This window comes from Hydrogenophaga sp. NH-16, assembly GCF_004006415.1.
GTDB classification, from domain to species: Bacteria; Pseudomonadota; Gammaproteobacteria; order Burkholderiales; family Burkholderiaceae_C; genus Hydrogenophaga; species Hydrogenophaga pseudoflava.
In genome coordinates this window covers 2,741,824-2,855,690 of the sequence record NZ_CP029344.1, presented here as the reverse complement: position 1 = coordinate 2,855,690, position 113,867 = coordinate 2,741,824, and the positions used below count along the sequence as shown (strand labels likewise).

106 protein-coding genes and 2 pseudogenes (1 of these 108 running past the window's edge) are annotated in these 113,867 nt (G+C 65.4%); 41 read left to right on the top strand and 67 right to left on the bottom strand.

Annotated elements, in window-relative coordinates; all coding sequences use genetic code 11:
- Positions 1–27: 27 nt before the first annotated feature.
- Entirely contained in the window at positions 28–1,128 is a 1,101-nt protein-coding gene (locus tag DD542_RS13775; RefSeq protein ID WP_008905435.1) for a CaiB/BaiF CoA-transferase family protein, read from the top strand.
- 164 nt (positions 1,129–1,292) lie between these two features.
- Here DD542_RS13775 and DD542_RS13770 read toward each other — a convergent pair whose 3' ends face one another.
- From DD542_RS13770 to DD542_RS13715, 12 genes are all read right to left on the bottom strand, one after another.
- Complete coding sequence (locus tag DD542_RS13770) at positions 1,293–1,736, bottom strand: PaaI family thioesterase (RefSeq protein WP_127806058.1); 444 nt, start codon at positions 1,734–1,736, stop codon at positions 1,293–1,295.
- Positions 1,733–2,611, bottom strand: coding sequence for an SDR family oxidoreductase (locus DD542_RS13765; protein ID WP_056278294.1), 879 nt, complete (start codon positions 2,609–2,611; stop codon positions 1,733–1,735). Before DD542_RS13765 ends, DD542_RS13770 begins: the two co-directional genes overlap by 4 nt.
- Positions 2,608–3,471, bottom strand: coding sequence for an SDR family oxidoreductase (locus DD542_RS13760; protein WP_127806057.1), 864 nt, complete (start codon positions 3,469–3,471; stop codon positions 2,608–2,610). The genes DD542_RS13765 and DD542_RS13760 overlap by 4 nt, the downstream gene beginning before the upstream one ends.
- 9 nt (positions 3,472–3,480) lie before the next feature.
- The gene (locus tag DD542_RS13755; RefSeq protein ID WP_127806056.1) at positions 3,481–5,079 is read right to left on the bottom strand and encodes a carboxyl transferase domain-containing protein; all 1,599 of its coding nucleotides are present in this window, start codon (positions 5,077–5,079) and stop codon (positions 3,481–3,483) included.
- Positions 5,080–5,089: 10 nt separating this feature from the next.
- Positions 5,090–5,590: a biotin/lipoyl-containing protein gene (locus DD542_RS13750; protein WP_206610672.1), complete on the bottom strand. Its 501-nt coding sequence runs from the start codon at positions 5,588–5,590 to the stop codon at positions 5,090–5,092.
- A gap of 2 nt (positions 5,591–5,592) precedes the next feature.
- Positions 5,593–7,122 carry a biotin carboxylase N-terminal domain-containing protein gene (locus tag DD542_RS13745; RefSeq protein ID WP_241559555.1) on the bottom strand — a complete coding sequence of 510 codons (1,530 nt, stop codon included), beginning with the start codon at positions 7,120–7,122 and terminating at the stop codon, positions 5,593–5,595.
- Complete coding sequence (locus DD542_RS13740; RefSeq protein ID WP_127806054.1) at positions 7,119–8,327, bottom strand: ABC transporter substrate-binding protein; 1,209 nt, start codon at positions 8,325–8,327, stop codon at positions 7,119–7,121. Before DD542_RS13740 ends, DD542_RS13745 begins: the two co-directional genes overlap by 4 nt.
- 224 nt (positions 8,328–8,551) lie before the next feature.
- Positions 8,552–9,595: a branched-chain amino acid ABC transporter permease gene (locus DD542_RS13735; RefSeq protein WP_127806053.1), complete on the bottom strand. Its 1,044-nt coding sequence runs from the start codon at positions 9,593–9,595 to the stop codon at positions 8,552–8,554.
- Positions 9,595–10,467: a branched-chain amino acid ABC transporter permease gene (locus DD542_RS13730; protein ID WP_127806052.1), complete on the bottom strand. Its 873-nt coding sequence runs from the start codon at positions 10,465–10,467 to the stop codon at positions 9,595–9,597. The genes DD542_RS13735 and DD542_RS13730 overlap by 1 nt, the downstream gene beginning before the upstream one ends.
- Positions 10,467–12,335, bottom strand: a complete 1,869-nt coding sequence (locus DD542_RS13725) for an AMP-binding protein (RefSeq protein WP_127806051.1) — start codon at positions 12,333–12,335, stop codon at positions 10,467–10,469. Before DD542_RS13725 ends, DD542_RS13730 begins: the two co-directional genes overlap by 1 nt.
- Positions 12,332–13,114 carry an ABC transporter ATP-binding protein gene (locus tag DD542_RS13720; protein ID WP_127806050.1) on the bottom strand — a complete coding sequence of 261 codons (783 nt, stop codon included), beginning with the start codon at positions 13,112–13,114 and terminating at the stop codon, positions 12,332–12,334. Before DD542_RS13720 ends, DD542_RS13725 begins: the two co-directional genes overlap by 4 nt.
- A gap of 7 nt (positions 13,115–13,121) precedes the next feature.
- Positions 13,122–13,913, bottom strand: a complete 792-nt coding sequence (locus tag DD542_RS13715; RefSeq protein WP_127806049.1) for an ABC transporter ATP-binding protein — start codon at positions 13,911–13,913, stop codon at positions 13,122–13,124.
- Positions 13,914–14,540: 627 nt separating this feature from the next.
- Here DD542_RS13715 and DD542_RS13710 point away from each other — a divergent pair.
- Positions 14,541–14,991, top strand: a pseudogene (locus DD542_RS13710) (IS30 family transposase); the annotation flags it as partial.
- Positions 14,992–15,126: 135 nt separating this feature from the next.
- Here DD542_RS13710 and DD542_RS13705 read toward each other — a convergent pair.
- The 23 genes from DD542_RS13705 to DD542_RS13595 form a co-directional block, all read right to left on the bottom strand.
- Positions 15,127–16,833 (bottom strand): electron transfer flavoprotein-ubiquinone oxidoreductase, encoded by a 1,707-nt coding sequence (locus DD542_RS13705; RefSeq protein WP_127806048.1) that lies wholly within the window; start codon positions 16,831–16,833, stop codon positions 15,127–15,129.
- Between the two features lie 60 nt (positions 16,834–16,893).
- The gene (locus DD542_RS13700) at positions 16,894–17,403 is read right to left on the bottom strand and encodes a MaoC family dehydratase (RefSeq protein ID WP_127806047.1); all 510 of its coding nucleotides are present in this window, start codon (positions 17,401–17,403) and stop codon (positions 16,894–16,896) included.
- A gap of 144 nt (positions 17,404–17,547) precedes the next feature.
- Complete coding sequence (locus tag DD542_RS13695) at positions 17,548–18,180, bottom strand: TetR/AcrR family transcriptional regulator (RefSeq protein ID WP_127806046.1); 633 nt, start codon at positions 18,178–18,180, stop codon at positions 17,548–17,550.
- Between the two features lie 97 nt (positions 18,181–18,277).
- Positions 18,278–19,069, bottom strand: a complete 792-nt coding sequence (gene badI, locus DD542_RS13690; RefSeq protein WP_127806045.1) for a 2-ketocyclohexanecarboxyl-CoA hydrolase — start codon at positions 19,067–19,069, stop codon at positions 18,278–18,280.
- A gap of 59 nt (positions 19,070–19,128) precedes the next feature.
- Entirely contained in the window at positions 19,129–19,926 is a 798-nt protein-coding gene (locus DD542_RS13685) for an SDR family oxidoreductase (protein ID WP_127806044.1), read from the bottom strand.
- Between the two features lie 250 nt (positions 19,927–20,176).
- A complete protein-coding gene (locus tag DD542_RS13680) occupies positions 20,177–21,427 on the bottom strand; it encodes an ABC transporter substrate-binding protein (protein WP_127806043.1) in 1,251 nt (416 codons plus the stop codon).
- Positions 21,428–21,544: 117 nt separating this feature from the next.
- On the bottom strand, positions 21,545–22,360 hold the full coding sequence (locus DD542_RS13675) for an ABC transporter ATP-binding protein (protein ID WP_206610826.1): 816 nt from the start codon (positions 22,358–22,360) through the stop codon (positions 21,545–21,547).
- 46 nt (positions 22,361–22,406) lie between these two features.
- Positions 22,407–23,480 (bottom strand): branched-chain amino acid ABC transporter permease, encoded by a 1,074-nt coding sequence (locus DD542_RS13670; RefSeq protein ID WP_034694558.1) that lies wholly within the window; start codon positions 23,478–23,480, stop codon positions 22,407–22,409.
- Between the two features lie 5 nt (positions 23,481–23,485).
- Positions 23,486–24,373 carry a branched-chain amino acid ABC transporter permease gene (locus tag DD542_RS13665; protein ID WP_056278238.1) on the bottom strand — a complete coding sequence of 296 codons (888 nt, stop codon included), beginning with the start codon at positions 24,371–24,373 and terminating at the stop codon, positions 23,486–23,488.
- 3 nt (positions 24,374–24,376) lie between these two features.
- Positions 24,377–26,320, bottom strand: coding sequence for an AMP-binding protein (locus tag DD542_RS13660; RefSeq protein ID WP_127806041.1), 1,944 nt, complete (start codon positions 26,318–26,320; stop codon positions 24,377–24,379).
- Positions 26,307–27,104 (bottom strand): ABC transporter ATP-binding protein, encoded by a 798-nt coding sequence (locus DD542_RS13655; RefSeq protein WP_127806040.1) that lies wholly within the window; start codon positions 27,102–27,104, stop codon positions 26,307–26,309. The genes DD542_RS13660 and DD542_RS13655 overlap by 14 nt, the downstream gene beginning before the upstream one ends.
- Positions 27,105–27,292: 188 nt before the next feature.
- On the bottom strand, positions 27,293–28,510 hold the full coding sequence (locus DD542_RS13650) for a CaiB/BaiF CoA-transferase family protein (RefSeq protein WP_056278232.1): 1,218 nt from the start codon (positions 28,508–28,510) through the stop codon (positions 27,293–27,295).
- Positions 28,511–28,519: 9 nt separating this feature from the next.
- On the bottom strand, positions 28,520–29,686 hold the full coding sequence (locus DD542_RS13645) for an acyl-CoA dehydrogenase family protein (protein WP_008905464.1): 1,167 nt from the start codon (positions 29,684–29,686) through the stop codon (positions 28,520–28,522).
- 67 nt (positions 29,687–29,753) lie between these two features.
- The gene (locus DD542_RS13640; protein ID WP_008905465.1) at positions 29,754–30,557 is read right to left on the bottom strand and encodes an enoyl-CoA hydratase/isomerase family protein; all 804 of its coding nucleotides are present in this window, start codon (positions 30,555–30,557) and stop codon (positions 29,754–29,756) included.
- 74 nt (positions 30,558–30,631) lie between these two features.
- Complete coding sequence (locus tag DD542_RS13635; RefSeq protein ID WP_127806039.1) at positions 30,632–31,489, bottom strand: MaoC/PaaZ C-terminal domain-containing protein; 858 nt, start codon at positions 31,487–31,489, stop codon at positions 30,632–30,634.
- Positions 31,490–31,500: 11 nt separating this feature from the next.
- Complete coding sequence (locus DD542_RS13630; RefSeq protein ID WP_069047287.1) at positions 31,501–32,421, bottom strand: SDR family oxidoreductase; 921 nt, start codon at positions 32,419–32,421, stop codon at positions 31,501–31,503.
- A 31-nt stretch (positions 32,422–32,452) separates the two neighbouring features.
- A complete protein-coding gene (locus DD542_RS13625) occupies positions 32,453–33,610 on the bottom strand; it encodes a thiolase (RefSeq protein ID WP_127806038.1) in 1,158 nt (385 codons plus the stop codon).
- Complete coding sequence (locus DD542_RS13620) at positions 33,607–34,014, bottom strand: Zn-ribbon domain-containing OB-fold protein (protein ID WP_127806037.1); 408 nt, start codon at positions 34,012–34,014, stop codon at positions 33,607–33,609. Before DD542_RS13620 ends, DD542_RS13625 begins: the two co-directional genes overlap by 4 nt.
- Positions 34,011–35,180 carry an acyl-CoA dehydrogenase family protein gene (locus tag DD542_RS13615; protein WP_127806036.1) on the bottom strand — a complete coding sequence of 390 codons (1,170 nt, stop codon included), beginning with the start codon at positions 35,178–35,180 and terminating at the stop codon, positions 34,011–34,013. The genes DD542_RS13620 and DD542_RS13615 overlap by 4 nt, the downstream gene beginning before the upstream one ends.
- Positions 35,177–36,343, bottom strand: coding sequence for an acyl-CoA dehydrogenase family protein (locus DD542_RS13610; protein ID WP_127806035.1), 1,167 nt, complete (start codon positions 36,341–36,343; stop codon positions 35,177–35,179). The genes DD542_RS13615 and DD542_RS13610 overlap by 4 nt, the downstream gene beginning before the upstream one ends.
- A 26-nt stretch (positions 36,344–36,369) precedes the next feature.
- Positions 36,370–37,536, bottom strand: a complete 1,167-nt coding sequence (locus tag DD542_RS13605) for an acyl-CoA dehydrogenase family protein (RefSeq protein WP_127806034.1) — start codon at positions 37,534–37,536, stop codon at positions 36,370–36,372.
- Positions 37,537–37,551: 15 nt separating this feature from the next.
- Positions 37,552–38,346, bottom strand: coding sequence for an enoyl-CoA hydratase-related protein (locus DD542_RS13600; RefSeq protein ID WP_127806033.1), 795 nt, complete (start codon positions 38,344–38,346; stop codon positions 37,552–37,554).
- Positions 38,347–38,410: 64 nt separating this feature from the next.
- The gene (locus tag DD542_RS13595; RefSeq protein ID WP_127806032.1) at positions 38,411–40,468 is read right to left on the bottom strand and encodes an NADPH-dependent 2,4-dienoyl-CoA reductase; all 2,058 of its coding nucleotides are present in this window, start codon (positions 40,466–40,468) and stop codon (positions 38,411–38,413) included.
- A gap of 164 nt (positions 40,469–40,632) precedes the next feature.
- Between DD542_RS13595 and DD542_RS13590 the strand changes: the two genes are divergently transcribed.
- From DD542_RS13590 to DD542_RS13515, 16 genes are all read left to right on the top strand, one after another.
- Positions 40,633–41,799, top strand: a complete 1,167-nt coding sequence (locus tag DD542_RS13590; protein WP_008905474.1) for an acyl-CoA dehydrogenase family protein — start codon at positions 40,633–40,635, stop codon at positions 41,797–41,799.
- On the top strand, positions 41,796–42,584 hold the full coding sequence (locus tag DD542_RS13585; protein WP_127806031.1) for an enoyl-CoA hydratase/isomerase family protein: 789 nt from the start codon (positions 41,796–41,798) through the stop codon (positions 42,582–42,584). Before DD542_RS13590 ends, DD542_RS13585 begins: the two co-directional genes overlap by 4 nt.
- Positions 42,585–42,624: 40 nt before the next feature.
- Positions 42,625–44,232, top strand: a complete 1,608-nt coding sequence (locus DD542_RS13580) for a carboxyl transferase domain-containing protein (protein ID WP_127806030.1) — start codon at positions 42,625–42,627, stop codon at positions 44,230–44,232.
- Positions 44,233–44,298: 66 nt separating this feature from the next.
- Complete coding sequence (locus DD542_RS13575) at positions 44,299–46,296, top strand: biotin carboxylase N-terminal domain-containing protein (RefSeq protein WP_127806029.1); 1,998 nt, start codon at positions 44,299–44,301, stop codon at positions 46,294–46,296.
- Between the two features lie 18 nt (positions 46,297–46,314).
- The gene (locus tag DD542_RS13570) at positions 46,315–47,268 is read left to right on the top strand and encodes a hydroxymethylglutaryl-CoA lyase (protein ID WP_127806028.1); all 954 of its coding nucleotides are present in this window, start codon (positions 46,315–46,317) and stop codon (positions 47,266–47,268) included.
- Between the two features lie 5 nt (positions 47,269–47,273).
- On the top strand, positions 47,274–48,869 hold the full coding sequence (locus DD542_RS13565) for a carboxyl transferase domain-containing protein (RefSeq protein WP_127806027.1): 1,596 nt from the start codon (positions 47,274–47,276) through the stop codon (positions 48,867–48,869).
- 10 nt (positions 48,870–48,879) lie between these two features.
- Positions 48,880–49,677 carry a crotonase/enoyl-CoA hydratase family protein gene (locus tag DD542_RS13560; RefSeq protein WP_127806026.1) on the top strand — a complete coding sequence of 266 codons (798 nt, stop codon included), beginning with the start codon at positions 48,880–48,882 and terminating at the stop codon, positions 49,675–49,677.
- 37 nt (positions 49,678–49,714) lie between these two features.
- On the top strand, positions 49,715–51,742 hold the full coding sequence (locus DD542_RS13555; protein ID WP_127806025.1) for a biotin carboxylase N-terminal domain-containing protein: 2,028 nt from the start codon (positions 49,715–49,717) through the stop codon (positions 51,740–51,742).
- Positions 51,739–52,884: an acyl-CoA dehydrogenase family protein gene (locus DD542_RS13550; RefSeq protein WP_127806024.1), complete on the top strand. Its 1,146-nt coding sequence runs from the start codon at positions 51,739–51,741 to the stop codon at positions 52,882–52,884. The genes DD542_RS13555 and DD542_RS13550 overlap by 4 nt, the downstream gene beginning before the upstream one ends.
- Positions 52,885–52,886: 2 nt before the next feature.
- Entirely contained in the window at positions 52,887–53,948 is a 1,062-nt protein-coding gene (locus DD542_RS13545; protein WP_241559554.1) for an MBL fold metallo-hydrolase, read from the top strand.
- Positions 53,945–54,421 (top strand): PaaI family thioesterase, encoded by a 477-nt coding sequence (locus tag DD542_RS13540; protein ID WP_127806023.1) that lies wholly within the window; start codon positions 53,945–53,947, stop codon positions 54,419–54,421. The genes DD542_RS13545 and DD542_RS13540 overlap by 4 nt, the downstream gene beginning before the upstream one ends.
- Positions 54,418–54,852 (top strand): PaaI family thioesterase, encoded by a 435-nt coding sequence (locus tag DD542_RS13535; protein ID WP_008905485.1) that lies wholly within the window; start codon positions 54,418–54,420, stop codon positions 54,850–54,852. Before DD542_RS13540 ends, DD542_RS13535 begins: the two co-directional genes overlap by 4 nt.
- A 24-nt stretch (positions 54,853–54,876) precedes the next feature.
- Positions 54,877–55,758: an SDR family oxidoreductase gene (locus DD542_RS13530; protein WP_127806022.1), complete on the top strand. Its 882-nt coding sequence runs from the start codon at positions 54,877–54,879 to the stop codon at positions 55,756–55,758.
- 1 nt (position 55,759) lies between these two features.
- On the top strand, positions 55,760–56,461 hold the full coding sequence (locus tag DD542_RS13525; protein ID WP_127806021.1) for a transglutaminase family protein: 702 nt from the start codon (positions 55,760–55,762) through the stop codon (positions 56,459–56,461).
- Entirely contained in the window at positions 56,458–57,324 is an 867-nt protein-coding gene (locus DD542_RS13520; RefSeq protein WP_127806020.1) for an alpha/beta hydrolase, read from the top strand. Before DD542_RS13525 ends, DD542_RS13520 begins: the two co-directional genes overlap by 4 nt.
- A gap of 20 nt (positions 57,325–57,344) precedes the next feature.
- Entirely contained in the window at positions 57,345–58,850 is a 1,506-nt protein-coding gene (locus tag DD542_RS13515; RefSeq protein ID WP_127806019.1) for an AMP-binding protein, read from the top strand.
- A gap of 8 nt (positions 58,851–58,858) precedes the next feature.
- Here the strand turns inward: DD542_RS13515 and DD542_RS13510 are convergent, their stop codons facing one another.
- Entirely contained in the window at positions 58,859–59,668 is an 810-nt protein-coding gene (locus DD542_RS13510) for an SDR family NAD(P)-dependent oxidoreductase (RefSeq protein ID WP_164868397.1), read from the bottom strand.
- Positions 59,669–59,796: 128 nt separating this feature from the next.
- Between DD542_RS13510 and DD542_RS13505 the strand changes: the two genes are divergently transcribed.
- The 7 genes from DD542_RS13505 to DD542_RS13475 all read left to right on the top strand — a co-directional run bounded on the left by DD542_RS13505 (position 59,797) and on the right by DD542_RS13475 (position 65,334).
- On the top strand, positions 59,797–60,279 hold the full coding sequence (locus DD542_RS13505) for a MaoC family dehydratase (protein ID WP_127806017.1): 483 nt from the start codon (positions 59,797–59,799) through the stop codon (positions 60,277–60,279).
- 122 nt (positions 60,280–60,401) lie between these two features.
- Positions 60,402–61,571 carry an acetyl-CoA acetyltransferase gene (locus tag DD542_RS13500; RefSeq protein ID WP_127806016.1) on the top strand — a complete coding sequence of 390 codons (1,170 nt, stop codon included), beginning with the start codon at positions 60,402–60,404 and terminating at the stop codon, positions 61,569–61,571.
- A gap of 5 nt (positions 61,572–61,576) precedes the next feature.
- Entirely contained in the window at positions 61,577–61,978 is a 402-nt protein-coding gene (locus DD542_RS13495; protein WP_127806015.1) for a Zn-ribbon domain-containing OB-fold protein, read from the top strand.
- Positions 61,979–61,994: 16 nt separating this feature from the next.
- The gene (locus tag DD542_RS13490) at positions 61,995–63,227 is read left to right on the top strand and encodes an acyl-CoA dehydrogenase family protein (RefSeq protein WP_127806014.1); all 1,233 of its coding nucleotides are present in this window, start codon (positions 61,995–61,997) and stop codon (positions 63,225–63,227) included.
- Positions 63,228–63,271: 44 nt separating this feature from the next.
- A complete protein-coding gene (locus DD542_RS13485) occupies positions 63,272–64,063 on the top strand; it encodes an alpha/beta hydrolase (RefSeq protein ID WP_127806013.1) in 792 nt (263 codons plus the stop codon).
- 31 nt (positions 64,064–64,094) lie between these two features.
- Complete coding sequence (locus tag DD542_RS13480) at positions 64,095–64,493, top strand: DUF1330 domain-containing protein (RefSeq protein WP_127806012.1); 399 nt, start codon at positions 64,095–64,097, stop codon at positions 64,491–64,493.
- Positions 64,494–64,524: 31 nt separating this feature from the next.
- Complete coding sequence (locus tag DD542_RS13475; RefSeq protein WP_127806011.1) at positions 64,525–65,334, top strand: enoyl-CoA hydratase-related protein; 810 nt, start codon at positions 64,525–64,527, stop codon at positions 65,332–65,334.
- A gap of 24 nt (positions 65,335–65,358) precedes the next feature.
- On the opposite strand, the gene DD542_RS13470 is transcribed toward DD542_RS13475, so the two are convergent.
- The 3 genes from DD542_RS13470 to DD542_RS13460 are packed head-to-tail and all read right to left on the bottom strand — an operon-like array spanning position 65,359 to position 68,359.
- Positions 65,359–66,771 carry an MmgE/PrpD family protein gene (locus tag DD542_RS13470; protein WP_164868396.1) on the bottom strand — a complete coding sequence of 471 codons (1,413 nt, stop codon included), beginning with the start codon at positions 66,769–66,771 and terminating at the stop codon, positions 65,359–65,361.
- A 1-nt stretch (position 66,772) separates the two neighbouring features.
- Complete coding sequence (locus DD542_RS13465) at positions 66,773–67,534, bottom strand: enoyl-CoA hydratase-related protein (RefSeq protein ID WP_056272141.1); 762 nt, start codon at positions 67,532–67,534, stop codon at positions 66,773–66,775.
- A gap of 30 nt (positions 67,535–67,564) precedes the next feature.
- Positions 67,565–68,359 carry an IclR family transcriptional regulator gene (locus DD542_RS13460; protein ID WP_241559553.1) on the bottom strand — a complete coding sequence of 265 codons (795 nt, stop codon included), beginning with the start codon at positions 68,357–68,359 and terminating at the stop codon, positions 67,565–67,567.
- Between the two features lie 218 nt (positions 68,360–68,577).
- Between DD542_RS13460 and DD542_RS13455 the strand changes: the two genes are divergently transcribed.
- The 3 genes from DD542_RS13455 to DD542_RS13450 are packed head-to-tail and all read left to right on the top strand — an operon-like array spanning position 68,578 to position 70,666.
- Positions 68,578–69,825, top strand: coding sequence for a CoA transferase (locus DD542_RS13455; protein ID WP_127806008.1), 1,248 nt, complete (start codon positions 68,578–68,580; stop codon positions 69,823–69,825).
- Positions 69,822–70,082 (top strand): TauD/TfdA family dioxygenase, encoded by a 261-nt coding sequence (locus tag DD542_RS24000; protein ID WP_241559552.1) that lies wholly within the window; start codon positions 69,822–69,824, stop codon positions 70,080–70,082. The genes DD542_RS13455 and DD542_RS24000 overlap by 4 nt, the downstream gene beginning before the upstream one ends.
- Positions 70,028–70,666: a TauD/TfdA family dioxygenase gene (locus DD542_RS13450; protein WP_241559551.1), complete on the top strand. Its 639-nt coding sequence runs from the start codon at positions 70,028–70,030 to the stop codon at positions 70,664–70,666. Before DD542_RS24000 ends, DD542_RS13450 begins: the two co-directional genes overlap by 55 nt.
- Before the next feature lie 263 nt (positions 70,667–70,929).
- Here DD542_RS13450 and DD542_RS13445 read toward each other — a convergent pair.
- Both DD542_RS13445 and DD542_RS13440 read right to left on the bottom strand, forming a co-directional pair.
- Positions 70,930–71,703, bottom strand: a pseudogene (locus DD542_RS13445) (IS5 family transposase); the annotation flags it as partial.
- A complete protein-coding gene (locus tag DD542_RS13440; protein WP_127806007.1) occupies positions 71,657–72,313 on the bottom strand; it encodes a ParA family protein in 657 nt (218 codons plus the stop codon). The gene DD542_RS13440 and the pseudogene DD542_RS13445, both read right to left, overlap by 47 nt.
- Positions 72,314–72,633: 320 nt before the next feature.
- Here DD542_RS13440 and DD542_RS24215 point away from each other — a divergent pair, with 320 nt between their 5' ends.
- Entirely contained in the window at positions 72,634–72,762 is a 129-nt protein-coding gene (locus tag DD542_RS24215; protein WP_277750655.1) for a hypothetical protein, read from the top strand.
- Between the two features lie 69 nt (positions 72,763–72,831).
- On the opposite strand, the gene DD542_RS13435 is transcribed toward DD542_RS24215, so the two are convergent.
- From DD542_RS13435 to mltG, 8 genes are all read right to left on the bottom strand, one after another.
- Positions 72,832–74,343, bottom strand: a complete 1,512-nt coding sequence (locus tag DD542_RS13435) for a tripartite tricarboxylate transporter permease (RefSeq protein ID WP_066160238.1) — start codon at positions 74,341–74,343, stop codon at positions 72,832–72,834.
- A 19-nt stretch (positions 74,344–74,362) separates the two neighbouring features.
- Positions 74,363–74,851, bottom strand: coding sequence for a tripartite tricarboxylate transporter TctB family protein (locus DD542_RS13430; RefSeq protein ID WP_066160241.1), 489 nt, complete (start codon positions 74,849–74,851; stop codon positions 74,363–74,365).
- Positions 74,852–74,962: 111 nt separating this feature from the next.
- Complete coding sequence (locus DD542_RS13425; protein ID WP_306292794.1) at positions 74,963–75,643, bottom strand: ankyrin repeat domain-containing protein; 681 nt, start codon at positions 75,641–75,643, stop codon at positions 74,963–74,965.
- Complete coding sequence (locus tag DD542_RS13420) at positions 75,644–76,444, bottom strand: TatD family hydrolase (protein WP_127806006.1); 801 nt, start codon at positions 76,442–76,444, stop codon at positions 75,644–75,646. It lies immediately after the preceding gene.
- Between the two features lie 67 nt (positions 76,445–76,511).
- Complete coding sequence (locus DD542_RS13415; RefSeq protein ID WP_066160247.1) at positions 76,512–76,880, bottom strand: PilZ domain-containing protein; 369 nt, start codon at positions 76,878–76,880, stop codon at positions 76,512–76,514.
- 43 nt (positions 76,881–76,923) lie between these two features.
- On the bottom strand, positions 76,924–77,955 hold the full coding sequence (locus DD542_RS13410; RefSeq protein WP_127806005.1) for a DNA polymerase III subunit delta': 1,032 nt from the start codon (positions 77,953–77,955) through the stop codon (positions 76,924–76,926).
- Positions 77,952–78,641 (bottom strand): dTMP kinase, encoded by a 690-nt coding sequence (gene tmk, locus DD542_RS13405; protein WP_079365848.1) that lies wholly within the window; start codon positions 78,639–78,641, stop codon positions 77,952–77,954. Before tmk ends, DD542_RS13410 begins: the two co-directional genes overlap by 4 nt.
- Before the next feature lie 6 nt (positions 78,642–78,647).
- Complete coding sequence (gene mltG, locus DD542_RS13400) at positions 78,648–79,655, bottom strand: endolytic transglycosylase MltG (protein WP_347232077.1); 1,008 nt, start codon at positions 79,653–79,655, stop codon at positions 78,648–78,650.
- Between the two features lie 70 nt (positions 79,656–79,725).
- Here mltG and DD542_RS13395 point away from each other — a divergent pair, with 70 nt between their 5' ends.
- Together DD542_RS13395 and DD542_RS13390 are read left to right on the top strand one after the other, a co-directional pair.
- On the top strand, positions 79,726–80,661 hold the full coding sequence (locus DD542_RS13395; protein ID WP_127806003.1) for a folate-binding protein YgfZ: 936 nt from the start codon (positions 79,726–79,728) through the stop codon (positions 80,659–80,661).
- A 128-nt stretch (positions 80,662–80,789) separates the two neighbouring features.
- Complete coding sequence (locus tag DD542_RS13390) at positions 80,790–81,617, top strand: NRDE family protein (protein ID WP_127806002.1); 828 nt, start codon at positions 80,790–80,792, stop codon at positions 81,615–81,617.
- Positions 81,618–81,630: 13 nt separating this feature from the next.
- On the opposite strand, the gene DD542_RS13385 is transcribed toward DD542_RS13390, so the two are convergent.
- Together DD542_RS13385 and DD542_RS13380 are read right to left on the bottom strand one after the other, a co-directional pair.
- Positions 81,631–82,500, bottom strand: coding sequence for a YbgC/FadM family acyl-CoA thioesterase (locus tag DD542_RS13385; protein ID WP_127806001.1), 870 nt, complete (start codon positions 82,498–82,500; stop codon positions 81,631–81,633).
- Between the two features lies 1 nt (position 82,501).
- Positions 82,502–83,488 (bottom strand): alpha/beta hydrolase, encoded by a 987-nt coding sequence (locus tag DD542_RS13380; RefSeq protein ID WP_127806000.1) that lies wholly within the window; start codon positions 83,486–83,488, stop codon positions 82,502–82,504.
- A gap of 113 nt (positions 83,489–83,601) precedes the next feature.
- Between DD542_RS13380 and DD542_RS13375 the strand changes: the two genes are divergently transcribed.
- Positions 83,602–84,759, top strand: coding sequence for an iron-containing alcohol dehydrogenase (locus DD542_RS13375; RefSeq protein ID WP_127805999.1), 1,158 nt, complete (start codon positions 83,602–83,604; stop codon positions 84,757–84,759).
- A gap of 15 nt (positions 84,760–84,774) precedes the next feature.
- Here the strand turns inward: DD542_RS13375 and DD542_RS13370 are convergent, their stop codons facing one another.
- From DD542_RS13370 to DD542_RS13355, 4 genes are all read right to left on the bottom strand, one after another.
- Complete coding sequence (locus DD542_RS13370; protein ID WP_127805998.1) at positions 84,775–85,284, bottom strand: hypothetical protein; 510 nt, start codon at positions 85,282–85,284, stop codon at positions 84,775–84,777.
- Positions 85,285–85,367: 83 nt separating this feature from the next.
- On the bottom strand, positions 85,368–85,946 hold the full coding sequence (locus tag DD542_RS13365; RefSeq protein ID WP_127805997.1) for a VTT domain-containing protein: 579 nt from the start codon (positions 85,944–85,946) through the stop codon (positions 85,368–85,370).
- The gene (locus DD542_RS13360; protein WP_127805996.1) at positions 85,943–86,323 is read right to left on the bottom strand and encodes a hypothetical protein; all 381 of its coding nucleotides are present in this window, start codon (positions 86,321–86,323) and stop codon (positions 85,943–85,945) included. Before DD542_RS13360 ends, DD542_RS13365 begins: the two co-directional genes overlap by 4 nt.
- Entirely contained in the window at positions 86,310–87,287 is a 978-nt protein-coding gene (locus DD542_RS13355; RefSeq protein ID WP_127805995.1) for a DUF533 domain-containing protein, read from the bottom strand. The genes DD542_RS13360 and DD542_RS13355 overlap by 14 nt, the downstream gene beginning before the upstream one ends.
- A gap of 87 nt (positions 87,288–87,374) precedes the next feature.
- Between DD542_RS13355 and DD542_RS13350 the strand changes: the two genes are divergently transcribed.
- From DD542_RS13350 to DD542_RS13325, 6 genes are all read left to right on the top strand, one after another.
- A complete protein-coding gene (locus DD542_RS13350; RefSeq protein ID WP_127805994.1) occupies positions 87,375–87,923 on the top strand; it encodes a septation protein A in 549 nt (182 codons plus the stop codon).
- Positions 87,920–88,201 carry a BolA family protein gene (locus DD542_RS13345; protein WP_066160293.1) on the top strand — a complete coding sequence of 94 codons (282 nt, stop codon included), beginning with the start codon at positions 87,920–87,922 and terminating at the stop codon, positions 88,199–88,201. The genes DD542_RS13350 and DD542_RS13345 overlap by 4 nt, the downstream gene beginning before the upstream one ends.
- 8 nt (positions 88,202–88,209) lie before the next feature.
- Positions 88,210–88,989: a peptidylprolyl isomerase gene (locus tag DD542_RS13340; RefSeq protein ID WP_127805993.1), complete on the top strand. Its 780-nt coding sequence runs from the start codon at positions 88,210–88,212 to the stop codon at positions 88,987–88,989.
- A 160-nt stretch (positions 88,990–89,149) separates the two neighbouring features.
- Entirely contained in the window at positions 89,150–90,496 is a 1,347-nt protein-coding gene (locus tag DD542_RS13335; protein WP_127805992.1) for a glutamine synthetase family protein, read from the top strand.
- Between the two features lie 13 nt (positions 90,497–90,509).
- Positions 90,510–91,892, top strand: a complete 1,383-nt coding sequence (locus DD542_RS13330) for an aspartate aminotransferase family protein (RefSeq protein WP_127805991.1) — start codon at positions 90,510–90,512, stop codon at positions 91,890–91,892.
- On the top strand, positions 91,889–92,533 hold the full coding sequence (locus DD542_RS13325) for a GntR family transcriptional regulator (protein ID WP_066160304.1): 645 nt from the start codon (positions 91,889–91,891) through the stop codon (positions 92,531–92,533). The genes DD542_RS13330 and DD542_RS13325 overlap by 4 nt, the downstream gene beginning before the upstream one ends.
- Positions 92,534–92,539: 6 nt before the next feature.
- Here DD542_RS13325 and DD542_RS13320 read toward each other — a convergent pair whose 3' ends face one another.
- Positions 92,540–93,289: a heparan-alpha-glucosaminide N-acetyltransferase gene (locus DD542_RS13320; RefSeq protein WP_277750654.1), complete on the bottom strand. Its 750-nt coding sequence runs from the start codon at positions 93,287–93,289 to the stop codon at positions 92,540–92,542.
- On the bottom strand, positions 93,286–94,041 hold the full coding sequence (locus tag DD542_RS13315) for an alpha/beta hydrolase (protein WP_127805990.1): 756 nt from the start codon (positions 94,039–94,041) through the stop codon (positions 93,286–93,288). Before DD542_RS13315 ends, DD542_RS13320 begins: the two co-directional genes overlap by 4 nt.
- Positions 94,042–94,129: 88 nt before the next feature.
- On the opposite strand from DD542_RS13315, the gene DD542_RS13310 reads away from it, so the two are divergent.
- Positions 94,130–96,121, top strand: coding sequence for a U32 family peptidase (locus DD542_RS13310; protein WP_127805989.1), 1,992 nt, complete (start codon positions 94,130–94,132; stop codon positions 96,119–96,121).
- Between the two features lie 4 nt (positions 96,122–96,125).
- Here the strand turns inward: DD542_RS13310 and DD542_RS13305 are convergent, their stop codons facing one another.
- From DD542_RS13305 to DD542_RS13280, 6 genes are all read right to left on the bottom strand, one after another.
- Positions 96,126–96,518: a hypothetical protein gene (locus DD542_RS13305; RefSeq protein ID WP_127805988.1), complete on the bottom strand. Its 393-nt coding sequence runs from the start codon at positions 96,516–96,518 to the stop codon at positions 96,126–96,128.
- Positions 96,519–96,556: 38 nt separating this feature from the next.
- Complete coding sequence (locus tag DD542_RS13300) at positions 96,557–97,090, bottom strand: hemerythrin domain-containing protein (protein WP_127805987.1); 534 nt, start codon at positions 97,088–97,090, stop codon at positions 96,557–96,559.
- Between the two features lie 123 nt (positions 97,091–97,213).
- Entirely contained in the window at positions 97,214–98,179 is a 966-nt protein-coding gene (locus DD542_RS13295) for a DUF808 domain-containing protein (protein WP_127805986.1), read from the bottom strand.
- A 16-nt stretch (positions 98,180–98,195) separates the two neighbouring features.
- Entirely contained in the window at positions 98,196–99,008 is an 813-nt protein-coding gene (locus tag DD542_RS13290; RefSeq protein WP_127805985.1) for a phytanoyl-CoA dioxygenase family protein, read from the bottom strand.
- Between the two features lie 7 nt (positions 99,009–99,015).
- On the bottom strand, positions 99,016–103,023 hold the full coding sequence (gene purL / locus DD542_RS13285; protein ID WP_127805984.1) for a phosphoribosylformylglycinamidine synthase: 4,008 nt from the start codon (positions 103,021–103,023) through the stop codon (positions 99,016–99,018).
- A 169-nt stretch (positions 103,024–103,192) separates the two neighbouring features.
- Positions 103,193–103,843, bottom strand: coding sequence for a hypothetical protein (locus DD542_RS13280; RefSeq protein ID WP_127805983.1), 651 nt, complete (start codon positions 103,841–103,843; stop codon positions 103,193–103,195).
- A 119-nt stretch (positions 103,844–103,962) separates the two neighbouring features.
- On the opposite strand from DD542_RS13280, the gene map reads away from it, so the two are divergent.
- Entirely contained in the window at positions 103,963–104,784 is an 822-nt protein-coding gene (gene map / locus DD542_RS13275) for a type I methionyl aminopeptidase (RefSeq protein ID WP_066160326.1), read from the top strand.
- Between the two features lie 15 nt (positions 104,785–104,799).
- Complete coding sequence (locus DD542_RS13270; protein WP_127805982.1) at positions 104,800–107,475, top strand: [protein-PII] uridylyltransferase; 2,676 nt, start codon at positions 104,800–104,802, stop codon at positions 107,473–107,475.
- Positions 107,476–107,494: 19 nt separating this feature from the next.
- Here the strand turns inward: DD542_RS13270 and DD542_RS13265 are convergent, their stop codons facing one another.
- The 4 genes from DD542_RS13265 to def all read right to left on the bottom strand — a co-directional run.
- A complete protein-coding gene (locus DD542_RS13265) occupies positions 107,495–110,668 on the bottom strand; it encodes an efflux RND transporter permease subunit (RefSeq protein WP_127805981.1) in 3,174 nt (1,057 codons plus the stop codon).
- A gap of 10 nt (positions 110,669–110,678) precedes the next feature.
- On the bottom strand, positions 110,679–111,818 hold the full coding sequence (locus tag DD542_RS13260) for an efflux RND transporter periplasmic adaptor subunit (protein ID WP_127805980.1): 1,140 nt from the start codon (positions 111,816–111,818) through the stop codon (positions 110,679–110,681).
- A gap of 8 nt (positions 111,819–111,826) precedes the next feature.
- Positions 111,827–113,257 carry an efflux transporter outer membrane subunit gene (locus DD542_RS13255; RefSeq protein ID WP_164868395.1) on the bottom strand — a complete coding sequence of 477 codons (1,431 nt, stop codon included), beginning with the start codon at positions 113,255–113,257 and terminating at the stop codon, positions 111,827–111,829.
- Positions 113,258–113,343: 86 nt separating this feature from the next.
- Positions 113,344–113,867 carry the 3' portion of a peptide deformylase gene (gene def / locus DD542_RS13250; RefSeq protein ID WP_127805978.1) on the bottom strand. 16 nt of this gene lie beyond the right edge of the window, so the window shows 524 of its 540 coding nt (coding positions 17–540); its start codon lies beyond the right edge, outside the window — the gene reads right to left on this strand; its stop codon occupies positions 113,344–113,346.

The window sequence follows — 113,867 nt, the reverse complement described above, 5'->3', positions numbered from 1 at the left end:
CTAATTCAGTTTCAGGAGTAACGACAAATGAGTGGTCCCTTGCAGGGGTTGAAAGTGATCGAGTTCGGCGGCATCGGCCCCGGACCGTTCTGCGCGATGATGCTGTCCGACATGGGTGCGGACGTGATCCGCCTGGACCGCAAGGCCGACAAGGGCAAAGACCGCGGGGAAGGCGCCTTCCTGGCCAGTGGTCGGCGCAGCGTGCTGCACCGCGGCCGGCGTTCGGTGGCGGTCGATCTGAAGTCGCCCGCAGACGTACAGCGGGTGCTGGAGCTGGTCGACGGGGCCGACGCGATCATCGAGGGTTTTCGCCCGGGCGTGATGGAGCGGCTGGGATTGGGCCCGGACGTGCTGCTGGCACGCCACCCGCGACTCGTCTACGGACGCATGACCGGCTGGGGTCAGGACGGCCCGCTCGCGCAGGCCGCCGGGCATGACATCAACTACATTGCGCTGTCGGGCGCGCTCAGCATGATTGGCCGCTCGGACGGCGGGCCAGTAGCGCCGCCGGCGATGGTTGGCGACCTGGGCGGCGGCGGCATGATTCTAGCCTTTGGCATCGTTTGCGCTTTGCTTGAAGCGCGCTCCTCTGGCCATGGTCAGGTGGTCGATGCTGCGATCACCGACGGCGCTGCGCTGCTGACCTCCATCGTCTGCGACCTCAAGGCGCTGGGAATGTGGAAGAATGAGCGGCAGGCCAACCTGTTGGATGGCGGATCGCATTTCTACGACACCTATGAGTGCGCTGACGGGAAATGGATCTCGATCGCATCACTGGAACCCCAATTCTATGTGCTGCTGCTGGAGAAGCTGGGCATCAGCGATCCCGAGTTTCAACGGCAACGCGATCCGGCCGTCTGGCCGACACTCAAACGCCAGGTCACCGACATCTTCCGCACCCAGCCGAGCACGCACTGGTGTGCGTTGCTGGAAGGGACCGACGTGTGCTTTGCGCCGGTGCTGACTCTGGAAGAGGCTGCACATCATCCACACAACAGCGCGCGCGGCACTTTCTTTGAGCGAGACGGCGTGCTCCAACCTTCGCCGGCACCAAGGTTCAGCCGGACGGTGACTGATCGCCCAGGCCCCGCACCGTTCATTGGCGAACACGACGACGAACTCTTGTAGTCGAAGAATGGTGGGGGCTGGGGAAAATGGACCACAGGCATTCGACGCAGTTTCAGCCCGACCAAATCGAACGCATCAACCGCGAGCTGAAAATCCTTCCGCCGCCCGATGATCATTTGCATTGAGCGGCAGTGCTTTGCCGGGCGGTCTCCGCCGAGCACCGATCAGACCGCTTTGACCAGTGACTTGGTGTAGATGCGGTAGGTGCCGATGCCGCGCGACACGATGTCTCCGTCGAGTGCGTCGAGCGTGACCTTCACCGACACATAGGCCAGCGTCTTGCCGATGTGGTCAGGCGTTGCCGATGCAAACAGGATTCCTGTGCCGACCGCACGGATGAAATCCACGGTGAGCGTGACCGTTACCGACGACTGGATGAGCTGGCCGCTGCCTGGGATCGGCCGGTCGATCAGGGTTCTGCCCCCGACCGCATCGAGCAAGGTCAGGGGCACGCCGCCGTGGAGCACGCCGTGGGGGTTGAGGTGGTCGCGCCGGATCGGCAGCCGGAAATACAGGCCGCGCTCGTTGGGCAGGATGTCGTACCCGACGAGCTGCTGAAAAGGCCCGTGGGAGTACGTTGCCGACGGAAGAGGGGGCTGTGAGGTCACTCTTGATCGACCTTGAAGTAGTCGGGTTTTCCGGCTGGCCAGAACTCGCCCCACAGCAGCATCCCGCCTTCGACGTTGAGCACCTCGCCGGTGATGAACTTGCCCGAGGGTGCGGCGAGGTAGACCACCGCCTCCGCGATGTCCTGCACGTCGCCGGCCCGTTTCATCGGATTGCACGAGTAGAAAGTGGAAACGTTTTCTTCGCGGTAGTTGTTGAAACCGTTGCTCTCGATGGCGCCGGCGCCAATGCAGTTCAGGCGGATGCCGTGCTCTGCCCACTCGATGGCCAGCGTGCGCGACAGCGCAATGACGCCCGCGCGCGAGGCGGTGGTGTGCGCCATGCCCGTGAGGCCGCGGTCGATGGCGGCGGTGATGTTGACGATGTTGCCGGGCCGGCCTTGCTCCACCCAGCGCCTGGCCGCGCCCTGCATCATGTACCAGCTGCCATTGAGGTTGGTGTCGATCACCGCGTTCCAGCCCTTGACGTTGAAGTCCATCGCATGGGCGGCAAACTGGCCGCCAGCGTTGTTGACCAGCACGTCGACGCCGCCCAAACGTTCCCACACGGCACTGAGCATGGCGTCCACCTGCTCGGGGTCGCGGATGGTCATCGGGTAGGTGATTACCTCACGGCCCGACAGCGCGCGCAGTTTTTCGGCGCAGTCCTCGAGTTTGTCGGCCTTGCGCCCGCAGATGGCGAGCGTGGCACCCAGCCGCGCGAACAGGAAGGCAATCGCCTTGCCGATGCCACTGCCGGCGCCCGACACCAGCACCACTTTGCCGGCGAAAAGGTCGTCGCGATAGACCGTCGGGAGTGCGGCCAGGGCCTCGTCGCCCGGGCCGAACTTGGGGTGTTGCGAGTCAGCCGAATTCATGTGTTCACCTTGAAGTAATCGGGTTTGGCGATGGTCCAGACTTCGCCCCAGAGCACGCCGCCGCCATCCACCGTGAGCAGTTCGCCGGTGACGAACTTGCCGCTGGGCGCGCTGAGGTAGACCGCGGCCTCGGCCACGTCCTGCACGTCACCGACATGTTTCATCGGGTTGGCTCCGGCGAAGGCCTTCACCGCCTCGGGGGAGTACTGACGGAAGCCGGTGCTGGCGATCGCTCCAGGCGCGATGCAATTGACGCGGATGCCGTATTGTGCCCATTCCACCGCGACCGTTTTGGACAGATAAGTCACCGCGGCGCGCGCAGCGCAGGTGTGCGCCACGCCCGGCATGCCCCGCTGGAAGGTGGCGACGATGTTGACGATGTTGCCCCGCGTGCCGGTGCCCTGCCAGCGGCGCGCCATCGCATGCATCATGTACCAGGTTCCGTTCAGGTTGGTGTCGATCACCGCCTTCCAGCCCTTGACGCTGTAGTCCAGCGCCCGCTGCGGGAATTGCCCGCCGGCGTTGTTGACGAGCACGTCGATGCGTCCGAAGTGCAGCCAGGCCACGTCGATCAACTGTTCCACCTGCTCGGGATCACGGATCGTCATGGGGTGCACCAGCACATCAGGGCTGCCGAGCCGGCGCAGCCATTCGGCGCAGCTCTCTAGCTTGGCTGGGTCGCGCCCGCAGATGACCAGCTTGGCGCCCAGGCGCGCGTACAGGAAGGCGATGGCTTTGCCGATGCCGCTGCCGGCGCCGCTGACCATCACCACCTGGCCTTCGAAGAGTCCGCTCTGGTAGACGGTGGGGCGGGTTGCGAGGGCTTCATCGTCGAAGCCGAAGGTGGTGTCTTCTGTCATGTTGTCCCTTCAGAATCGGAAAATTCCGTAGTGCGGGTCGGCGATCGGGGCGTGTGCGGCGGCTGAGAGCGCCATGCCCAGTGCGTTGCGGGTGTCAGTGGGCGCCAGCAGACCGTCGTCCCACAAGCGCGAGGTGGCAAAGTAGGCGTTGGATTCGCGCTCGGCCTTTTCGTACACGCGCTGGCGCAATTGCGCCATCTCGGCCTCATCGGGCGTGTGGCCCTTGCGGCGCAACTGCGCGATTTTCACGTCGGCGAGGGTGTTGGCGGCCTGATCGGGGCCCATCACCCCCATGTGCACGTTCGGCCAGGCCCAGATCATCCGTGGATCCCACGCCCGTCCGCACATGCCGTAGTAGCCCGCACCGAAAGCAGCGCTGGTGATGACGGTGAACTTGGGCACCTCGCTGCCAGCCTGCGCCATCAACATCTTGGCGCCGTCCTTGGTGATGCCTTCCATTTCGTAGTTGCGGCCGATCATGTAGCCGGTGGTGTTTTGCAGAAACACGAGCGGTGTACGGTTCTGGTTGCACAGCGAGATGAAGTGCGCCGCTTTCTTGGAACTGTCGCTGAACAACACGCCGTTGTTGGCGAGGATGCCCACGCGGTACCCCCAGATGTAGGCGTAGCCGCAGATCAGCGTGGTGCCATAAGCGGGTTGGTACTCGTGGAAGCGGCTGCCGTCGACGATGCGGGCAATGAGTTCGCGCTGGTCAAACTGCACCCGGTGGTCGGGCGAGACGATGCCCAGCATTTCGTCGGGATCGTAGTAGGGTGGCTCGGCATCGCGTTCGGGCAGGTAGCTTTTCGTCGCGGGCTTGAACTGCGCAACGATTTCTCGGCAAATAGCGATGGCATGGGCTTCGTTGTCGGCTGGATAATCGACCGTGCCGGATACCTGGGTGTGTAAATCACAGCCTCCGATCTCGTCGGCGGTGTGCTCCTCACCGGTGGCGGCCTTCACGAGCGGTGGCCCGCCGAGGAACACGCCGCCGGTGCCACGCACGATGATGCTGTAATCGCACAGCGCCGGGATGTAGGCACCGCCGGCGGTGCAGTGGCCGAACACCATCGCGACCTGCGGCACGCCGGCCTTGGACAGCAGGCATTGGTTGCGGAACACCCGGCCACCCTCGATGTACACGCCTGACAGTTCTTCAAGGAAGGCGCCGCCGCTGTCGCACAAATGCAGGACCGGCAACTGGTTCTCCAGCGCGATGTCCAGCAGTCGTGCCAGCTTGCGTGGCGTGAGCGTGTACCAGACACCGCCCTTGACGCTGGAATCGTCGGCGTGGATCAGCACCTCGCGGCCACTGACCACGCCCAGGCCAGTGACCACGTTGGCACCCGGGACCTCGCCGTTGTAGTCCTCGCAGGCAGCCAGCGCCGAGAACTCAAGAAAGGGCGTACCGGGATCTAGTAGCAGGTCCAGCCGTTCACGTACCAGTAATTTGCCCTGCGCGCGCACGCGCTTGATCTCATGCGGCGGACGTTGGTGGCGCGTGATTTCCATGCGCTCGCGAAAATTCGCGACGATGGCGCTCATGGCTTGATGGTTTCGCCGGAACGCTTCGGATGCGGTGTCGATGCGGGAGTCGATGCGTTTCATCAATCGGTTCTCAGGGGTCTTGCAGCGTCACGAGGGTGGACTTGAGAGCGAAGGTGTTGCCAACGGCAAAGTGCACAGTCTTGACTCGGGCGTCGCGCGGTGCCGTCAGCGTGGTTTCCAGCTTCATGCTTTCGATCACGATGAGCGGTTGGCCCGTGTGCACGGCATCGCCGGCTGCCACATGAACCGCGATCACCGTGCCGGGCATTGGCGCCTGCAGCAAGTCGGAAGCGGCACCGGCCCGGTCGCCGCCGGAGGCTGCGCTGAGATCGATCACCTCGACTTCAAGGGCACCGGTGGCCGCACTGTGCACGAATCGACTGTCGCCTTGCGCGGCGATCCAGACGGCTTGCGGGCGCTGATCCACGGTGACCCGCCAACGGCCATCAGGCAGCGTCTTCCCCTGCATCTCGAATTTGCGTTCGCCATGGCTGACGTGGAACACGCCATTCGCTCCACGTGTTACCACGAGGTCATGGGTCTGGCCATTGATGACATAGCGGCGGCGCATCGTCAATTCCTCCAGGGTCCCATGGCGGCGTGCATCGCGGGAATGGCGTGCACGGCGCGCAACAGTTCGCGGTCGGCGAGCACCGCCGATGCCAGTACCAGGTCGATGTCATCGGGGGTGAGAGACTCGCGCAGCTCGTCGGCACAGCGTGCCAGCATGCCGGTGTCGGCCTGCCCGGCACGGAACTCGGCATGGCGCAGTGCCCGCGTGAGGTAGCGTGCGTTGGTGGTCAGACCCAACAGCACCGATTGCTCAAGCGCCAGGATGGAGCGTTCGATAGCCTGTGCACGCGTGTTGCCATGGCAAATAATTTTGGCGATCATGGGGTCAAATGCGGCAGTTACCGCCTGTCCTTCGCGCACGCCGACATCAACCCGCACGCCGGGACCAGAGGGTGGTCGCCAGCACAGGATGTCACCGGTGGAGGGGCGAAAATCATGCTCGGAATCTTCGGCGTAAAGCCTGCATTCGATGGCGTGACCAAGCTGCGCAATGTCCGCCTGGGTGTAGCCGAGCGGCTCACCCTGGGCGACGCGTACCTGTTCGCGAACGAGGTCAAAGCCCGTCACCATTTCGGTGACCGGGTGTTCGACCTGCAGACGCGTGTTCATCTCAAGAAAGTAAAACTCGCCACCGGCGCCGTAGATGAACTCCACGGTGCCGGCGCCGCGATAGTTGGCGGCGCGGGCAATGCCGGCTGCGGCTTCGCAGATATCGTGGCGCTGCACCGGTGAAAGGGCCGGGGAGGGGGTTTCTTCAATGATTTTCTGGAAGCGTCGCTGCACTGAACATTCACGCTCCCAGAAATGCACCAACTGGCCATGCGCGTCGCCCATCACCTGCACCTCGATGTGTCGCGGGCGCTCCACATAGCGCTCGACAAACAGCCGACCGTCGCCAAAATAGCGCTCACCTTCGCGCCGTGCGGTCTCGATCTCGCGCTCCAACACGGCGAGGTCACGCACGATGCGCATGCCCTTGCCGCCACCGCCGGCTGAAGGCTTGATCAGCAGCGGCGTGCCCACCTGGCGGGCGCGTTCGACGAAGGTCGCCGGGTCGTCGTCCTCGATCACGCCGGGGGCAACCGGAAAGCCGCGTTCGGCCACGAAGTTGCGGGCACGCACCTTGTCGCCCATCAACTCGATGGTGTCGGCGCGCGGGCCGATGAAGACGATGCCGGCTTCATCGAGCGCGCGGGCGAAACCGGCGTTCTCCGACAGAAAGCCGTAACCGGGATGCACCGCCTGTGCCCCGCTGTGCCGACACGCTTCGACCAACTGCGCGATATCGAGGTAGGCAGCCACGGGTGTCGAGCCGTGCAATTCGACCGACTCGTCAGCCTCCAGCACGGCCGGGCTATCGGCGTCCACCGCGTGGTGGGCCACCACGGTGGCGAGCCCCATGCCCTTGAGTGTGCGCAGGATCCGCAGCGCGATCTCGCCACGGTTGGCGATCAGAACTTTTTGAAACACGGGCAGGACCCAGTTGTACGGCGGGTGACGGTCAATGCATGCAACGGCGTCTGGTGTCAATCGAGCACGGGGATGGGGTCGGACACGCGCTCGAAGCGGGAGTTTTTGGCGTCCGAACGCAAGACGAGCACGCTGCTCGGCGAGTGCCGGTCATTGGGGGCAAAACTGATGGGGGAAGTCAGTCCATCGGTGCCGAAGTTCTTGGTTGTTTCCAGCTTCTCGACGACGCAGGCGCGGGTCAGCGCCTTGCCACAGCGGCGGATCGCGTCTTCCATCAGCAGCGCACCGACGTAGGCGGTGATCGAATAGCGGTTGAGCATCTTCTGCTCATCGGCTGACAGATATTTCTGTGCCAACCCCATGAACTTGGCCATGCCGGGCACCGACAGGTCGGTCAGAGGCGGGACATAATCGGCGACGAAGTAGCCGTCGCCCGCAGCGCCGGCGAGCGCCTGAACGGGGGTCAGGTGCGCCGAGTGCACCGCCAGGATGGTCAGCGGCATCTGGTTTTTGGCGGCTTCCTTCATCAGCATCGAATGCTCGGCCACCACGCCGCCCGACGCGAGAAAGGTCGCACCCACCTGCTTGAGGCTCAGCATCTCGGCCGAGAAGTCCTTGGTGCCACGCTTGAAGGAGATCTCGGACACGCTGTTGAGCCCCAGATCCTTGATCGCCTTCTGGTAGCCGCAACGCACGTCGGCACCAAACTCGTCATCCTGATAGACCAGTGCAAACTTTTCCTTTTGCAACTTCTTGCTCACCACCATGCTTTTCATGGCGGAACTCAACTCCTGACAATAGGTTGGCCCGAGCACGAACACCGTTTTGTTCGGTGGCGTGAAATGCGCCGCTGCCACGGCCATGGAGTTGATGGTTGGCAAGCGCTGCTCGTTGATGTAGGGCAGCATGGCTTGCAGCATGGCTGAACCCGAGGTGCCGATCAGGCCGAAGATGCCTTCCACGTCGACCAGCCGCTTGACGCCCTGCACGGCACGCTGGGGCACATAGCCGTCATCGTCCTGGCGAATCTCCACCTTGCGGCCGTTGATGCCACCGCGGGCGTTGACATCCTGTTCCCATACCCTCAAGGCAAGCATGTGGGCCTTGCCCAGCAGGCTGGGGGGGCCGCTGACGGGCGTCACCGAGCCGAGGACGATTTTGGTGTCGGTCACGCCGGGGTCGGCAGCCGCGGCTGAGGTGGTCGTCAGGCCGATGACCATGCTGAGCAGACTGGTGGCGGCATATCGAAAGTATTTTCGTGTCATGGAAAGGCACTCCTGGTTGAGAAATAGGGGCTGGTGGCGCGTCGTCAGGATCGCTGGGAACTCGGAAATTCAGAGACCCGCTCGAATTTTCCGAGCAGGCATTCGCCTTGGGAAAAATGGGGCGGGTCCGTGTGGCGAGTGTGCTGAGGCCAAGCGCTGGGTCAGCTTCTGTAGTGTTCGCATCGCGGTTCTCCTCTGGAATAAGCAGCGCCTGTGCTGCGGGTTCAGAAACGGAAGGGCCAATGGGTCCAGTAATGCTTGATGTCGCGCCATCGCCCCATCAGGCCATCGGGCTCAAAACGCAGGAACAACACAATCGCGAGCCCATAAATGACGCCTTTGATCTCATAGGCGGCGGAACCTGACCCGCCGAAGCTGGCGCCGATCATGCCGAACACGAAGCCCAGGCTCTCATTGAGCAGGACGATGAAAGCCGTGCCAAGCAAGGCGCCGGCCACCGAACCCAGGCCGCCCACGATGAGCATGGAGAGCGCCTCGATCGAGATCAGCAGGCTGAAGCTGTCCACGTTCAGGTAGCGTGTGTAGTAGGCCAGCAAGCCCCCGGCGATGCCGGTGTAGAAGGCGCTGACCATGAACGCCATCAGCTTGTAGCGCACCAGGTTGACGCCCATGGCCTTGGCGGCAATGTCGTGCTCCCGGATCGCCAGAAAGGCCCGGCCAATGCGGCTGCGCAGGATGTTCAGGGTAATGAAGGTGAACACCACCACAAAGCACAGCACCACGTAGTAGTAGCCACGCTCGGCCCCCAGCGCCTGACCGAACAGGGAGGGCTGCGGCACCGTCAAGCCTTCCGAGCCTCCGGTCAGGTCGCCACCGTTGAGGATCAGGTGGTTGATGATCACGGCAAATGCCATCGTCGTGATGGCCAGGTAAAGCCCCTTCAGGCGCAGCGACGGTATGCCCACGATGATCCCGGCGATGGCCGCGCTCACGCCGCCGGCGAAGATGGACGCCAGCATCGGCCAGCCGAGTTTGCCGGCCACGATGCCGGCCGTGTAGGCACCGACCGCCAGAAAGCCCGAGTGCCCGAGCGAGATCAGCCCGGTGGTACCGGTCAGCAGGTTCAGGCCCAACACCCCCACCGCTGTGATCAGCAGCAGCAGAATGACGGAGACATAGTACTTGGACAGCAGCAGCGGCGCGACCGCCAGCAGCGCCACCAGCAGACACGACCAGACGATGACAGGGACCGAGTCGGTCAGTGCCAGCAGCTGACGATAGTCTTGTTTGAAGTTTCGGCTACGCATCAGACACGCTCGATATCAGGTTTGCCGAACAGGCCATAGGGTCTGACCATGAGAACGACGAGGATCAAAACAAAACCGGCGATCTCCTTCATGCCGCGGCCGATATAGCCTTCCGACAGGTTCTCGACCATCCCGATCAGGATGCCACCGAGTGCGGCGCCGAACACCGAGTCCAGCCCGCCCAGAATGACCGCGGGAAAGCTGCGCAGACCGGTCGTCCACATGCCGGGGTTGACGTCGTAGATCACGCCGATCAGCACACCCGCAATGGCAGCGAGACCGGCCGACAGGGCCCAGGACAAGGCGAAGATGCGCTTGACATTGATGCCCATCAGCAGGGCCGCAGTTTGCACGTTGGCGGTGGCCCGCATGGCGATACCAACCCGCGAATAGCGAAAGAAGGTCCACAGGCCGAGCAGCACGGCCGCCATCAGCCCAACGGCATACAGCTGCGCCGGGTACAGACCGGCCGGGCCGATCTTGATGACCTCCGTTGGCAGGCCGGCATTGAGCGGCATGGGGTCGGCGCCCCAGATCAGCACCACCACCGAGCGCAGGATCACGGCCAGGCCAATGGTCACCATCACCGTGGAGAACACCGGCTGACCGAGCATCGGACGGATCAGCAAGACCTCGATCAGCAGGCCGATCAGCACCGAGGCTGCGACAGTTGCTGCCAGCATGGGCCAGAAGCCAAACTGGAAGGTGCCGGCCAGGGTGAAGGCGATGTAGGACACCAGCATCATCAGCTCGCCCTGGGCGAAGTTCACCACGCCGGTGGCGCGGTAGATCATGGCAAAGCCCATGCCGATGAAGCCGTAGACCAGGCCGACGGCGATGCCGGAAATGACCAGTTGCAGAAAATAGTCCATCAGCCCGCCCCTCCACCGTAGATGATCGCGATCTCTTTCGCGAAGGTTTTTTCGATGACGTTGCGGCGCACCTTCTGGGTGGCGGTGAGTTCGCCGTCGTCGTGGTCGAGTTCCTTCTCCAGAATCAGGAACTTGCGGATGTTCTCGACCCGGGCAAACAGCTTGTTCACGCGTTTGACATCCTCGTCAATCAGTTCGCGCACCTCGGGCAGCAAGGCCAGGCTCTTGTAGGTGGTGTAGGCCAGCTTGCGCTCCTGTGCCCACTTGCCCACCGTGTCAAAGTCGATCTGGAGCAATGCAGACAGGTAGTGACGCCCGTCGCCCAGAACGATGGCTTCGCGCACATACAGGCTGTCCTTGAGCGCGTTTTCGATCTCGGACGGTGCAATGTTCTTGCCGCCACTGGTGATGATGATGGCTTTCTTGCGGTCAACGATCATCAGCTCGCCGTTGTCAGCCAGCGCCACGATGTCGCCCGTGTGCAGCCAGCCGTCGACGACGGTTTTGGCGGTGGCACTCTCGTCGTGGAGATAGCCCTTGAACACGGCGGGGTGCTTGATGATGAGTTCGCCGTCGTCGGCGATCTTCCAGTTCAGGCCGTCGATGGGCAGGCCTGTGGCGCCCAGTTTGACCGCTTTTTCATGCTGGAAGAAGACCACGCCGCCGGACTCGGTCATGCCGTAGACCTGGTACACCGGAAGGCCCAGGATACGGAAGAACTTCAGTACCTCGGGGGAGACGCTGGCGCCGCCACAGAAGCCGCACTGCATGCGGTCCAGTCCGACGAATTTCTGCAGATTGCGAAACATCAGCAACCACAGCACGAAGAAGTGCAGGCGATCCGACAGGCTGCGCTGGCCCCCTTGCGCCTCGACCTTTTCGAACAGACGGCGCCCGGCATCGAAGCAGCGCTGGAAAGCCCAGCGCTGAAAGCGCGAGGCGTCCTGCATGCGGATCAAAATGCCTTGCTGCAGCTTTTCCCAGATGCGCGGCACACCCAAAAACACCGTGGGTGCGATCTCGCGCAGATTGACGGCCACCGTGTCGATCGATTCGGCGTAGTTGACCACGCCACCGGTGAGCAGGTGCAAGACCGTCGAAAAGGCGCGCTCGGCCACGTGGCACAACGGCAGGTAGCAGACCACCTCGTAGTTTTGGCGGTCCAGCTTGAAATGGGTTTTGAGCTTGTCAACGGTGACGATCAGGTTGCGGTGCGACAGCATCGCGCCCTTGGGCGGCCCGGTGGTGCCCGAGGTGTAGACCAGCATGCAGGTGTCGTCGGGCTGGGTGTCCTCGATGGCGCGATCAAAGGCGCTCGCGTGCTGGGCCGATGCCGCTGCGTATTGGTCGCCTAGCTCAAGCACGTCGTCGAACGACATCAGCTGCTCGTGCTGGTAGCCGCGCATGCCCTTCATGTCGACGCAGATGATCTTCACCACATCGGGCAGGCCGGTGGCGTGCTTGGCCATGGCGTCGAGCACCTTGTCGACCTGTTCCTGGTCGCCGCAGACCACAAACTTGCTGTTCGAGTGGTGCACGATGTACTGCAGCTCCGGCCACGGGTTGGTGGGGTAGATGCCCACCACGACGCCGCCGATCGCTTGCGTCGCCAGATCGGAGAACATCCATTGCGGGCTGTCCTCGCTGGCAATCGCCAGTCGGTCGCCCTTGTCGAAGCCCAGAGACTTGAGACCGAGGGCGAAGCGGCGCGCCGTTTCGAAATAGTGCTGCCAGGTCATCCGGTTCCAGATACCGTAATCCTTCTCGCGAAACGCGAGCGCTTCCGGAAAGCGCTGTGCCCAGTGCTGGAGCAGCTTGGGGAATGTGGTGTTGCCGTCGCGCAGCAACGCGTCCAGGTTGTCGATCACGCGGCCTCCTTGGTTTTGCTGCCCAGGTAGGCGTCAATCACGGCCGGGTTGGCCGATATCTCGGCCGGCGTGCCTTCGCCGATCTTGCGGCCGAAGTTGAGCACGCAGATGCGGTCGGAGATGTCCATCACGATGCCCATGTCATGCTCGACCATGAGGACCGAAATGCCGAGTTCGTCGCGGATGTCCAGCACGAAGCGGGCAATGTCTTCGGTCTCCTCGCTGTTCATGCCCGACACCATTTCGTCCAGCAGCAACAACTTGGGCTCGGTGGCCAGTGCGCGCCCCAGCTCGACCCGCTTTTGCAGGCCATAGGACAGGGTGCCCACCGGCATGTCGCGAATTTCCTCGATTTCGAGAAAGTCGATGATCTCTTCCACCTTGCGACGGTGTTCGAGCTCCTCGCGCCGTGCCCGTCCGAAGAACCACGAGGCATCCAGCACGTTGGTGGCCATGTGGCAGTGGCGGCCGACCAGCAGGTTGTCCACCACGCTGGCATGTTTGAACACCGCCAGGTTCTGAAAGGTCCGACCGATGCCGATGGCGGCCAGGCGGTGCGCCGGCATGCCGGTGATGTCGCGGCCATCGAAATGCACGGTGCCGCTGCTGGGCTTGACGACGCCGCTGATCATGTTGAAGGTAGTCGTCTTGCCGGCCCCGTTGGGGCCGATCAGGGAATAGATTTCACCGCGCCGGACGTGAAAACTGACACCGGCAACGGCTTCAACGCCGCCGAAGCGCTTGGACAGGGTTTCGACCCTTAACAACGTATCGTTCATGTTCTTCTCAGGACAGCCAGCGCTTGCGCCGCTTGTAGTGCTTCACGTCGCGCATGTTCTTGCGCGATCCGCCTTCGCCGAAGCCCAGGTAGAACTCGCGCACGTCGTCGTTGCGCAGCATCTTGTCGGCCTCACCGTCGAGCACCACGCGGCCGTTTTCCATGATGTAGCCATAGTCGGCAATGGCCAGCGCCATCTGCGCGTTCTGCTCCACCAGGAGAATGCCCATGCCTTCTTGACGGCACAGGCGGGTGATGATGTCGAAAATCTCTTCGCTGATCTGTGGCGCCAGACCGAGCGTGGGCTCGTCGAGCATCAGCAGTTTCGGGGACGACATCAGCGCGCGGCCGATGGCCACCATCTGCTGTTCGCCGCCCGACAGGTAGCCTGACACCGTGCTGCGTTTTTGCACCAGACGCGGGAACAGCCCATACACCATCTCCATCTGGCGCCTGGCGTCGGTCACACTGCGCGTGTAGCCGCCCATCACGAGGTTTTCCTCGACCGTCAACTGGTCGAACAGGCGGCGCCCCTCGGGCACCATGACCACGCCGGCGCGCACGATTTCGTCCGGAGCCAGGCCGGTCAGCTGGCGGTTTTCAAACGTGATCTGGCCACCCTTGATCTCACCGTCTTCCGGATACAGCACGCCCGAAATGCCTTTGAGCGTGGTTGATTTCCCGGCCCCGTTGGAACCGAGCAGGGCGACTATGCGACCTTTGCCGACGGCCAATGAGGCCTCTCGCACCGCCTCGATGGTGTTGTCGTAAACGATCTGGACATTGGTGAGATTCAGCATGACAGGCCGTTACTTGCGCTGTGCTGCGGCGACTTAACCATTGAACGGGTATGCCGGTCGAGCGTAGTGGAGGGGTGCGCCAGGATGGCAGCCGCAGTCGTGCAGACCTTCGGCTCGGATGGGCCGGGTGCATGGGCGCGACCAGGGTCTCTGGTTGCCAGGGTGCCGGTCGAGGGGGCAGTTAATTTTCTCAAAGGTTGTCCCGTGTTGGCCGTGTTGGGCAGCGTGCCTGCCATGTGCCTTGCCGTTCGGTAGGCGCCATGCCTTGTTTGCATGGCGCTAATCTAACGGTAGTTAGGCTGGCGTCAACTCGGGAAATCCCTATGCAGGTGCCATCAAGTCCGGGTGCAAGTGCGGGCGGCAACTTCTGGCCAGGCTCGCTACAGCATGAATGCCGGTGATTCACCGTCGGCGGATTCAAGACTGAAGTGCAACACCTGCCCCCGAGTACGGTCCGCAGATGCAAAGCAGCCCACCCAAGCGCAAACGACTACCTCGCAACAAAGGAAAAGGCCGAAGAGCTCAGATACTATTGCTCCGGCCCCATGAATTTTGAACTTTCGTGGATCGTTTGCCTGTGGCAGTCCGTCCACGACTCGCGACTTCAAAGTGCCGGATCAATAGATGGACATGGTGAGCATCCAGGTGCGTCCGCCCGAGATTGAAGACCGGCAGTTGCCCGGGCACGGGGAGGGTGACCTGATCAAGGGTGCTGCGAACGCCAGTGCGGTGGGCACCCTGGTGGAGTGCACCAGTCGGGCTGCTCATGCTCATCAAGCTGCACGGGTTCAAGCCCGCCAGCGCGGTCAATGTCCTGCAGGCCTTCTCTGACAAGCTGCTGAGGCTCGCTGAGCCTATGTGCCAGAGCATGACGTACGACCAGTGCCGGGAGAAGGCGATGCGCAGGGAACTGAGCCGACGCACGGACATTGCGGTGTACTTCTGTTACCCCCACAGCCCTTGGCAGCGAGGCTCTAACGAGAACTCCAACGAGCTGGTGCGCCAGTACCAGCCCAAGGGCTCGGACCTCTCAGGGTACAGCCAGGAGCAGCTCGATGCGATTGCCGATCAGATCAACAACCCGCCCTGGAAGGGGTAGGGCGCACGATCCCCCTCTGGCAGTCTATCGGGACCTCCTGCTCAATAGCACGCAACACCCACCCTCGTTCATTGAAACCCAGGGTATTGCACTTTAGATTTGAATCACTCTCGGCTACATTCCCGCGTAGTTCGGCCCGCCGCCGCCTTCTGGCGTGACCCAGACGATGTTCTGCGTCGGATCCTTGATGTCGCAGGTCTTGCAGTGCACGCAGTTCTGCGCGTTGATCTGCAGCCGGTCCGAGCCGTCGTCGTTCTTTACGAATTCGTAAACGCCGGCCGGGCAGTAACGGCTCTCGGGGCCGGCGTATTTCGCCAGATTGATCTGCACCGGCACGCTGGCGTCCTTGAGCGTCAGGTGCGCGGGCTGGTTTTCTTCGTGGTTGGTGTTGCTGACGAACACGCTGGAGAGCCGGTCGAAGGTGAGCTTGCCGTCGGGCTTGGGGTAGCTGATCTGCGGCATCTCGGCGGCCGGGCGCAGGCTGGCGTGGTCGGCCTGGGTGCGGTGGATCGTCCAGGGCGGACGCTTGATGCCAAGCCTGGGCAGCAGCCACTGCTCAATGCCGGTCATCAGGGCTCCGACGAGGCTGCCCTTCTTGAACCACTGTTTGAAGTTGCGCGACTGGTCGAGTTCGGTGTGCAGCCAGCTGTTTTCGAACGCAGCGGGGTAGGCGCTGAGTTCGTCGCCGCTGCGTCCGGCGGCCAGGGCTTCAAACGCGGCTTCGGCGGCCAGCATGCCGCTCTTGATGGCGGCGTGGCTGCCTTTGATGCGTGCGGCGTTCAGGTAGCCGGCATCACAGCCGATCAGCGCGCCGCCCGGGAACACGGTCTTGGGCAGGCTGAGCAGGCCACCGGCGGTGATGGCGCGCGCGCCGTAGCCGATGCGCTTGCCGCCTTCGATGTGGGCGCGAATGGCGGGGTGGGCCTTCCAGCGCTGCATTTCCTCAAAGGGGCTGAGCCATGGGTTCTTGTAGTCGAGCCCGGTGACGAAGCCCAGCGTGACCTTGTTGCCTTCCAAGTGGTAGAGAAAACCGCCGCCGTAGGTCTGGCTGTCCATCGGCCAGCCGGCCGTGTGCACCACCCGACCAGGTTGGGCGCGGGCCGGGTCGATCTCCCACAGTTCCTTGATGCCGATGGCATGGCTTTGTGGATCGCGGCCTTCGTCGAGCTTGTATTTCGTGATGAGCTGTTTGCCCAGATGGCCGCGCGCGCCTTCGGCAAAGATGGTGTATTTGGCATGCAACTCCATGCCGAGCTGGAAGCCGTCGTGCGGCAGGCCGTCCTTGCCAATGCCAAGGTTGCCGGTGGCGACACCCTTTACCGAAGGTAAATTCCCGCTCTCCGAACCGTTGTCGTTGTACAGCACCTCGGCGGCTGTGAAGCCGGGGAAGATTTCCACGCCCAGGGCTTCCGCCTGCTCGCCCAGCCACTGGGTCAGGGCGCCCAGGCTGATGACGTAATTGCCCTCGTTGTGGAAGCAGTCGGGCACCAGGAAGTTGGGCGTGCGCCTGGAGCCGGTTTCGCTCAGGAAAAGCACGTCGTCACCGGTGACGGGTTGGTTCAGCGGTGCGCCCAGCTCCTTCCAGTTGGGGAAGAGTTCGTTCAGCGCGATGGGGTCCATGACCGCGCCGGAGAGGATGTGAGCACCGGGCGCGGCGCCTTTCTCCAGCAGCACCACGGAGACGTCCGCGCCCTTTGCTGCCGCGAGCTGCTTGAGACGGATGGCTGTGGCCAAACCGCCGGGGCCGGCACCCACCACCACCACGTCGTATTCCATCGCCTCGCGCGGGCCGTATTGTTCGAGCAGGGAGGTGGGCTTCATGCGGAGAGAGTCAAAAAGTTGGCGACCCTGGGGCCGAAGTTGACGAAAAAAAAGGGGGGGTCAGGGTCGGCTGTCGACCGGCAGCGGCGGTGCGGTGCGCGGTGCGCCGTCACGTTTGTAGACCATCACCGTGCGTTTGAAGGTGCAGACAATGACGCCGCTCTGGTTATAGCCTTCGGTGCGCACCGTGACGACGCCGACATTGGTTCGCGACCGCGACTCGCGCCTGTCCAGCACCGTGGTGCGGGAGTAAATCGTGTCGCCTTCAAACACCGGATGCGGAAGTCGAACTTCGTCCCACCCCAGGTTGGCCATGACGTTTTGCGAGACATCGCTCACCGTCTGCCCCGTCACGAGGGCCAGCGTGAGGCAGGAATTGATGAGCGGGCGGCCGAACTCCGTCTGCGCGGCGTAGTGGGCATCGAAGTGCAGCGGAGCCGTGTTTTGCGTCAGCAACGTGAACCAGATGTTGTCGTTCTGGGTCAGGGTGCGGCCGAGGGCATGCCGATACTCGTCGCCGACCTCGAAGTCTTCATAGAACCGGCCGCGCCACCCTTCCTTGACAGTCATTTTTTGATCCTTCGGTGTGTTGTTCAATTTGCGAGTTCCCAGATGCAGTCGGTTGGCGTGCCACTGAGCCACGTAGGCGACATGGGGACCATGGTTGTCCGTCTCTCGGCCCGGCCTATTGAAGTTGCCGGCAATGCATTGCGGCTATGCTTTGTCATGCATGAGAATTCCATCGAACACGATCGCTGTGATTTGGCGTGAGAAATCCTGAAAAGAGCCTCGTTGGGGGTTGTACCACTCGACGGTCCAGTTCAATGCCCCAATCACGAAAAGCCGAATCATGGCCGTGCTGGTGTCCTGGCGCAACTCGCCGCTGGCGAGCGCTGATTCGAACAGCCGATCCCAATAGTCTGCGTAAGCCCGCCGCACGATCCGGTGGCGATTTTTTGCGCTGGTCGGGATTTGGCCGTAGATGCGGATGTTGGCTGACGTAAAGTCGCCATAATGCAGCATTCCCCAGAGATGGCCTTCAATGCCAGCGGCGATTCGGTCTCGCCAGGGTGCACTTTCGGGAAGAGCCGCAACACGGGTGCGCACGGCATCGGCGACGATGGTGATGCCTTTGTCCAGTACCTCGCCCAGGATCTGCTCTTTCGATTCGAAGTGATAGTAGATGCTGCCGGCTTTGACGCCGGCAGCATCCGCAACCTCGCGCAAAGTAGTTGCCGCATAGCCATGATGCCTGAACAGCCGTGCAGCTTCGAGCAGCACCCGTTCACGTGTAGCGGGGCCATCTGCGTTATCTTTGCTGAGCTTTGCTTCTGTACTTGGCTTCATATTGACCGTTAGTTAGATCCAAAAAAAAGCAAATCGTATCAAACTTGGCTTTGGTCGAAGGGGCAGACTCGTGCATTGGCGCGTCGCAAGGGGTTGCTCACTTGCTCCCGTTGGTCCACTGCCTGAAATCAGGCCGGCGTTTTTCCAGGAAAGCGCTCACGCCTTCTTTGGACTCTGCCGTGTCGTAGTACAGGCTCAGCGCTTGAAGTCCCAGGCTGCCGATCCCGCGAATGTGCTCGGTGGATGCGTTGAACGAACGTTTCGCGATCGCCAGAGCAGTCGGACTTTTTTCGACAATTTCCTTGCACCAGCGGGCGACTTCGGCGTCGAGCTGGTCGTGGGGCACGACGGTGTTGCACAGACCCATGGCCAAGGCCTCCTGTGCACTGTAGCGGCGGCACATGTACCAGATCTCGCGGGCTTTCTTTTCGCCAACCACATGGCTCAGGTAAGCCGTGCCCCAGCCAGGGTCGACCGAGCCTACTTTCGGGCCGACCTGGCCAAACACGGCCTTTTCCGAGGCAATGGTCATGTCGCACAAGGTGGCCAGGACATTGCCGCCGCCAATGGCGTAACCCTGCACGCGGGCGATCACGGGCTTGGGCACGTCACGAATGGCGCTGTGAAACTCTTCCACCGGGATGCCGATGGTGCCCCGGCCGTCGTACTGGCCGGCATGAGCCGACTGATCGCCGCCGGTGCAGAAAGCACGGTCACCCGTCCCGGTGAGCACAATGGCGGCGATTCGCTTGTCCCAGCCTGCTTTCATGAATGCCTGCAGCAGTTCCTCGACGGTCTGGCCGCGAAACGCATTCATCACTTCGGGGCGGTTGATCGCGATGTAGGCCACCGAGTCGAGTTCTTCGTAGAGGATGTCCTTGAATTCCATGGGTTTTCCTTTTTGTCTGTTATTTCAATGCCGCATGTCTTTCGACCGTGCCCGGGCATTTACCCAATCATGCTGTAACCACCAGACACTGAAAGAACCTGCCCGGTGACATGGCCCGCAGCCTTCGCTGAAGACAGGAAGACGACGGCATTGGCAATATCCTGCGGCCGTCCCACCTTGCGCAGCGGCAGCGCCTTGGCGACTTTTTCCAGTTGCTCCGGCGTGAACATGCTGCCGGCATCGATCCACATGCTGCTTCCGCCCACTTCGTCGGTGGTACTGGGGATAGTGACGCCGGGGCAGACCACGTTGCAGCGAATGCCATAACGACCGTTTTCCTTGGCGATCGTTTTCATGAAGCTGTTGATGGCGGCCTTGACGCCGCCATACACCGCTTCACGTGGCTCACCTTGCCGACTGGCGTCAGAGCTGATGGAGACGATGGAGCCGGCGTTGCGAGGAACCATGACTTCAAGCGCGGCCTTGGTGCAGTTGAGTACGCCGAGGTAGTTGATGTTGATGATCTTTTGCCACAGATCTGGGGTCGTCTGCGTGAAGAACATCAACTGGTCCCAGCCGACGTTGTTGACGAGGACATCGACGCCGCCGAACTTGTCCGTGGCCGCCTTGAACATGGCTTGCACCTGGTCAAGTTGGGTGACATCGGTCTTGACAACCTGCGCCGACGCCGCGCCGCTCGCCAGCGCAAGTTCTGCCGTCTTTTGCGCCTGCTTGTCGTCGATGTCGCCGATGGTGATGTTGGCGCCTTCCGCGGCGAAGCCGAGCACGATGCCGCGGCCAATGTTCGAGCCACCACCCGTGACGATGACCGATTTTCCTTTTAGATCGAGATCCATACTGATTGCTCCTTGCGCTTTTGGCGCCACATTGGTGAGGTTGATATTATAACTGTCAAACGATAGTTAGGTCAGGGGGCGAGATTTTTCTGTGTTGGATGGTGTGCCTGGCAGCTACTACTGCAATCCGCTGTGGCATAGGCTGCCACCTGTCGATTCAAGAGAGGGATGAAAATCCGAGAAACAAGATGGGATGGTTCACGGTCAGTGCGCAACGCGCCTGACCGTGAACCATCCCAAGGGAAGGCAATTACTGTTTGTTCTTGGCGAACTCGCCAGATTCTTTCTTCACGATGTCCTGGATCACGTCGTCATACGCCGAGAACCAGCCAGTCTGGGGCACCCACTTGGCGCCGTCCCACATGTCGATGCGGGTTTTGCCGCCGCCGCCATGGTCTTTGGCGGTCACCGTCACGGGGGCGATCAGGTCTTCGGCATCAAAGTTTTTCAAGCTTTCCAGTCCGCGCTTCATTTTGTCAGGGTTGAGGGGCCAGCCACTTTGTTTGATGGCCAGGCGAGCGCCCTCGAAAACGCTGGCATAGATGGCCAGACCAGTGTTGTAGTAAACATCGTTGAGATGCTTGCGGTCACCGCTGCCCTTGTTTTTCTCATACAGGTCCTTGATGATCTGCTGCATCAGCGGGTGGCTCTGCCCACCCGTCACGTTGGTGCCGCGCTTGAGGCCTTTTGCGTTTTCCAGACCAATGTTGGCAAGGTCAACTTCGTTGAGCCAGTTGACGGCAATGTATTTGTCCATCGGAATGCCGTTGCGCTTCATTTCGCGCGAGGCGACCACGTGCATGCCGGCCAGGTTCCAGCTGATCACCCAGTCGGGGTTGTTGCGGCGGATCTGGGACCAAGCGGCGGCCTGGTCATTGCCCGGCATCGGGTTGGGAACCAACTGCAGGTCAAAGCCCTCTTTGGCCGCGAGTGTCTTCAACACGCCGATCGGTTCCTGCCCGAACGGATAGTCGGGGTAGATGAATGAAATCTTCACGCCCTTGAGGTTGTTGTTGGACTTGGTTTTGATGTAGTGGATATTGTTGGCCATTTGACCCCAGTAGGTCGGCCCAATGGGGAAAATCCACTTGAACACATCACCATCGACCGCATCGCCACGACCTACAAAGGATTGCACCATCACATTGCCATCCGCCATGGCGCGCGGCAGAACGGCGCGGGAAACCGGCGTGGACAGGAAATCAAAGGCAATGGCGCCTTCGCGTTTCATCTTTTCGTAGCACTCGATGCCACGCTGCGGCTCGTTGCCATGGTCTTGAACCAGTATCTCGATGGGGTGGCCTTCAATGCCGCCTTTCTGGTTCAATATCTTGGCATAGTCATTCGCCGCCTGGGCGATTTGTGGCGTCACAAAGCCGTATGACTTGCTCAGGTCATAACACAGCGCGAATTTAACGGGCTGGGCTTGCGCCTGTGCAGACTGCAGACAGGCAAACGCCAATCCCAGACCTGCGACGATGGAAAGCAACTTGGATCTCATGTCTCTTCTCCTAATAATCGTACGGATAGAAAAAAAGTCCAACGGGCACGCCGTACAGTACGGCCCATGACTGAACGTGAAATCAGGTATCGACGTGGACAAGGTAACCACGGGGGGTCAGGTCAGCCAACGTTTGCGCCGGCTATAGTGTTTGATGTCATGGAAACTGCGGCCTTCGGTGCCGCCGAGGTAAAATTCTTGGATGTCCGGATTTTTCTTCATGGCTTCTGCGCTGTCATGCATCACCACGCGTCCGTTCTCGATCATGTAGCCATGCGAGACGACCTCCAGAGCGGCGATTGCGTTTTGCTCCACCAGCAGAACGGACAGACCTTCTTCCTTGTTGATGCGCCGGACAATGTCGAAAATCTCGGCCACCAGAAAAGGCGCGAGACCAAGACTCGGCTCGTCAAGCATCAGCAGCTTGGGTTGCGTCATCAAGGCACGGCCAATGGCGAGCATCTGCTGCTCGCCGCCTGACAGGTAGCCGGACTGCGCGGTGCGCCGCTGGTGCAAGCGCGGGAAGTAGCTGTAAACCATATCCTTGTTACGCAGCATGTCTTGGCGGGTGCCACGAACCGCCGAGGCCGCCACCAGGTTTTCGTCAGGCGTCATGTGTTCGAACACACGCCGCCCTTCCAGCACATGCACGATACCGAGCTTGACGCGCTCCTGCGGCGCCAGCGCATCGATGTTCTGACCCAGGAATTGCACCTCACCGCGGGTTACCAGGCCGCGCTCAGGGCGCAGCAGGCCGCTGATCGACTTCAGCGTCGTGCTTTTGCCAGCGCCGTTGGCGCCCAGCAGTGCCACCATGGCGCCTTGCGGCACATCGATCGAAACGCCCTTGATGGCGAGCGATACATGATCGTAGATGACCTCGACATTGTTCAGTGACAATATCAAGGCAGGTTCCGCAGTCTGGTTTTGCATCAGCGTTGGGGTGGAAGTCAAGTTGTCAGTCGCCATGATGTCGTTTTTACTTTCGGGCGTAGCCGAAGGGCCAGACCAGCAGGTAGTTGCGCAGATTGGTGTACATCTTGCCCAGCCCCATAGGCTCAACCAGCAGGAAAATAATGATCAGCGCGCCATAAACCGCATGTGGAATGTGGGCCAGCGTTTCGATCCCGAGCGAGATGCCCAGGAGCTGCGCCAGCCAGCCGATCAGACTGTTCATCAGGCCGGGCATCAACAGAATGAAGGCGGCCCCAAAATAGCTGCCGATGATGCTGCCCAGTCCGCCGACGATCACCATGGCCAGCAACTCGATGGAGACATTGACGGCAAACTGCTCCGGTGTGGCTGCTCGGTAGAAGGTGAAGATCAGGATGGCGCCGCTGATGCCGCCAATGAAGGACGAGGTGGCGAACGCCACCAGCTTGTAATACAGGCTGTGCACGCCAATGACCGCCGCAGCGAAGTCCTTTTCACGCACCGCAATGAGCGCGCGGCCAAGCCCGGTGCGGCGCAAGTTGAGCATGAACACGGTGACGATCAGGCACCAGCCCAGCGCCACGTAATAGAGTCCGGTATCCGAGGTGATGGCCTGGCCGAGCAGGCTGATGTCAGGTGCCTGCAGTGTGGCCTGGGTGCCGCCGCTGATGGCCGGCACGTGGGAGATCACCCAGTCCATCACGAACTGCAGGGCCAGCGTGCTGAGCGCCAGATACAGGCCTTTCACGCGCAGCGCCGCGAAAGCGAAAACGATGCCGATCACAGCGGCCATCACGCCGCCGAGCACCATCGCGATCTCCCAGGGAATGCCGTTGCGTACGCCGTGCACCGCCGTGTAGGCGCCGATGCCCATGATGGCGGCATAGCCGAAGTGGAACTGTCCGGTCCAGCCCAGGATCAGGTTCAAGCCGAGCACGGCCGCAGTCCACACCAGCCACGGTAACAGCTGGGTGCTGAGGACGAGCGTGCTCATGGTGAATGGCGCAGTTAACGCAAAGGCCAGCAACAAGCCGATCATCCAGCGATCCGCGGGGAGCGGAAAAAGCGAGCGCGCGTTGGCGTAATTGGTATGGAAAATTCCTGATTGACGAAATAGCATGACCTTCAGATCCTTTCAATGTCGTGGCGCCCGAACAGGCCATGCGGCCGAATCAGGATGGTCAGAATCAGTATTGTGGCAACCACCAGGTCGCGGCTGCCACCGCCAACCAAGGGGTCGAGATAGCCAGATGCTACGCCTTCAAGAAGGCCCAGCAGCAAGCCGGCCAGAATGGCGCCGCCGATGCTGTCAAGACCGCCCAAAACGGCGACGGTCAAGCCCTTGAGCAAAAGCAGCGCCAGCGCCTGGCTGACCCCTTGAACCGAGCCCCACAACACGCCGGCCGTGGTGGCCAGAACCGAGGACATGGCCCAGGAAAACGCCACCCCGCGTTCAACCGAAATACCGATCGACCACGACGCGATGTAATCGTCGGAGATGGCGCGCAGAACAATGCCCCTGCGCGTGCGAAAGAAGAACATCAAGACCAAAAACAGCGCGATGGCCACCACGGCGCCCACCACATAAGCCCGACTGAGCAGCACCGGCCCCAGAAACAGCGGGTCGTCGCTGATGCCAATGGACAGCGGAAGGCCAGAGCCGCCCCAGATGGCCATTGTTGTCGCGCGTATAAAGATGTCCAGCCCCAGTGTCATCATCAGGATCATGATGATGGGGCGGCCCGCCAGCCGGCGCAACGCCACCCGCTCGATGCCCATTCCGACAAAGAACATCGTTCCCATGGCCAGCGGGATGGCGACCCACATCGACACGCCCAATCCATTGGCGATGGCCAGCACGACATAGGCACCCAGCATGGTCATCGCACCTTGCGCCAGGTTGGGCACCGAGGATGACTTGTAGATGATCACGATGCCCATGGCGACCAGTGAATACATGAGCCCCGACAGCGCGCCATTGATGGCCAATTCGGCAAACAGTGAAAAATCCATAGTTTAAATCTCCTGCACCGAGAGTTGGCGCTCGATGGTGCCGACTTCACCGGATTCATACGTGATCTGCGCCTTCATCGTGACCGTCTGCTGGCCGCCGTAGATCGCATCAATGATGGGCGCATAACGCTCCTCGACCACGTTGCGGCGCAGCTTGCGGGTTCGCGTGACCTCTCCGTCGTCGGGGTCGAACTCCTTGTGTAAGGACACGAAGTGATGCAGTTTCAACCCGTCTGGCAGGATGCTGTTGACGCGCTTGACCGCTGCCGTGACCAGTTCGATCACCTCGGGTTTTTGCGACAGGTCGGCATAGGACATGTAGGAAATGCCCCGTACCTCAGCCCAATGGCCCACCGGCTCCATGTCGATGCAGATGATGGCCGCCAGCGTGTCGCGGCCGCTCCCGAGCACGGCCACATCCTTGATGTACGGACTGAATTTGAGGCGGTTCTCAATGTAGTTCGGAATGTAGCGTTCGCCTTTGGAGGTATACACCACCTCCGACAACCGTCCGAGCACCACCATGTGTCCATCAGGCTCGATATAACCGGCATCGCCCGTGTGCAGCCAGCCGTCCTCAAGTGCTTCACGGGTGGCATTTTCAAGTTTGTAGTAACCGGAAAACACGCTCCCGGAGCGAATCAAGACCTCTCCGTTGTCGCCGATCTTGACTTCCACACCGGGCAGCGGTTTGCCGACCGTGTGCAGGCGTACTTCTTCGGTGTCCTGCAAGGCAGTGAAGGCGCTGCTTTCAGTTTGACCATAGAACTGTCGCAATTTCACGCCCAGTGCGCGGTAAAAAACAAAAGTGTCTTCGCCAATGGCCTCGCCGCCGGTGAAAGCACCTCGCAGGCGGGTGAGGCCCAACTGGTCCTTGATCGGTCCGAAAATCAACCACTCTCCCAGTTGCCGCATCAGACGCTCTGTCAGGCTGGGCTGTTTTCCCTCGAGCTTGCGTCGTTCGGACGCCAGCGCCGAGTTCATGAAAACATCGTAGAACCATTTCTTGAGCGGCGTCGAATCCTCCATGCGAACCTGGATGGTGGTCAGCATGTTGTCCCAGCTGCGGGGTGCCGCCAGATAGAAAGTGGGAGCCACCTCGCGCAGGTCGTGCAGCACCGTTTCCTGGCGTTCGGGGATATTGATGGTGAAGTGCAGCGCAACACCGGCGCCGACCGTGATGGCAAAGTCGCCCACCCAGGCCATGGGCAGATAGGCGAGGATGGTCTCGCCAAATGTGAAGGCGCCCCCGCGATGGGCGTTGCGCACCCCCGCGAGGAAATTGCGGTGGCTCAGTACCACGCCCTTCGGCTTGCCCGTGGTCCCCGACGAGTGCACGAACACCGCCGGTCCGTCGGGCAGCGCCCGTTCGATCAAGGAATTTCGCAGTTTCGGCTCGGCACGCAAGCGATCTGCACCGATGGCCTGCAACTTTTCCCACGAAATCAGTCCGGGATTCGAATAGTTGGTCAAGCCGCGTGGCTCGTCGTAAATGATGTTCTTGATCGTTGCACCCTGATCGCCCAGATCAAGCACCTTGTCGACTTGCTCCTGGTCTTCAGCCAGGACAAAGCGGACATGCGTCTCATGCATGAAGTGACGGATTTCGTCGGGTGTTGCAGTAGAGTAGACGGGCATCGCGTAGCCGCCCAGCACGCCGGCCGCGAGCATGCCCATGTAGAGCCGGGGTCGGTTGTCGCCCAGCACCAGCAAGGCATCCTCTGCGCCAAAACCCAGGCTTTCCATGCCGGCCGCGCAGGCGAGCGTGGTATCCAGCATCTGCGACCAGGTGGTCTCCTGCCATATTCCCAGGTGCTTTTCGCGCATGGCCACGCGATTGCCCAGCAACTCGGCGTTGCGAGCCAGAATGTGGATGAGGGTGGTGTCGGTGCCCATATCCCATGTGGTCTTGCTGCCCTTGGCAGTATTGGTTTCAGTGCTTTGCATGCGCACCCCCCAGGTAGGCCTTGATCACACGTTCATCCTTCATCACGTCGGCAGGAATACCGGTTCCGATGGTTTCACCATAGCTGAGCACCATCATGCGGTCGCAGATACCGGTGATCACATCCATGTGGTGCTCGATCAGCAGCACAGTGACATTGCGCTCGGCACGCGCATCGAGAATAAAACGGGCCATGTATTCCTTTTCCTCCTGGTTCATGCCAGCCATCGGTTCGTCAAGAACCAGAAAGCTGGGTTCGGCTACCAACGCGCGTGCCAGTTCGACGCGCTTTTTCAGTCCGATCGGAATGCTGTCCACCAGCTCGTCGCGCACGCTCTGAAGCTGCAGGAAATCGATAATCTCTTCGACCTTGAGCCGGCTCACCATCTCATCCTTGCGACCCAGCCACCAGTAGAGGGCGGTTTTTGCCACGCCGGGCTTCATGTGGATGTGACGCCCCAGCAGGATGTTGTCAAGCACGCTCATGCCGTTGAAGAGCGCCAGGTTCTGGAACGTGCGCGCGACGCCCAGAGCTGCGACCTTGTGCGGCGCCATGCCGGTGATGTCGCGGCCATTGAGCCATATGCTGCCGACCTGGGGTGGAAAGAAGCCGGTGATGGCGTTGGTCATGGTCGTCTTGCCGCTGCCGTTGGGGCCGACCAAGCCGAAGATTTCCCCACGCTCAATGCGCAAATTGGCATCCTTCAACGCGACGAGGCCGCCGAATCGCCGCTCCAGCCCTCGGCATTCGAGGGCGGGCACTGCCGCCGCGTTGCTGGCTTTCATCGGAGTTGGCCGCTGCTCTTTGGTACTGATGGTGTTTATCACTGAGGGTGCCTATGACATAGCACGGTCGACCACCTGCCTGTGCGCAGCTTGCCGATCCGATTTTCTGTTCTGCATAAAAGTTTTCATTTTCGCACCTAACATTAGTTAGGTATATGGGGTTTCCCCTAATCTCTGGCAGGCAGAGTTCATGTTGCAACGTGTTCTACGATGCTTCCCCGTGCGATCAGGGCATCAATGGTGGCGGCGCCGTAGCCGTGCTCCGTCAGCAGCTCACGTGTGTGTTGGCCGAAGCGCGGCGGCGCGCTGTGGGCGCGCCCCGGTGTGCGTGACAGCTTGACCGGGATGCCGATGCCAGGCACACCCTCGACCTGCACCACCATGTCCCGATGCAGGGTGTGGGGGTCCGTCAATACCTGCGGAATGGCCCTGACGGCGCCGGCCGGAATACCGGCGGCCAGTAGGTCACGGCACAGCTGTTCGCCATCCACCTCTTGCAACTGCGCCTCTAGCAAGGCGCGCAGTTCGTCGCGATGGCGAAAACGCTCGGCGTTGGTGGCAAAGCGCGGCTCGCTGGCCATGTCGGGATGGCCGAGGAACTCGCACAGTTTTTTCCACTGCCCGTTGTTGCCGATGCCCAGGAAGACCTCGCAGGTCCGGGTCGGAAACTTGTCGTAGGGCACGATGTTGGAGTGCGCATTGCCGCTGAGCCTGGGTGTCTGGCCCGACTGCAACCAGTTTGCACTTTGCGGATGCAGCAGCGACACGGCGGTGTCGTACAGCGTGGCCTCGACGAACTGCCCGCGCCCGGAGCGCTGCCGCTCAATCACCGCCAGTAGCACGCCTATCACGGCCGACAGGCCGGTGGTGATGTCGACCACTGGGACACCGACCCGCAGCGGGCCGGTGTCCGGCGTGCCGTTGACGCTCATCAGGCCGCCCAGTGCCTGTGCCACCGCGTCGTAGCCAGGCGCGCCGCCGAGCGGCCCATCGGCGCCGAAGCCGCTGACCCGGCAGTGGATCAGGCGCGGGAAGCGCTCGCGCAGCGTCTGTTCATAGCCGATGCCCCAGCGCTCCAGCGTGCCGATCTTGAAGTTCTCGATCAGCACGTCGGCGTCCGCCAGCAGCTTGAGAACGATCTCGCGCCCTTCGGGCTTGGACAGGTCGATCACGATGTCGCGCTTGTTGCGGTTCAGGCCGTTGTAGTAGGCCGCCGTGCCGTCGTCGGCAAAGGGTGGGCCCCAGGCGCGGGTCTCGTCGCCAGCGGGTGGCTCGACCTTGATGACCTGCGCGCCGTGGTCGGCCAAAATCTGTCCGCAGTACGGGCCACCGAGCACGCGTGAGAGGTCAATCACCTTCAGGCCGGCCAGGGCACCAAAGGCGGGCAGGGGAGCGTTGTTACCCATGGTGGCCTGTCAATAGGAGCGCGGCAGGCCCATCACATGCTCCGCGATGTAGTTCAACACCAGCTCGCGGTTCAACGGAGCCGTGCGCAGCAGCCGCACCAGACCGTACAAGTCGTAAATGCCGTATTCCTTGGTGAAACCGTTGCCGCCATGGGTCTGGATGGCCGCGTCAACGGCATGGATGCCGGCTTCGGCACCCGCGTACTTGGCGATGTTGGCAAACTCCCCGGCAGGCAGACCCTGGTCGAAGGCCCAGGCGGCCTTGAGCGCCATCAGCGAGGCCATCTCGATCTCGCTACGGGCTATCGCGAGCGGGTGCTGAACGCCCTGGTAGGCGCCGATGGGGGTGTTGTTGAACACCTTGCGGTCGTTGGCGTAGGCCACCGCCTTCTTCAAGGCGAAGCGCCCGACACCGGTACACAAGCCAGAGAGGATGATGCGCTCGGGGTTGAGCGTGTCGAACAGGATGTTGAAGCCTTTGCCGACTTCGCCCAGCACATCGGCCTCGGTGAGCTCCACGTTGTCGAAGAACAGTTGCCATTGTGTTTCGGGCACCGGGAAGGCAACTTCAATCAGCGTCTTGCTGATGCCTTTTTTCTTCATGTCGACCATGAAGATGGTGAAGCCGTCGGTTTTCTTTTTCACGTCAGCGCGCGCTGTGGTGCGGGTCACGACCATGGCGTAGTCGGCGCAGTTGGCGTCGGTGATGAAGACCTTCTGGCCGTTGAGCTTGAAGCCGCCCTTGCCGTCGGACTTGGCGATGCTGGTGATCTCGATCGAGTTCGAGCCGGCGTTCGGTTCGGTGATGGCGAAGCAGAACTTGATGTCGCCGGTGCAGCCGCCCGGCAGAAAGCGGCGCTTCATGTCCTCGCTGGCGTGCTTGGCCAGCAGACCCATGGTCATGGTCGGTCCGACCACCAGGTTCAGCAGCGGAATGCCGTTGTTGGCCAGTCCCTCCATGAACAGCAGCATCTCGGTCATGCCCTGGCCGGCACCGCCATAGGCTTCGGGCACCATGATGCCGAGAAAACCGTCGTTGGTGATCTGCTCGTACAACTCGGTGGGGCGTTCGTTCTTGTTGGCGTAGCCGCGCCAGTAATTGTGGTCGAACTGCTTCGAGATACGGTCGCCGTACTCGTAGATCATCCGTTGTTCTTGGGTCAGCGCGAAATCCATGGGGTGTTCTCCTGTGTACTTGGGAAATTCAGGCTCCTTCCCCGAGAGGGAGAAGGAGCGAACTCAATCAGTTCTGGGCCGAGGGGAACTCGGGCGCGCGCTTCTCGCGCACCGAGGCCACGCCCTCCTTGGCGTCTTCGCCCAGGAAGCACAGCATTTCCATCGCCAGCGAGCTCTCGAAGATCGGGCGCGCCACGTTCATCCAGCCGTTGAGCGAGCGCTTGGTGAAGCGGATCGCCTGCTGGCTGCCATTGGCCAGTTTGTTGGCCACGGCCATGGCCTTGTTCATCAGCTCGGCGCGCGGCACGCACAGGCTGACCAGACCGATGCGCTCGGCTTCCTTGCCGTTCACGAACTCGGCCGTCATCAGGTAGTACTTGGCCTTGGCCATGCCGCACAGCAGCGGCCACAGAATGGCTGCGTGGTCGCCGGCGGCGACGCCGATCTTGACATGGCCGTCGGTAATCTTGGCCTCCTCGGCCATGATGCTGATGTCGGCCAGGAAGGCCACCGCCAGACCGGCGCCGACGGCCACGCCGTTGATCGCCGAGATGATGGGTTTGTCGCAGGCCATCATGTTGTAGACCACGTCCGAGGCCTCGGTCATGGTGTTGGCGATTTCCTTGGGATTGCCGACCATGCCGGCCACCCACTCCAGATCGCCGCCGGCCGAGAAGGCCTGATCGCCCGCGCCGGTGATGACCGCCACCTTGGTCTTGGCGTCGTCGGTGACCACGCCCCAGATCTTGGTCAGTTCCCAGTGCAGCCGGCCGTTGGTGGCGTTCATCACCTCGGGGCGGTTGATGGTGATGACCAGCACGCCGTTGGGCTTGTGGTCGAACTTGAGGAATTGAAAGTCAGCGTAGTTCATGTTGAGGCTCCTTGAAAAAATTGAAAACGAAAACGAAAACGAAAACGAAAACGAAAACGAAAGGCAAAGGACGGTCAGCGCAGCTCGGCGCGTCCATTGTTCAGCACGACGATGTCGCGTTCGACGGCGCGGGCGCGAAAGGAAACGACCTTGCCATCCACCCAGATCTCGGTGCGTATCGTTTCGCCGGGGTAAACGGGTGACGAAAAACGCACATCCAGCGACTGAAGGGCGCTCGGGTCGCCGCCGCAGACGCGCTGGGTGAGTGCCCAGCCCGCGATGCCATAGGTGGCCAGGCCGTGCAGGATGGGCTGCTTGAAACCGGCGGCGCTGGCCACTGCGGGTTCGGCGTGCAGCGGGTTGTAGTCGCCCGAGAGCCGGTAGATCAGCGCGGCGCGCGGCTGGGTGGCGAAATCGACGCTGTGATCAGGCGCGCGTGTCGGTAGTTCATGCACGGTTTTGACCGGCCCGGCCGGGCCGCCAAAGCCGCCGTCGGCGCGGCAGAAGGTGGTGGAGGTCAGCGTGGCCAGCAGTTCGCCGCTGGCGGCGTCCGTCACCGTGCGCTCGGTGTAGATCAGCGCCCCCTTGTCCGGCCCCTTGTCGATGATCTGGCTCACCCGCGTGCGCCCGATCACCTCACCCTCGGGCGGCACCGGCCGGTGCAGGCGCAAGCCCTGTTCGCCATGCACCAGCCGCACCCAGTCAACGCCGGTGGCCGGGTCCTTGAGCCACATGCCGGGGTAGCCCAGCACCACCGGCAGCGTGGGCAGCGCCAGCAGGTTCTTTTCATAGACAAAGCGCAGCTCGGTCTCGTTGGTCGGGTCGGTGCCCAGGCCGACGCCCAGTGCATAGAGCATGGTGTCGCGCTGGGTGTAGCGATGGCGCACGTCCTCGAACGGCCAGGCCATCAGTTGCTCGTAGTGGATCGCCATGGTGGATGGCGTCAGACGGGATCCCAGGAGAACACGATGTTCGAGCTCTCCAGCGGATAGAAGTTCTGCTTCATGGCGGGCAACACGCGCTCGGCGATGGTCTCGGGTGTCCAGCCCTCGGCGGTGTGCATGCCGCGGATCGGGCGCGACTGGCTCATGAGGAAAATCTCGTTGCCGCGCACGGCGAAGATCTGGGCCGTGACGTCGGCTGCGGCATCGCTGGCCAGGAAGGTGGCCATGGGCGCAATCTGCTCGGTGCCGAGTTTCTTCAGTTTTTCCACGCGTGCTTGCTGCTCGGGCGTGTCGGTGGGGATGGCGCCGATCATACGGCTCCAGGCAAAGGGCGAGATGCAGTTGGAACGCACGTTGTAGCGCTGCATGTCGCCGGCGATGTGGCGCGACATGGCCACGATGCCCAGCTTGGCAGCGGCGTAGTTGGCCTGGCCCAGATTGCCGATCAGGCCGGACGTGGAAGTCATGTGCACATAGGCGCCCGACTTCTGCGTCTTGAAATGTGGCGCGGCGGCGCGCGAGGTGAAGAAGCTGCCGTTGAGGTGCACGTCGATGACGGCGCTCCACTCCTCGGGCGACATGTTGAAGAACAGGCGGTCGCGCAGGATGCCGGCGTTGTTGACGACGATGTCGATGCGCCCGAAGGTGTCGGCCGCGCATTCGATGATGCGGTTGGCCGTGGGCCAGGTCGAGACGCTGTCGGTGCTGAGAATGGCCTGGCCGCCAGCGGCCTTGATCTCGTTGACCACCTGCTGGCCGTGGCTGGCGTCATTGCCTTCGCCGCCGACCGAGGCGCCGATGTCGTTGACCACCACCTTGGCGCCTTGCGCCGCCATCATCAGTGCGATGTCGCGGCCGATGCCCCGGCCCGCGCCGGTGACCACGGCCACTTTGTCTTGCAGCATGATGCCTTTGTTCATGAAATGACTCCTGGTTGTTGATGTAAAAAAATCAGACGGTGGCGGCCGTACCCAGCAGGGCCGTCACCTGGCTGGAAAGAACGCCGCCGTTGCCATGGCACAGGGCGATCTGCGCATTTGGCACCTGGCGCGCGCCGGCCTCGGCGCGCAGTTGCTGCACCGCTTCGATCAGCAGGAACATGCCGTACATGCCGGGGTGACAGCACGACAGGCCGCCGCCATTGGTATTGACCGGCAGTGCGCCGCCCGGTGCGATGCGCCCGTTGCGCACGAAAGCGCCGCCTTCGCCCTTGGCGCAAAAGCCCAGGTCTTCGAGGAACAGCAGCGTGTTGATGGTGAAGGCGTCGTACAACTCCAGCACGTCCACGTCCTTCGGGGCCAGTCCGGCCATGGCGAAGGCGCGCGGCCCCGACTCGGCGGCGGCGGTGACCGTCAGGTCGGGCATGGAGCCGATCTGGCGGTGCCAGGTGGCGGCGGCCGCGCCCAGCACATAGACCGGTGGCTTGGGAAAGTCTTTCGCCCGCTCGCTGCGCACCAGCACCAGGGCGCCGCCGCCGTCGGTGACCAGGCAGCAATCGAGCACCGACAGCGGATCACTCACCAGCCGCGAAGCCAGCACCTGTTCGATGCTGAGCGGATCGCGCGCATGGGCCAGCGGATTGAGTTGCGCCCACTGGCGCGCCGCCACCGCGATGTGCGCCAGGTCCTCGCGCGTGGTGCCGTACTGGTGCATGTGGCGTGCTGCGGCCAGGGCGTAGCTGGAGATCGGGTAGCGCGGCTCGTAGGGCGCTTCGTACAAGGGCGTTTCGGCCATCGACTTGAGCTTGCCAAAGCCGGAGCCCTGGTTGCTGCCGTAGCAGATCAGCGCCACTTCGCACTGGCCGGTGTGCAGCGCCATGGCGGCGGTGAGAAGGTGGCCCACATAAGACGAGCCGCCGACCATGGTGGATTCGCAGAACTTGGGATGGATGCCCAGATATTCGGCCACCGACAAACCGGCGAGGAAGTGGTAGGACGAGCCGGTGAACAGGCCATCGACATCGGACAGCTTCAAGCCGGCATCGGCCAGCGCGCCGTGCACCGCTTCGCCCAGAATTTCGAGCGCGCTGCGACCGGGGGCCATGGGCACGCCGCCCAGGCTGGCGCCCACGATGGCGGCCGCGCCGCGCAACGGAGATATGGCGCTCATGCTGTGGCGTCCTGTGGAATGAAGACCAGCAGCTTGCCCTTGGCCGGGTCGTCGATCACGCGGGCTTGCACCTTCATGCCGATGCGTACCTGCTCAGGCGCGATGCCATCGACGCGCGACATCAGCCGCGGCCCTTCGGCCAGGTCCACCAGTGCCACGTTGTAGTCGCCGCCGGCCTGTGGCTTGCGGCGCACCGTGGTGCTGGAATAGACGCAGCCGACCCCGCTCGGATCCACCCATTCGAGCTGGCCCGAGCCGCAATGGGTGCACAGCGCGCGCGGGTAGAACACATGCTGGCCGCAGGCCGTGCAGCGCTGGATCTGAAAGCGGCCCTGCGCCAGCGCCTGCGCGAACTGAGCGTCCGGGCCGGGGCCGTCAAATGCCGGATAGCCCGATGCGCTCATGACGGCAACTTCAGCACGCTGGCAGCCAGGATGTTGCGCTGCACCTCGTTGCTGCCGCCGTAGATGGTGGCCGGGCGTGCGTTGTAGAAGGTGGTCAACGCATCGGTCTTGCCGCCGGGCAGGGCGGTGGAGCCGGGCGTGCCGCCACTCGATCCCATGACATCGACCAGCAGATCGGCCAGGCGCGAATAGGTTTCGGTGCCGAACAGCTTGAGCATGGAGACATCGGGCCCCAGGGTTTCGCCGCGCTTGACCTGATCGATGAAGCGGCCATAGAGCGCGCCCAGGTCGGCCACATCCAGCGCCAGTTTGGTGTAGCGGTCCACGAAGCCGCTGTCTTCGAACAGGCCGAGCCGCTGCGCGGCTTCCTGCACGCGCGCCAGCGCGTACTGGCTTTGCTTGGGGCTGCCCAGGAAAATGCGTTCGAAGCCGAGCAGCGCCTTGGCGATGGTCCAGCCCTTGTTGAGCTCGCCCACGATGCTGCTGCGCGGCACGCGCACGTTTTCCAGGAAGACCTCGCAGAAGTCTTCGCCGCCCGCGATGTTGCGGATGGGGCGCACCGTGATGCCCGGGGTTTTCATGTCGGCCAGCAGAAAGCTGATGCCTTCCTGCTTCTTGGCCGATTTGTCGGTGCGCACCAGCAGGAAGATGTGGGTGGCGTCCTGCGCCAGCGTGGTCCAGGTCTTTTGTCCGTTGACGATGAAATCGTCGCCGTCGACCACCGCTTCGGTGCGCAGGCTGGCCAGGTCGGAGCCGGAATTCGGTTCCGAATAACCCTGGCACCAGATGTGCTCGCCGGCAATGATTTTGGGCAGGTAGTAGGCGCGCTGCGCCTCGTTGCCGTGGTTGATCAGCAGCGGGCCGACCATGGTGATGCCCATGTCGGGCGCGCGCGCCACGCCCCAGCGCTCCTGCTCTTCGATGAAGATGATGAGTTTCTCGGGGCTCAGACCCATGCCGCCGTACTGTGTGGGCCAGCTCGGCGCGACCCAGCCTTTTTCCGACAGCTTCAGGTACCAGGGGCCGATTTCGGACCAGCGCAGGCGCCGCTGCGGGTAGCGCCATTCGCTGGGGAAATGCTTTTCAAAAAATTCGCGCACGGTGGCGCGGAAGCTGGCGTTGTCCAGTGCATTCCAGTCGGTGGCCGTAGAGGCGGTGGTGTTCATGCGTGCTCCTGTGCGGTGGCGTTTTGGGTGAGGTTGGCGTAGCGGCGGCGCTGCTGGGTGCCATTGCCCAGCCAGGCGGCCAGCACCAGGGCGCGCTGCAGGTACAGACCGAGGTCGTATTCATCCGTGACGCCAATGGCGCCGTGCAGTTGCACCGCTTCGCGCGCCACCTGCAAGCCGGCGTCCGACGCGCGCGACTTGACGCGGCTGGCCAGGGCCGAGCGCGCGCTGGCGTCGCTGTCCGGGTTGTCGAGCAAGGCCAGGGCCTGCGCCACCACGCTGGCGGTCAGTTCCTGCTGGAGCAGCAGATCGACGGCGCGGTGCTGCAGCGACTGGAAGGTGCCGATCGGCTTGCCGAACTGGATGCGCGTGCGCAGGTAGTCCTGCGTCATGGCCAGCATGCTGCGCACCAGGGCCAGCAGTTCGACGCTGGTCATGACCAGGGTTTCATCGTAGGCGCGTGTCAGCGCGGCCACGGCGGCAGGCCCTTCGGCCAGCAGGTGGCTGGCGGGCAGGCGAACGTGGTTGAGATCGAGCTGGGCCGCGTAGCTGCCGTCGGCCAGCGGCTGGCTGCTCACGGTGAGGCCGGCCGCATCGGCGGGCACCCACACCAGGGCCAGACCTTGCGGGCCGGTGGCGCTGACGATGTAGCCGTCGGCCCCGGCGCCGGGGCGCACATGGCGCTTGCCGCCATGTACCAGCAGGGAGTCGCCCTGGCGCTCCAGCCGGGTTGCCGCCTGGCCCGGCCGGTCTTTCGCGCCGGTGACATCTTCCTGCCAGGCGACGGCGGGCAGGGTGCGACCCGCGGCGAGTTCGCTCAGCAGCCGCGCCGACAACTCGGTGGCACCCGCATGGGCCAGCAGCCGGCCGGCAAACACCAGCACCGGCACCACCGGTTCGGGCGCGACCTGAGAAGCCAGGGCGGCCGCCACCTCGGCCATCTCGGCGAAGCCCTGGGCGTAGCCGCCCAGTGGTTCGGGCACCAGCAGCCCGGTCCAACCCTGTTCGGCCAGGGCGCCCCAGAAGCGGCGGTCGTAGCCCGGCATCTGCTGGCGCAGGGCGCGGGCGCGGTTGAGTGGTGATTCTTTGGTGACGAAACTGAGCGCGCTTTCGCGCAGCATGGTCAGTTGTTCAGCGCGTTCGCTGTTGTGGGTGGTGGTCATGATGGGGTGGGTGCTGGTCGTGAATGTCAATAGGATTTGGGCAGCCCCAGCACCTTCTCGGCGATGAAGCACAGGATGAGTTGCGGGCTGATCGGCGCGATGCGCGGAATCATCATCTCGCGCAGGTAGCGTTCGACGTGGTATTCCTTGGCGTAGCCATAGCCGCCCAGCGTGGCCATGGCGCGCTGGCAGGCGTTGAAACCAGCCTCGGCCGCCATGTACTTGGCGGCATTGGCATCGGCGCCGCAGGGCAGGCCGTTGTCGTATTTCCAGGCCGCGCGCATCGCCATCATTTCGGCGGCCTCAAGCTCCATCCATGATTGCGCCAGCGGATGCTGGATCGACTGGTTCTGCCCGATAGGCCTGTCAAAGACCACGCGCTCGCGGGCGTAGTTGACGGCCACCTGCAGCGCCGCCCGACCCAGGCCGACGGCCTCGCCCGCGATCAGCACCCGCTCCGGGTTCATGCCATGCAGGATGTACTCAAAGCCGCGGCCCTCTTCGCCGATGCGGTCCTCCACCGGCACCCGCAGGCCGTCGATGAAGAGTTCGTTCGAGTCGACCGCCTTGCGCCCCATCTTTTCGATTTCGCGCACCTCGACAAAACGGCGGTCGAGGTCGGTGTAGAACAGGCTCAGGCCGAAGGTCGGGTTTTTGCAGTCCTCAATCGGCGTGGTGCGCGCCAGAATGAGCATCTTCTCGGCCACCTGGGCGGTCGATATCCAGACCTTCTGGCCGAACAGCACATAGTGGTCGCCAACCCGTTCCGCACGGGTTTTCAAGCGGGTGGTGTTCAGGCCGGTGTTGGGCTCGGTGACGGCGAAGCAGGCTTTCTCCTTGCCCTGGATCAGCGGAGGCAGCATGCGGCGTTTTTGCTCCTCGTTGCCAAACACGGCCACGGGCTGCAAACCGAAAATGTTCATGTGCACCGCCGATGCGCCAGACAGTCCGGCGCCCGACTGTGAGATGGTCTGCATCATCACGGTCGCTTCACTGATGCCCAGTCCGCCACCGCCATACTCCTGTGGCAGGCAAACGCCGAGCCAGCCGCCGTCGGCCAGAGCGCGGTGCAGCTCATGTGGAAAGCCACCGACCCGGTCACGTTCGAGCCAGTAGCTGTCGTCGAAGCGGGCGCAGATCTTGCCGATGGCTTCGCGGATGGTTTCGTGTTCCGGGTTGGGTGTGAAATTCATGGATGAGAACGCTGTTCAACGCCCGCTGAAACGTGGGGCGCGATTTTCCAGAAAGGCCTGCACGCCTTCACTTGCATCGCTACTTCGGGCGCGAGCTTCAATCAGAGACTTCTCGAGCGCCATTTGCTCGTGCAGGTTGCGTCGCGCGGCGCCTTCGCACAGTTGCTTGATGCCAGCCATCGAGGCGGTGGGCGCACGGGCCAGTCGTTCGCACAGGGTTTGGGCGCGAGCGCCCAACTCGGCGTCAGGCACGACTTCGTCCACCAAGCCGAAGTCGAGGCATCGGCGAGCGTCGATGGGGTCACTGAGCATGAGAAGCTGGCGCGCGCGCAGCGAGCCGATGCGTCGGGTGATGAAGTGGGATGCGCCCATGTCAGGGGACAAGCCGATGGCTGCGTACCCTGTGCGCAGCTTCATTGATGCTGCCGCCAGAGCGAAGTCGCCGCAAAGTGCCCAGCCGATGCCGCCACCGCCGACCGGGCCGTTGATGGCTGTCACCACCGGCACCGGCAGTTCCGACAGTCGCAGTAGCGCCGGGTGCGCGATGCCCACGAGCTCGTCAATATAGACGTCGAGCGTTCCAGCGTGTTGGCGCATCTCGGCGATATCCCCGCCGGCGCAGAATATCGTTCCGCTGCCGGTCAGCAATACGACCCGCGGCTTTGCTGCGGCAATCTCGGCAACTGTGCGGGCCAGTGCAGCAGTGGACGCGAGTGAGATCGTGTGAGGGCCGTCGCTGCGGTCGAGCACGATCCGGCCAATGTCCCCGGCCACACTCCAACGTACGTTGTCAGCAGTTTGTTCTTCCATCAGTTGCTCCAGTTTTGAACCCGGCGCGAGAATGCGATGTTGTCGCATTCGAAATGAAGTGGTTTCAGATGATCGCCAGACCGAGGCGTGTGCCCTGGTCAATGGCGCGCAAGGCGTCGAGTTCGGCGGCCAGCTCGGCACCGCCGATGACATCGGGCGCGAGGCCGAGCGCGCGCAGTTCGGCAACCAGTGCGTTCTCGCTGTCCTGGCCGGCGCACAGGACGATGGTGTCCACGGCCAGCGTTTGCGGCATGCCGTTGATGCTCAGGTGCAGGCCGGCATCGTCGATGCGTTCATAGGTGCAGCCCGAGAGCGTGCGCAGGCCGCGCCGCGCCAACTCGGCCTTGAGCGCCCAGCCGGTGGTCATGCCCAGGCTGCGTCCGGGTTTTTCCGGCTTGCGCTGCAACAGGGTAACTTCGCGTGGCGAGCTGACCGGCTGCATCGGTTTCAGGCCGCCAGCGGCTGAGGGCGAGGTGTCGACACCCCATTCAGCGTGAAACTGCTCGACCGCCTGGGGCGCGTTGGTCGCCTTACCCGCATGCTCGTCATGCAGCAGGAAGGTGGACACGTCGAAGCCGATGCCCCCGGCACCGATGACCGCGACCCGGTGGCCCGCCTGCGCCCGGCCCGACAGCAGGTCGGCATAGCTCACCACCTTGGGGTGGGTGACGCCCGGGATTTGCGGCAGGCGCGGGCGCACGCCAGCGGCGATCACGATGCGGTCGTAGTGACCGGCAGCGAGAGAGGGGGCGTCCGCTCGGTTGTTGAGCTTGAGCGTCACACCGTGCCGCGCCACGCCCTGCTTGAAGTAGCGAAGCAGTTCATTGAACTCCTGCTTGCCTGGCACGGCCCGGGCCAGGTTCAACTGGCCGCCGATCTCGGGTCCGGCCTCGAACAGGGTGACCGCATGACCGCGTTCGGCCGCGGTCAGCGCGCAGGCCAGCCCGGCCGCGCCGGCGCCGATCACCGCCACCTTGCGCGGCACGGCCCCTGGCGGCAAGAGCGAAAACTCCAGCTCGCGGCCGGCGCGTGGATTGACCAGGCAGGTGGCGGGGCGGTCGGCGAAGATGTAGTCCAGACAGGCCTGGTTGCAGGCGATGCAGGTGTTGATCTCGTCGGCGCGCCCCTGCGCCGCCTTGCGCACGAAGTCGGCATCGGCCAGGAAGGGGCGCGCCATCGACACCATGTCGGCGTCACCGCTGGCCAAGATTTCTTCGGCCACTTCCGGCGTGTTGATGCGGTTGGAAACGATGACCGGAATCGTCACCGCTTTCTTGATGCGGGCCGCCGCAAAGCGCCAGGCGGCACGCGGCACCACGTAGGCAATGGTCGGGATCCGTGCTTCGTGCCAGCCGATGCCGGTGTTGAGGATGTCGGCGCCTGCGGCCTGCACCGCCTGGGCGAGCTGGATGATGTCGTCAGACGGGGCGCCGCCCTCGACCAGATCGAGCGCCGACACCCGATACATGAGCAGAAACGGCGGCCCCAGGCGCTCGCGCGTGCGCCGCACGATCTCCACCGGCAGGCGGTGGCGACTTTCCATGCTGCCGCCAAATTCGTCGCTGCGGTTGTTCGTGCGCGTGACGGTGAACTGGTTGAGCAGGTAGCCCTCCGAGCCCATGATCTCGACGCCATCGAAGCCGGCGCGTTGCGCGAGTTCGGCGCAGCGGACATAGTCCTCCACCGTTTGCCAGACTTCGGCCGTGCTCAAGGCGCGCGGCGCGCGCGGGTTGATCGGGGAGGGGATGTCGGAGGCGCCCACGGGTCTGGCGATTTTTGCGTAGCGCCCGGTGTGCAGGATTTGCAGAATGATCTTGCCGCCCTCGGCATGCACCGCCTGCGGGATCGGTCTGAGCGCATCGGCTTGTGCCGTCGTGACCAGCAGGGGACCGGTTTCATCCAGCAGGCCATCCTGGCAGGGGGCATAGCCGCCCGTGACGATCAGGCCAGCGCCACCGCGTGCGCGCTCGGCATAGAACAGGGACAGCCGGTCGATCGACCGGTCCAGCGACTCCAGGCGGGTGTGCATCGATCCCATCAGTGTCCGGTTGCCAAGGGTGTGCGCGCCGACCTTCAGCGCGGAGAGCAGCGTCGGAAAGAAAACGGTGGCTTCGGTGGACATGGAGAACGCCTTTTTAATAATCTAACTAACACCTGTTCGATGATATATCATACGGCGTCGACCAGCCATGCAATTGGCGAGCACCTCAAATTCTTCTTCCCGATTGACGGTGCGATGCAGGCGGCGACTTCGACTACAGACAACAGTCAATCAGGAGATTTCCCATGATGTTCGACGACGACCAGATGGCGCTGCGTGACGTGGCGCGCCGCTTTGCACGAGAGAAGCTCAGGCCCGATTACCAGAAGCGCGAATCGCAACCTGGCATCGACCGGGCCTTGTTCAAGGAAATGGGTTCGCTCGGTCTGATCGGTGTTGATCTGCCCGAGGAATATGGCGGCTTGGGCCTCAGTGGCGTCACGGCCGGCATGATCACCGAGGAAATTGCCTATGGTGACTTCAACGTCAGCTACATGCAGCTGCTCAGTTCGCTGATGGGCGCCATCATCCATGCCAATGCGTCCCCCGAGCTGGCGCGCACCTGGAACAGCCGGATCGTGGCGGGCGAGGCCATCGTCGCGCTGGGTCTGACCGAACCACGGGGCGGCTCGGATGCCGCCAATCTGCAACTCAAGGCGCGTCGCGTGGGCGACGAGTACGTGCTTTCCGGCGAGAAAACCTCCATCACTTTTGCCGACCAGGCCGATGCCATGGTGTTGTTCGCACGCACCGGCAAGCCCGAGGATGTCGCACGAGGCATCAGCGCCTTCCTGGTCGATCTGAATCAGCCCGGCGTGCAACGCACGCGCTTCAACGATGTTGGTAGCAAGATCATCGGCCGTGGTTCGGTGTTTTTCGACGATGTGCGGGTGCCGGTCGAGAACCGGCTGGGCGAGGAGGGCAAAGGCTTCACGCAGGTGATGCAGGGCTTTGACTTCAGCCGCATCCTGATCGCGCTGCAGTGCGTGGCCGCCGCGCAGGCCTCGATCGACGAAGCCTGGGAATACGTGAAGGAACGCCAGACCTTTGGCGCGCCGCTGGCGCAGTACCAGGGCGTGAGCTTTCCCCTTGTCGAGTTCGAGACCCTGATCGCCGCTTGCCGCCAGCTCTGCTACCACGGCCTGGCCCTGCGCGATGCCGGTCAGCCGCACACCGCGGAAGCGGCCATGGTCAAGTGGATGGGCCCCAAGACCGCTTTTGACGCGATTCACCAGTGCCTGCTGACCTTTGGGCACTATGGCTGGTCGATGGACCTGCCCCACCAGCAGCGCCTGCGCGACGTGATGGGCCTGGAAATCGGCGACGGAACGGCGCAAATCATGAAGCTGATCGTTGCCCGCGAGCGCGTGGGACGCGCCGCCGTGCAGTACGCCAAGGAGAGCAAGAAATGATTCAGACATCCCCAGTGGAGATCAGCCGTGCCGGCGCCGTTGGAATTATCGAGTTAGCCCGCCCCGAAAAATTCAATTGCCTGTCGATGTCCGTTCATGCGGCCATCGAGGCCGCCATCGACGGGTTCGAGAAATCCGACTCCGGTGTGCGCGCCATTCTGATCCGGGCGCAAGGCAAGCACTTCTGCACCGGCGCCGACCTGGATGAGGTGAAGTCGCTGCGTGGCGATCCAGCCAGGCTCAAGCACTTCATCAGCTATGGTCACAGCGTGCTCAAGCGCCTGGAACGCAGCGATTTGCCGGTGGTGGCGGCCTGCCAGGGTCTGACCCTGGCCGGTGGCTGCGAACTGATGCTGGCCTGCGACATCATCTTTGCGGCCAAGGACGCGCGCTTTGGCGACCAGCATGCCCAGTTCGGCCTGATTCCCGGCTGGGGCGGCAGCCAGCGCATGCCACGCATTGCGGGTCTGCGCCGTGGCCTGGACCTGTTCTTTTCGGCGCGCTGGATCGATGCCGCCACCGCCGAGCAGTGGGGGCTGGTGAACTATGTGGTCGAGCCTGAGCAGTTGGGTGAAGCGGCGCTGGCGTATTGCAGCAAGATCGCCACGCGCAGCCGCATCGGCATGGCCACCATGAAACGTTTGGCACGGCAAGGCATGGAGGGTTCGTCGGAGGTCGGTCTCCAGCTTGAGGAAGACCTGGCCAGCGCGGCTCTGCTCGATGACGACGTCAGCGAAGGTCTGGCGGCCTTCGAGGCACGCCGTACACCGGTGTTCAAGGCCTGAGCGGCTGAATGCTTTGTCTCGCGAATAGGCGCAATCACATATGACCATCCTTTCCTCCCGCATATCGACTTCCGACGACGAATTTCGGCTCAACCAAAAAGCCTACCAGGCCGTGATTGCGGACCTGCAAAGCCGTCGCCAACTGGCGCTGGCCGGTGGCCCCCCGAAAGCGCGGGAAAAACACCTGGCGCGCAACAAGATCCTGCCGCGCCATCGCGTCGAAGTGCTGCTCGATCCAGGTTCGCCTTTCCTAGAGGTCGGCATGCTTGCCGGCGAGGGCATGTACGACGGCGTGCCGCCGGGTGCCAGCATCATCACCGGCATCGGTCTGGTGCAGGGCCGTCCGTGCATGATCATTGCCAACGACGCCACCGTGAAGGGTGGCACCTACTACGGCATGACCTGCAAGAAGCATGTGCGGGCGCAGCAAATTGCTTGGGCACACCGCTTGCCCTGCATCACGCTGGTGGACAGCGGTGGCGCCTTCCTGCCGGAGATGGCCAACATTTTTCCCGACGTGGGGCAGTTCGGCAGCATTTTCAACAACCAGGTCCGCATGTCGGCCGAAGGCATCCAGCAGATTGCCGTGGTGATGGGGCCTTGCACGGCGGGTGGCGCCTACATCCCGGCGCTGTGCGACGAGGCGGTGATTGTCAAGGAGCAGGGCTATATGTACCTCGGCGGCCCCGAGCTGACCTTTGCCGCCACCGGCGAGACGGTGGATGCCGAGTCGCTGGGCGGTGCCAAGATGCATTGCAGCGTCAGCGGCGTCACCGATCACATTGCCGAAGATGACCGCCACGCGCTGGCCATCACGCGTGAAATCGTACGGGACTTGGGTGAGCAGCCCAAGCCACGCTGGACGCGTCAGCCGTCGGTGCCTCCGCGCTTCGATCCGCGCGAGATTTACGGCATCATCAGCCGCGACACCAAAATCCCGACCGACACGCGCGAGATTCTGGCGCGTTTCGTCGATGACAGCCGATTCCAGGAATTCAAGCCGATGTACGGCGACACCCTGCTGACCGGCTTTGCTCGCATCCATGGCCACGAGGTTGGCATCCTGGCCAACCAGGGCGTGCTGTTCCCGGAAAGCGCGATGAAGGCGGCGCACTTCATCGATCTGTGCTGCCAGCGAGACATCCCTCTGCTGTTCATGGCCGACGTGACCGGCTTCATGGTCGGGCGCGCCGCCGAGCAGGCTGGCATTGCCAAAGCCGGGGCCAAGATGATCACGGCGATGGCCTCGGCCAACGTGCCCAAGTACACCATCATCATGGGCGCCTCTTACGGTGCAGGTTACCTTGCGATGTGTGGCCGCCCGTTCAACCCGACCGCGATGTTTGCTTGGCCGACCGGCCGCGCGGCCATCATGGGTCCGGATCAGGCCGCCACGGTGATGGCACTGGTGCGCAAACAGATCAACAAGACCGAGGGAAAAGAGTGGACGTCCGAGGAAGAAGAGGCGTTCAAGGCGCCGGTACGCAAGATTTACGAAGACTTCCAGCCTGCTGCGAACTTCTCCTCGAATTTGTGGGTGGACGGCATCATCGATCCGGTGGAAACACGCGACGCCATGGGACTGCTGCTCGACCTCGCATCCCGTACTGCCGCCAAACCGACGCCGTTCGGTGTCTTCCGTTTTTAACCAGGACGCCAGCCATGCAACGCATCCACACCGTCTTGATGACCCACTTCGCCGCAGGAGTTGGGCATGCTTAAGAAAGTCCTCATTGCCAACCGCGGCGAGATCGCCTGCCGCATTGCCCGCACCTGCCGCAAGCTCGGCCTGGAAGTGGCCACCGTGCACTCCAGTGCCGACCGGTTTGCCCGCCATGTGCGTGAGATCGGTGAATCGGTCGAACTCGGGGGTGCAGCGCCCAGCGAGAGTTATCTGAACATCGATGCCATCATCGCGGCGGCCCGGCGTGTGGGCGCCGACGCCGTTCATCCGGGCTATGGTTTTGTCTCGGAAAATCCGGCCTTTGTGCGCGCACTGGATGCGGCTGGCTTGACCTTCATTGGACCCCGGGCCGACACCATCGAGCGCGTCGGCGGCAAAGCCAGTGCCAAGCGCGAGGCAGCCCGCCTCGGCGTGCCGGTCATTCCCGGCAGCGAAAGCGGCATGACCAACCCAGCCGAGGTGTTGAATCTGGTGCGCGGTATGAAGCTGCCCGTGCTGCTCAAGGCCGTGGCGGGTGGCGGTGGCCGCGGCATGGCGGTGGTCGACACGCTGGACGGCCTGGAAGGGCGCATCGAGAGCGCCATGCGCGAGGCCGAAAAAGCCTTCGGCAACGGCGAACTGATCGTCGAGCGCTACCTGCCGCAGGTGCGCCACCTGGAGGTGCAGGTGGCCGGTGATGGCCAGGGCCACGCCATCCACCTGTTCGAGCGCGAGTGCACCTTGCAGCGGCGCCACCAAAAAGTGATCGAAGAAGCGCCGTCCAGCGGTCTCAGCCCGCGCCTACGCGCGGCCATCCTGGCCGACGCGGTCAAGCTGGCTTCTGGCGTGAACTACCGCGGCCTGGGCACGGTGGAGTTTGTCGTCACGGGCGAGGAACATTATTTCCTGGAAGTCAATCCGCGCCTGCAGGTCGAACACCCGGTGACCGAAGAAGTCACCGGCCTCGATCTGGTCGAGCTGCAATTGCGCATTGCCGCCACCGGCACCTTGCCGCTGGCGCAAACCGACGTGCAGTGCACCGGCCACGCCTTCGAGGCCAGGCTGTGCGCGGAAGACGCCGCCGCGGGCTTTTTGCCGGCCACCGGGCAGCTGCAGGTGGTCGATTTTTCGCGTGCTGGCGTGCGCATCGAGTCCGGGGTGGACAGCGGCGACGAAATCTCGCCGCACTACGACTCGATGATCGCCAAGCTCATCGCCCATGGTGCCGACCGCGAGTCGGCGCGCCGGGCGCTGGTGGCCGGATTGCGCGAAAGCACGGTGATCGGCCTGGTCACCAACCTGGCATTCCTGCATGAACTGCTGGAATGGCCGGAGACCCGCGATGCCACCTTTCACACCCGACTGATCGACGAGCGCCACGCGCAGCGCGGCGTGGTGGCGCCCACCGCGCCGCCGCTGGAGCACCTGGCTGCGGCCGCGCTGCACTGGCTGACGCAACGGCGTGCCGAGTCGCCCGCGCTGGGCTGCTGGACCCTGGGGGACGGTTTCACGGGCTGGCGCCTGCGCAGTGGGCCGATTCAGGCCGCACCCCAGCCGACACTGGTGTTGAAGGCCGGCGCGGCGGAGTGGCCCGTGCGGTTTTCGATGCGCGATGACCAGGGCAGCAGTGTGCTGGTCATAGGCGAGCAGCAGGTCAGCGCTGCGCTGCAGTCACTCGCGGCTGGGCGCTCCCTGTTGCAGTGCGGCGGGCGGGCGCTGGAGCTGACGATCCGGGGCGACGCGGGGCAAGTGGAACTGGCCAGCGCGCTGGGCAGCAGCGTGTTCACGGCGCAACCCTATTTGGGCGGAGACGCCGGTGACGCCGCCGCCAGCGGCCAGCTGGGCGCGCCGATGATGGGCAAGGTGGTGGCAGTCAAGGCCGCGGTCGGCGAGACGGTTGTCCTCGGCCAGACCGTGATCGTGCTCGAATCGATGAAGATGGAATTGCACGTCACGGCGCCGTTCGACGGCAGCCTGAGCGGCCTGCGCTGCCGGGTCGGCGACATGGTCGAGCGCCACCAGGTGCTGGCCGAAGTCAGTCCGGTTTGATCAAAGGAGATGTTAGCAATGAGCAACTTACCTACCTCCGTCGAGTTCCATGAGGAGGGCCCGCGCGAGGGCTTCCAGATGGAGCCAACAACCTATCCACTGGCTGATCGCGCCGCGCTGATTGATGCTTTGAGCGCCTCGGGCCTGAAGCAGATCCAGGTGGCGTCCTTCGTCAGTCCGCGCGCGGTGCCGCAGATGGCCGACGCATCCGAACTGTTTGCCGCCATCACCAAGCGCCCTGGCACCCGCTACACGGCGCTCTGGCTCAACGACAACGGTTTCGAGCGCGCGCGTGCCTGCGAACAGGTGGACCTGGACGGCAAGCTGATGTTCTACACCACCGAGCCGTTTTCGCAGCGCAACAACAACTGCAGCGTGGCCGAGATGCGTGAACGCCAGCTCGGTTGGCTGGACCGCTACATCGCCCTGGGCATTCCGGTGGAGAAGGCTTACGTGATCACGGCCTTTGGCTGCAATCTCGGTGGTGCCGTGCCGCTGTCGGCCGTGACCGATCAGGTGCGCTGGCTGGTCGATGCCTGCGCCGACCGGCGTGTGCCGCTGCCGGCGGTCTACCTGGCCGACACCATGGGCTGGGCCCATCCCGAGGAGATCAAGCGCCGCGTCGGCGCGGTGCGCGAGATCGTGCCGCAGGCGCAGATGGGCCTGCACCTGCACGACACGCGCGGCGTCGGCGGTGCCAACGTTTATGCCGCCTTGCAAATGGGCGTGCGGCTGTTCGACAGTTCGGTCGCCGGTCTGGGCGGTTGTCCGTTCGCGGGTCACACGCACGGTGGCGCGGCCGGCAACATCTGCACCGAAGACATGGTCTTCATGTGCCAGGAACTGGGCATCGAGGCCGGGATCGACCTGGAGGCGCTGATCGAGGCGGCGCGGCTGGCCGAACGCATCATCGGGCGCTCCCTGTCAGGCCATGTGATGCACAGCGGCTCGCTCGCTGCAACGAAAAGATGACACAGATGACATCCCTAGAAAGCCGTATCGACACCCGCAGCGATTCCTACCACCAGGCGCTGGCGCACGGCCGCACCCAGGTCGAGACCTTGCGCACACGCCTGTCCGGGGTGGCCACTGGCGGGCGTGATGCGCACATCGGGCGCCACCACGCGCGCGGCAAGCTGCTGGTGCGCGAGCGCATCGACTTCATCGTCGATGACGGCAGCGCCTTCTTGGAACTCTCGCCGCTGGCGGCCTGGGATCAGTATGGCAACGAGGTGCCGGGTGCGGGCATCGTCACCGGCGTCGGCATGGTGGCCGGGCGGCCGTGCATGTTCATCGCCAACGACGCCACCGTCAAGGGCGGCTCGTTCTTCCATGAAACCGTCAAGAAACACGTGCGGGCGCAGGAAATCGCCGAGCGCCTGCGACTGCCCTGCCTGTACCTGGTGGACTGCGGCGGTGCCTTTCTGCCGGAGCAGGACCGCGTGTTTCCCGACAAGGACCACTTCGGCAACAGCTTCCACCGCCAGTGCCGCATGTCGCAGGCCGGCCTGCCGCAGCTCTCGGCCGTGTTCGGCGGCTGCACCGCGGGCGGCGCCTACATTCCCGCGCTGTCGGACGAAGTGGTGATGGTGCGCGGTAACGCACGCATTCATCTGGGTGGCCCGTCCATCGTCAAGATCGCGATCAACGAAGTGGTCGACGGCGAAACCCTGGGCGGCGCGGAGATGCACAGCCGTGTCTCCGGTGTCAGCGACCACCTGGCCGAGGACGAGCATCAGGCGCTGGCCATGCTCCGTCAGATCGTCGCCAGCCTGCCGCCCGAGCCGCCCATGGTGCCGCCGCTGCCGCCCAGCGCACCACGTTACGACCCGATTGAGCTCGATGGCGTCGTACCGGTCGACCCCAAACAGCCCTACGACGCGCGCGAAATCATTGCGCGGCTGCTCGACGGCAGCGCTTTCCACGAGTTCAAACCGTTGTGGGGAGATACGCTGGTGACCGGCTTTGGCGCGATCCACGGCCAGCCGGTCGCCATCCTCGCCAACAACGGCGCGCTGCTGGCCGAGTCGGCCCTGAAGGGCGCGCATTTCATCGAACTGGCCAACCAGCGCGGCGTGCCGCTGCTGTTCCTGCAAAACATTCCCGGCTTCATGGTGGGCACCGAGGCCGAGCGTGGCGGTATTGCCAAGCACAGCGCCAAGATGGTGTATGCCATGGCCTGCGCGCGCGTGCCCAAGCTCACGTTGGTGGTTGGCGGCTCTTATGGCGCCGGCAACTACGGCATGTGCGGCCGCGGCTTTGAGCCCGAATTCCTGTTCGCCTGGCCCAGTGCCAGAGTGGCCACGATGAGCGCCGACATTGCCAGCAACGTGATGGTCGAGCTGGCGCGCTCTAACCTGCGCGGCCCGGCTGATGAGGCGCGGCTGCTGGATATCGAACGCAAGGTACGCGAGCAGTACGCGCGCCAGAGCGATCCCTATTACGCCACCTCCCGGCTGTGGGACGACGGTCTGATCGAACCCTCGGCCTCGCGCGACGTGCTGGGCCTGGCGCTGGCGCTGGCGGCGCGCCGTGCGTTGCCGAGTACGGCAACCCCTGTTTACCGCATGTAAGAGAACCTCTATGAACACCCCCACCTACGAGACCCTGCAACTGGTCGTCGACGCGCGCGGCGTGGCCCGCCTCACGCTCAACCGCCCCGACACTCATAACGCGCTCAACGCCACCCTGATCAGCGAGCTGCGTCGTGCCGTCGATTGGCTGGCCGCAGCGCCGGGCGTGCGCGCGGTGGTGCTCACCGGCACCGGCAAGACCTTTTGCGCCGGCGGCGACCTGGGCTGGATGCAGGACAACATGAAAAAGAGCCGGACCGAGCGCGTGGGCGAAAGCGGCGATCTGGCGCTCATGCTGCGCGCCCTGAACGAGCTGCCTATGCCTGTCATTGGCCGCATCAATGGCCCCGCGTATGGCGGCGGCGTCGGCATGATCTCGGTCTGCGACATCACGATCGCGGTCGATACCGGTGTCTATTCGCTGACCGAGGTGCGCCTGGGCCTGCTGCCGGCCAATATTGCGCCCTACGTGGTGGCGCGCATGGGCGAGGCCAACGCCCGGCGCACCTTCCTGACGGCGCGCCGCATGGGCGCGGCAGAGGCGCAGCGCCTGGGCCTGCTCTCAGAAGTGGTGGCCGCCGATCAGCTCGACGCTGCCATTGAACGCGAACTCGCCGACCTGCTGCAGTGCGCGCCCGGCGCGGTGGCGGCCACCAAGAAACTGGTGGCCTATGTGCAGGCGCACGACCTGCCCACCAACATGATCTACACCGCCGACAAACTGGCCGACGCCTGGGAAACCGAAGAAGGGCGCGACGGCATCGCCGCCTTCTTTGGCAAGCGTCTGCCGGCGTGGCGGCAGGCCTGAGGTCGAGCGCAAGGCGCCCAACAGAGACACATTGACTATGTTTGAAACTCTACTGATTGCCAACCGCGGCGAGATTGCCTGTCGCATCGCCCGCACCGCGCGCCGCATGGGCTTGCGCACGGTGGCAGTCTATTCCGACGCCGACCGCGAGGCGCTGCACGTGGCCCTGTGCGACACGGCCGTGCGCATCGGAGCGCCCGAGGCCGCGCGCAGCTACCTCGATGCCACGGCCATCGTGGCCGCGGCCCGTGCCGCCGGTGCGCAGGCCATTCATCCGGGTTACGGCTTTTTGTCGGAAAGCCTGGCCCTGATCGATGCCTGCGAAGCCGCCGGGCTCATTTTTGTCGGTCCCTCGCGCGACGCGATCCAGCGCATGGGCTCGAAGATCGAATCCAAGCGCATCGCGCTCGACGCCGGCGTGCCGGTGGTGCCGGGCTACCACGCCGACGACCAGGACCCTGCGGTCTTGCAGGCGGCGGCCGATGGCATTGGCTACCCGGTGCTGATCAAGGCCTCGGCCGGCGGCGGCGGCAAGGGCATGCGGGTGGTGCGTAGCGCGGCTGAATTCGCGGCCGCGCTGGCCACCGTGCGACGCGAAGCCAAGGCTTCGTTCGGCGACGACCGCGTGCTGCTGGAACGCTACCTCGACGAGCCGCGCCACCTCGAAGTGCAGTTGCTGGGCGACAAGCACGGGCACTTGGTGCATCTGTTCGAGCGCGAATGTTCGATCCAGCGCAACCACCAGAAAGTGATTGAGGAAGCACCCGCGCCGCACCTGCCGCCCGCCGTGCGCGAGACGCTGTTCGCGCACGCGCTGACGATGGGGCGCGCCATCGGCTACGACAGCACCGGCACCATCGAGTTCATCCACGACAGCCGCAGCGGAGACTCCTTCTTCCTGGAAATGAACACCCGGCTGCAGGTCGAGCACCCGGTGACCGAGTTGACGGTCGGCATCGACCTGGTCGAATGGCAACTGCGGGTGGCCGCAGGTGAGCCGCTCGGCTTTGCCCAGCCGGACCTGTCGCAGCGTGGCTGCGCGATCGAGGCGCGTGTTTGTGCGGAGAATCCGGCGGCCGGTTTTGCGCCCGAGATCGGCGCCCTGATCGGCTACCACGAGCCGCGCGGCGAGGGTGTCCGGGTGGACAGCGGCGTGCGCAGCGGCAGTCAGGTGACGCCCTACTACGACTCCATGCTGGCCAAGGTGATTGCCCATGCCGACGACCGACCAACCGCCGCACGGCGGCTCGCCGCGGCATTGGACGACACGGTGCTGCTCGGCGTGCACAGCAACCTCGGTTTTCTGGCCGATCTGCTGCGCCACGACCACTTCGCGCAAGTACTCAGCACCCACTACATCGAACGCGCCTTTCCCGCAGGCTGGCAGCCGCGCGCGGACGAAGGGCTGGCCATCGCCGCTGCCGCCGTGCACGGCGTGCTGACCCAGCAGGCGGCGGCCGGGCGCTCGGCCTGGCAGTCGCTCGGGGCCTGGCGCGCGACCGGCGCCGGGAGTGGCACTGGCAGCACGCAGGTGCTGCTGGAAGACGAGCAGCGCTGCGTGCATGAAGTCAGCGTCTCGCCGCAGGGTGACAGCTGGCGCGTGCACGTCGGCGATCTGGAACTGAACCTGGCAGCGACGCTGGTTGGCGACACCCTGGCGCTGCAGCGCGACGGCCTGACGGTGCGCTTCACGGTGGCACTGGAACAGCACGCTACGCAGGGCGAACGCGTGTGGCTGGCCGGGCCGGGCAGCACGTGGGCCTGGCGCCGGCTCGACCGCTGGCAGCGCGCACTCAAGGGCGCGGCGGGCGCCGATGATGAGCGGGGCGGCAATCGCCTGCTCGCGCCCATGCCCGGTCTGGTGACGCAGGTGCAAATCAGTGTGGGCATGACGGTGAACGCGGGCGACACGCTGGTGCAGATGGAGGCGATGAAGATGGTGCACACGCTCAGCGCGCCCGCGGCGGGCCGGGTCAGCGAGTTGCGCTGCCGCGTCGGTGACGCGGTGCGCGGTGGCGATGTGTTGGTGATCATGGAAGCAATGGAATCTGAGGAAAAGCAATGAACGAGCCGATTTATTTTGACGAGCAACACCGGCAGTTCCGGGACAACCTGCGCCGCTTTGTCGAGCAGGAGGTGGTGCCACAGGCAGCGCCCTGGGAAGAGGAAGGCATGGTGCCGCGTGCGGTGCTGAGAAAAATGGGTGAGCTCGGCTACCTCGGCGTGCGTTACGCCGAGCAATACGGCGGCTCGAATCTTGACACGGTGTACAGCGCGATCCTGGCCGAAGAACTCGGTCGCTCCACGTACGGCGGCTTTGCCGTGACGGTGATGGTGCACACCGACATGGCCTCGCCGCACCTGGCCAACTTTGGCACGCCAGAGCAGCTCGCGCGCTACCTGCCCGCCATCATCCGCGGCGAGAAGATCTGTGCCGTGGCGGTGACCGAGCCCGATGCAGGCTCTGACGTGGCTGGCATCCGCACCCGCGCGGTGCGCGACGGAGACCACTGGGTTATCAATGGCAGCAAGATGTTCATCACCAACGGCGTGCATGGTGACGTGTACTTCGTCGCCGCCAAGACCGACCCGACGGCCAAGGGCTCGCGCGGTATCTCGATCTTCATCGTCGAGAAGGGTACGCCGGGCCTTCGAGTCGGGCGCGCGTTAAAGAAAAGCGGCTGGCTGTGCAGCGACACCGCCGAACTGGTGTTCGAAGACTGCCGCATCCCGGCCGCCAATCTGCTGGGCGAAGAGAACAAGGGCTTCTACCAGATCATGCGCAATTTCCAGAACGAGCGCATGGTGCTGGGTGCGCAGATGATGGGCGAAGCCGCGCGTGCGATCGAGCTGACGCTGGCCTATGTGCGCGAGCGCAAGGCCTTCGGCGCCACGCTGTGGGACAAGCAGGCGATCCGCCAGCGCCTGGCCATGCGGGCAGCGCAGGTCGAGGCGGCCCGTCAGTTGGTTTACCACGCTGCCTGGCTCGATGCGAAGGGGCGCGAGTGCGTCAAGGAAGTGTCGATGGTCAAGGCGCTGTGCGGCGAGCTGCTCAACGACGTGGTCTATGACTGTCAGCAGTTCCACGGTGGCGCTGGCTATATGCGCGAGACGCCGATCGAGCGCATGGTGCGCGACGCCCGTGTCCAGGCCATCGGTGGCGGTGCCACCGAGGTCATGCTCGAAGAAGTGGCGAAACGGTTGTGAACATGAGCACCTCTCAAGCTACTTCAGTCATGGAAGAGCCGGTCGAGCTGCCGCTGAAGGAGGTCCTGCCCGGCATCCTGATGTTCACGCTGCCGGTGGACTATGGCATCGACCACGTCAACATCTACCTGATTCGCGAAAGCGAGGGTTGGTGCCTATTCGACACGGGTGCCGACTGCGAAGCCGCCCGTGCGCTGTGGCTGCGCGCCCTGGAGGGACCACTAGCGGCCGGCCTGACGCGCATCATCGTCTCGCACCACCACCCCGACCACCTCGGGCTGGCAGTGTGGCTGCACGAGCGCACCGGCGCTACCATCCTGATGCGCGAGGAAGAACGGACGGTGGCGGGGCAGACGCACGTGCCCAGCGCCGACGACCGCGCCTACTGTATCGACTTCATGTGCCGCCATGGGGTGGCGCCGGAGGATGCGCAACAGGTGGTGGGCGGGGTCTTGCAAAGCAACATGGCCTGCGCCGTGCCGGCGCGCGTCGAGCCGCTCGAAGCCGGCCAGACGCTGCGCATCGGCGAGCATGTGTTCGAGGTGCTGGTGCTGGGCGGTCACAGCATTGCACAGATTTGCCTGTATGCGCCCAAGTTGAAGCTGCTGCTCACGGGCGACCAGTTGCTCGAACGCATCACGCCCAACATCGGCGTCTGGCCCTATGGCGAAACCGATCCGCTGCCGCGCTATCTGGACAGCCTGCGCACCATTGCCACGCTGGATATCGAGCACGTGCTGCCGGCCCATCACGACGTCTACCACGCCGGGGTCAAGCGCGCGCACGGACTGGTGGCGCACCATCAAAAAGCGTTGCGCAAGTTCATGGCGCGCCTGGGCGCGGGGGGCATGAATGCCACCGAACTCGGCTACGCCGTTTATGGCGCGCAGAGCGACCCGCTGCATGCTTACCTGGCCATGGGCGAAACCCTGGCGCACCTGCTGTGGCTGGAGCGCTCCGGCTACGTGCGCCATGAAGAAACGCCAGCCGCGACCCGCTGGTATCCGGTGACGGCGGCCGGCGAAGAGCCCACCCTCACCTTGTCTGGAGATATGTCGAGATGACAGAAACACACACCATCAACGAAGAAGAAATCGCCAAGCGATGGCAGAAGTTTGCCCATGTGTCTCCGTATAACCGCGAACTGGGCCTCCTGCCGCACGCGGTGCGAACCGACTGGTGCGTGCTCAAGGTCGAGTATCAGGAAGCGCTGGTGGGCGATCCGCAGACCAGGGTTTTGCATGGCGGCGTGATCACTGCGCTGCTCGACGCAGCGTTCGGATTCGCGATTTTCGTCAAGCTGCCGGAGATACGGCCGATGGCCACGCTGGACTTGCGCATCGACTACCTCAAGCCCGCCACGCCCGGGCGTGCGATTCTGGGAGGGGCCGTTTGCTACAAGCTGACTGCAGAACTGGCGTTCGTCCGAGGCGCTGCTTACCACGACACGCCGGACGACCCAATTGCCACCGCCGTCGGCATTTACATGTTTACTTCCGGGCGACCGGTATTGCGCAACGAGGATGTGCCACGATGAAATGGACCGAACAAATTGACCATGCGCGCGCCCAGGGTGACTGGAGCGAAGTGATCCGGGCGGTGCCCTTTGCGCGTTTTCTGGACTTGCGCATCGATGTCAAGGGCGAGGAGTTCACCTGCGTCCTGCCATTCCAGGAAAAACTGATAGGCAACCCCATCCTGCCGGCTCTGCATGGCGGAGCCACCGGGGGGTTTCTGGAGTGCGCCGGATTGTTCTACCTGCTGTGGCACATGGACAGCCGGGACTTGCCCAAGACCATCGATTTCAACATCGATTATCTGCGCTCGGGCCGTCCGCAGGACACCTATGCCAACGTCGTGATGGTCAAGCTGGGCCAGCGGGTGGCGAATCTGCGCATCCAGGCATGGCAATCCAGCCCCGATAAGCCCATTGCCCTTGGTCACGGCAATTTCATGCTGCGAGCCTGAGCTCATTACGAAGGAGACAAGTCCATGAGTCAATCTGTTTACAAATCCGTGTTTCGCCCCGGCCTCTTTGCCGGTCAGACGGTGATCGTCACCGGCGGCGGCAGCGGCATCGGCCGCTGCACCGCGCACGAGCTGTCCAACCTGGGCGCCAGCGTGGCGCTGGTGGGCCGCAAGATCGAGAAGCTGCAGGCGGTGCAGGCCGAGATCGAAGCGGCGGGCGGCAAAGTCAGCATCCATGTCTGCGACATCCGCGACGAGCCGGGCGTCAAGGCCCTGGTTGCCGACGTGATTGCGCAGCACGGCCGGATCGATGGCCTGGTCAACAACGCCGGCGGCCAGTACCCGCAGCCGGTCAAGGACATCAGCCTCAAGGGCTGGGAGGCGGTGGTGCGCAGCAACCTGACCGGAGGCTTTCTCGTCTCGCGTGAGGTCTACACGCAGTGGATGGAGGCGCACGGCGGCTCCATCGTCAACATCATCGCCGACATGTGGATGGGCATGCCCACCATGGGACACAGCGGCGCCGCGCGCGCCGGCATGCTGTCGTTCACCGAAACGGCTGCCTGCGAATGGGGCGAGTCGGGCGTGCGCGTCAACGCGGTGGCGCCGGGCTTTGTGGCCAGCAGCGGCTTTGACACCTACGAGCCCGAGATGCAGGCCAAGTTCAGCATTTTGATGAAGAGTGTGCCGCTGCAGCGCTACGGCACCGAGGCCGAAGTATCGGCGGCCATCGTGTTCCTGCTGTCCGAGGCGGCGGCCTACATCACCGGCTCCTTCATCCGCGTCGATGGCGGTGTGCCCAATGCCCGTCAGACCTGGAAGCTGAAGCCGACGGATCGCTCCAAACCCTTCAACGGCTTTGCCCTGGCCAAGCCGCCGAAGTGCCTGAGCGTCAAGGATGAATGACATGGACGCGACGATGCAAACCACAAACACGAACGATCCGTCGGCTTATCTCGCGCCCGGCCGCTACGTGGACAGCGATCACCCGGCGGTGATCGCGTTCGCGCGCCGGGTGGCCGACCCCGCGATGACGCCGCGCGAGATCGCTGTCAAGCTCTATTACGCCGTGCGCGACGAGTTTCTCTACGACCCCTACTGCTTTGACACCACGGTCGAGGGTTTGAAGGGCAGTCGCGTGATCGAGGCCGGGCGTGGCTTTTGCGTGCCCAAGGCGGCGCTGCTGGCAGCGGCTGCCCGTGTGCTGGGCGTGCCGGCACGGCTGGGCTATGCCGACGTTCGCAACCACTTGAGCAGCAAGCGCCTGCAAGACATGATGGGCACCGATCTGTTCGTCTTTCACGGCTACACCGAGCTGTGGGTTGACGGGCAGTGGCTCAAAGCCACGCCCGCCTTCAACCGCTCCTTGTGCGAGAAGGCCGGCATCCATCCACTGGAATTCGATGGCCGTGCCGATTCGGTCTTTCATGAATTCGATGTCAGCGGCCGCAGGCACATGGAGTATGTGCACGACCACGGCACTTACGCCGACTTGCCGCGCGATGAGCTGCTGGCCTCGTGGCGCGCACATTACAAAACGTTCGCCGACTGGGGACAGATAGTGGACAGCGGGGCCGACTTCGCGCAGGAAGTGGGCGCGTCATCATGACGACGCGCCGGGAATTTCCCGGCTTCGCCGGCGGCTCCCTGGTGGCCGATGTCTATGGCCCGGTCGGGGCGCCCGCGGTGTTGCTGCTGCACGGTGGCGGACAAACCCGCCATGCCTGGGGCAAGGCGGCGCAGGTGCTGGGCGATGCCGGCTGGTACACCGTGGCGCTGGACTTGCCGGGCCACGGCGACAGTGCCTGGTCCAAGGATGGCGACTACCGCATCGAGACGCTGGCCGACACCATGTGCTGCATCTGGCGCGAACTGGGCACGCCGCTGGCGGTGGTCGGCGCTTCGCTGGGCGGCCTCATTAGCATGGCCGCAGTCGGCCGCGCCGATGCGCCGTCGATCAACGCGCTGGTGCTGGTGGACATTGCGCCGCGCATGGAAGAAGCCGGTGTCGATCGCATCGTCAGTTTCATGCGGGCGCGGCCCGATGGTTTTGCGTCGCTGGAAGAAGCCGCGCAACACATCGCTGACTACCGTGGGCGGCCAATGGAAGGACCGATCGAGGGCCTGAAGAAAAACCTGCGCATGAATGTGCAAGGCCGCTGGAATTGGCATTGGGACCCGCAACTGATGAGCGAGGCCAACCACAACCACCGGCGCGACGCGGATGGCTACGAGCGCGCCTTGCGCGGTCTGCAGGCGCCCACCCTGCTGCTGCGCGGCCAACGCAGCGACGTGATCAGCGAAGAAGATGCGCGCGCCCTGGTGCAAACCTTGCCGCGGGCGCGCTTTGTCGACCTCAAGGGCGCCGGCCACATGATCGCCGGTGATGCCAACGACGCCTTCGCCGCCAGCGTGGCGGCGTTTCTGCACGAAGTGATGCCGCCGGCGCCACCTCCGGCGAGTCGAAGCTGAATCTGAACGAGGAGCATGGAATGAGTTTGCGATCTTTTACGCTGCACGATCTCATCAACCGTAACGCGAAATTGTACGGATCGAACACCGCCCTGCTGTTCGGCGATCAGCGGGTCACGCACGCCCAGTATGCCGAGCGCACGGCGCGCTTGGCGGCTGGTCTGGCGGCCGCAGGCGTAGGGCAGGGTGACCGGCTGGCGATACTGGCCCCCAACGGCCTGGAATACGTCGACCTGTTCGGCGCCGCCGCCCAGTTGGGCGCGATCGTGGTGCCGATCAACTGGCGGCTGTCGGCCGAGGAGGTGGCCTACGTCATCGAGGACGTGGCACCGCGGGTGCTGATCGTCGCCGATGAATTCCAGGCCCTGCTGCCGCAGAGCGGCCTGGACGACACGCTGCGCTACACGCTGGGCGCCGCGCCAGCGCCCTGGCAACCCGTCAGTGCGCTGTATCTCGATCGCACCGTGCCGCCCGCCGATCTGAATGACGATGAGGGGCTCGTCATCATCCACACCGCCGCCGTGGGCGGGCGGCCGCGCGGCGCGCTGCTCTCGCACCGCGGCCTGATCGCCGCCAGCCTGCAGACGCAACTGGCCTGGCGGTTGACCACGTCAGATGTCAATCTGGGCGTCTTGCCGCTGTTTCACGTGGCCGCCATCGGCTTCATGCTGGCCACGCATCAGGCGGGCGGGGCGACGCTGCTGCTGACACGTTTCGATCCGCCCAGCCTGGTCAAGCATATCGACGAGGACGGCGGCAGCCTGATCGGCACCTTCCCGCCGATGCTGGGCGCCCTGCTGGACGCCGCAGCGGCCCAGGGCTCGGCACTGGACAGCCTGCGCGTGGTGTCGGGAATCGACGTGCCCGAGACCATCGCGCGCTTGCGCACCACCTGCCCCCAGGCGACTTTCTGGAGTGCCTACGGCCAGACCGAGACCTCGGGCTCGGTCAGTCTGGCGCCATTTGACGAGCGCCCCGGCAGCGCCGGGCGGCCCACCGCGCTGAACACGGTCGCAGTGGTGGACGAACTGGACCGCCCGTTGCCCACCGGCGCCACCGGCGAGATCGTGGTGCGGGGTCCGATGGTGTTCCAGGGCTACTGGCGCTGCGAAGCAGACAACGCTTTCACGCTGCGCAACGGCTGGCACCACACGGGCGACATGGGGCGCATCGATGCCGAGGGCTACCTTTGGTACAGCGGGCGTTCACCGGCCAAGGAGTTGATCAAGCCGGGGGGCGAGAACGTCTATCCGGCTGAAGTCGAGCGGGCCATTCTGGAGCACCCGGCGCTGGCGCAGGTGGTGGTCCTCGGTGTGCCGGACGTTCAGTGGGGCGAGGCGGTCAAGGCGGTCTGCGTGCTGAAGGCAGGGTGCACGCTGAGTGCCGAGGAGTTGATCGAGTTTGTGGGCGGTCGCATCGCACGCTACAAAAAACCCAAGCACGTGGTGTTTGTACCGGCACTCCCCTTGGGCGGTGCCGATAGCATTGACCGCGCGGCCGTCAAGGCCGCGCACGGTGGCGCCTGATGGCCATGTCAGCCCGGTGTGCTCAAACCGCCGTTGACGCTCAGGGTCTGGCCGGTGATGGCATCGGACTCCGGTCCGGCCAAGAACGCCGCCGCGTTGGCGATGTCCTGGCAGAGCACGGGGAACAGCATGCGCTTGCGCAGGTTCTCGATCATGCCCTTGCCGTGACCGCCTTCGAGCGCTGGCGAGCCCGGGCCCCAGCGCGGCTCGGCATCCCAGATGTAGCTCATCGCCACCGCGTTGACCCGAATGCCGTCGCGCCCCAGTTCACGCGCCAGCACGCGGCACATCTGCATCATGCCGGCGGTGGCGCCGCCAATGAAGGATTCGCCGACCGTGGCCACGCGGCCCGCGTCGGTGCCCACCGCGACGATCTTGCCGCGGCCGTGCAGTGCCATGACGCGGGCGGCAGCCTGGATCGCAAATGCGCGGGTGAGCCAGTGGGCGCGGATGTAGTTGTCGAAGTCGCCGTTGCTCATTTCCTTGAAAAGGCGAAAGGACGGCGAGTCGGCACTGGCGCCTGCGCCGCTGGCCACCAGGATGTCAAGGCGACCGTGGCGCTCGGCAACTCGATCCACCATGGCACGAACCGCGTCGCTATGGGTCAGGTCGGCTTGTTCAAACGCGGCGCAGTAGCCGTTCGCAGCGATCTCGTTGATCACTGCCTGTCCGGCTTCGGGATTGCGGCCGTTGACGATCACGTGCGCGCCGCGCCGCGCCAACTCCAGCGCAATGGCACGACCGATGAAGGCCGTGGCACCGGTGACGAGGGCGATCTGGCCCTGAAGTTGACCGCCAGGCAAGGGTGCTGGGTTCATCCGCTGTTCTCCTGCGCTAGACGACATAAAAACCCAATTATGTCAAAACAGCGGGCCAGGCCGATAGAAGGATTGCCCGCAGAGAACCACTTTCATCCATCACCACCCATCAATCACCGGACTTCAAAATGGCCAACCTGACCGACAGCGCCAAGTCGCATCATTTCAAGACGCACCGACGCACCATCACCGAAACCGACATCGTCACCTTCGTCAATGTGGTCGGCTTGCATGAACCATTTTTTATCGACATGGAGTACATCCGGGAGAACATGACCGGATCGCATCGCAGCCGCTTTGCGCCCGGCCCGATGGTCATTTCGCTCGGCATGGGGCTGCTGGCAACCTATGTGTCCGACATCATCAAGCAGGTGCTGGAAGGGCGCGAGGTTGGCCCGTTCGGCGGTATGACCGGCGTACAGGCACGCCTGCGCGGTGCGCTGTTTCCGGGCGACACCATTCATGTCGAAGGGGAGGCCCGACTGCTCCCCACGACCTCGCGCGGCTATACCCTGATGGAGTTGCAACATTTGGTGATCAATCAGCGTGGCGAAACCATTGCCGACTTCACTGAAACCATTACTTTTTTGCCTGCTGCTCCGGCTCCATGAATTTTGAACTTTCGTGAGTCGTTTGCCTGTGGCAGCCCGTCCACGACTCGCGACGTCAAATGGCCGGATCAATAGTACAGACCGCACAGACCGGGATATCCAACACCAGGAGATTTCTACATATGACAAAACGAGAAGCTGTGATCGTCGGCGTTGCCGACCTGCCACTGAAGGACGGCAAGGTCCTTGCGCCCATGTCGGTCCTGCAGGCCCAGGCGCTGGTCGCCCGCGACGCCTTGAAGGACGCAGGCATCGCCATGCACGAAGTCGATGGGTTGCTGACCGCCGGTATGTGGGGGGTGCCCGGCCCGGGCCAGTTGCCGACCGTGACGCTGTCGGAGTACCTGGGGATTACGCCGCGCTTCGTCGACGGCACCAACATCGGCGGCTCGGCCTTCGAGGCGCATGTGGCGCATGCCGCCACAGCCATCGAGGCGGGCCGCTGCGAGGTGGCGCTGATCACTTACGGTAGCCTGCAAAAGAGCGAGATGAGCCGCAACCTGGCCGGTCGTCCCGCCGTGCTCACCATGCAGTACGAAACCCCCTGGGGCATGCCCACGCCGGTGGGCGGCTATGCGATGGCGGCCAAGCGCCACATGCACGAATATGGCACCACCTCCGAGCAGCTGGCCGAGATCGCGGTGGCCACGCGCAAGTGGGCGGCGCTCAATCCGGCGGCCACCATGCGCGAGCCGCTGTCGATCGAGGATGTGCTCCAGAGCACGATGATCTCCGACCCGCTGCACCTGCTCGATATCTGCCTGGTCACCGACGGTGGCGGCGCCGTGGTCATGACCACGGCCGAGCACGCCAAGGCGCTCGGGCGCAAGGCGGTGCATGTGCGCGGTTATGGCGAATCGCATACCCACTGGACCATCGCCGCCATGCCCGATCTGGCACGCCTGACGGCAGCCGAGGTGGCGGGCCGCGATGCCTTTGCCATGGCAGGCATCCGGCATGACGCCATCGACGTGGTGGAAGTCTATGACTCGTTCACCATCACCGTGCTGATGACGCTCGAAGCGCTGGGCTTTTGCAAGCGCGGCGAGGGCGGCGCTTTTGTCGCCAACCAGCGCACCGCGCCGGGCGGTGTGTTCCCGCTTAACACCAACGGCGGCGGTCTGTCTTACGCACACCCCGGCATGTATGGCATCTTCCTGCTGATCGAGGCGGTGCGCCAGTTGCGCGGCGAATGCGGCCCGCGCCAGATCGCGAACGCCGTGACCGCGCTGGTCCACGGCACCGGCGGCACGCTCTCCAGCGGTGCCACTTGCATTCTTTCCACCCGGTGAAAATCATGTACGACAAACCCCTGCCCGTTATCGATGGCGAAAGCCGCCCCTACTGGGATACCCTCAAGCGGCACCGCCTGACGATCAAGCGCTGTACTGCCTGCGGCAAGCACCATTTCTATCCGCGCGCCCTGTGCCCGCACTGCCATTCCGACGCGGTCGAATGGGTCGATGCTTGCGGCACCGGCACCATCTACAGCTTCACCATCGCGCGCCGGCCAGCCGGCCCGGCCTTCAAGGCCGATACCCCCTACGTGGTGGCGGTGATCGACCTCGACGAAGGCGCACGCATGATGACCAACATCGTCACCGACGATGTGGAGGCGGTGCGCATCGGCCAGCGCGTGACGGTGCAGTACGACGATGTGACCGACGAGGTCACGCTGCCGAAGTTTCGGCTCTTGTAACAACGAGGTTTCCCGCATGGACTTCACCATCGATCCCGACACCGTGGCGATTGCCGAGGCGGTGCTGCGCTTCGTCGAGCGCGAAGTGCTGCCGCTGCAGCAGCGCCACCACGAGTTGCTGGGCAGCGAACGCACCCTGTTCGACGCCAGCGGTCGCTATGCGCCCGAAGCGTTGGCGCTGCGCCAGCAGGTGCGCAAGCGCTCCGCCGAACTGGGCTTCTACACCCTCTTCGGCGACGAAAAACTGGGTGGCGGCGGGCAGGGCGCGCAGGTCATGGCCCATGTGCAGGAGGTGCTCAACCACCGCGTCGGCCCGGCCCAGCCGCTGGTGCAGACGGTGGTGCTGCCGTCGCCCTTTACCAACGGTCTGTCGCCGGTGCTGCGGCACCTGAAGCCTGACGTCTTCGAGCAATACCGTGACGGCATCGCCAGCGGCGACAAGACCCTGTGCTTTGGCCTCAGCGAGCCCGATGCCGGCTCGGATGCCTTCGGCATGAAAACCCGCGCCTTGCGTGACGGTGATGAATGGGTGCTCACTGGCACCAAGCAGTGGATCACGAACTCGCCCTATGCCGACTACGCCATGGTGTTCGCGCTGACCGACCCCGAAGCCGCGGCGCGCCACAAGGGCGGCGTCACCGGTTTCTTCGTCGACACGCGCGTGCCCGGTTTTTCCGTGCCGCGCATCATCAACACCATGGGCCACCTGGGCGGCGACACCGGCGTCATTGTGCTCGACGGCGTGCGCGTGCGCGACGACCACCGGCTCGGCGAAGTCGGGCGCGGCCTGGCGGTGGCGATGGACGGCGTCAACGCCGGGCGCATGGGCATGGCGGCCTCGTGCCTGGGGCTGGCGCGCTGGGCGCTGGATCAGGCGGTGGACTACGCCAAGGTGCGCAAGACCTTTGGCGTGCCAATTGCCGAGCACCAGGCGATCCAGCTCATGCTGGCCGACAGCGCCATGGACATCTACGCCGCCAAAACCATGATCCAGAACTGTGCCTGGCGCCTCGACAGCGGCCGTGGCGCGACCGCCCAGGTCAGCATGGTCAAGACCTTCTCCACCGAGATGCTCGGGCGCGTGATGGACCGCAGCATCCAGATCCACGGTGGCATGGGCCTGACCAACGAGTTGCGGCTGGAAGAAGGCTACCGCTTCGCGCGCGTGATGCGTATCCCCGACGGAACGGGCGAAATCCAGCGCCGCACCATCGCGCGGCAACTGCTGACCGGGCAGGCCGATCTTTAGGCTGTGCCGATCCCCTTCAAGGCGCAACCAGGAGACAGATTGACATGATGAAAAAGCACGAAATGAAGGAACACGAACTGTTTGCGGGAGGCCATCGGCTGGCCGCCACCACCTGGGGTGATGTGGGCAACGGGCAGCCAACCATCGTGATGATGCACGGCGGGCTGGACTGCATCACCACCTGGAAAGACCTGCCTCAGGTGTTGGTCGAAGCCAGCGGCTGGCCGGTGCTGGCCTATGACCGGTATGGTTATGGGCGATCCGAGAGTCTGGTGGGTGGGCGCGAGCCCAGCTACCGGCGCGAGGAATCGGGGCCGGTGTTTGGCGAAGTGCTGCGGCACTTCGGCATAGACAAGGCGCTGATGTTCGGTCACAGCGATGGTGGTGCCATGTCGGTGCTGGCGGCTGCGGCGCATCCCGGCGTGGTGTGCGGCGTGCTGGCCTGCTCGCCGACCATCGCCATTGATCCATTCATGGTCGATGCCATGGGCAGTGCGCGGCGCGCTTACGAGCATGAAGGCTTGCGCGAAAAACTTCAGCGCCACCATGGCGGAGGGACGGATGCGATGTTCTGGGGCTGGTACAAGCCCTGGGCCAGTCCCAAGGCGCTGGAATGGAACATGAGCGCGGAGATCGCTGCCATACGCTGCCCCGTTTCAGCCCTGTTTGGCAACCAGGATGAATATGGCTGGCGGCCCAGCGCCATGGCCTTGTTCGAGCATGGGACCATGGCGCTCGAAGTGATTGCGCTGTCAGGTGTGGGACACCACCCGCAGCAGCGTGCACGCGGCGAAACCCTGCAGCAGTTGCAGCGACTGATCGGCCGGATGGGTTGAACGCCATGTCTGCATTCACGAGGAGCATCCATTGAAAACCGTTAACCCTGCCAGGGAAGACCTGTCGGCAATTTTGGCTAAGATTCCCAAAAATGTGCCCATCTGCATGCTCAATCTGCTGAGTTTCCGCGCCCGTGCTCTGTATGCCGATCACGGTATCGATTGCACCGGCAAGGAGGCCTACTCACTCTACCTGGCCATGGCCGTTCAAAAAGTGACCGAGGTGGGCGGCGCGCTGGTTTACAGCGGCCAGGCATTTGGCTCGATCATTGGCCCGAAGGATGAGCGCTGGGACGAGGTTTTGCTGGTGCGCTACCCCAGCATCGCAGCATTTTCTGCCATGCTGAGAATGCCCGACTACCAAGCGGCAGCGGTGCACCGTACCGCTGCGGTGGAGGATGCCAGGCTGATCGCCACGGTAGAGAACTGACCATCAAGACAGGAAACGACGAGGAATCGCGATGCCGGACAAAAACAGTGCAGAAGTGCAGCCTTTAAATATACAACGCGTGGGTGCGGTAGAAACTTTCATCATCAACGATCCTCCATGGAACCGAATGGGTCTGGCATTCATGGATGCCCTCGAGTTAGAAATTTCCCGTGTATCTATCGACCCAGGTGTTCGTGCGATAGTGATTCGGGGAACTGGATCACAAAATTTTTCCGTGGGTATGGATCTGAAACAGCTTCCGAAGGGGGTTGAGCGTGCGGGAGGACTGGGCGCGTTTTTTGACCAACGTCTGCGGATTCTGGATGCGATCGAAAATCTCCCCAAGCCCGTGATTGCAGTGCTTTACGGGTACTGCCTTGGCGGGGGGCTGGAGCTGCCCCTGGCGTGCCACTTCAGACTGGCGGCCACTGAAGGTGCGAAGATGGGTTTGCCCGAACTTGACTTGGGCACGGTCCCGGCATGGGGTGGGTCGGCCCGGTTGACGCGCTGTGTAGGGCGAGGCAACGCTCTGGACATGATTCTCCGGTCGAAAATGATTTCTGGACCAGAGGCGTTGAAAATGGGTCTCGTCAACGAAGTTTGGCCTCTGGAAGACTTGTTTCAGCGAGCCGATGCGCTGGCCCACGAGCTCGCCGAAAAACCTTCCGCAGCCGTGGCGGGTGTCCTGCAGTGTGTTGTTGGTGCCGGAGAGAAAACTCTTGCAGAGGGCATTGCCCAGGAGCGGCGCGCTGTCTTGGCCACCATGGGCTCGCCAGATCAGGTGGAAGGCTTTCAGGCATTTATGGAAAAGAGAAAGCCGCGTTTCAACCAACCCCCATAAGTTTCCATCAGCCCGCGCCCCCCATCAATGTGAGCAGTCACACGCCGGGCGCGCCAGCATGCCGGCCAGCGGCGAGAGGTCTGTCAGCTCGTCGAGCAGTGCCACCAGATCGACCAGTTCGTCGCTCTCGGCAAGGTTAAGCACGGGCTTGACCAGGCGACGGAACTTTTCTTCCAGGCGCTGCTGCTGCTCCAGCAGGTCGCTGGCCGGGCGCCCACTGTCGTGGCGCTGGCGCAGCACGGCGCCGTTCCGGGTCTCGATCACTACTTCGCTCAGTGTGAGTCCCGGGCATTGGGGCGCGAGCAAGACCTGCACGCGCTCACGCAGGGCCGCTACCTCAGGCGCGCGCACGGCCTCGTCACTGAACGAGTCCAGTCCGGCGGTGTCGACCCCCGCCAGCGCCATCGCCACCGTGTGGCGCAGGCTGAATTTGGCCTCCAGCCCGGTACGCGGCTCGGCGATGTTGCACACGCCCTCGCTGGCGGCGCCGACACGCACCGTCACGCGAAGCACGTCATCGGGTCGCAGCGCGTGTTGCAGGCGCAAGCTGCGCGCCGCCTCGATAGCAGCATGGGTGCCATAGCAGGCGGCGTGGAACTTGAAAAGGTTGTGGCGTAAGTGCCAGCCGCCGTCCGGTGCGGTAAGGGCGGTCTCCAGCGCCGCCGTGCCGCCGTGCGTGGCGATGAGGCCTTGCGGACATTCAATCGCATCGGCACGGCTGGTGAAGCCGCGTGCGGCCAACTGGGCCGCCTGCAGGCCGTCGGCACTCGCCCGCCCGGCATGCAAGGGTTTGCACATGGTGCCGAACATCGATTTCAGCCCAGCCGCCATGGTGCTGGCGATGCCCAGCGCGGCCGCGGTGTCGTCGGCATCGAGTTGCAGTAAGCGTGCGCAGGCGGCGGCCGCACCGAGCGTGCCTAGCGTGGCTGTGGTGTGGAAGCCGTTGGAATAATGTGCGTCGCCGCACACCAACCCCAACTGGCACATGGTTTCGTAGCCGGCGGCGAAGGCCGTCATGAAGTCGCGTCCGCTGGCGCCGCGCGATTCGGCCAGGGCGAGCAAGGCCGGGATCAGGACCACCGAGGGGTGGCCGGTGCAGGCCATGTTGACGTCGTCATAGTCGAGTGCGTGCGAGGCCGAGCCATTGATCAATGCCGCCTGCCGGCTGGAGGTCGTCATGGCGTGCCCGACGACGGTGGCCTGGGCATGCCCACCCTGTTCACGGGCTTCTTCGGCCAGCATGTGAACCAGTGGCTCGCACGCGCCAGCCAGCGTCACCCCGATCCAGTCGAGCAGGCATTGCCGGACCCGCAGGCGCACGTCCTCCGGGAGATCGGTGTAGCACAGGGCAGCGCAGCGCGCGGCCAGTTCCCCCGTGATGTCAGCGGTTTGGATAGCGGACGACGGTGCGGGTTTTCTGGTTGTGGTCATGCTCATTTCAGTGCCCCTTCCAGACCGGTTTGCGCTTTTCCCGGAAAGATTGCGGGCCTTCCAGGGCATCTTCACTGAGGTAGACGGCATCAAACGCTCGGTTGGAGGCGCGCAGCGCAGCGGTGCGGCCCATCTCGGTGGACAGGCGCACCATTTCTTTGGCCGCGCGCACCGTCAGTGGCGCATTGGCCATGAGCCGGGTCGCCAGCTCTTTGGCCCCTTGCAATGCTTGCCCCTTGGGCATCAGGCGGTTGATGTAGCCGAGTTCGTAGGCGCGCTGCGCTGTCAGCGGGTCGCCGGTCATCGCGACTTCCATCAGAATGCGCTGCGGCAGCATGTGGATGACCGGCGAGGCCCACGGCATGCCGCGCCCGACCTTGGCCTCCGTGATGGCGAATTTGGCGGTTTCGTCGGCCACGCACAGGTCGCACATCTGCGAGAGCAGCCAACCGCCTGCATAGGCATAGCCCTGCACGGCAGCGATGACGGGCTTGGTGACCTCGATGTTGTCGCCGAGCACGGCGATGAAGCCCGCTGGCGGGATGCGCAGTTGAGTGTCTGCAGCTTCCACCAGGTCCATGCCGGCGCAGAAATTGTCACCGGCGCCGGTGAGGATGGCCACCTGCGCCTGCCCGTCAGCTTCGAAGCGGCGCCAGACCTCAAAAAAGCCTTCGCGCACGGCGCGATTCAGCGCATTGCGGCGCTCGGGCCGGTTGATGGTGATGACGGCAATGCCGTCGTTCACTTCGTAAAGCAGTTCATTGTTCATGGGGGTGTCTCCTTTTGAAGTTTGTGCCTATTACCGCGAGCGGCGGGTCTGGGGCATTGGTCTGGTTTGATTCGTTGCCACCTCACGCGATTCCGGTCCCGCACGGTAGCCGAGCGCCCCCGAGATGCTTGCGGCGAGTTCCATCACCAGGTGCTGCAGCGCATCGGCGACGGCGCGACCGCGCTCGATCGGCGCTGCGATGATCAGCGCCGCGTTCACGCGCCCATCGGGTTCGAAGATCGGGGCTGAAAAGCCGGCCACGTCGGGCGTCACTTCGCCGAATGTGACCGCCAGCCCGCTCAGCCGGGCCGCCTCGATGAGGCGCGCCAGTTGCGCCGGGTCGGTGACCGAGTGCTCGGTCATGGCCCGCAGATCAGCCCGGCGCAGGTAGTCACGCCGCCAGGCCTCGTCCTGGAACGCGAGCAGCACACGCCCGGCGGACGAGGCAAACAGCGGCCGTGTCGTGCCGACTGGCACGGCGTATCGAATCGCGCGGGTGCTCTCGATGATCGGGTTGTAGACCAGCCGATCTGCGGTGCGGTCGATTCTGGCGATCAGGGCGGTCTCGCCGGATCGCGCCACCGCCTCCCGCAAGAAGGGCAGGGCCACAACGTCGAGCGAGCGGGCCGACACCAGAGATGCCCCGAGCGAGAACGCCTCGGGGCCCAGTTCATACAGATCATTGCTGCGCTGCAGGTAGCCATGCACCGTGAGACCGCGCAACAGCGAGAGTACGCTGGTCTTCGGTGCATTCAAGACCAGGCACAACGGGGTCAGGGCCAAGCCGGCAGGGTGGTCGGCCAGTATCCGCAGCAGTCGCAGCACGCGTGTCACTGCCATGGGCGACCCGTCTGCACCGAGTGCGACACCCGTTCGCTCCCGCCGTGATGCTGTTGACATGGGCATTGGATGGGGTCCCTGAAGGTTCTGATATCGGAATTACTGATTCAATATAAGAATAGCGTTAGCATGTACAGCCGTCAATCGGGTTTTACTGGCAGCGCTTTTTGGAGGAGGCCCCGACTTGACCGGAGGAGACACATATGACGAATAAACAAGACCAGGCGGCACTTGCGGGGCCGCTGTCGGGCGTGCGGGTAATTGATCTCAGCGCGGTACTGATGGGCCCCTACGCCACCCAGATTTTGGGCGACCATGGCGCGGACGTGATCAAGATCGAATCTCCTGAGGGCGACTCAACACGCTGGATTGGCCCCGGACGCCATCCCGGCATGGGTCCGCTGTTCCTGCACCTGAACCGCAACAAGCGCAGCGTGGCGCTCGACCTCAAATCGCCGCAGGGCGCGGCCGCGATGCGGCGCCTGATCGAAGGCGCCGATGTCTTCGTGCATAACCTGCGCCCGGCCTCCATCGCCCGGCTCGGGCTGGACTACGAGAGCATCTCGATGATCAATCCACGCATCATCTGGTGTGGCGTGTACGGTTACGGCGAGGACGGTCCCTACGCTGGCCGCCCGGCCTATGACGACCTGATCCAGGGCGCGGTCGGCATTGCCGCCTTGCAGCAGCAAAGCGGGGCGAGCGAGCCGCGCTACGTGCCGCTGACGATTGCCGACCGCATGGTCGGCCTGCGTGCGGCGCACAGCGTGGCCATGGCGCTGTACGGGCGCGAGCGCACCGGACGCGGCTGCCGCATTGACGTGCCGATGTTCGAAACCATGGCCAGCGTGGTGCTGTCGGACCACCTCTACGGGCGCACTTTCGAGCCGCCCAGTGGTGACACCGGCTATGTGCGGCTGCTGTCGCCCGGGCGCCGACCCTACGAAACCAGCAACGGCTACATCTGCGCGCTGGTCTACAACGACGGCCACTGGCAGCGTTTTCTGCACGCCATCGAGCGTGACGATCTGCGGGTCGATCCGCGCTTCGCCGACCTGGCCAGTCGAACCCGCCACATTGACGAGGTGTACGGCTTTCTGGGCCAGACGCTGCGCGTGCAAAGCACCGCGCACTGGATGGCGCTGTTCGAACAAATCGATGTGCCGGCGGTGCCCCTGAACACCGTCGAATCACTGTTGGATGACCCGCACTTGGCGGCGGTGGGCTTCTTCCGCCAGGTCGAGCACCCGAGCGAAGGGGTGATGCGCACCTTTGGCGCGCCGGCGCGATGGGTGGGTTACGACGTCAGCAAGCTGGCGCCCGCGCCGCGGCTGGGGGAGCACACCGAATCGGGACTGCGCGAATGCGGCTTTGATGCCAGCGCGCTGGCGTCCTTGCTGGGCAGTGGCGCAGCGGCTCCGTTCCTCACCGATGCGGAGTTGTCAGCATGAGTGCCCCGGCATTGACCGTGACCCGGCTGGCCGGCGCGCTGGGTGCGGAAATCTCCGGGCTTGACCTGTCCCGGTCGCTGCGCCAGGATGACCTGGCGGCGCTGCGTAGTGCGTGGCTGGCGCATGGCGTCATCTTTTTCCGCGACCAGCCGCTGACGCCCGGGCAGTTCCTGGCGCCTTCGCCCAGGCCATTGGCACGCCGGTGGAATACCCATTTGTCAGCGGCATCCCGGGCTTTCCGGTCATCATCGAAGTGAAGAAGCTGGCGCACGAAATAGTCAACTTTGGCGGTGTCTGGCACAGCGATACTGCCTACTTGGAGCAGCCTCCGATGGCCACGCTGCTGCTGGCGCGCGAAGCGCCGCCTTACGGCGGTGACACGCTGTTTGCCAACCAGGTGCTGGCCTATGAGGCCTTGTCGGAGGGGATGCAGCGGCTGCTCGACGGCTTGGTGGCGGTCAACACCTCGGCCAAGGCAGATGTGTCACGCACCCGCGAAGACCGTCTGGCCGAAGCCGGTCGCGCTGACCAGCACACCCATTACGAGGCCGAACATCCCGTGGTACGCACCCATCCGGAAACCGGTCGCAAGGCTTTGTATGTCAACTGCGCCCATACCGCGCGCTTCGCCGGCATGACCGAAGAGGAGAGCGCGCCGCTGCTGCAATTTTTATTCACGCACCAGAAGAAGGAAGAGTTCACCTGCCGCTTCCGCTGGCTGGTGGGTTCCCTGGCGCTCTGGGATAACCGCTGCACGCACCACTACCCGGTCAACGATTACCACGGCTTCCGCCGGGTCATGCACCGCATCACGTTAGCGGGTGACCGGCCTCGTCACTAGCAGGCCGTTGAAAAAGTGCTCATCGAACGTATCAGGGACGCTGTTTCCGAAGAAACGAGTGGCCCAGACGCGTTGCGCGTTTCTCGCGCAAACAAACGGGGGAGTCCATCCCATCAGGCTACGCTGAACAAGCCGCTGTTTTCAGCAGGACGGTGCTCTGTGATTTCGCATTGAGGGGTCGGAGCCCTGAAGTACCCCGAACGCGGTGCGAGGAGGCACCTTTTGAGCCCGGCAGGTACGCAGGGCACCTATTGCGGGCGCACTCATGCCACCAGATGCTGGCGCGCCAGATAGATGTTGGCCAGACCCAGAGCCACGAAGCATCGAGTGGCGTTTTTGGCCAACCCGCGGTAGCGCACCTTGGTGAACCCCCACAGCCGCTTGACCACCGCGAAGACGTGCTCGACGCGGGCGCGGACCTTGGACTTGTTGCGATTCTTCGCGCGCTTGGCTTCGTCAACTTCACCGTCCCTGCGCACGCGCTCGTTCGTGAAGTCCCGCGCCAGCGGCGCCTTGGAGCCGATCAGCGCTTTCTGGCTGGCATAGGCGCTGTCGCCATAGACGCGCCGCTCGTTGCCGTGCAGCAGATCGGGCAGAGGATGCTTGTCGTGCACGTTGGCCGCTGTCACCACGGCGCTGTGCGCCAGCCCGCTGCGGCTGTCCACGCCAATGTGCATCTTCATCCCGAAGTACCACTGCTGGCCCTTGCGCGTCTGGTGCATCTCGGGGTCGCGCTGCTTGTCGGCGTTCTTGGTTGAACTCGGCGCGCCGATGATGGTGGCGTCCACGGTGGTGCCGGTGCCCAGCTTCAAGCCTCGCGCCTGCAGCACCTGACCTACTTTGGCAAACAGCGCCTGTCCCAGTTCGTGCTTCTCCAGCAGTCGGCGGAACTTCAGCAGCGTCGTGCCGTCGGGCACGCGCTCTCGTCCCAGATCGATGCCTACGAAGCGACGCAGCGCCGTGCTGTCCAGCAGCGCCTCCTCGCAGGCCTCATCGGCAAGGTTGAACCAGTGCTGCACGAAGTACATGCGCAGCATATCCCATGTTGCCAGCCGATTCATGGCGGTCTATCAGCAGCAACGACCCGCTAATGAACTCCCTTGCGGAAACAATGTCTGGCTTGGCCGGAATCAGCAGCATGTCGGCTGCGTTGACAGCAGCGTCCTGTAGATGACCAACGGCACCCTGGGTGTCGATGATTACTACGTCGTACTTCGAGGAAACGGCTTCGTTTCTGATCGCAAGGCGGATACGCACCAGGCGATCCAGCCGGTTGGACAGCCAGTCCTGTAACGCACTGTCATAGGTAAAGACACCCCGGTCTTCGTCAAAACGCTGGGTGTCTGAGCGCACCAGATGCAGGAACCCGCCCCGAACGTTCAGGACCGAGGCGTCCCCTCGGAAGTTCTCAGGAGGGAGACACACATGGCTGATGCAGTCATCGGCCAGCACGCCTCTCTGAATCATGGTCGTCAGGCCATGTTCTGCGACGTGGGAGAGTTGGAAGTGCCGGGTCAGCGCGGGCTGAATGTCCGCGTCAATGAGCAGAACACGGTATCCCATGTCTGCCAGAAACCCACCGATGTTGGCACAGAGGGTGGTTTTGCCTACGCCGCCTTTGGTGGCGACAACCGAAAGAGTGAGCATTTGATCCTCGCTGAACGGGGTTGAACCAGTTCAGAGAAAACCAATACTTTTTGCCTGCGTACGAACGTCATCAAAATAGGTACGTAGTACCTTATTTGCTGTTAAAGTTGTGCTAAGTAATGCTATCTACTGACAACAATATACATCGTAGAATATTGGAGGCGCATTGCATCTAGAAACACTTGTTACGCTGCGCCACGCGAACGGCTTCAAGTCTGCCGTTGGGCAACCGCACTGGAGTCATCAGCAGATTTGTGACGGATCTCACATCTCGGCAGAACCCTTGGTTCATCTGAATTCACCGCCCGCAAGGAAACATCATGCTGTCCACGGTCGAGCACTACGTTGCCATGGTCATCGAGTTCCTCGTGTTCTGGGCCTGCGTCCTTTCGCCGGTCGTGGCGTTCTGGCAGGTGCTGGCCTGGGCTGGGCGCCAGCTACCAGGCTGATCCGGTCCCAAGAAAAAAACCCCGGCCAGGCTTCTGACCGGGGTTCCTGCTCCAACGAGTGGAGCTGTATCAGTCTTCAACAAACGCTTCTTCGCGCTTCTTCTTCACCGACGGCATCAGCACCACGATCAGCAGGATAGCCGCCACCACCAGCAGGCTGGCCGACAGCGGGCGGGTCACGAACACCGACCAGTCGCCGCGCGAGATCAGCAGCGCGCGCCGCAGGTACTCCTCCATCATCGGGCCCAGGATCAGACCCAGCAGCAGCGGCGCCGGCTCGCAGCCGAGCTTGATGAAGCCGTAGCCGATCAGACCGAACAGCGCCACCATCCAGATGTCGAAACTGTTGTTGTTGGTCGAGTACACGCCGATCGCACAGAACAGCACGATGGCCGGGAACAGCCACTTGTAAGGCACGGTCAGCAGCTTGATCCAGATACCGATCAGCGGGAGGTTCAGGATCACCAGCATGGCGTTGCCGATCCACATCGAGGCGATCAGGCCCCAGAACAGCTCGGGGTTGCTGGTCATCACCTGCGGGCCGGGCTGGATGTTGTGGATGGTCATGGCGCCCACCATCAGCGCCATCACGGCGTTGGGGGGGATGCCCAGCGTCAGCAGCGGAATGAAGGAGGTCTGCGAACCGGCGTTGTTGGCCGACTCCGGCGCGGCCACGCCGCGGATGTTGCCTTGGCCGAACGGCACTTCTCCGGGCTTGAGCTTGGTCTTCTTTTCGATGGTATAGGCGGTGAAGGCCGAGAGCAGCGCACCACCGCCGGGCAGGATGCCCAGGGCCGACCCGAGCGCGGTTCCGCGCAGCACGGCGGGGAACATGTTCTTGAAGTCTTCGGCCGTGGGCATGATGCCCTGCACCTTGCCGGTGAACACCTCGCGCTTTTCGTCCGGGTGCGACAGGTTCTGGATGATTTCGCCGTAGCCGAACACGCCCATGGCGATCGCCAGGAAGCTGATGCCGTCGGTCAGCTCCGGAATGTCGAAGCTGTAACGGGCCACGCCAGAGTTCACGTCGGTGCCGACCAGGCCGAGCAGCAGCCCCAGCACGATCATCGCCAGAGCCTTGACCAGAGAGCCCGACGCCAGCACGACCGCGCCGATCAGGCCCACGATCATGAGCGCGAAGTACTCGGCAGGACCAAACTCCAGAGCGAGCTCGGTCAGCGGCGCAGCAAAACCCGCCAGGATCAGCGTGCCCACGCAGCCGGCAAAGAAGGAACCCAGACCGGCCGCGGCCAGTGCAGGGCCTGCCCTGCCCTTGCGCGCCATCTGGTAGCCGTCGATCACAGTCACCACGGACGACGACTCACCTGGCAGGTTCACCAGGATGGCCGTGGTCGAGCCACCGTACTGCGCACCGTAGTAGATGCCGGCCAGCATGATGAGTGCGGCCACCGGCGGCAGACCATAGGTGGCCGGCAGCAGCATGGCGATGGTGGCCAGCGGGCCGATGCCGGGCAGCACGCCGATCAGCGTGCCCAGCAGGCAGCCGATGAAGGCGTAGATCAGGTTCTGGAAGGTGAAGGCAACGCCAAAGCCCAGAGCGAGGTTGTTGATCAGATCCATGTTGTTGTTCTCCTCGGGTTCAGTTGGCCAGGAACCAGGGCAGCACGGGGAACTGCAGGTTCAGCATCTTCACGAAGGCCAGGTAGCTACCGATGGCGAGGATGGTGGCGAGAATCACCGACTCCTTGAGCTTGGCGCCTTCACGGGCATAGCCGGCCATGATGACCAGACCATAGATGGCCACGATCAGGCCGAATGCCGGAATGCCGAGCGAGGGCAGCCCCACCAGCAAAGCGCCGAACAGCAGGTTGGCACCCAGAATGAAGGCCAGAGGTCTCCAGGCGATGGCGCCGATCTTGTCGCCTCCCGGAGGGCCGGACTTGAACGAGTTGAAGGTGACCAGTGCACCCAGCAAAACCAGGAGGAGGCCGAGCATGAAGGGGAAGTACCCCGGTCCCATGCGTGCGGCTTCACCGATCTCGTAGTCCACCGCACCCCAGGCGAATGAACCGCCCACGGTCATGAACATGAGTCCCGAAACAAAGTCTTTTTGACTGGCTATCGCCACGGCTGTCTCCTCGGAATAAGAACATGGCGATTCTGGGGGGCATTCGTCCCGATCCCCATGTGGGTTACACCTACGGATGAGGCGGCAGTCGCTGATGCGACGGGCGGTATTTCACCGGCCCGGAGCGCGGCGCTGCCGCAGTCTCTGGGCGATCAGCTCGGCCAGGTCATCGCGCTCGGCGCGGCGGGCGAAGTCGACGGCGGTGAGTCCCTGGTCGTTGCGCAACGACGGGTCGGCCCCCTCTTCCAGCAGCAAGGGCACCAGATCGCGGTTGCCGTACATCGCAGCCAGCATGAGCGGAGTGGAACGGTTGGGCGACTCCGCGTCGATGTAGGCGTGGTGTTCCAGCAGCAACCGAACCATGTCGGCGCTGTCGGGCTCGGCCCGCGACGCCGCGTAGTGCAGCGGCGTCCATCCGGGCTTGTTGACTTCGGCACCGCGCCGGATCAGCTGGCGGGCGATGTCCAGATGCCCCTTGATGGCGGCAATCATCAGGGGGCTTTCTCCCTGGCGGTTGTGCAGCTCCACACGGACAGCACGCTGGGTCAGCAGGAAGCTCACCACCTTCAGCGAGCCTTCGCGCGCTCCGACATGAAGGCCTGAATCGCCTTTTTCGTTCTGGCTGTTGAGATCGAAGCCGCGCAACGCCAGCGCCACCACCGCCGACTCGTTGTCCAGCTCGGCTGCTTTGAAGAAGTCTTCGAATGAGCCTGCAAATCCTAAACTGAAAAACATGAAAAATACATTGAAAACAATGTACTTTTTAAATTTCCTCATGTTCAGCATCAGCATTCAGACCGCCCGGTCAAACAACTGCTCGAAGTTCCGGCTCGTCGTTTCGGCCACAGCCTCGACCTCCAGCCCCTTGATCTCGGCGATCTGGCGGGCCACATGCGGCACATACGACGGGTTGTTGGTCTTGCCGCGGTGCGGCACCGGTGCCAGGTAGGGGCTGTCGGTCTCGATGAGAATGCGGTCGATCGGCACGAAGCGCGCGACCTCCCGCAAATCGGCCGCGTTGCGGAAGGTCAGGATGCCGGAGAAGGAAATGTAGAAACCCAGATCCAGGGCGGCCCGCGCCACTTCCGCCGTCTCGGTGAAGCAGTGGAACACCCCCTGCGACACCGGACCGGATGCGCCGCCTGCGAAGCCGCCCTCCTCGCGCAGGATCGCCAGGGTGTCGTCCGACGCGCTGCGGGTGTGGATCACCAGCGGCAGCCCGGTCTGCCGCGCGGCGCGGATGTGGACCCGGAACCGCTCGCGCTGCCATTCCATTTCGGCCACGCTGCGGCCGTTGAGCCGGTAGTAGTCCAGCCCCGTCTCGCCAATGCCCACCACCTTCTTGCGTGCCGCGCCCGCCAGCAGGTCGTCCAGTGTGGGCTCCTGCACGCCCTCGTTGTCGGGATGCACGCCGACCGTGGCCCACAGCTGGTGGTGGTCGCGGGCCAGGGCATGCACCGCGTCGAATTCTTCCAGCGTGGTGCAGATGCACAGCGCACGGTCCACCTGTGCCTCCTGCATCGCCTGCAGGATGGCTGGCAGTTGCTCGGTCAGTTCGGGAAAGCTGAGGTGGCAGTGGGAGTCGGTGAACATGGCGGTGGCCGCAGGCGGTGCCCGGGACAAGGCGGAAAACAGAAGGGGGGACCGGCGCCTGCGACGGTCACATCGTCTGTGTCGGCTTCTCGGAGGCCAGCGCCGAACCGAGGATTTCCTCGATCTTGATCTTCAGGTGACGGGATTTTTCGTCCGCCGGAAAACGGATGCCCACGCCCTGGGTGCGACCACCTTGCGCCTTGGCCGGCGTCACCCAGGCCACCTTGCCGGCGACGGGGTAGCGCTGCGGATCGTCGGGCAGGCTCAGGAGCACGTAGACGTCGTCACCGATCCGGTAGTCACGGGACGAGGGAATGAAAATGCCCCCGTCGGTGAACAGCGGGATGTACGCTGCGTAGAGAGCCGCTTTCTCCTTGATGGAGAGCTGGATCACGCTGGGGCGTGAAGAGGCAGGCTGGCTCGGGCTGGTGCTCATGGCGCACAAGTTTAGCGGCAAATGGCGTGGGTCAATCGGCTCGTCAGGCGCGCGCAGCGCGGGGCGTGAGCACCTGTCGCGTGGCCGCCACCCAGGCTTCCTGCATCAGGCCTGCGTTGTAGGGGTGTTCGACCGTGCGTGCAGCTTCGGTCAGCGCTTTGGACCAGCGTGCCAGCACAGCCCACCGAGGCGCCGGCGGCAGGCAGTCGGCGGGAAAGAACCGCGGCGCCGCACCGGCCGCCACCGACATCAGGTCGTGGCAGAGCTTCTGCAGCATGGCCAGCTGCTGCGGGGCGGACCAGTCCGACACCAGCGCCCAGTCGCCTCGCGCCAGCGCCTGGGGCAACTGCGACCAGCGGGCGGCGGTCAGTCCGGACTGCGCCCAGGCCAGGGCATCTTCCGGCCGCCCTCCGGCGGCCTGCAGCCAGGCCCGGGCCTCGGCCTCACCGACCTCTTTCAACCCAGCCTCTTGGGCCCCCGCCTGGAGCCAGGCGATGGCCTCGCCGTCCGAGGGCCAGACCAAGGCGTGGGCCTGGCAGCGGCTGCGGATGGTAGGCAGCAGCTGATGGGCCGACTCGCTGGCCAGCACGAACCGGGTGTCGCCGGCCGGCTCTTCCAGGGTCTTGAGCAAGGCGTTGGCTGTGACCGTGTTCATGCGCTCGGCCGGGTACACCAGCACCGCCGTGCCGCGGCCGCGCGCGCTGGTGCGCTGCGCGAAGGCCACCATGTCGCGCATGGCCTCGACGCGGATTTCCTTGCTGGGCTTGCGCTTCTTGTCGTCGACTTCTTTCTGTGCCGATTCGGACAGCGGCCAGCCCCGCGCCAGCATCTCGGTCTCGGGCATAAGCACCACCAAGTCGGGATGCGAGCGGCTGCCGACCAGGTGGCAGCTCTCGCAGATCCCACAAGCGCCGTGGGCGGTGGGTTGTTCACACAGCCAGGCCTGGGCCAGCGACAGGCCAAGCGCGTACTGGCCCAGACCGCTGGGGCCCTGCAGCAGCCAGGCGTGGCCGCGCTGCGCCAGCAGGCGTTCGCGCTGTTTCAGCAGCCAGGGGGCGTCCAAGGCGTTGGTCATGCCGGTCCGCTGTTGGTGGCCACCATGATGGACAGCCAGCCGCGGCGCACGAAGGTCGCGGTCAGTTGCTGCCAGACCTGGTGGCGGGTCTGGTCGGCCTGGATGCGGGCGAAACGCGCCGGCTCTGCCTCGGCGCGGGCGGCGTATCCGGCCGCCACGCGCCGGAAGAACTCGAGCGGCTGGGCTTCGAAGCGGTCGGGCATGCGGGCGTCGGCCAGGCGGGCGGCGGCGATTTCGGGTGGCAGGTCGAACCAGACCGTCAGGTCGGGCTGGCGCAGACCGCTCACTGAGGCGGATGTGGTCTGCACCCAGCGCTCCAGAGTGCCCAACACCTCCAGGTCAAAGCCCCGTCCTCCGCCCTGGTAGGCGAAGGTGGCGTCGGTGAAGCGGTCGCACAACACCACCTCGCCGCGCGCCAGGGCCGGTTCGATCACCGTGACCAGGTGGTCGCGCCGCGCCGCGAACACCAGCAGCGATTCGGTCAGCGGGTCCATCGGATCGCCCAGCACCATGGCCCGCAGCTTTTCGGCCAGCGGCGTGCCGCCCGGCTCGCGCGTGAGCGTGACGGTGCGGCCCTGGTCCCGGAAGGCCTTGGCCAGCCCTTCGATGTGGGTCGACTTGCCGGCACCGTCGATGCCTTCGAAGCTGATGAACAGGCCGCGCGAGACGGTTGCTTCAGGACTCATGGTGGTTCACTTCTGCAGCTGGAACTTGCGCACCGCCGCGTTGTGTTCGTCGAGGTTGGTGCTGAACTGGCTGCTGCCGTCGCCACGCGCCACGAAATACAGGGCCCGGGTGTCGGCCGGTTTCACCGCCGCGAGCAGCGAGGCCCAGCCGGGCATGGAGATCGGCGTCGGCGGCAGGCCGGCACGGGTGTAGCTGTTGTAGGGGGTGTCGGTCTGCAGGTCGATCTTGCGCAGGTTGCCGTCGAAGCGTTCGCCCAGGCCATAGATCACGGTCGGGTCGGTCTGCAGGCGCATGCCGATGCGCAAGCGGTTGTTGAACACGCCACCGACCATGGCGCGGTCCGCCTCGGTGCCGGTCTCTTTCTCGATGATGCTGGCCAGGATCAGCGCCTCGTCGGGCGAACGCAGCAGGGTCGCCGGGTCGCGCTGCTCCCAGGCTTGGGCCAGCCGCTGCTCCATGGCCTGGGCCGCCTGTTTCAGCACGCTGGACGCAGGGGCCTGGCGGACCATGCGGTAGGTATCCGGAAAGAAGCGGCCTTCGGGGTGGCGCCCCGGATAGCCGATCTTGGCCATGATGCCCGCGCCATCCAGCCCTTCCAGGTCCTGGGTCAGGTCGGGTGAAGCGCGCACTGCGGCCATCAGTTCGCGGAAGTTCCAGCCTTCGAGCAGCGTCAGGCTGCGCAGCGCCTGCTCACCCCGCACCAGTTGCCTCAGCAGGCTGCGCGGCGTGGCGCCGGGCTGGATTTCATAGATGCCGGCCTTGATGGCGCGCGACTGGCCCGACAGGCGGAACCAGGCTTGCAGCAGCAGCGGTGGTGCCTGAACGCCCGCGCCGGTCAGCGCGCTGGCCACGCCCCGTGCCGAGGCTCCGGGCGGGATCTCCACGGCCAGCGGTTGTTCGGCGGTGGTGGTGGCGGGCAGCACCAGCGGCTGACCGAGCCACCACCAGGCAGCGCCCGCGAGCAGCCCGGCCAGCAGAAGTGTCAACAGCAGGAGCCGGGAGAGCAGTCGTATCACAGCAGGAAATGGGGGCTTGGCGGACGCCGGGGCGGGTCGCAGGACGGCGCATGATAATCGACCGATCATGTCCCAAGCCCCCGAATCCCCCCCCGCCAACGCCCTGCGCGGCGTGGCCTTGCTGCCCCGGCTCGGCGTCATCCGCGCCCAGGGCGAAGAGGCCGCCAAGTTCCTGCACGGCCAGCTGACCAATGACTTCTCCCTGCTGGGGTTGTCCGAAGCCCGGCTGGCCGGGTTCTGCACCGCCAAAGGCCGTCTGCTGGCCAGCTTCATCGGCTTCAAGCGCACGCACGACGAGATCCTGCTCGTGTGCCATGCCGACCTGCTCCCGGCGACGCTCAAACGCCTGTCCATGTTCGTGCTGCGCGCCAAGGTCAAGCTCAGCGATGCGAGTGCCGAGTTCCAGTTGCGCGGTCTGGCCGGTGACGCGGTGCCCGCCGCCCTGCCCGCAGCGCCCTGGAGCAAGCTGGACGCCGACGGTGCGCAGCTCGTGCGCCTGTATCCCGCCGACAGCATCGCCCGTGCCCTCTGGGTTGCGCCGGCCGGGGTGGAACCGCCCGCCGGCCCGGCGCTCGACGGCGCTGCCTGGGACTGGCTGGACGTGGTGGCCGGTGTGCCGCTGCTGAGCCAGCCGGTGGTCGAGGCCTTCGTGCCGCAGATGGTGAACATGGAATCGGTCGGCGGCGTGAACTTCAAGAAGGGTTGCTACCCCGGCCAGGAGGTGGTGGCGCGCAGCCAGTTCCGTGGCACGCTCAAGCGCCGGGCCTACCCGGTGTTCGGGGATGCACCCATGGCAGCTGGCCAGGAGGTGTTCCACGACAGCGACCCGTCCCAGCCCTGTGGCACCGTGGTCGCTGCGGCGGCCTCGCCCGCGGGCGGCTGGAGCGCCATGGTGTCGATGCAGACCAGTGCGACCGAAGGCGGCGCGCTGCACCTGGGCGCCGCCGATGGTCCGTTGCTCACGCTGCAGCCCCTGCCCTACCCGCTGCTGGCAGATGTTTGAAGGAACATGGGCCCCCACGCTCCACCGCTGCGCGGGTCGCTGCCCCCCGAGGGGGTGCGAATCCGGCTTGGGGCGGCCCGGCGCCGGATTCCCCTCCCCCCCCACGCTCCGCCGCTGTGCGGGACGCCATGTGCCTGATCGCCTTCGCCATCGGCACTGACCCGGCCCGGCCCTTGCTGCTGGCGGCCAACCGCGACGAGTTCTTTGAGCGGCCCACCGAGCCGCTGCACCGCTGGGCCCTGCCCGACGGCACCGGTGTCGTCGCGGGTCGCGATCTGCGCGACGGCGGCACCTGGCTGGGCATGAGCGAAGCCGGCCGGGTGGCCATGCTGACCAATGTGCGCAGCGCGAACCCCGGCCCGGGCCGCCGCAGCCGCGGTGAGCTGACCACGCGCTGGCTGCAGTCCGGCAACTCTTGGGACGCGCTGCTGTCCGGCGTGACCGCAGCCGACTACGGCGGCTTCAACCTAGTGGTCGGTGATCTGGCCAGCGGTTTCTGGGCCTGGGTGAGCAACCGCGACCCGGCCCAACCCCATGAAGAACAGACCGACCGCCTGCACCACCGGCGGCTGGCGCCGGGCGTCTACGGCCTTTCCAATGCGGCGCTCGACACCCCCTGGTCCAAAACCCTGCGGCTGAAGCAGGCACTGGACGAGGCCCTCGCGGCCGGGCCGGGCACGCCGTCGTCGCTGGTGGCCGCGCTGGCCGACCGCGACACCCGCCCGCCGGCCGAACTGCCCAACACCGGCGTGCCCGTCGAGCTGGAGCGCGCGCTGTCCAGCCCCTTCGTCGACATGGCCGACCGTGGCTACGGCACCCGCAGCAGCCTGCTGCTGAGCGTGGCGCGCCATGACCAGGGTTTCAGCGCCGACTTCACCGAGTGGACCCACACGCCGCCGCCGGCCGGCCCGCACCGCTGGACCGACACCCAGCCGCGCCGGCTGCGCCTGGCCTGAGCGGCCGCGCCGCTCACAGCGGCAGGAACATCTCCTGGTGCGGGATGCCGGCTTCCTCGAACGCCGGCCCGCGCCGCTGCCAGCCCAGCCGGTCGTAGAAGCCGATGGCGCTGCTTTGCGCATGCAGCAGCACCTCTCGGTCGCCGCGCGCACGGGCCGCCTCGGTCAAGGCCTGCAGCACCTGGCGACCCAGCGAGCCGCCGCGCAGCACGCGCTTGACCGCCAACCGCCCCACCTGCGAGACGCCCGGCGTGCCGGTGGGAATCAGGCGCCCGGTGGCGACCGCCTGGCCCAGGCGGTTGTGGACCACGGCGTGCACCGCAGTGGCGTCGGCCGCGTCCTGCTCCAGGTCCTTGGGGATCTGCTGTTCGTCGACAAACACCTCGGTGCGGACCGCCCGCGCGTCGGTGCCCAGCGTGGCCCAGTCGCCGACGCGGACCGCCGCCACCGCCTCGCCGGCCTCGTAGCCCATCAGGGTGTCGCGCAGTGCCTGCGGCACCGGGCGTGATGTCTGGGTGGCCGGGTCGGCGAACACATAGACCAGTTCGCCCGAGATCAGGTGCTGGTCGCCGCGGAAGATCGCGCCGGTGAAGGTGAGCGACGAGGTGCCGATGCGGCTGCATTTCATGGCCACGTCGATCTGGTCGTCCATGCGCGCCGAGGCGTGGAACTCCACCGTGGCCTTGACGACGTAGAGGTCCCCACCGAGCCGGTGCATGGACTCTTCGTAGGGCAGCGCCACCGCCCGCCAGTAGTCGGTGATGGCGGTGTCGAAGTACATCAGGTAGTGGGCATTGAAAACGATTTTCTGCATGTCCACCTCGGCCCAGCGCACGCGCAGGCGGTGGAAGAAGCGGAAGTCGGCGCGGGTCAGCTGTGGCATGTCATTGGTCTCCGAAAGCATGGCGCAGCGCTCGGGCGGCGTCGTTGTGGGCGGTCAGGGCCGTGGGAATCGCGCGGCCGAACTGGATGAAGCCGTGCACCACGCCGGCGTAGATCTCCAGGTCCACCGGCACACCCGCCATGCGCAGCCGGTCGGCGTACAACACGCCCTCGTCGGTCAGGCTGTCGCATTCGGCCAGGCCGATCCAGGCGGGCGCCAAGTCGTCGAGATCGCGCACCTGGCCGGTCTCGTCGACCCCGTCCAGCGGTGCGAAACGCCAGTCGTCGCGGTCCTGCGGATCGCGCAGGTAGTGGCCGAAGAAATAGCTGATGTGCGGCTCTTCGAGGATGAAGCCGTGGGCGAAGGTCTTGTGGCTGGGCGTGTTCTGGTGGCCGGCGGTGCCGGGGTAAAACAGCAGCTGCAGCGCCAGCGGCCAGCCGGCATCGCGCGCGGCGATGGCGGTGACCGCGGCCAGGGTGCCGCCAGCGCTGTCCCCGCCGACGGCGATGCGCGTGCCGTCCAGCCCCAAGGACGTGGCCTTGTCGCGCAGCCAGGCCAGCGCGTCCCAGGCGTCGTGCACCGCGGTGGGGAACTTCCATTCGGGCGCCAGCCGGTAGTCCAGCGACACCACGGCGCAGTGCGCCAGGTGCGCGAGGTGGCGGCACAGCGGCTCGTGGGTGGCGATGTTGCCGACGGTGAAACCGCCACCGTGCAGGTACAGCAGCACCGGCAGGGGCTGTTCGCTGGCGGGCGCGTACAGGCGCGCCGGCAGCTCAAAGCCATCGCGCGCGGGGATCACGAGGTCCTCGACCCGCGCCAGCTTGTGCGACGGGATGTCCACCACACCCGCGCCGGCGGCGTAGGCGGCCTTGGCCTGGTCCGGGCTCAGGGCGTGCAGCGGCGGGTGCCCGGCGCGGGCGATGCGGTCGATCAGTCCGCGCATGGCGGGCGTGAGCAGCGACCGGGGATTGGGATGGTGATGCGACATGGGCCGGCATTGTGGCTGTCTTTTGCGTGACCCGCTGCCCACTGCGCGACCTTGGTGGGCCTGTCCTGCACCCGTATAGTTTTCGCCATTCCACACAACGAGCGAGACAGGCCATGGCGCAAATTCTGTATGTGACGAACATCCTGATCGAAGACGGCGCGCTGGCGCAGCTGGCCGCCGAATGCACCCGGGCGGGCATCACCCGGCCGCTGATCGTGACGGACGCGGGCGTCAAGGCCGCAGGCCTGCTGGACCGGGCGCTGGCCGCCCTGCCCGGCTGGCCGGTGGCGGTGTTCGACCAGACGCCGGGCAACCCGAACGAGGCGGCGGTGCGCGCAGCGGTCCTGGCCTGCAAGGCCGGCGCCTGCGACGGCCTGATCGCCCTGGGCGGTGGCAGCTCGATCGACTGCGCCAAGGGCGTGGCCATCGCCGCCACCCACGAAGGCCCGCTCAAGACCTACGCCACCATCGAAGGCGGCTCGCCCAAGATCACCCCGGCCGTGCTGCCGCTGATCGCCGTGCCGACCACGGCCGGCACCGGCAGCGAGGTGGCGCGCGGCGCCATCGTCATCGTCGACGACGGCCGCAAGCTGGGTTTTCACAGCTGGCACCTGGTGCCCAAGACCGCTATCCTCGACCCGTCGCTCACGCTCGGCCTGCCACCGCTGCTGACCGCCGCCACCGGCATGGACGCGATCGCGCACTGCATGGAAACTTTCATGGCGCCGGCCTTCAACCCGCCGGCCGACGGCATTGCGCTCGATGGCCTGCAGCGTGGCTGGTCACACATCGAACGCGCGACCAACGATGGGCAAGACCGGGAGGCGCGGCTGAACATGATGAGCGCGTCCATGCAGGGCGCGATGGCTTTCCAGAAAGGGCTGGGCTGCGTGCACAGCCTGAGCCACAGCCTGGGCGGCGTGAACCCGAGGCTGCACCACGGCACCCTGAACGCCCTCTTCCTGCCCGCCGTGATCGCCTTCAACGCGGGCGCCGAGAGTGTGCAGAAGGAGCGGCGCCTGCAGCGCATGGCCCATGCCATGGGCCTGCCGGACGACGGCGATGCGGCGGGGTCGGCGCAGCGGCTGGGCGAGGCGATCCGGTCGATGAACGCCCGGCTGGGGTTGCCCGCAGGGCTGGCGGCGCTGGGTGTGACCGAGGACCTGTTCGACCGGGTGATCCAGGGTGCGCTGGCGGACCACTGCCACAAGACCAATCCGCGGCTGGCCAGCGCGGAAGACTACCGGGACATGCTGCGGGCCTCGATGTGAGGCCCGCCCGCCGCGTCAGTTGCGGCGCTTGAGGGTGTAGCGGCTTTCGTAGAAGCTGTTGGGGTAGCCCTCGGCGTCCTTGCTGGCGTCCACGTCGCCCAGCTGGAGCGTGCTGCCGTCGGTGTACATGACCAGCTTGCCGTTGCCCTGGTCGGCGGCGCCATTGAACTTGTCGGCGGTCACACCGGAGATGGCCTTGGTGCCGGCGTGGTTCATCGACAGGTTGGTCAGCACCTTCTCGTCCTTGACGCTGGGGCCGGAGCAGGAGCTGCCGATGTAGCCGTAGGCGACCACGTTGCCGCTGAAGCTGGTGGCCGAGGTCTTGGTGAAGTCGGCACGGACCTTGGCGGACGCGCCGCTGTCGGCGTAGCAGTCCGACTCCCAGGTGCCGATGTACTTCGCCACCACGTCGCCGGAGCTGTCTCCCTCCACCGATGGATCATCGTCACCACCACCACAGGCGGCAAGCAATGCGGAGGCGGCCAGGGTCGCGGCGATCAGCGGGAAACGCAGGGGCTTGGTCATCGGAGGAATCCTTCTCTTGGGTGATGGGGTGCCGAAAGCATCTTCAGGCGACCGGATTCTGCCCGATTCACCCGTGCGAAAGCTCAACGCAGGCGCCAGAGCCCCCACAAACCCGCGGCGGCGAGCAGCCCGCCCAGCAGAAGGCCCACCGAGTCCTCCGCCCAGGCGCTCACCCATTCCCAACGATCGGCAAACACGTAGCCGAGCCCACCGAACAGGGCCACCCAGATGACCTCCCCCACCATCACCGGCAGCAGGAACCGGTGCAAGGGAAGCCGGGTGCTGCCCGCCAGCAGGTTCACCGGCAGCGCCAGCGGGGTCAGGAGGAAACGGGTCAGCAGCACCGCCCACCCGCCATGCCGGCCAAACGCATCGGAGGCCCGCTGCCAGCCTGCGCCGGAGCGCCAAGACAGCGGCAGGCGCTGGCCCATCAACCTCCCCGCCAGGTAACAGCCCATGTCTCCGGTCACGGCGGCGGCCACGCCGGTTGCGGCCGAAGTGGCGGGTTCGAGCACCCCCTGACGGGCAAAGGCCCCGGCGGCCAGCAGCAGCATGGAGGCCGGCAGCGGCACACCCAGCGCTGCCAGGAACAGCACGGAGGCGAGCAGCCACTGGCCCTGGTTGATCAAGGCCGTCAGCAGCGCTCCGCTGAGGTCGCTCACTGTCCCGGCCCTTGCAGCGCCGACCGGCGCGCCAGAATCAGCGCCTCGACCTTCTTGCGCCCCTCCAACGGGTCGATGCCTTGCGCGCCGAACCAGTCGTGAAGGCTGAGGTCGTCGCCGCCGGACGCCGGCAGGCCCAGCGCTTCGCGCACCTGGGCCTCCGGCACGCCATGCACCCGCTCTATATAAGAAAGAGTCATCCAGCCGCGCAGCGTCTCGACCTGGATCTCGCCTGCGGCCAGGCGCGTCTGGTAGTCGTGCTGGCGCCAGGCGCGCCAGGCGAACACGCTCATCAGCAGCACGCCCACCACCAGCGCCGCCACGGCGAGCCGGCGCGGCCAGCGCACCAGGCGTGGTGAGCCGTCAGGCTTGGCCACGCACCATCCCCAGCACCTTGCCCATGTCCAGCGTGCGCGAGAGGTCCTTCATCTGGGGCAGGTACTGGTTCTGCATCTGCTGGGCCGGGGTCAGCAGCTGCTGGAAGGTCTGCTGCAGCAGGGCGGTGCTCATGACGCGACCGCCGGCGTAATAACGCCGGGCCACCTGGCCGAGCGCATAGGTGGTGGCAAACGACATCGCCATGCCGGTGGCCACGCCGCCGATCCCGCCGATGGTGCGACCGGCCACCTTGCCCAGCAGGCCACCCAGGAGCTTGCGGCCGAACTGCTCCACGTACTGGGAGGTCAGGCCCACGCCGACAGTGGTGATGAACTCCTTGATGTGGCCCTGGTCGAGTTCGATGCCGTGGGCGCGGCCGATGTTGTAGACCATGCGCACCTGCAGCGGGATGATGGCCATCGAGGCCCAGGACTGCGGCAGCAGTTCCAGCGCGCCGTTGAGCAGGGCCGCATTCAGGATGGTCTTGTCCAGGGCGGCTTCTCGGGCAGGGTCGCTGGCGGGTGCGCCTTGCGGCGTCTGGGCGGGTGCCGGCACCGGCGCGCTCACTGGTGCTGCGGCAGCCGCGGCCGTGAGCACCGCGTCGGCCTCCTGTTCGAAGGCCTGGGCGCGGCCCGCGTCCAGGGCCAGGCGCGACTTGAGGTCCGAGAGAAAAGCCGTTTCGGCTGCGTTCTGCCGCCCGTCGGCGTCGCAGACGCAGACCGCCATCTCGTAGGCCAGCTGGCGCTGGGCCGGGTCGCCCAGGGCGGCCACGGCATCGGCCAGCGTCACCCGCTTGAGCAGCACATCCTGATACAAACCCGCCAGCGCCGCGCCCCCGGCCTCGCGGCCCAGCGACTCCGCCAGGCGCCGCACGGCCTCGCGCTCGCTGTCGGCCTTGTCGCCGTCGGCAAAGGCGGCGAGCAGGGCGATGGTGAGGATGGCTTGCTGTTCTTTCAGATCCATGGAACGTATTCCTTTGTAGATGACTCGGAGCACTGTAGAGCAACCCCTGCCGCCCGGGTTCCCGGTGCCAGCCCCGATAATCCCCGCATGCGTTTCCTGATCGACTTTTTCCCCATTGCGCTGTTTGTGGCCGCCTACAAGTTTGGCGACATCTACACCGCGACCGGCGTGCTCATGGCCGCCACCGTGGTGCAGACCGGCATCATCTACGGCATCGACAAGCGGCTGCAGACGCTGCAGAAAGTGACGCTGCTGCTGGTGCTGGTGTTCGGAGCCCTCACGCTGCTGCTGCACGACGAGCGCTTCATCAAGTGGAAGCCCACCGTGCTCTACGCGAGCATGGCGATTGTGCTGGCCGCGGCGCTGTGGGTCTGGAAGAAGAACTTCCTGCAGATCCTCCTGGGCAGCCAGCTCAGCCTGCCGGCGCCGGTGTGGTCGCGCCTCACCGTGATCTGGATCGGCTATTTCCTGTTCATGGCCGCCATCAACGGCTACGTCGCGGCCTACTACTCCACCGAGGACTGGGTCAACTTCAAGCTCTGGGGTTACGTGTTCCCGGTGGTGTTCATCGTCGGCCAGGGTCTGTACATCGCCCGCTACCTCAAGAGCGACACCGAAGCGGGGACCGGCTCATGATCCCGGACCAGCTGTTCGTGCCCACCGCGGCCGCGCTGCAGGCCGCCCTGGACGCTGCCCTCAGCCCGACCCGGCTGGAAGTCATCGACGAAAGCGCGGCCCACGCCGGGCACGCCGGCGCCAACGGGCTGGGCTACGGCACCCATTTCCGGGTGCGCATCGCCGCCCCCGCCTTCACCGGCAAGAGCCGCGTGGCGCAACACCGCCTTGTGTATGATGCGCTGCGCAATTTCACCGACGCCGGCCTGCATGCGCTGGCCATCGAAATCCTCACCTGATCCACACCATGAAACTCTCCCTGTCGGCCCTGACCGCCGCGGCCCTGATCGCTGCCGCTCCCCTGGCCATGGCCCAGAACGTCGCCATCGTCAACGGCAAGGCCGTGCCCAGCAGCCGCGTCACCGCGCTGGAGCAGCAGATTGCAGCCTCAGGTCGTCCGATCGACGAGGCAACCCGCGCCCAGATCAAGGAAGAAGTCATCCTGCGCGAAGTCTTCATGCAGGAAGCCCAGAAGCGCGGTATTGCCGCCACGCCGGAATACAAGGAGCAGATGGAACTGGCCCGCCAGACCATCATGATCCGCGCCCTGTTCGCCGACTACCAGAAGAAGAACCCGGTGTCCGACGCCGACCTGCAGGCCGAGTACGACAAGTTCGCCGCGGCCAACGGCGGCAAGGAATACCGCGCGCGCCACATCCTCGTCGAGAAGGAAGACGAGGCCAAGGCCATCATTGCGGCCATCAAGGGTGGCGCCAAGTTCGAAGACCAGGCCAAGGCCAAGTCCAAGGACCCGGGCTCCGGTGCCAACGGTGGTGACCTGGACTGGGCCAATGCCGCCAGCTACGTGACCGAGTTCTCCGAGGCCATGATCAAACTCGACAAGGGTCAGATGACCCAGGATCCGGTCAAGAGCCAGTTCGGTTACCACATCATCCGTGTCGACGACGTGCGCCAGGCCAAGCTGCCGACCTTTGAAGAACTCAAGCCGCAGATCGCGCAGCAGATGCAGCAGCAGAAGCTGGGCGACTTCCAGCGCTCGCTGCGCGAGAAGGCCAAGATCCAGTAAGGATCGGCGTTCTCCTAAAAAAAAGCGCGGCGTGGTCCGCGCTTTTTTTGTGGCCGCGAGGAAGTGGATCTGGCCACGCCGATCGGATTGGATTTGATCAAATATTAGAACCAGGTGGTTTGGATGCCACAATTCGGCATCCATTTGATCAAATCCAACCATGAACGCGCCCCCCACCGACATCCACAGCTTCCTGAGCGAGCACCGCATCCACGAGGTCGAGTGCGTGATTCCCGACATGACCGGGATCGCCCGCGGCAAGATCCTCCCCAAGGATCTGTTCCTCAGCTCCGGGCACATGCGCCTGCCCAAGAGCGTGCTGCTCAATACCGTCAACGGCCAGCAGCCCGACAACGCCGAGTTCGTCGGCGACACCGACCCCGACATGGTCTGCGTGCCCGATCTGTCGACCGCGCGCATGGTGCCCTGGGCAGCCGAACAGGTCGCGGTCATCATCCACGACTGTGAGGAGTTCGACGGCTCGCCGGTAGCCCTCTCGCCCCGCAGCGTGCTGCGCCGCGTGCTGGCGCTGTACGACGCACAGGGCTGGCAGCCGGTGGTGGCGCCCGAGATGGAGTTCTACCTGGTGGCCCGCCAGCAGAATCCGCACGAACCGCTGCAGCCGCCGCTGGGCCGCACCGGCAAGCCCGAGGCCGGCCGGCAGTCGTATTCCATCGACGCGGTCAACGACTTCGACCCCTTCTTCCTGGAGCTCTCGCGCTTCTGCGAGGTGCACCGCCTGGGCGTCGAGACCCTGATCCACGAGGCCGGCGCCGGCCAGATGGAGATCAACTTCACCCACGGCGACGCCATGGACCTGGCCGACCGGGTGTTCCTGTTCAAGCGCACCGTGCGGGAAACGGCGCTGCGCCACGGCATCTTCGCCACCTTCATGGCCAAGCCGATGGAGGCCGAGCCGGGCAGCGCGATGCATATCCACCAGAGCATCCTGGACCGCGCCACCGGCCGCAACATCTTCAGCGAAGAGGACGGCGCGGTGACGCCGCATTTCCGCCACTTCATCGCCGGCCTGCAGCGCTACCTGCCGCAGGTGATGCCGATGCTGGCGCCCTATGTGAACTCCTACCGGCGCCTCTCGCGCTACATGTCGGCGCCGATCAATGTGCAGTGGGGCTACGACAACCGCACCTGCGGCATCCGCGTGCCGGAGTCCGACGCCGCCAACCGCCGGGTGGAGAACCGCGTGCCGGGCGTGGACGTGAACCCGTACCTAGCCATGGCTGCGACGCTGGGTGCCGGTTACCTGGGGCTGATGGAGAAGCGCCAGCCCAGCGAGCCGATGAAAACCAGTGCCTGGGACAGCGACCAGGACCTGCCCAGCCACATGGAGGACTCGATCCGCCGCATGCGCGAGTGCGAAGCGCTGCGCGATGTCTTCGGCGGGGCCTTCATCGACGCCTTCCTCGCGGTCAAGGAACTGGAGTACGCCACCTACAACCGCGTGATCAGCTCCTGGGAGCGCGAGCACCTGCTGCTGCTGGTCTGAGGAGACACACCACATGACGCAAGAACAACGACCCACCCGCGCCGGCCTGGACTGGCCGCGCGCGCAGGCCTTCCTCGCGCAGGAACGCGCCCGGTTCACCAATGCCCACCCGCGCTCGGCGGCCCTCGCCGCCCGCGCCCGCGACCACCTGCTGTTCGGGGTGCCGCTGCACTGGATGAACGACTGGGGCACGCCGTTTGCGCTGCACGTCGACCACGCCAGCGGCGCCCAGGTCACCGATGTGGACGGGCACACCCTGGTCGACTTCTGCCTGGGCGACACGGGCGCCATGTTCGGCCATTCGCCCGCCCCGGTGGCGGCCGCCGTCGCCCGCCAGGCCACCCGCGGCTTCACCACCATGCTGGCCACCGAGGACGCTGCCGTGGTCGGCGAGCAGCTGGCACAGCGCTTCGGCCTGCCGGTCTGGCAGTTCGCGATGAGCGCCACCGACGCCAACCGCTACATCGTGCGCTGGCTCCGCGCCGCCACGGGGCGCCAGAAGATCCTGGTCTTCAACGGCTGCTACCACGGCACCATCGAGGACGTGTTCGTCGACCTGGTGGATGGTCGGCCGGTGCAGCGCGACAGCCTGCTGGGCCAGGTGCACAACCTGCTGGACACCACGGTGGTGGTCGAGTTCAACGACCTGGCCGCGCTCGACGCCGCACTGGCTGATGGTGACGTGGCCTGCGTGCTGGCCGAACCGGTGATGACCAACATCGGCATGGTGCTGCCCGAGCCCGGCTACTGGGCCGAAGCTCAGCAGATCATCCGCCGCCACGGCACGCTGCTGGTGATGGACGAGACCCACACCATCAGCACCGGCCCTGGCGGCTACGCCCGCGCCCAAGGCATCGCTCCCGATGCCTTGGTGCTCGGCAAACCGGTGGGCGGCGGCGTACCCTGCGCGGTCTACGGCATGAGCGCCGAACTGGCGGCCCGCGCCGAACGGGCCAAGCGCGAGGCCCCACCGGGCCACAGCGGCATCGGCACCACGCTGACCGGCAACATGCTGGCCATGGCCGCGATGCGCGCGGCTCTCACCGAGGTCATGACCCCGGCCGCCTACGGGCACATGCTGGCACTGGCGCAGCGGCTGGCTGCCGGGCTGCGGGAGGTGATCGCGCGGCATGGCCTGCCCTGGTGCGTGACCCAGGTCGGCGCGCGCACCGAGTTCCAGTTCTGCCCGACCCCGCCCAGGAACGGCAGCGAGGCCGACCGCATCCTCGACGGCGAGCTGGAACACCTGATCCACCTTGGCCTGCTCAACCGCGGCGTCATGATCACGCCCTTCCACAACATGATGCTGGTCTGCCCGCAGACCACCGACGAGCACGTCGTGCAGCTGATCGGCGCGCTCGACGAGGCGCTGACCCAGATCACACAGAAGGCATGAAGACCCCCGCCCCGACCCAGCAGGACGAGACCTATGCGCGGTTGCGCCAGTGGGTCACCGTGGGCCAGTTCCTGCCGGGGGAGCGGCTGAAAATCCACGCCATCGCCGAGAAGCTGGGCGTGGGCGTGATGCCGGTGCGCGCCGCGCTGCAGCGGCTGGCGGCCGAGGGTGCGCTGGTCAACGTGCCCCACGCCGGCATGCAGGTGCCCAAACTCTCGCTGGCCGAGTTCGACGATGTGCTGCAGACCCGGCTGCTGCTGGAAGGCGAAGCGGCCGAGCGTGGCGCCCACCGGCTCGACGCCACCGGTGTGGCCGAGCTGCTGGCGCTGGAGCAGCGCATGCGCGAGGCGCTCAAGGCCGGTGATGCCAAGGGCTATCTCGACGCCAACGAGCTGTTCCACCTGCGCCTGTACCAGGCCGCCGCCTCCCCCACCCTGCTCTCGCTGATCGAGACCGTCTGGCTCAAGGTCGGGCCGCTGTCGAACAGGCTGTTCGAGGTGGAAGCCTCGCAGCGCGTGATCAACGACGCCCACGGCGACGCGGTGATGGCGCTGCGCCTGCGCGACAGCGCCGGCGTGCGGCGCGCGATCGAGAAGGATCTGTTCGTGGCCGCGCAGTTTCTGCGGCCGTTCTGCGCCTGAACCAGCTCAGCCGCGCCACCAGAGGAAGGCGGCCAGCAGGCCGATCATCACCGGCTGGTGCAGCAGGTAATACGACAGGCTCCAACGCCCCAGCACCACCAGAGAGCGGCGCAGCCCGGTGGCCGCCGCGTCGCCCGCGCCCAGCCATTGCGGTCGGTGTGCCAGCGCCCAGCGCCCGGCGGCGACGCCCCACCACATCACGCCCAGCCAGGGCAGCACCGGAGCGTAGTCCTCGGTCACCGGCAGCTCGCTGATGAAGCCCAGCGCGTTCCAGCCCGGCTGGTTCAGGAACGCCAGCGACGGCAGCGCACCGATCACCAGCGGCGCGATCCACTTCATTGAGATCGCCAGCGCGCCCAGCGGCCAGAGCCAGGTGCCCCAGCCCGCCGTCAGTCGCACCAGGACCAGCATGGCCGCAATGCCGTGCAGGATGCCAAAGTAGATGAAGGTGTCCGGGAACATCAGCCAGGAGCCAATGCTCACCAGCAGCGCCCCACCCGCCACCTGCGCCCAGCGCTTCCAGAACCGCGGCCAGCCCTGCCCCTGCTGCAGCGCCACCGCCTGCGACAGCCCGGCGGTGAACAGGAACAGGCTCACGATGAACGTGCGCTGCCAGGTCCAGAACGGGTCGTCGTAGAAGTCCTGCTGAATGAAGCCGAAGTGGTTGAGGTCGAAGCAGAAATGGAAGGCCGTCATCCAGAGCATCGCCGCGGCGCGCAGGATGTCGATGCGGTCCAGGCGGGTGGTGGCCTTCACCGGCAACTCGAATGCACCTTCAGCAGCAGCTGTGCCAGTTCGCGCGGCGCGCTGACCATCGGGTCGTGCCCCGTCGCCAGTTCGTACAAAGTCCAGCCCGGCTCGCTGCGCACGCGCTTGCGGGCGGCGTCGATGGTGGCCAGCGGCGGGTTCGTGCAGTCGATGAAGCTGTGCGGTATGGACCAGACCAGGGCCGGGTCGAACAGCAGGGTCTCGTGGTAGAGGCGGTAGGGCTGCGGCGTCTGGCGGCGGTTGACCCAGTCGCGGTCGGCGCCATCCAGCCCGAACACACTGGCGTCCGGCGGCGGAAAGCTCAGCCCGCCGCTGCTGCGCTGCGCCTCGGCGGCCCGCTTGGCCACGGTCTCCGCCGAGTGGGGCGTGCTCCAGCTGTTGCCGGGGTCTGGAACGCCCGCATCCAGATAGACCAGGTGCTGCAGCAGGCCGGGGTGCGCGCGCTGCAGGCGGTCGGCCACGCAGGTGATCAGGTTGCCCGCGTAGCTGTGGCCGACCAGCACCACGCGCTCCAGTTCCTCGGCTTCGATCAGCCCGATCACGTCCTGGATGTGGGTGTTGATGCCGACCGTCGGGCTCAGCAGGTGCGCACGTTCGCCCACGCCGGTGAGGGTGACGGCGTGGGTGTCCACACCGGCGCCGCGCAGCAGCGGCAGCACCCGCTTCCAGCACCAGGCGCCGTGCCAGGAGCCGTGGACGAGGACGATGGCAGTGCCGGAAGGGTCGTGGGATGCAGGCATGGGCGATCTCCGGGACAATATCGGGTTGATTTGCGGGGCCGTCAGTGGCCCCGATTCTGCCTGCACTGCCCACTTTTTTCGCGTCACCATGTTGCCCCACCAGCTCGAACTGCTTGCCCCCGCCCGCGACGCCGACATCGGCATCGAGGCCGTGAACCACGGGGCCGACGCGGTCTACATCGGCGGCCCGTCCTTCGGCGCACGCACCAGCGCCGACAACAGCGTGGCCGACATCGCCCGCCTCGCGCGGCACGCGCACCGCTACAACAGCCGCATCTTCGTGACGATGAACACCATCCTGCGCGACGACGAGCTGGAGCCGGCGCGCAAGCTGGCCTGGCAGCTCTACGACGCCGGGGTGGACGCGCTGATCATCCAGGACATGGGCCTGCTGGAGATCGACCTGCCGCCGATCCAGCTGCACGCCAGCACCCAGACCGACATCCGCACGCCCGAAAAAGCCCGCTTCCTGCAGGACGCCGGCCTGTCCCAGATCGTGCTGGCGCGCGAACTCACGCTGCAGCAGATCGCCGCCATCGACGCCGCGCTCGGCCCGAAAGACGCGCCCGGCCGCGCCATCCTAGAGTTCTTCGTGCACGGCGCACTCTGTGTGGCCTACAGCGGCCAGTGCTACATCAGCCACGCCCACACCGGGCGCAGCGCCAACCGCGGCGACTGCTCGCAGGCCTGCCGCCTGCCCTATGAGGTGAAAGACAGCCAGGGCCGCATCGTGGCGCACGACAAGCACGTGCTCTCGATGAAGGACAACAACCAGAGCGACAACCTGCGCGAGATCATCGACGCCGGCGTGCGCAGCTTCAAGATCGAAGGCCGCTACAAGGACATGGCCTACGTCAAGAACATCACCGCGCACTACCGGGTACTGCTGGACGAGATCCTTGAAGAACGCCCCGAACTGGCGCGCGCCAGCAGCGGCGAATGCACCCTCCACTTCCAGCCCGATCCGAACCAGAACTTCAACCGCGAGTTCACCGACTACTTCGTGCAGGGCCGCAAGGAAGACATCGGCGCCTTCGACACGCCCAAGAACCCGGGCCGGCCGATCGGCCATGTCACCGCCACCGGGCCCAATTTCGTCGAGCTGCAGACCGACGACCAGAGCACCGTGATCCACAACGGCGACGGCCTGTGTTACCTGGACCTGCAGAAGGAGCTGGTGGGCCTGCAGATCAACCGCGCCGAAGCGGTGAACAAGAAAGGTCTCTGGCGGGTGTTCCCGAAAGACCCGATGCCCGGGTTCAAGGACTTGCGCAAGGGCGTGCAGGTCAACCGCAACCGGGACATGGACTGGGTGCGCGGGCTGGAGAAGAAGTCGGCCGAACGCCGCATCGGCGCCTGGCTGACACTGGCTGAAACCGCTGACGGCCTGGAGCTCACGATCACCGACGAAGACGGACACAGCGGCACCGCCACCTATTCCGCCCAGGTCCACGGCCCGCTGCAGGACGCCAAGGACCCGAGCCAGGCCGAGGCCAAGCTGCGCGAAAACCTCTCCCGCCTGGGCGACACGCTGTTCCAGCCGCTGGACGTGGCCCTGAACCTGAAAGGCCCGCGCTTCGTGCCCGCCTCGCAGCTGAACGCGCTGCGCCGGGACGCGGTGGAACAGCTGGAAGCCGCCCGAGCCGCGGCCTGGCACCGCCTGCCACGCGCCAAGCCGGTCGAGCCGCCCGTCAACTATCCGGAAGACACCCTCACCTACCTGGCCAACGTGTTCAACCACAAGGCGCGCGACTTCTACGCCAAGCACGGCGTCAAAGTCATCGCCGCCGCCTACGAAAGCCACGAGGAAGAAGGCGAAGTCAGCCTGATGATCACCAAGCACTGCGTGCGCTTCTCGCTCAGCCTCTGCCCCAAGCAGGCCAAGGGCGTGACCGGCGTGCAGGGCACGGTGCGCGCCGAGCCGATGCAGCTGATCAACGGCAAGGAGAAGCTGACCCTGCGCTTCGACTGCAAGCCCTGCGAGATGCACGTGGTCGGCAAGATCAAGCGCAGCGTGATGAACGCCGCGCCGGCAAGCCCGGTGACGTTCTACCGAACGCGACCGGCGACCCCGGCCTGAGTCATCAGGCGTCCTCGCGCGCCTCGATCACCAGCTCCCGCACCCGCACGCCCTTGACGGCGGCGATGGCCCGGATGCGCAGGCCCTGCTCGGCCTCCAGCCGCATCCGCTGGTGGTAGTCCAGGCTGTCCGTCTGGCCGGGGTTGTGGGCAGGAATGCGGCGCGACCACTGGCGCCGGCCATCGAACTCCACGGTCAGCTCCAGCCAGGCGCCGTCGGTGTCGGCGGGCACATCGACCAGCAGAGCGGCGTCCACGTCGAACACCCGGGCCCGGCCATTAAGGCCCGGGATGTCCAGGACCGCTACGCTGTCTGCGCTCTGGACGCGCCAGTGTTCGGGGCGGGAATCATGAGGGTTGCCAGGGCGATTTTTCACGTCGCCCGAACTGTAGACCATGCCCGCTCAGACCGCGGCCATGGTCCACTGAAGGTGGATCAGATGTAGGCCGCCACCGGCTTGACGTGGCGCATGTGCAGGCTCAGACCCAGCGCAGCCATGTGGTTGCTGTTGCGGCCCAGGATCACCTCCGACAGCGGCAGGAACTCGGCCTCTTCGTAGGCGGCATGGGCGGTGTACTCGGTGACCAGGCGCTGCACCTCGCCAATGTCCAGATCGGTGCTCTGGCCTTTAGCGACCTGCTTGAGGCCCTTTTCCAGCCGCTTCCACAGCGCCTCGACCATGCGGTGTTCCTCGGTCAGACGCTTGGTCATGTCCTTCACTCGCTCCAGTTCCTCGCCGGGCTTTGCGCTGGCGATCACCGCTGGAAAGAGCTCGCGCTCTTCTTCCAGATGATGTTCGAAGATGGCTTCCCGGAAGAACTCCAGCGACTGCTCGGCGATCTGGCGTGCGCGTGCGGCGGGTTCCAGCAACGCGGGCAGTTCGTCCAGCGCGTTCAGGCGCTTGAGGATGCCGCTGTGGCAGTTGGAGAAGTTGTTCAGCGGGGCGTCGGTGTCAACGGCGGTGTTCATGGCGGCTCCTCTCGGGTTGGTGTGCACCGAAGCCGGTCTTCAGCACACTCACGATCTGGATGCCAGTCTGGGCCAACCGCGTTGTTGAGGCCTTGACACAAGTCAAGGCCCGCCCCTGTTCATTCAGTGTGCGGACTGGCCGCGCAGCTTGTTGAATGCGTTGAACATCAGCACGCAGACGATGCCGGCAATGAGGCCGGAAACACCGCCGGCCAGGCTGTTGACCACGCCTCCGATGGCACCCAGGCCCTCCGCCCAGTGCTCGACCGCGTGTCCCAGCGCCGGCATGCCGTGCAGCAGGATGCCGCCGCCCACCAGGAACATCGCCGCCGTACCCAGCACCGACAGGGCCTTCATCAGCCAGGGCGCAAAGGCCAGCAGACCTCGGCCGAAGGCTTGCGTGGCGGATGAGCCGCTGCGGCTCAGGTGCAGGCCCGCGTCGTCGAGCTTGACGATGCCGCCGACCAGGCCGTACACGCCCAGGGTCATGATCAGCGAGATGCCGACCAGCACCGCGACCTGCTGGGCAAAGGGTGCTGTGGCGACCGCGCCCAGGGTGATGACGATGATCTCGGCCGAGAGAATGAAGTCGGTGCGCACGGCACCCTTGATCTTCTCCTTCTCGAACGCGACCAGGTCCACTTTCTCGTCGCTCACGGCCTTCACGAGCTCGGCGTGGTGGGCGTCGTCGGCTTCCTTCCCGTGGAAGAACTTGTGCATCAGCTTCTCGGCACCTTCGAAGCACAGGAACAGACCGCCCAGCATCAGCAGGGGTGTGATGGCCCAGGGTGCCACAGCGCTGATGGCCAGCGCCGCCGGCACCAGGATGGCCTTGTTCAGCAGCGAGCCCTTGGCCACCGCCCAGACCACCGGTAGTTCGCGATCGGCGTTCACGCCAGTCACCTGCTGCGCGTTGAGCGCCAGGTCGTCGCCCAGCACGCCGGCTGTCTTTTTCGCGGCCATCTGCGTCATGGCCGCCACGTCGTCGGCGGCGGACACGCTCTGGCGCGCCGCGACCTTGGTCATGGTGGCCACGTCGTCGAGCAGGGTGGCGATGTCGTCAAGCAGTGCGAGCAGGCTGGAGGCCATGGCGGTGGTTCAACTTTCAGGACCAGACAAGGGGAAACAGCGGGTCGTCCATCGCTGCGCCGTCGGGCAGGCGCTGGTCGAGGCCAGGGAATGGCGGGGAGGTGCGCCAGCGGCGGGGCGCGTGGACCGCATCATCGCCCAGGTAGCGGGCCGAAAAAACGCGCCGCCGCGTGCCCGGACCGGTGCCGCTGCTGGCGTGCAGGCTGAGCATGTGGAAGGCCACGCAGTCGCCCGGCTCCAGCGCCCAGCCCAGTTGCCGGTAGGTGCCGGGCTCGGCGTCGATGGGCGGCAACTCTGCCAGCGTGCCCTCCGGGAACCACTTGGCCTGCTGGTCGCGGAAGGTGCGCGGCATGTACCAGGTGCCGTCGTGCGAGCCGGCGACGAAGCGCAGCGTGCTGGCCAGCGGCACCGGGTCGACCGGTATCCAGAAGCTGACGTTCTGCCTGCCGCCGACGTTGTAGTACGGCTGGTCCTGGTGCCACGGTGTCGGCTGGCGGGTACCGGCTTCCTTGACCAGCAGGTGGTCGTGGTACAGGCGCGCCGTGCGGCTCTGCATCAGCTGGGCGGCCAGATGCGGCAGGGCCGACTCCTTGAGGATGCGCTGGTAGTCCGGGTTGGTCTGCCAGGTGCAGAAGTCCTCGACGAAGCGGCCGGGGTCGTCGGGCTCGCTCGCCACCAGCGCCAGCGGGCTCAGGTGCGCCAGGTTGTGCTCGATGCCAGCCTCCAGCGTGCGCAGCTCGTCGGCGTTGAGCACGCCCCGCAGCACCACCGCCCCGTCGCGGGCGTAGGCCTGGATGGTGTCGTCGGGCAGGGGGTGCGAGCGGCTCATCGTGCGATCAGCCCACCCACTTGCGCGCGTTGCGCCAGATGCGCATCCACGGGCTCAGGTCGCTGGCGCTGCCGCTGGTCCAGCTCATCTGGATGTTGCGGAACACGCGCTCGGGGTGCGGCATCATGGCCGTGAAGCGGCCATCGGCCGTGGTGACGGACGTCAGGCCGCCCGGGCTGCCGTTCGGGTTGAACGGGTACTGCTCGGTGGCGGCGCCGCTGTTGTCGACGAAACGCATGGCGGCGATGGCCTGCGCCGGGTTGCCACGGTGCCTGAAGTTGGCAAAGCCCTCGCCGTGCGCGACGGCGATCGGCAGCCGGCTGCCGGCCATGCCCTGCAGGAACAGGCTGGGCGATTCCAGCACTTCCACCATGGACAGGCGGGCTTCGAAACGCTCGCTCTGGTTGGTGGTGAAACGCGGCCAGGCCTCGGCGCCGGGGATGATGTCGGCCAGCTCGGCGAACATCTGGCAGCCGTTGCAGACGCCCAGGCCGAAGGTGTCGGCGCGGCCGAAGAAGCCCTGGAACTGCTCGGACAGCACCGGGTTGAAGGTGATGCTGCGCGCCCAGCCGATGCCGGCGCCCAGCGTGTCGCCATAGCTGAAGCCGCCACAGGCGACCACGCCCTTGAAGTCGGCCAGCTTGGCGCGGCCCGACTGCAGGTCGGTCATGTGCACGTCGTAGGCCTCAAAGCCGGCCTGGGTGAAGGCGTAGGCCATTTCCACGTGCGAGTTCACGCCCTGCTCTCGCAGGATCGCGACCTTGGGGCGGCTCAGGTTCAGGAACGGCGCGGCCACGTTGTCCAGCGGGTCGAACGTCAGGGCCACGTGCATGCCCGGGTCTTCCGGAAGACCGGCGGCGGCGTGTTCGCTGTCGGCGCAGGCCGGGTTGTCGCGCTGCTGGTTGATCTTCCAGCTGACGCTGTCCCAGACCTGCTGCAGGTCGTACAGGCTGGCGCTGAACACCGCCTTGGTGTCGCGCCAGACCTGCAGCTGGCCCTTGCCCACGTCGATGGACGAGGACGCCGGGCGGGTCTTGCCGACGAAGTGGCTGTGCTTGGACAGGCCGTGCTCGCGCAGGGTCTGCATCACGGCGTTGCGGTCTTCGGTCTTCACCTGCAGCACGACGCCCAGCTCTTCGCTGAACAGGGCCTTGAGCGTGAGTTCCTCGCGGCGGGCGCTGACCTGCTGCGCCCAGTTCTTGGCGTCGCCGCTGTCCATGCGGCTGTCGGAAATGCCGTCGCCTTCGGTGACCAGCATGTCCACGTTCAGAGATACGCCCACATGGCCGGCGAAGGCCATCTCGGCCGCCGCGGCCAGCAGGCCGCCGTCTGAACGGTCGTGGTAGGCCAGGATCTGGCCCTTGGCGCGCAGCGCGTTGACGGCATTGACCAGATTGATCAGGTCCTGCGGGCTGTCCAGGTCGGGCACCTCGTCACCAGGCTGACCCAGCGTCAGGCCCAGCACGCTGCCGCCGAGGCGGTTGCGGCCTTTGCCCAGGTCGACCAGTACCAGGGTGGTGTCGTCGATATCGCGGTTGAGCTGCGGCGTGAGCGTGCCGCGCACGTCGGCCAGCGTCGCGAAGGCGCTGACGATCAGGCTCACCGGCGAGGTGACCTTCTTCTTTTCGCCGTCTGCCGTCCACTGCGTGCGCATGGACAGGCTGTCCTTGCCCACCGGCACCGACACGTCCAGCGCCGGGCACAGCTCCATGCCGATGGCCTTGACGGTGGCGTACAGGTCGGCGTCTTCACCGGGTTCGCCGCAGGCGGCCATCCAGTTGGCCGACAGCTTGACGCGGGGCAGCTCGATGGGCGCGGCCAGCAGGTTGGTGATGGCTTCAGCCACGGCCATGCGGCCCGAGGCCGCGGCGTTGATGGCAGCCAGCGGCGTGCGCTCGCCCATGGACATGGCTTCACCGGCGAAACCGGCGTAGTCGGCCAGGGTCACGGCGCAGTCGGCCACCGGCACCTGCCAGGGGCCCACCATCTGGTCGCGGTGAGTCAGTCCACCCACCGTGCGGTCGCCGATGGTGACCAGGAAGCGCTTGGAGGCGACGGTCGGGTGGCTCAGCACGTCGATCACGGCCTTTTCCAGCGACACGCCGGTGAGGTCCATCGGCTGGAAGCTGCGTTGCACCGTTCTCACGTCGCGGTGCATCTTGGGCGGCTTGCCCAGCAGCACGTCCATGGGCATGTCGACCGGGCTTTCCTTGCTCTCGTCCACCAGCGACAGGTGGCGCTCTTCGGTGGCCACGCCGACGACCGAGAACGGGCAGCGCTCACGCTCGCAGAAGGCCTTGAACTGCTCCAGCGACTCGGGTGCGATGGCCAGCACGTAGCGTTCCTGGCTCTCGTTGCACCAGATTTCCTTGGGCGCCAGGCCGCTCTCTTCCAGCGGCACGGCGCGCAGGTCGAAGCGGGCACCACGGCCTGCGTCGTTCACCAGTTCGGGGAAAGCGTTGGACAGGCCACCCGCGCCCACGTCGTGGATGAACAGGACCGGGTTCTTCTCGCCCTGCGCCCAGCAGTGGTTGATGACTTCCTGCGCCCGGCGCTCGATCTCGGGGTTGCCGCGCTGCACGCTGTCAAAGTCCAGCGAGGCGGCGTTGGTGCCGGTGGCCATGGAGCTGGCGGCGCCGCCGCCCATGCCGATCTTCATGCCCGGGCCGCCGAGCTGGATCAGCAGCGTACCGGCCGGGAAATCGATCTTCTTGGTCTGCGTGGCGTCGATCTGGCCCAGGCCGCCCGCGATCATGATGGGCTTGTGGTAGCCGCGGGTCACGCCGCCCACGTCCTGCTCGTATTCGCGGAAGTAGCCCAGCAGGTTGGGACGGCCGAACTCGTTGTTGAAGGCTGCGCCGCCCAGCGGGCCCTCGGTCATGATCTGCAGCGGGCTGGCGATGTGCTCGGGCTTGCCGCCCGGCTGGTCGCTCAGGCCGCCCCAGAGCTTGGACACGGTGAAGCCGGTCAGGCCGGCCTTGGGCTTGGATCCGCGACCGGTGGCACCTTCGTCGCGGATCTCGCCGCCCGCGCCGGTGGAGGCGCCGGGGAAGGGGGAAATCGCAGTCGGGTGGTTGTGCGTTTCCACCTTCATCAGGATGTGGTGGGTGGCGGCTTCCGCCTGGTAGGCGGGCGATGCATGGCCGCCGGCCTTGGCGACGAAGCGCTCCAGCTGATGCCCTTCCATGATGGACGCGTTGTCCGAGTACGCCACGATGGTGTGTTGTGGCGATGTCTGGTGCGTGTGGCGGATCATGCCGAACAGGCTCTTGTCCTGCGCCACGCCGTCGATGGTGAACTGCGCGTTGAAGATCTTGTGGCGGCAGTGTTCGCTGTTGGCCTGCGCAAACATCATCAGCTCGACGTCGGTCGGGTTGCGCTTCAGGCCGTTGAAGGCGTTGACCAGGTAGTCGATCTCGTCGTCGGCCAGGGCCAAGCCCCATTCGACGTTGGCCTTTTCCAGCGCGGCGCGCCCGCCACCCAGCACATCCACGTGCTCCATGGGCGCGGGGTGCAGTTCGGTGAACAGCGCTTCGGCCTGGCTGCGCTCGGTGGTCACGGCCTCGGTCATGCGGTCGTGCAGCAGGTCGGCCACGGTGCGCAACTGCTCTTCGGACAGGCTCGCCTTGCCCAGCAGGCCGCTCTTGAGTCCGACGCGGAACTCGACCAGGCGCTCGACGCGGTGCAGCGCCAGGCCACAGTTGTGCGCGATGTCGGTGGCCTTGGAGGCCCAAGGGGAGACGGTGCCCAAGCGGGGCAGCACGTAGAGAGCGGGGGCACCGGCCTTTTCGGCGGCGAGGAAGGCTTCGGTGGCCGGCTCGCCGTAGGTCAGCAACTGCCCCAGGCGCTCCACCGTGGCGGCATCGGGCGCAGCGTCGAACGACGCCAGGTGCACGAAGCGGGCGCTCAGGCCGGTGATCTTGTCGGAAATGCCCTGCAGACGGGGCAGGAGTTGCTGGACTTTGAAGTCGCTGATGGCGTTGCCGCCATCAAAAAAGCGCAGGTGCAGGGTCACGGTGGGTGGCCTTGGGGCTGGATGACCGCAGGGGTCGGTGAAAACCCGAGATTTTACCTTTGCCCCTCAACCCGAATCACCCCGCAGGCGGCATCCAGGCCAGCGGGGAACCGGCTCCGCCGGGCCGCAGCTGGCGCCCCCTGGGGGGGCGCGAATCGGCGCGGGGGGGCTAAAACTGGTAGCCGACGCTCACCTTGATGACCGGCAGCACCTTGGCGCTGTTCAGGTCGTCCTGCACCTTGCGTTCTTCCGCGGCGATGGCCGCCTGCGCGCCCGGCTGGGCCAGCAGGCCGCCCGAACCGGTCAGCCGGACCTTGGGCTTGCCGATGGACACGCCCAGGTCCAGACCGAAGGTCCAGCCCGGCTCGTTGTGCCGGCCGTGGCCCCAGCCCACGCCGATGTAGGGCATGGTGCTCGGGTACTTGATGTCGGCGCGCAGCGAGTTGCCGGTGGCGTCGAAGCGCTGGCCGTCGATGGTGACCGAGCCGTTCGTGGCCTGCGCGTTCAGCGCGGCCGAGGTGCCGCCGAAGGTGGCGCCGCCCACCAGGCGGAACGTGCCCAGGAAGGGGCGGAAGTCGACGAACACGCCGTTGCCCTTGAGCTTGAGGTCACCCTTGTAGGTGATCTGGTCTTCGGTGTAGGTGTCCGATTCGGTGAGGCTGGCCAGCTCGCCGCGAATGCCCAGCGCAGGGCCGACTGGCAGGTTCAGCCCCACCCCTGCACCACCTGTACCGACAACGCCGTATACGCCCACGCCCTGCGCCAGCGCAGAGCCCGTCAGGGCCATCAGGGACAAACCGGTGATCAATAGCTTCTTCATTCGAGCGCCTCTCTGTGGGGGTGTTGGGGAGCGGGCGAGTATAGAAGTGGCGACAGCGCCCGGGTGGCTATTTCACCCTTCGTTTCAAACCGTTGCCCGCCACGGGATAATTGCGTCCCATGAGCATCACCTACAAAGACGAGGCTGGCATCGCCGGCATGCGCACGGCCTGTCGGCTGGCGTCCGAAGTGCTGGACTTCCTGACCCCGCACATCCAGCCTGGCGTGACCACCCTGGAGATCGACCGCCTCTCGGCCGAGTACATGAAGCAGCAGGGCACGCGCTCGGCCACCGTCGGCTACCAGCCCCCGGGCTACCCGCCCTACCCGGGCCACCTCTGCACCTCGATCAACCACGTCGTCTGCCACGGCATCCCCAACGACAAGCCGCTGAAGAAGGGCGACATCCTCAACGTCGACGTCACCGTGATCACGCCGGAGGGCTGGTACGGTGACAACAGCCGCATGTTCCTCATCGGTGGCGAGGCCGCCTGCAGCGTGCAGGCCCGGCGGCTGACCCAGGTCACCTTCGAGGCCATGTGGAAGGGCATCGTGATGGTCAAGCCCGGCGTGCGCCTGGGCGACATCGGCCACGCGATCCAGACCTACGCCGAAGGCAACGGCTATTCCGTGGTGCGCGAGTTCTGCGGCCACGGCATCGGTCAGCGCTTCCACGAAGAGCCGCAGGTGCTGCACTACGGCCGCCCCGGCACGCTCGAAGAGCTCAAGCCTGGCATGACCTTCACCATCGAGCCCATGATCAATGCCGGCAAGCGCGACATCAAGGAGATGGGCGACGGCTGGACCATCGTCACGCGCGACCGTTCGCTGTCTGCGCAGTGGGAACACACCGTGCTGGTCACGCCCACGGGCTACGAGGTGCTCACGCTCTCGGCCGGCAGCCCGCCCCTTCCCTCGTTCGTGACCACCACCGCCTGCTGATTCCGGAGCGCTCCCATGGCTGAAGCTGCAGGCGATCTCGGCGCGCTGCGCCAGCGCTACCGCGAAGACAAAACCACCTTGTTCACCCAGCTGGGCGAACAGGGTTCATCGACCCGCGGCGTGCGCCGCACCCTGCAGCAACTGGCCCGGCTGACCGACGGCACGCTGCGCCAGCTCTGGACCAATGCAGGCTTCGGTCCGGGCTTCTCGCTCCTGGCTGTCGGCGGCTATGGCCGTGGCGAGCTGTTCCCGAACTCGGACGTCGACGTGCTGGTGCTGCTGCCCGACGGCGCGACGCCAGATGGCGATGAAGCGCTGAAGGCGCGTCTGGAGTCCTTCATCGGCGCCTGCTGGGACGTGGGGCTGGAAATCGGCTCCAGCGTGCGCACCGCCGCCGAATGCGTCGAAGAGGCCGTGCGCGACGTGACGGTGCAGACCTCGCTGCTCGAATGCCGCCTGATTGTGGGCTCGCGGGCGCAGTTCACAGGCTTGGTGCGGCGCCTGGGCGAGGTCATGGACCCCAAGGCCTTCTTTGTGGCCAAGACGCTGGAAATGCGCCAGCGCCACACCAAGTACGAGAACACGCCCTACTCGCTCGAACCCAACTGCAAGGAGTCGCCGGGCGGCCTGCGCGACCTGCAGGTCATCCTCTGGGTGGCCAAGGCCGCCGGCTTGGCGCGCAGCTGGGACGAGCTGGCGCGCCGGGGCCTGGCCACGCCGCTGGAGGTGCGCCAGATCAAGGCCAACGAGGCCCTGCTGAGCCTGATCCGCGCGCGGCTGCACCTGCTGGCCCACCGGCGCGAAGACCGGCTGGTGTTCGACCTGCAGACCGCAGTGGCCGAGTCCTTCGGCTACAAGGCGCAGGCACCGGCCTCCGCCGGCCCGCACGAGCAGCCACCGGCGCCCACCGCCCGCCTGGCCCGCCGCGCCAGCGAGGAGCTGATGCGGCGCTACTACTGGGCCGCCAAGGCCGTGACCCAGCTCAACCAGATCCTGCTGCTCAACATCGAGGAGCGGCTGAACAGCGACGAGAGCGGCGCCGACCAGATGCGCCCGATCAACGAGCGCTTCTACGACAAGGCCGGCATGCTGGAAGTGGCCAGCGACCACCTCTACCTCCGGCAGCCGCACGCCATCCTCGAAACCTTCCTGCTATACCAGACCACGGTGGGCATCAAGGGCCTGTCGGCGCGCACGCTGCGCGCGCTGTACAACGCGCGCCCGATCATGAACGGCGCCTTCCGCGCCGACCCGGTCAACCACGCCACCTTCCTGCAGATCCTGCAGCAGCCCGAGGGCATCACGCACGCCATGCGGCTGATGAACCAGACCTCGGTGCTGGGCCGCTACCTCTGGGTGTTTCGCCACATCGTCGGCCAGATGCAGCACGACCTGTTCCACGTCTACACCGTGGACCAGCACATCCTGATGGTCCTGCGCAACGTGCGCCGCTTCTTCATCGCCGAGCACTCGCACGAATACCCGTTCTGTTCGCAGCTGGCCGCGGGCTGGGACAAGCCCTGGATCTTCTACGTGGCGGCGCTGTTCCACGACATCGCCAAGGGCCGCGGCGGCGACCACTCCGAGCTGGGTGCGCGCGACGTGCGCAGCTTCTGCCGCCAGCACGGCATCGCGCGCGAAGACGCCAAGCTGATCGAGTTCCTGGTGTCCGAACACCTGACCATGAGCCGCATCGCGCAAAAGGAAGACCTGAGCGACCCGGACGTGATCACCGCCTTCGCCCAGCGCGTGGGCAACGAGCGCTACCTCACGGCGCTCTACCTGCTCACGGTGGCCGACATCCGCGGCACCAGCCCCAAGGTGTGGAACGCCTGGAAGGGCAAGCTGCTGGAAGACCTGTACCGCTACACCCTGCGCGCCCTGGGCGGCCGCGCTCCCGACCCGGACGCCGTGGTCGAGGCGCGCAAGCGCGAGGCCCTGTCCATGCTGGCGCTGCACGCCCTGCCCCACCAGGCGCACAAGGCCCTGTGGGACACGCTGGACGTGGGCTATTTCATGCGCCACCAGGCCGACGAGATCGCCTGGCACACACGGGTGCTCACGCGCCAGCTGGCCATCAACGCACGCAGCAGCACCGGGGTGCCCCCCGACGCCGCCATCGTGCGCGCCCGCCTCTCGCCCGAGGGCGAGGGCCTGCAGGTGCTGGTCTACTCGCCGGACCAGAACGACCTCTTCGCCCGCATCTGCGGCTACTTCGACAACGCCGGGTTCTCGATCCTCGACGCCCGCATCCACACCACCATGACCGGACACGCGCTGGACACCTTCCAGGTGGTGGCGCCCACGCTGTCGGAGCACTACCGCGAGCTGATCGCGATGGTCGAAAACAAGCTCGCCAGCACCATCGACGAGCGCGGCCCGCTGCCGCCGCCCAGCAAGGGGCGGCTCTCGCGCCGGGTCAAGAGCTTCCCGATCACGCCACGGGTGGACCTGCGGCCGGACGAAAAAGCCCAGCGCTGGCTGCTGAGCATCTCCGCCAGCGACCGCGCCGGCCTGCTCTACTGCATCTCGCGCGTGCTGGCCCAGCACCACATCAGCGTGCAGCTGGCCAAGGTCAGCACCCTGGGCGAGCGGGTCGAGGACACGTTCCTGATCAGCGGACCCGAGCTGCAGGTCAACAAGCGCCAGATCGAAATCGAGACCGAGTTGCTGGAAACGCTGGAGGGCTGAGCGCCCTCCAGCTGTCCGCTCAGGCGGGGTGGCTCAGTGCGTTCGGGTCCCGCTCGTGGGCGCGCTCATCGCGCACCTGGCGGCCGAACAGGCGGGCGAAGAAGATGCTCAGGTCGTCGACGATGGTGAACACCGCCGGCACCACCAGCAGGCTCAGCAGGGTCGAGGTCACCAGACCGCCGATCACCGCCACCGCCATCGGCGAGCGGAAGCTGCTGTCCGCTGCCCCCGAACCCACCGCCACCGGCAGCATGCCGGCGACCATGGCAATGGTGGTCATGACAATCGGCCGCGCCCGCTTGTGGCAGGCATCCAGGATGGCTTCCAGCCTCGGCAGGCCGCGCTGGCGACGCGCCTCGATGGCGTACTCCACCAGCAGGATGGAGTTCTTCGACGCCACCCCCATCAGCATCACCAGACCGATCAGCGAGGGCATGGAGAAGCTCTTGTTGGTCAGCAGCAGGGCCACGAAGGCGCCCCCGAAGGACATCAGCAGCGCGGGCAGGATGGTCAGCGGCATCAGGAAGGCCTTGAACAGCAGCACCAGCACGATGTAGATGCACAGCACGCCGGTCAGCATGGCCAGGCCGAAGCTGGCGAACAGTTCGCCCTGCACCTCGGCGTCGCCGATCTCCAGCACCTGCACGCCCGGCGGCAGGTTGCGGATGCTGGGCAGCGCGTCCACCGCGGTCTTCATGTCGCCCAGCGGGATGCCGGCGAGCTCGACCTCGAAGTTGATGTTGCGCGAGCGGTCGTAGCGGTCGATCACGGCCGGGCCGCCGCCGAAAGTCAGCGTGGCGACCTGGCTGAGCATGACCGGACCCTTGGCGCCGGGCACGGACAGGCGGCCCAGCACCTCCAGGTTCTCGCGCGCGGCGCTGTCGAGTTTGACCACGATCGGCACCTGGCGCTGCGGCAGGTTCAGCTTGGGCAGGGCGCTGTCGTAGTCGCCCACGGTGGCGATGCGCAGCGTCTCGGCGATGGCCGAACTGGTCACGCCCAGATCGGCGGCGCGCTGCAGGTCGGGCGTGACGATGATCTCGGTGCGCACCAGCGCGGCAGACGACTGGATGCTGCCCACGCCGCTGATGGTGCGCAGGTCGCGCTCGATGGCGCGGGCCGCGGTCGACAGCGCGCTGGCGTCGTTGCCGGTGAGCGTCAGGATGTATTTCTCGCCCGAGCCGCCCAGGCCCACCTTGTAGCGCACGCCCGGCAGACCGGACATCACATCGCGGATCTGGTTCTCGATCACCTGCTTGCGCGGGCGCTGGCCGCGCGGGTCGAGCTGGATGGTCAGCGCCGCCTTGCGCGACTCCTGCGCGCCCTGCGGCGCGAAGGGGTCGGTGCCGGCCGAGCCGGAGCCGATGGTGGTGTACACCGACTTGACGTGCTGCACCCCGTTCACGAGCACCCGCGCCCGTTCGGCGGTGGCCACGGTCTGCGCCAGCGTGGCACCCGGCGGCAGCTCCAGGTAGACCTGGGTCTGCGAGTTGTCGTCCGGCGGGATGAAGCCCTGGGGCAGCAGCGGGATCAGCGCCAGCGAGCCGAAGAAGAAGAGGATGGCGCCGACCAGCGTCAGCCAGCGGTGGCGGATGCAGGCCGCGGCCCAGCGCTGGTAGGTGTCGAGCCAGCCGGGTTCGTTCTGGTTGGTCATCCAGGCCCAGAGGCCGCCGAGGAAGCGGTTGCTGCGCGCCCAGGCCGGCTGCTCCTTGGCGGTCACCACCGGCTTGAGCAGGTAGGCCGCCATCATGGGCGTGAGCGCGCGCGCCACCACCAGCGAGGCGAACACCGCCAGCGCGGCCGTCCAGCCGAACTGCTTGAAGAACTTGCCCGGAATGCCGGCCATGAAGGCCGTGGGCAGGAACACCGCGATCAGGGTGAAGGTGGTGGCGATCACGGCCATGCCGATCTCGTCCGCCGCTTCCATGGCCGCCTGGTACGGCGTCTTGCCCATGCGCATGTGGCGCACGATGTTCTCCACCTCCACGATGGCGTCGTCCACCAGGATGCCGATGACCAGCGACATGGCCAGCAGCGTGACCACGTTGATGGTGAAGCCCATGTAGTGCATGCCGATGAAGGCCGGGATGGCCGACAGCGGCAGGGCCACGGCCGAGACCACGGTGGCGCGGAAGTCGCGCAGGAACAGCCAGACCACCAGCACCGCGAGGATGGCACCCTCGTACAACAGGGTCATGGAGGCGTTGAACTCCTCCTCCACCGGCGTCACGAAGTCGAACGACTCGGTGATCTGCAGATCCGGACGTGCGGCCTGCAACTCCTTGAGCCTGGCGCGCACGCCCTGCCCGACCTCCACCTCGCTGGCACCCTTGCTGCGCGCCACCTCGAAGCCGACCACCGGCTTGCCGTCCAGGAAGGCCGCCGCGGTCGGCTCGGCGATGGTGTCCTTCACGGTCGCGATCTGGTCCAGCCGGATTCGACGGCCATCGGACAGCGAGAGCTCCAGCGCGGCCAGCTCCTCGGCAGACTTCATCGCCGAGAGCGTGCGCAGCGGCTGCTGGCTGCCGCCGATGTCGGCGCGGCCGCCCGCGCTCTCGATCTGCACACGGGCCAGCTGGCGCGATATGTCGGCCGCGGTGGCCCCCAGCGCCTGCAGCTTGAGCGGGTCCAGCAGGATCTGCACCTCGCGGTTGACGCCGCCCACGCGGTTGATCGCACCCACGCCACGCACCGACAGCAGCAGCTTGGCCACGTCGTTGTCGACGAACCAGGAGATAGCCTCGTCGTCCATCTTGTCCGAGCGCACCGTGTAGGCCAGCACCGCACCGCCGGCCAGCTCCAGCTTGTTGACGATGGGCTCGCGCAGGTCGGTGGGCAGGTCGCCGCGCACCTTGGCCACGGCCGAGCGCACGTCGTCCAGCGCTTCCTGTGTGGGTTTCTCGATCCGGAACTCGGCCGTGATCGAGACCGTGCCGTCCTGCACCTTGGTGTAGATGTGCTTGAGGCCCTGCAGCGACGCCAGGCTGTTCTCGATCTTGCGGGCGACGTCGTTTTCCAGCTGGTTGGGCGCGGCGCCCGGCAGGCTGGCGACGATGGTGATGTTGGGCACGTCCAGGTCGGGGAAGTTCTGCACCTTCATCGCCTGGAACGAGAACAGACCGGCGAGCGTGAGCATGACGAACAGCATCGCCGCCGGAATCGGGTTGCGGATGGACCACGCGGAAACGTTCATGGCCGGTCCTTCACTGCGCGATCTTCACGAGGTCGCCCTCGTTGAGGAAGCCGGCGCCCTGCACCGCCACCGTCTCGTCGGCCTTCAGGCCCTGCAGCACCTCCACGCGGTCACCCGCGCGGCGCCCGGTGTCCACCTTGCGCTGCCCGGCCTTGCTGTCGGCGCCGATCACGAACACATAGTTGTGACCGTCGCGCACCACGATGGACTGCGCCGGTACGGTCAGCGCCTGGCTGCTGCCGATCTGAAACCGGCCGCGCGCGAAGGTACCGGCCTTGAGTTCGGTGTGTTTGGGCAGATCGGCGAACACCAGCACGTTGCGGGTCTGCGGATCGGCCGTGGGCGCGATGGCGCGCACCGTGCCCGCCACGGTCAGGCCACTGGCCGCCGTGACCTCCACCTTCTGCCCCACCTTGACCTGACCGACCTCGGCCGGCGTGACCTCGGCGCGCCACTCCATGCGGCTCTGCCGCACCAGGCGGAACAGCTCCTGCCCGGCGCCGGCCACCGCACCCACCGTGGCCGTGCGGGCAGAGATCACGCCATCGTCCGGCGCTCGCACCTGGGTATTGCCCAGTCGCACCTGGCTGGCGGCGTAGGCAGCCTTGGCGGCTTCGAACTGCGCCCGCGTCACCTTTTCCTGCGTCAGGTACTGGGCGATCTGCGACTTGGACAATGCCCCGGTGTTCTCGATCGAGCGTGCCCGGTCGGCATCGGCCTTGGCGCTCTCGGCCGCGGCCTCGGCCTGCATCAGCGCGGCCTTGCCCTGCAGGCTCTCGGCCTCGGTGGTCTCGCGGGCGAAGGTGGCCAGCACCTGGCCCTTCTTCACCACATCGCCGATGTTCACGTTCACGGTGGCCAGGCGCAAGCCCGGCACCTCGGCGCCCACGCTGGCCTCCTGCCAGGCGGCGATGTTGCCGTTGGCCTGCAGCTGCAGTGCTAGGCTGGCGGTTTCCGGCTTGGCGGTGCTCACCGTCATTGCGGGCTTGGGCGCTGCTGCGGGGGCGGCGCCCTCGGCTGCGGGCGCCGCCGGGCCGGCAGCCGCCCCTTCGGCGGGCTTGTCGCTGCCGCCGCAGGCCACCGCGAGCACCGAGGACAACAGCAGCACGGCCGCGAGGCGGCCCGAGGAATCAACGGACAGTTGGCGCATGGTCTTCTTCATGAGGCTTGGCGCACCGGTTCCGGCGCGATCTGGGGGTCAAAACCGCCGCCCAGGGCGACGTACAGGGCGATCCAGGTGTTCAGGTGGTCCAGCTGCAGCGCCACAGCGCCGCTGTCGGCGTTGAGCTTGAGCCGGCGGGCCTCCTCCAGTTCGTTGAGGTTGGCCAGACCCACGCGGTAGCGCGCCTCGGTGGCCTCGAACGAACGGGTGTAGCCCGCGACGGCCTGCTGGCTGGCCACCAGCTGGGTGCGCAGCGTGTCCAGCGCCACCAGCGACTGCTCGACCTCGGCGATGGCGCGGCGCAGCACATTGGCGTAGCCGATGGCCGCCGACTCGTAGCGCGCGGCAGCGGCCTCGGCCGACGCGTTCAGGCCACCGCGGCCGATCAGCGGCAGGTTCAGCACCAGCGGACCGACCGACCAGGTGTTGAAGGTCGTGCTCTCGCCACCGGTGGTGAAACGGTTGCGCAGCACGTTGCTGCTCAGGCTCAGGCTGGGCCAGAGCGCGGCACGGGCCACGCCCACGCCCTCGGCGGCCGCGACCAGTTCCTGTTGGGCACGGGCCACGTCGGGCCGCTGGCGGATCACCTCCAGCGGCACCGCCGACACGGCCAGGGCCGAACCGGCCGCGGTCGGATCGGGCAAGGCGATACTGGCACCCAGGCGCTCGCGCAGGGCGGGTTCGTCGGCCCCGACCAGCGCCACGATGGCCTTGAACTGCTGCTCGCACTGGCGGTGCTGCTGCGCCAGGCGCGCCTCGGCGTCGGCTTGGCCGGCGCGCGCCAGGGCGGCGGTGGCCGGCGCCAGCAGACCCGCTCGCTCGGTGTCGGCCGCGCTCTGGGCGGTGATGCTGCGCGAGGCGCGGTCGCTGTCGATCACGCCCTTCTGCGCCAGGCAGGAACGCCAGCCCAGATACAGCCGCGCCGTTTCGGCCGCCATCAGCACGCGCGCCTCGTGCCAGCCGGCCTGCGCGGCACCGGCCTCGGCCGAGGCCTGGCGCACCGAAGACGCGTTCTGGCCCCAGAGGTCGATCGCCCACGAGGCCTGCAGGCCCACATTCATGCCCGTGCCCAAGGGAGCGCTGGCGTCCACGCCACGGTAGGCGCCAGCGGTCAGACCCACCTGGGGCAGCGTGGCGCTGTCGGCGCCGGCCAGTGCTGCGCGCGCGGCAAACACCTGCGCCCGGGCCGCCATGATGCTGGCGCTGCCCTGCTGGGCCTGCCCGATCAGCTCCGGCAGCCGGGGGTCTCCCAGGCGGGCCCACCAGTCGACCAGCGAGGTGGTCTGGCCCTGGTGGGGCACGGCGGGTGCGAACCAGGCCTTGGGCAGGCTGGACTCCACCATCTGCACACTGCGCTCGGGCGGCGGCCCCATGCCCGCACAGGCGCTCAGGCCCAGCGCGCTCAACAGAATAAGAAGTGGTTTCATTTGCATTCAGACGAAACGCCGCGTTGCAGCGCAACAAAGGAATCGAGCATAGCGAAGCCGCAGCCCGTTTCAGAGGACTTTTTGTTTCAGTTTTTTTCGTTTTCCGTCACACCCGGCGCCACCACCTCGGTGAAACCGAAGCGGGTGAAGTCGCGCACGCGCATCGGATACAGCGTGCCCATCAGGTGGTCGCATTCGTGCTGCACCACCCGGGCGTGAAAGCCTTCCACCTCCCGCTCCAGCAGGCTGCCGTCGGCGGCAAAGCCCTGGTAGCGGATGCGCCGCCAGCGGGGCACCACGGCCCGCAGCCCGGGCACCGAGAGGCAGCCCTCCCAGCCCTCCTCCTCTTCACCGCCCAGCGGGGTGATGACAGGGTTGATCAGCACCGTGCGCGGCACGACGGGCGCATCCGGATAGCGCGGGTTGGGCGCGCCGGTGCCAAAGATCACCACCTGCAGGTCCACGCCGATCTGCGGTGCCGCCAGGCCGGCACCGTTCGCGGCGGCCATGGTCTCTTCCATGTCGGCCACCAGCTGGTGCAGCTCGGGGGTGTCGAAAGTCTGCACGGGCTGGGCGATCCGCAGCAGCCTGGGGTCGCCCATCTTGAGGA

Bases quoted from the DNA above. Each gene is read 5' to 3' on its own strand.
- DD542_RS13530 (WP_127806022.1), top strand. From the start codon at position 54,877: ATGAGTCAATCTGTTTACAAATCCGTGTTTCGCCCCGGCCTCTTTGCC.
- DD542_RS13775 (WP_008905435.1), top strand. From the start codon at position 28: ATGAGTGGTCCCTTGCAGGGGTTGAAAGTGATCGAGTTCGGCGGCATC.
- DD542_RS13620 (WP_127806037.1), bottom strand. From the start codon at position 34,014: ATGAGCGCATCGGGCTATCCGGCATTTGACGGCCCCGGCCCGGACGCT.
- DD542_RS13455 (WP_127806008.1), top strand. From the start codon at position 68,578: ATGACGAATAAACAAGACCAGGCGGCACTTGCGGGGCCGCTGTCGGGC.
- DD542_RS13515 (WP_127806019.1), top strand. From the start codon at position 57,345: ATGAGTTTGCGATCTTTTACGCTGCACGATCTCATCAACCGTAACGCG.
- DD542_RS13290 (WP_127805985.1), bottom strand. From the start codon at position 99,008: ATGAGCCGCTCGCACCCCCTGCCCGACGACACCATCCAGGCCTACGCC.
- DD542_RS13545 (WP_241559554.1), top strand. From the start codon at position 52,887: ATGAGCACCTCTCAAGCTACTTCAGTCATGGAAGAGCCGGTCGAGCTG.
- DD542_RS13410 (WP_127806005.1), bottom strand. From the start codon at position 77,955: ATGACCAACGCCTTGGACGCCCCCTGGCTGCTGAAACAGCGCGAACGC.
- DD542_RS13610 (WP_127806035.1), bottom strand. From the start codon at position 36,343: ATGACCACCACCCACAACAGCGAACGCGCTGAACAACTGACCATGCTG.
- DD542_RS13680 (WP_127806043.1), bottom strand. From the start codon at position 21,427: ATGAGATCCAAGTTGCTTTCCATCGTCGCAGGTCTGGGATTGGCGTTT.
- DD542_RS13255 (WP_164868395.1), bottom strand. From the start codon at position 113,257: ATGAAACCACTTCTTATTCTGTTGAGCGCGCTGGGCCTGAGCGCCTGT.
- DD542_RS13260 (WP_127805980.1), bottom strand. From the start codon at position 111,818: ATGCGCCAACTGTCCGTTGATTCCTCGGGCCGCCTCGCGGCCGTGCTG.
- DD542_RS13525 (WP_127806021.1), top strand. From the start codon at position 55,760: ATGGACGCGACGATGCAAACCACAAACACGAACGATCCGTCGGCTTAT.
- DD542_RS13465 (WP_056272141.1), bottom strand. From the start codon at position 67,534: ATGAACAATGAACTGCTTTACGAAGTGAACGACGGCATTGCCGTCATC.
- DD542_RS13695 (WP_127806046.1), bottom strand. From the start codon at position 18,180: ATGAAGCCAAGTACAGAAGCAAAGCTCAGCAAAGATAACGCAGATGGC.
- DD542_RS13540 (WP_127806023.1), top strand. From the start codon at position 53,945: ATGACAGAAACACACACCATCAACGAAGAAGAAATCGCCAAGCGATGG.
- DD542_RS13765 (WP_056278294.1), bottom strand. From the start codon at position 2,611: ATGAATTCGGCTGACTCGCAACACCCCAAGTTCGGCCCGGGCGACGAG.
- DD542_RS13300 (WP_127805987.1), bottom strand. From the start codon at position 97,090: ATGAACACCGCCGTTGACACCGACGCCCCGCTGAACAACTTCTCCAAC.
- DD542_RS13495 (WP_127806015.1), top strand. From the start codon at position 61,577: ATGTACGACAAACCCCTGCCCGTTATCGATGGCGAAAGCCGCCCCTAC.
- DD542_RS13685 (WP_127806044.1), bottom strand. From the start codon at position 19,926: ATGGATCTCGATCTAAAAGGAAAATCGGTCATCGTCACGGGTGGTGGC.
- DD542_RS13280 (WP_127805983.1), bottom strand. From the start codon at position 103,843: ATGAAGAAGCTATTGATCACCGGTTTGTCCCTGATGGCCCTGACGGGC.
- DD542_RS13335 (WP_127805992.1), top strand. From the start codon at position 89,150: ATGAACGCGCCCCCCACCGACATCCACAGCTTCCTGAGCGAGCACCGC.
- DD542_RS13350 (WP_127805994.1), top strand. From the start codon at position 87,375: ATGCGTTTCCTGATCGACTTTTTCCCCATTGCGCTGTTTGTGGCCGCC.
- DD542_RS13330 (WP_127805991.1), top strand. From the start codon at position 90,510: ATGACGCAAGAACAACGACCCACCCGCGCCGGCCTGGACTGGCCGCGC.
- DD542_RS13325 (WP_066160304.1), top strand. From the start codon at position 91,889: ATGAAGACCCCCGCCCCGACCCAGCAGGACGAGACCTATGCGCGGTTG.
- DD542_RS13505 (WP_127806017.1), top strand. From the start codon at position 59,797: ATGGCCAACCTGACCGACAGCGCCAAGTCGCATCATTTCAAGACGCAC.
- DD542_RS13265 (WP_127805981.1), bottom strand. From the start codon at position 110,668: ATGAACGTTTCCGCGTGGTCCATCCGCAACCCGATTCCGGCGGCGATG.
- DD542_RS13315 (WP_127805990.1), bottom strand. From the start codon at position 94,041: ATGCCTGCATCCCACGACCCTTCCGGCACTGCCATCGTCCTCGTCCAC.
- DD542_RS13395 (WP_127806003.1), top strand. From the start codon at position 79,726: ATGTCCCAAGCCCCCGAATCCCCCCCCGCCAACGCCCTGCGCGGCGTG.
- DD542_RS13560 (WP_127806026.1), top strand. From the start codon at position 48,880: ATGAACACCCCCACCTACGAGACCCTGCAACTGGTCGTCGACGCGCGC.
- DD542_RS13510 (WP_164868397.1), bottom strand. From the start codon at position 59,668: ATGAACCCAGCACCCTTGCCTGGCGGTCAACTTCAGGGCCAGATCGCC.
- DD542_RS13305 (WP_127805988.1), bottom strand. From the start codon at position 96,518: ATGGTCTACAGTTCGGGCGACGTGAAAAATCGCCCTGGCAACCCTCAT.
- DD542_RS13565 (WP_127806027.1), top strand. From the start codon at position 47,274: ATGACATCCCTAGAAAGCCGTATCGACACCCGCAGCGATTCCTACCAC.
- DD542_RS13415 (WP_066160247.1), bottom strand. From the start codon at position 76,880: ATGAGCACCAGCCCGAGCCAGCCTGCCTCTTCACGCCCCAGCGTGATC.
- DD542_RS13660 (WP_127806041.1), bottom strand. From the start codon at position 26,320: ATGCAAAGCACTGAAACCAATACTGCCAAGGGCAGCAAGACCACATGG.
- DD542_RS13720 (WP_127806050.1), bottom strand. From the start codon at position 13,114: ATGAACGATACGTTGTTAAGGGTCGAAACCCTGTCCAAGCGCTTCGGC.
- DD542_RS13390 (WP_127806002.1), top strand. From the start codon at position 80,790: ATGTGCCTGATCGCCTTCGCCATCGGCACTGACCCGGCCCGGCCCTTG.
- DD542_RS13375 (WP_127805999.1), top strand. From the start codon at position 83,602: ATGGCGCAAATTCTGTATGTGACGAACATCCTGATCGAAGACGGCGCG.
- DD542_RS13425 (WP_306292794.1), bottom strand. From the start codon at position 75,643: ATGCTGATGCTGAACATGAGGAAATTTAAAAAGTACATTGTTTTCAAT.
- DD542_RS13580 (WP_127806030.1), top strand. From the start codon at position 42,625: ATGACCATCCTTTCCTCCCGCATATCGACTTCCGACGACGAATTTCGG.
- DD542_RS13535 (WP_008905485.1), top strand. From the start codon at position 54,418: ATGAAATGGACCGAACAAATTGACCATGCGCGCGCCCAGGGTGACTGG.
- DD542_RS13760 (WP_127806057.1), bottom strand. From the start codon at position 3,471: ATGACAGAAGACACCACCTTCGGCTTCGACGATGAAGCCCTCGCAACC.
- DD542_RS13485 (WP_127806013.1), top strand. From the start codon at position 63,272: ATGATGAAAAAGCACGAAATGAAGGAACACGAACTGTTTGCGGGAGGC.
- DD542_RS13595 (WP_127806032.1), bottom strand. From the start codon at position 40,468: ATGTCCACCGAAGCCACCGTTTTCTTTCCGACGCTGCTCTCCGCGCTG.
- DD542_RS13310 (WP_127805989.1), top strand. From the start codon at position 94,130: ATGTTGCCCCACCAGCTCGAACTGCTTGCCCCCGCCCGCGACGCCGAC.
- DD542_RS13640 (WP_008905465.1), bottom strand. From the start codon at position 30,557: ATGAACTACGCTGACTTTCAATTCCTCAAGTTCGACCACAAGCCCAAC.
- DD542_RS13715 (WP_127806049.1), bottom strand. From the start codon at position 13,913: ATGCTGAATCTCACCAATGTCCAGATCGTTTACGACAACACCATCGAG.
- DD542_RS13570 (WP_127806028.1), top strand. From the start codon at position 46,315: ATGAGCAACTTACCTACCTCCGTCGAGTTCCATGAGGAGGGCCCGCGC.
- DD542_RS13555 (WP_127806025.1), top strand. From the start codon at position 49,715: ATGTTTGAAACTCTACTGATTGCCAACCGCGGCGAGATTGCCTGTCGC.
- DD542_RS13295 (WP_127805986.1), bottom strand. From the start codon at position 98,179: ATGGCCTCCAGCCTGCTCGCACTGCTTGACGACATCGCCACCCTGCTC.
- DD542_RS13380 (WP_127806000.1), bottom strand. From the start codon at position 83,488: ATGTCGCATCACCATCCCAATCCCCGGTCGCTGCTCACGCCCGCCATG.
- DD542_RS13755 (WP_127806056.1), bottom strand. From the start codon at position 5,079: ATGAAACGCATCGACTCCCGCATCGACACCGCATCCGAAGCGTTCCGG.
- DD542_RS13645 (WP_008905464.1), bottom strand. From the start codon at position 29,686: ATGGATTTCGCGCTGACCCAAGAACAACGGATGATCTACGAGTACGGC.
- DD542_RS13435 (WP_066160238.1), bottom strand. From the start codon at position 74,343: ATGGATCTGATCAACAACCTCGCTCTGGGCTTTGGCGTTGCCTTCACC.
- DD542_RS13740 (WP_127806054.1), bottom strand. From the start codon at position 8,327: ATGACACGAAAATACTTTCGATATGCCGCCACCAGTCTGCTCAGCATG.
- DD542_RS13440 (WP_127806007.1), bottom strand. From the start codon at position 72,313: ATGCTCACTCTTTCGGTTGTCGCCACCAAAGGCGGCGTAGGCAAAACC.
- DD542_RS13665 (WP_056278238.1), bottom strand. From the start codon at position 24,373: ATGGATTTTTCACTGTTTGCCGAATTGGCCATCAATGGCGCGCTGTCG.
- DD542_RS13475 (WP_127806011.1), top strand. From the start codon at position 64,525: ATGCCGGACAAAAACAGTGCAGAAGTGCAGCCTTTAAATATACAACGC.
- badI (WP_127806045.1), bottom strand. From the start codon at position 19,069: ATGGAATTCAAGGACATCCTCTACGAAGAACTCGACTCGGTGGCCTAC.
- DD542_RS13550 (WP_127806024.1), top strand. From the start codon at position 51,739: ATGAACGAGCCGATTTATTTTGACGAGCAACACCGGCAGTTCCGGGAC.
- DD542_RS13355 (WP_127805995.1), bottom strand. From the start codon at position 87,287: ATGGATCTGAAAGAACAGCAAGCCATCCTCACCATCGCCCTGCTCGCC.
- DD542_RS13705 (WP_127806048.1), bottom strand. From the start codon at position 16,833: ATGAAGCCCACCTCCCTGCTCGAACAATACGGCCCGCGCGAGGCGATG.
- DD542_RS13735 (WP_127806053.1), bottom strand. From the start codon at position 9,595: ATGCGTAGCCGAAACTTCAAACAAGACTATCGTCAGCTGCTGGCACTG.
- DD542_RS13340 (WP_127805993.1), top strand. From the start codon at position 88,210: ATGAAACTCTCCCTGTCGGCCCTGACCGCCGCGGCCCTGATCGCTGCC.
- DD542_RS13585 (WP_127806031.1), top strand. From the start codon at position 41,796: ATGATTCAGACATCCCCAGTGGAGATCAGCCGTGCCGGCGCCGTTGGA.
- DD542_RS13635 (WP_127806039.1), bottom strand. From the start codon at position 31,489: ATGGCGATCCACTACGAGCAACTGATGGCCTGGCCGTTCGAGGACGTG.
- tmk (WP_079365848.1), bottom strand. From the start codon at position 78,641: ATGAGTCCTGAAGCAACCGTCTCGCGCGGCCTGTTCATCAGCTTCGAA.
- DD542_RS13345 (WP_066160293.1), top strand. From the start codon at position 87,920: ATGATCCCGGACCAGCTGTTCGTGCCCACCGCGGCCGCGCTGCAGGCC.
- DD542_RS13605 (WP_127806034.1), bottom strand. From the start codon at position 37,536: ATGAATTTCACACCCAACCCGGAACACGAAACCATCCGCGAAGCCATC.
- DD542_RS24215 (WP_277750655.1), top strand. From the start codon at position 72,634: ATGCTGTCCACGGTCGAGCACTACGTTGCCATGGTCATCGAGTTCCTC.
- DD542_RS13675 (WP_206610826.1), bottom strand. From the start codon at position 22,360: ATGCAAAACCAGACTGCGGAACCTGCCTTGATATTGTCACTGAACAAT.
- DD542_RS13370 (WP_127805998.1), bottom strand. From the start codon at position 85,284: ATGACCAAGCCCCTGCGTTTCCCGCTGATCGCCGCGACCCTGGCCGCC.
- DD542_RS13500 (WP_127806016.1), top strand. From the start codon at position 60,402: ATGACAAAACGAGAAGCTGTGATCGTCGGCGTTGCCGACCTGCCACTG.
- DD542_RS24000 (WP_241559552.1), top strand. From the start codon at position 69,822: ATGAGTGCCCCGGCATTGACCGTGACCCGGCTGGCCGGCGCGCTGGGT.
- DD542_RS13520 (WP_127806020.1), top strand. From the start codon at position 56,458: ATGACGACGCGCCGGGAATTTCCCGGCTTCGCCGGCGGCTCCCTGGTG.
- DD542_RS13730 (WP_127806052.1), bottom strand. From the start codon at position 10,467: ATGGACTATTTTCTGCAACTGGTCATTTCCGGCATCGCCGTCGGCCTG.
- DD542_RS13750 (WP_206610672.1), bottom strand. From the start codon at position 5,590: ATGCGCCGCCGCTATGTCATCAATGGCCAGACCCATGACCTCGTGGTA.
- DD542_RS13650 (WP_056278232.1), bottom strand. From the start codon at position 28,510: ATGGGTAACAACGCTCCCCTGCCCGCCTTTGGTGCCCTGGCCGGCCTG.
- DD542_RS13385 (WP_127806001.1), bottom strand. From the start codon at position 82,500: ATGCCACAGCTGACCCGCGCCGACTTCCGCTTCTTCCACCGCCTGCGC.
- DD542_RS13630 (WP_069047287.1), bottom strand. From the start codon at position 32,421: ATGAACAAAGGCATCATGCTGCAAGACAAAGTGGCCGTGGTCACCGGC.
- DD542_RS13625 (WP_127806038.1), bottom strand. From the start codon at position 33,610: ATGAGCGCCATATCTCCGTTGCGCGGCGCGGCCGCCATCGTGGGCGCC.
- DD542_RS13670 (WP_034694558.1), bottom strand. From the start codon at position 23,480: ATGCTATTTCGTCAATCAGGAATTTTCCATACCAATTACGCCAACGCG.
- DD542_RS13470 (WP_164868396.1), bottom strand. From the start codon at position 66,771: ATGAGCATGACCACAACCAGAAAACCCGCACCGTCGTCCGCTATCCAA.
- DD542_RS13600 (WP_127806033.1), bottom strand. From the start codon at position 38,346: ATGGAAGAACAAACTGCTGACAACGTACGTTGGAGTGTGGCCGGGGAC.
- DD542_RS13615 (WP_127806036.1), bottom strand. From the start codon at position 35,180: ATGAACACCACCGCCTCTACGGCCACCGACTGGAATGCACTGGACAAC.
- DD542_RS13655 (WP_127806040.1), bottom strand. From the start codon at position 27,104: ATGAAAGCCAGCAACGCGGCGGCAGTGCCCGCCCTCGAATGCCGAGGG.
- DD542_RS13420 (WP_127806006.1), bottom strand. From the start codon at position 76,444: ATGTTCACCGACTCCCACTGCCACCTCAGCTTTCCCGAACTGACCGAG.
- DD542_RS13700 (WP_127806047.1), bottom strand. From the start codon at position 17,403: ATGACTGTCAAGGAAGGGTGGCGCGGCCGGTTCTATGAAGACTTCGAG.
- DD542_RS13490 (WP_127806014.1), top strand. From the start codon at position 61,995: ATGGACTTCACCATCGATCCCGACACCGTGGCGATTGCCGAGGCGGTG.
- map (WP_066160326.1), top strand. From the start codon at position 103,963: ATGAGCATCACCTACAAAGACGAGGCTGGCATCGCCGGCATGCGCACG.
- DD542_RS13270 (WP_127805982.1), top strand. From the start codon at position 104,800: ATGGCTGAAGCTGCAGGCGATCTCGGCGCGCTGCGCCAGCGCTACCGC.
- DD542_RS13575 (WP_127806029.1), top strand. From the start codon at position 44,299: ATGCTTAAGAAAGTCCTCATTGCCAACCGCGGCGAGATCGCCTGCCGC.
- DD542_RS13590 (WP_008905474.1), top strand. From the start codon at position 40,633: ATGATGTTCGACGACGACCAGATGGCGCTGCGTGACGTGGCGCGCCGC.